Annotated in this window: 130 protein-coding genes and 2 pseudogenes (2 of these 132 running past the window's edge); 104 read left to right on the forward strand and 28 right to left on the reverse strand. The window is 47.8% G+C overall.

Features of this window, described 5'->3' with window-relative positions:
• Positions 1-197 carry the end of a YkgB family protein gene (locus HV311_RS26000; protein WP_004099027.1) on the forward strand. It extends 292 nt beyond the left edge of the window, so the window shows 197 of its 489 coding nt (coding positions 293-489); its start codon lies beyond the left edge, outside the window; the stop codon is at positions 195-197.
• Positions 198-754: 557 nt separating this feature from the next.
• Positions 755-1,249 (forward strand): MarR family winged helix-turn-helix transcriptional regulator, encoded by a 495-nt coding sequence (locus tag HV311_RS26010; RefSeq protein WP_004099028.1) that lies wholly within the window; start codon positions 755-757, stop codon positions 1,247-1,249.
• A gap of 396 nt (positions 1,250-1,645) precedes the next feature.
• Here the strand turns inward: HV311_RS26010 and HV311_RS26015 are convergent, their stop codons facing one another.
• From HV311_RS26015 to HV311_RS26025, 3 genes are all read right to left on the reverse strand, one after another.
• Positions 1,646-2,671: a zinc-binding alcohol dehydrogenase family protein gene (locus HV311_RS26015; protein WP_004357654.1), complete on the reverse strand. Its 1,026-nt coding sequence runs from the start codon at positions 2,669-2,671 to the stop codon at positions 1,646-1,648.
• Positions 2,671-3,159 (reverse strand): peptide-methionine (S)-S-oxide reductase MsrA, encoded by a 489-nt coding sequence (msrA, locus tag HV311_RS26020; protein WP_045269765.1) that lies wholly within the window; start codon positions 3,157-3,159, stop codon positions 2,671-2,673. The genes HV311_RS26015 and msrA (HV311_RS26020) overlap by 1 nt, the downstream gene beginning before the upstream one ends.
• A gap of 107 nt (positions 3,160-3,266) precedes the next feature.
• Entirely contained in the window at positions 3,267-4,499 is a 1,233-nt protein-coding gene (locus tag HV311_RS26025; protein WP_004357650.1) for a bifunctional alpha/beta hydrolase/OsmC family protein, read from the reverse strand.
• Positions 4,500-4,727: 228 nt separating this feature from the next.
• On the opposite strand from HV311_RS26025, the gene HV311_RS26030 reads away from it, so the two are divergent.
• Positions 4,728-5,603 carry a LysR family transcriptional regulator gene (locus HV311_RS26030; RefSeq protein ID WP_011191349.1) on the forward strand — a complete coding sequence of 292 codons (876 nt, stop codon included), beginning with the start codon at positions 4,728-4,730 and terminating at the stop codon, positions 5,601-5,603.
• Between the two features lie 145 nt (positions 5,604-5,748).
• Here the strand turns inward: HV311_RS26030 and HV311_RS26035 are convergent, their stop codons facing one another.
• Entirely contained in the window at positions 5,749-6,780 is a 1,032-nt protein-coding gene (locus HV311_RS26035; RefSeq protein ID WP_032425611.1) for an IS630-like element ISEc33 family transposase, read from the reverse strand.
• 124 nt (positions 6,781-6,904) lie between these two features.
• Between HV311_RS26035 and msrB the strand changes: the two genes are divergently transcribed.
• The 3 genes and pseudogenes from msrB to HV311_RS26050 all read left to right on the forward strand — a co-directional run.
• Entirely contained in the window at positions 6,905-7,348 is a 444-nt protein-coding gene (msrB, locus tag HV311_RS26040) for a peptide-methionine (R)-S-oxide reductase MsrB (protein ID WP_004099035.1), read from the forward strand.
• A gap of 43 nt (positions 7,349-7,391) precedes the next feature.
• Positions 7,392-7,742: pseudogene (msrA, locus tag HV311_RS26045) on the forward strand (peptide-methionine (S)-S-oxide reductase MsrA); the annotation flags it as partial.
• 279 nt (positions 7,743-8,021) lie between these two features.
• Positions 8,022-8,723: pseudogene (locus HV311_RS26050) on the forward strand (glutathione S-transferase N-terminal domain-containing protein); the annotation flags it as partial.
• A 278-nt stretch (positions 8,724-9,001) separates the two neighbouring features.
• Here HV311_RS26050 and HV311_RS26055 read toward each other — a convergent pair.
• Together HV311_RS26055 and HV311_RS26060 are read right to left on the reverse strand one after the other, a co-directional pair.
• The gene (locus tag HV311_RS26055) at positions 9,002-10,006 is read right to left on the reverse strand and encodes an IS110-like element IS5075 family transposase (protein WP_000427614.1); all 1,005 of its coding nucleotides are present in this window, start codon (positions 10,004-10,006) and stop codon (positions 9,002-9,004) included.
• Positions 10,007-10,084: 78 nt separating this feature from the next.
• Positions 10,085-13,021 carry a Tn3-like element ISPa38 family transposase gene (locus HV311_RS26060; RefSeq protein ID WP_191221229.1) on the reverse strand — a complete coding sequence of 979 codons (2,937 nt, stop codon included), beginning with the start codon at positions 13,019-13,021 and terminating at the stop codon, positions 10,085-10,087.
• Between the two features lie 58 nt (positions 13,022-13,079).
• Between HV311_RS26060 and HV311_RS26065 the strand changes: the two genes are divergently transcribed.
• Positions 13,080-13,784 carry an IS6-like element IS26 family transposase gene (locus HV311_RS26065; protein WP_001067855.1) on the forward strand — a complete coding sequence of 235 codons (705 nt, stop codon included), beginning with the start codon at positions 13,080-13,082 and terminating at the stop codon, positions 13,782-13,784.
• A 242-nt stretch (positions 13,785-14,026) separates the two neighbouring features.
• On the opposite strand, the gene HV311_RS26070 is transcribed toward HV311_RS26065, so the two are convergent.
• The 4 genes from HV311_RS26070 to HV311_RS26085 all read right to left on the reverse strand — a co-directional run bounded on the left by HV311_RS26070 (position 14,027) and on the right by HV311_RS26085 (position 18,850).
• A protein-coding gene (locus HV311_RS26070; protein ID WP_085954994.1) for an IS3-like element ISSen4 family transposase occupies positions 14,027-15,153 on the reverse strand; the annotation gives its coding sequence in 2 pieces (ribosomal slippage) (positions 14,027-14,889 and positions 14,889-15,153; 1,128 coding nt in all).
• Between the two features lie 806 nt (positions 15,154-15,959).
• The gene (locus HV311_RS26075) at positions 15,960-16,934 is read right to left on the reverse strand and encodes a hypothetical protein (protein WP_016241600.1); all 975 of its coding nucleotides are present in this window, start codon (positions 16,932-16,934) and stop codon (positions 15,960-15,962) included.
• Positions 16,935-16,957: 23 nt separating this feature from the next.
• Positions 16,958-18,073 (reverse strand): toxic anion resistance protein, encoded by a 1,116-nt coding sequence (locus HV311_RS26080; RefSeq protein WP_016241599.1) that lies wholly within the window; start codon positions 18,071-18,073, stop codon positions 16,958-16,960.
• A gap of 6 nt (positions 18,074-18,079) precedes the next feature.
• Positions 18,080-18,850, reverse strand: coding sequence for a hypothetical protein (locus HV311_RS26085; RefSeq protein WP_016241598.1), 771 nt, complete (start codon positions 18,848-18,850; stop codon positions 18,080-18,082).
• A gap of 170 nt (positions 18,851-19,020) precedes the next feature.
• Here HV311_RS26085 and HV311_RS26090 point away from each other — a divergent pair, with 170 nt between their 5' ends.
• From HV311_RS26090 to HV311_RS26110, 5 genes are all read left to right on the forward strand, one after another.
• Positions 19,021-19,437, forward strand: coding sequence for a hypothetical protein (locus tag HV311_RS26090; protein ID WP_016241597.1), 417 nt, complete (start codon positions 19,021-19,023; stop codon positions 19,435-19,437).
• Between the two features lie 4 nt (positions 19,438-19,441).
• Positions 19,442-20,170, forward strand: coding sequence for a signal peptidase I (gene lepB / locus HV311_RS26095; protein WP_007372211.1), 729 nt, complete (start codon positions 19,442-19,444; stop codon positions 20,168-20,170).
• A 6-nt stretch (positions 20,171-20,176) separates the two neighbouring features.
• Positions 20,177-20,812, forward strand: coding sequence for a hypothetical protein (locus tag HV311_RS26100; RefSeq protein ID WP_016241596.1), 636 nt, complete (start codon positions 20,177-20,179; stop codon positions 20,810-20,812).
• Entirely contained in the window at positions 20,809-21,117 is a 309-nt protein-coding gene (locus HV311_RS26105) for a hypothetical protein (RefSeq protein WP_016241595.1), read from the forward strand. The genes HV311_RS26100 and HV311_RS26105 overlap by 4 nt, the downstream gene beginning before the upstream one ends.
• 459 nt (positions 21,118-21,576) lie before the next feature.
• A complete protein-coding gene (locus HV311_RS26110) occupies positions 21,577-21,978 on the forward strand; it encodes a hypothetical protein (protein WP_326928901.1) in 402 nt (133 codons plus the stop codon).
• 108 nt (positions 21,979-22,086) lie between these two features.
• Here the strand turns inward: HV311_RS26110 and HV311_RS26115 are convergent, their stop codons facing one another.
• Positions 22,087-23,067 (reverse strand): IS5-like element IS5 family transposase, encoded by a 981-nt coding sequence (locus tag HV311_RS26115; protein ID WP_064349473.1) that lies wholly within the window; start codon positions 23,065-23,067, stop codon positions 22,087-22,089.
• Between the two features lie 80 nt (positions 23,068-23,147).
• Between HV311_RS26115 and HV311_RS26120 the strand changes: the two genes are divergently transcribed.
• The 3 genes from HV311_RS26120 to HV311_RS28150 all read left to right on the forward strand — a co-directional run bounded on the left by HV311_RS26120 (position 23,148) and on the right by HV311_RS28150 (position 26,167).
• A complete protein-coding gene (locus tag HV311_RS26120; RefSeq protein ID WP_236248939.1) occupies positions 23,148-23,855 on the forward strand; it encodes a restriction endonuclease in 708 nt (235 codons plus the stop codon).
• A 232-nt stretch (positions 23,856-24,087) separates the two neighbouring features.
• The gene (locus HV311_RS26125; protein WP_007372213.1) at positions 24,088-25,416 is read left to right on the forward strand and encodes a hypothetical protein; all 1,329 of its coding nucleotides are present in this window, start codon (positions 24,088-24,090) and stop codon (positions 25,414-25,416) included.
• Between the two features lie 58 nt (positions 25,417-25,474).
• Entirely contained in the window at positions 25,475-26,167 is a 693-nt protein-coding gene (locus tag HV311_RS28150) for a hypothetical protein (RefSeq protein ID WP_016241592.1), read from the forward strand.
• Positions 26,168-26,202: 35 nt separating this feature from the next.
• Here the strand turns inward: HV311_RS28150 and HV311_RS26135 are convergent, their stop codons facing one another.
• On the reverse strand, positions 26,203-26,427 hold the full coding sequence (locus HV311_RS26135) for a phospholipase D-like domain-containing protein (RefSeq protein WP_326928904.1): 225 nt from the start codon (positions 26,425-26,427) through the stop codon (positions 26,203-26,205).
• A 79-nt stretch (positions 26,428-26,506) separates the two neighbouring features.
• On the opposite strand from HV311_RS26135, the gene HV311_RS26140 reads away from it, so the two are divergent.
• Entirely contained in the window at positions 26,507-27,487 is a 981-nt protein-coding gene (locus HV311_RS26140; protein WP_064349473.1) for an IS5-like element IS5 family transposase, read from the forward strand.
• A 37-nt stretch (positions 27,488-27,524) separates the two neighbouring features.
• On the opposite strand, the gene HV311_RS26145 is transcribed toward HV311_RS26140, so the two are convergent.
• Entirely contained in the window at positions 27,525-27,974 is a 450-nt protein-coding gene (locus tag HV311_RS26145) for a phospholipase D-like domain-containing protein (protein WP_191221230.1), read from the reverse strand.
• A gap of 261 nt (positions 27,975-28,235) precedes the next feature.
• Between HV311_RS26145 and traA the strand changes: the two genes are divergently transcribed.
• On the forward strand, positions 28,236-28,571 hold the full coding sequence (traA, locus tag HV311_RS26150; protein WP_007372215.1) for a TraA family conjugative transfer protein: 336 nt from the start codon (positions 28,236-28,238) through the stop codon (positions 28,569-28,571).
• A 48-nt stretch (positions 28,572-28,619) separates the two neighbouring features.
• On the opposite strand, the gene HV311_RS26155 is transcribed toward traA, so the two are convergent.
• Positions 28,620-28,907, reverse strand: coding sequence for a DUF1294 domain-containing protein (locus HV311_RS26155; protein WP_007372216.1), 288 nt, complete (start codon positions 28,905-28,907; stop codon positions 28,620-28,622).
• Between the two features lie 175 nt (positions 28,908-29,082).
• Between HV311_RS26155 and HV311_RS26160 the strand changes: the two genes are divergently transcribed.
• Complete coding sequence (locus tag HV311_RS26160; protein WP_007372217.1) at positions 29,083-30,558, forward strand: UvrD-helicase domain-containing protein; 1,476 nt, start codon at positions 29,083-29,085, stop codon at positions 30,556-30,558.
• 39 nt (positions 30,559-30,597) lie between these two features.
• Here HV311_RS26160 and HV311_RS26165 read toward each other — a convergent pair whose 3' ends face one another.
• Together HV311_RS26165 and HV311_RS26170 are read right to left on the reverse strand one after the other, a co-directional pair.
• On the reverse strand, positions 30,598-31,497 hold the full coding sequence (locus tag HV311_RS26165) for a DsbA family protein (RefSeq protein ID WP_016241590.1): 900 nt from the start codon (positions 31,495-31,497) through the stop codon (positions 30,598-30,600).
• A 22-nt stretch (positions 31,498-31,519) separates the two neighbouring features.
• Positions 31,520-32,089: a hypothetical protein gene (locus HV311_RS26170; protein ID WP_016241589.1), complete on the reverse strand. Its 570-nt coding sequence runs from the start codon at positions 32,087-32,089 to the stop codon at positions 31,520-31,522.
• 149 nt (positions 32,090-32,238) lie between these two features.
• Here HV311_RS26170 and mobH point away from each other — a divergent pair, with 149 nt between their 5' ends.
• From mobH to HV311_RS26230, 12 genes are all read left to right on the forward strand, one after another.
• Positions 32,239-34,941, forward strand: a complete 2,703-nt coding sequence (gene mobH, locus HV311_RS26175) for a MobH family relaxase (protein WP_007372219.1) — start codon at positions 32,239-32,241, stop codon at positions 34,939-34,941.
• Positions 34,934-36,910: a conjugative transfer system coupling protein TraD gene (traD, locus tag HV311_RS26180; protein ID WP_048242093.1), complete on the forward strand. Its 1,977-nt coding sequence runs from the start codon at positions 34,934-34,936 to the stop codon at positions 36,908-36,910. Before mobH ends, traD begins: the two co-directional genes overlap by 8 nt.
• 2 nt (positions 36,911-36,912) lie before the next feature.
• Positions 36,913-37,299 (forward strand): hypothetical protein, encoded by a 387-nt coding sequence (locus tag HV311_RS26185; RefSeq protein WP_009654243.1) that lies wholly within the window; start codon positions 36,913-36,915, stop codon positions 37,297-37,299.
• The gene (locus tag HV311_RS26190; protein ID WP_007372221.1) at positions 37,284-37,934 is read left to right on the forward strand and encodes a DUF4400 domain-containing protein; all 651 of its coding nucleotides are present in this window, start codon (positions 37,284-37,286) and stop codon (positions 37,932-37,934) included. The genes HV311_RS26185 and HV311_RS26190 overlap by 16 nt, the downstream gene beginning before the upstream one ends.
• 84 nt (positions 37,935-38,018) lie before the next feature.
• Positions 38,019-38,312, forward strand: coding sequence for a hypothetical protein (locus HV311_RS26195; RefSeq protein ID WP_007372222.1), 294 nt, complete (start codon positions 38,019-38,021; stop codon positions 38,310-38,312).
• On the forward strand, positions 38,309-39,127 hold the full coding sequence (locus HV311_RS26200) for a DsbA family protein (protein WP_007372223.1): 819 nt from the start codon (positions 38,309-38,311) through the stop codon (positions 39,125-39,127). The genes HV311_RS26195 and HV311_RS26200 overlap by 4 nt, the downstream gene beginning before the upstream one ends.
• Before the next feature lie 49 nt (positions 39,128-39,176).
• Positions 39,177-39,461: a type IV conjugative transfer system protein TraL gene (gene traL / locus HV311_RS26205; protein WP_007372224.1), complete on the forward strand. Its 285-nt coding sequence runs from the start codon at positions 39,177-39,179 to the stop codon at positions 39,459-39,461.
• Positions 39,458-40,084, forward strand: coding sequence for a TraE/TraK family type IV conjugative transfer system protein (locus HV311_RS26210; protein ID WP_007372225.1), 627 nt, complete (start codon positions 39,458-39,460; stop codon positions 40,082-40,084). Before traL ends, HV311_RS26210 begins: the two co-directional genes overlap by 4 nt.
• A gap of 159 nt (positions 40,085-40,243) precedes the next feature.
• The gene (locus tag HV311_RS26215; protein WP_016241588.1) at positions 40,244-41,362 is read left to right on the forward strand and encodes a TraK domain-containing protein; all 1,119 of its coding nucleotides are present in this window, start codon (positions 40,244-40,246) and stop codon (positions 41,360-41,362) included.
• Between the two features lie 4 nt (positions 41,363-41,366).
• Complete coding sequence (locus tag HV311_RS26220; protein WP_007372227.1) at positions 41,367-42,764, forward strand: TraB/VirB10 family protein; 1,398 nt, start codon at positions 41,367-41,369, stop codon at positions 42,762-42,764.
• Positions 42,761-43,327, forward strand: a complete 567-nt coding sequence (traV, locus tag HV311_RS26225; RefSeq protein ID WP_016241587.1) for a type IV conjugative transfer system lipoprotein TraV — start codon at positions 42,761-42,763, stop codon at positions 43,325-43,327. The genes HV311_RS26220 and traV overlap by 4 nt, the downstream gene beginning before the upstream one ends.
• A 93-nt stretch (positions 43,328-43,420) precedes the next feature.
• Entirely contained in the window at positions 43,421-43,792 is a 372-nt protein-coding gene (locus HV311_RS26230) for a hypothetical protein (RefSeq protein ID WP_326928902.1), read from the forward strand.
• A gap of 37 nt (positions 43,793-43,829) precedes the next feature.
• On the opposite strand, the gene HV311_RS26235 is transcribed toward HV311_RS26230, so the two are convergent.
• The gene (locus HV311_RS26235; protein WP_064349473.1) at positions 43,830-44,810 is read right to left on the reverse strand and encodes an IS5-like element IS5 family transposase; all 981 of its coding nucleotides are present in this window, start codon (positions 44,808-44,810) and stop codon (positions 43,830-43,832) included.
• Here HV311_RS26235 and HV311_RS26240 point away from each other — a divergent pair.
• The 7 genes from HV311_RS26240 (at position 44,809) to HV311_RS26270 (ending at position 52,852) form a co-directional block, all read left to right on the forward strand.
• Positions 44,809-46,218 carry a YadA-like family protein gene (locus HV311_RS26240; protein ID WP_326928903.1) on the forward strand — a complete coding sequence of 470 codons (1,410 nt, stop codon included), beginning with the start codon at positions 44,809-44,811 and terminating at the stop codon, positions 46,216-46,218. The genes HV311_RS26235 and HV311_RS26240 overlap by 2 nt on opposite strands.
• A 180-nt stretch (positions 46,219-46,398) precedes the next feature.
• Entirely contained in the window at positions 46,399-47,163 is a 765-nt protein-coding gene (locus tag HV311_RS26245) for a DsbC family protein (protein WP_007372229.1), read from the forward strand.
• 27 nt (positions 47,164-47,190) lie between these two features.
• Positions 47,191-49,677, forward strand: coding sequence for a type IV secretion system protein TraC (gene traC, locus HV311_RS26250; protein ID WP_191221231.1), 2,487 nt, complete (start codon positions 47,191-47,193; stop codon positions 49,675-49,677).
• Positions 49,674-49,946 (forward strand): hypothetical protein, encoded by a 273-nt coding sequence (locus tag HV311_RS26255; RefSeq protein WP_007372231.1) that lies wholly within the window; start codon positions 49,674-49,676, stop codon positions 49,944-49,946. The genes traC and HV311_RS26255 overlap by 4 nt, the downstream gene beginning before the upstream one ends.
• A 10-nt stretch (positions 49,947-49,956) precedes the next feature.
• A complete protein-coding gene (lepB, locus tag HV311_RS26260) occupies positions 49,957-50,481 on the forward strand; it encodes a signal peptidase I (RefSeq protein ID WP_007372232.1) in 525 nt (174 codons plus the stop codon).
• Positions 50,475-51,788, forward strand: coding sequence for a TrbC family F-type conjugative pilus assembly protein (locus HV311_RS26265; RefSeq protein ID WP_016241583.1), 1,314 nt, complete (start codon positions 50,475-50,477; stop codon positions 51,786-51,788). Before lepB (HV311_RS26260) ends, HV311_RS26265 begins: the two co-directional genes overlap by 7 nt.
• Positions 51,785-52,852 (forward strand): TraU family protein, encoded by a 1,068-nt coding sequence (locus HV311_RS26270; protein WP_007372234.1) that lies wholly within the window; start codon positions 51,785-51,787, stop codon positions 52,850-52,852. Before HV311_RS26265 ends, HV311_RS26270 begins: the two co-directional genes overlap by 4 nt.
• A gap of 48 nt (positions 52,853-52,900) precedes the next feature.
• On the opposite strand, the gene HV311_RS26275 is transcribed toward HV311_RS26270, so the two are convergent.
• Positions 52,901-53,647 carry an AcaB family transcriptional regulator gene (locus HV311_RS26275; RefSeq protein ID WP_009653890.1) on the reverse strand — a complete coding sequence of 249 codons (747 nt, stop codon included), beginning with the start codon at positions 53,645-53,647 and terminating at the stop codon, positions 52,901-52,903.
• Positions 53,648-54,084: 437 nt separating this feature from the next.
• Here HV311_RS26275 and HV311_RS26280 point away from each other — a divergent pair, with 437 nt between their 5' ends.
• From HV311_RS26280 to traN, 21 genes are all read left to right on the forward strand, one after another.
• Positions 54,085-54,696 (forward strand): hypothetical protein, encoded by a 612-nt coding sequence (locus HV311_RS26280; protein ID WP_009653893.1) that lies wholly within the window; start codon positions 54,085-54,087, stop codon positions 54,694-54,696.
• Between the two features lie 62 nt (positions 54,697-54,758).
• The gene (locus HV311_RS26285) at positions 54,759-55,259 is read left to right on the forward strand and encodes a hypothetical protein (RefSeq protein ID WP_016241582.1); all 501 of its coding nucleotides are present in this window, start codon (positions 54,759-54,761) and stop codon (positions 55,257-55,259) included.
• A gap of 366 nt (positions 55,260-55,625) precedes the next feature.
• Positions 55,626-56,390, forward strand: coding sequence for a single-stranded DNA-binding protein (locus tag HV311_RS26290; protein WP_016241581.1), 765 nt, complete (start codon positions 55,626-55,628; stop codon positions 56,388-56,390).
• 75 nt (positions 56,391-56,465) lie between these two features.
• On the forward strand, positions 56,466-58,022 hold the full coding sequence (locus tag HV311_RS26295) for a recombinase RecT (protein WP_007372238.1): 1,557 nt from the start codon (positions 56,466-56,468) through the stop codon (positions 58,020-58,022).
• A gap of 57 nt (positions 58,023-58,079) precedes the next feature.
• Entirely contained in the window at positions 58,080-59,189 is a 1,110-nt protein-coding gene (locus HV311_RS26300) for a lambda-exonuclease family protein (protein ID WP_007372239.1), read from the forward strand.
• A gap of 371 nt (positions 59,190-59,560) precedes the next feature.
• On the forward strand, positions 59,561-59,938 hold the full coding sequence (locus tag HV311_RS26305) for a hypothetical protein (protein ID WP_007372240.1): 378 nt from the start codon (positions 59,561-59,563) through the stop codon (positions 59,936-59,938).
• A 59-nt stretch (positions 59,939-59,997) separates the two neighbouring features.
• Positions 59,998-61,077, forward strand: coding sequence for an AAA family ATPase (locus HV311_RS26310; protein WP_007372241.1), 1,080 nt, complete (start codon positions 59,998-60,000; stop codon positions 61,075-61,077).
• Between the two features lie 59 nt (positions 61,078-61,136).
• Complete coding sequence (locus tag HV311_RS26315) at positions 61,137-62,492, forward strand: DUF3150 domain-containing protein (RefSeq protein ID WP_016241580.1); 1,356 nt, start codon at positions 61,137-61,139, stop codon at positions 62,490-62,492.
• A 64-nt stretch (positions 62,493-62,556) separates the two neighbouring features.
• Positions 62,557-64,470 carry a VWA domain-containing protein gene (locus HV311_RS26320; RefSeq protein WP_181219949.1) on the forward strand — a complete coding sequence of 638 codons (1,914 nt, stop codon included), beginning with the start codon at positions 62,557-62,559 and terminating at the stop codon, positions 64,468-64,470.
• Positions 64,471-64,533: 63 nt separating this feature from the next.
• The gene (locus HV311_RS26325; protein ID WP_016241579.1) at positions 64,534-65,034 is read left to right on the forward strand and encodes a hypothetical protein; all 501 of its coding nucleotides are present in this window, start codon (positions 64,534-64,536) and stop codon (positions 65,032-65,034) included.
• A 55-nt stretch (positions 65,035-65,089) separates the two neighbouring features.
• Positions 65,090-65,398 (forward strand): hypothetical protein, encoded by a 309-nt coding sequence (locus HV311_RS26330; RefSeq protein WP_016241578.1) that lies wholly within the window; start codon positions 65,090-65,092, stop codon positions 65,396-65,398.
• A gap of 10 nt (positions 65,399-65,408) precedes the next feature.
• Positions 65,409-65,636, forward strand: a complete 228-nt coding sequence (locus tag HV311_RS26335; RefSeq protein WP_016241577.1) for a hypothetical protein — start codon at positions 65,409-65,411, stop codon at positions 65,634-65,636.
• 33 nt (positions 65,637-65,669) lie between these two features.
• A complete protein-coding gene (locus tag HV311_RS26340) occupies positions 65,670-65,891 on the forward strand; it encodes a hypothetical protein (RefSeq protein WP_007372244.1) in 222 nt (73 codons plus the stop codon).
• Positions 65,892-65,918: 27 nt separating this feature from the next.
• Positions 65,919-66,179 (forward strand): hypothetical protein, encoded by a 261-nt coding sequence (locus tag HV311_RS26345; RefSeq protein ID WP_016241576.1) that lies wholly within the window; start codon positions 65,919-65,921, stop codon positions 66,177-66,179.
• A gap of 24 nt (positions 66,180-66,203) precedes the next feature.
• A complete protein-coding gene (locus HV311_RS26350) occupies positions 66,204-66,593 on the forward strand; it encodes a hypothetical protein (RefSeq protein WP_016241575.1) in 390 nt (129 codons plus the stop codon).
• Positions 66,594-66,614: 21 nt separating this feature from the next.
• Complete coding sequence (locus HV311_RS26355; protein WP_007372245.1) at positions 66,615-67,136, forward strand: hypothetical protein; 522 nt, start codon at positions 66,615-66,617, stop codon at positions 67,134-67,136.
• 216 nt (positions 67,137-67,352) lie between these two features.
• Positions 67,353-67,691 carry a hypothetical protein gene (locus HV311_RS26360; RefSeq protein ID WP_024196083.1) on the forward strand — a complete coding sequence of 113 codons (339 nt, stop codon included), beginning with the start codon at positions 67,353-67,355 and terminating at the stop codon, positions 67,689-67,691.
• Positions 67,669-68,769, forward strand: a complete 1,101-nt coding sequence (gene traF / locus HV311_RS26365) for a conjugal transfer protein TraF (protein ID WP_007372246.1) — start codon at positions 67,669-67,671, stop codon at positions 68,767-68,769. The genes HV311_RS26360 and traF overlap by 23 nt, the downstream gene beginning before the upstream one ends.
• A complete protein-coding gene (locus HV311_RS26370) occupies positions 68,766-70,208 on the forward strand; it encodes a conjugal transfer protein TraH (protein WP_009653894.1) in 1,443 nt (480 codons plus the stop codon). Before traF ends, HV311_RS26370 begins: the two co-directional genes overlap by 4 nt.
• A gap of 14 nt (positions 70,209-70,222) precedes the next feature.
• Complete coding sequence (locus HV311_RS26375) at positions 70,223-73,741, forward strand: conjugal transfer protein TraG N-terminal domain-containing protein (RefSeq protein ID WP_007372249.1); 3,519 nt, start codon at positions 70,223-70,225, stop codon at positions 73,739-73,741.
• 435 nt (positions 73,742-74,176) lie between these two features.
• Complete coding sequence (gene traN, locus HV311_RS26380) at positions 74,177-76,834, forward strand: conjugal transfer mating pair stabilization protein TraN (RefSeq protein ID WP_191221232.1); 2,658 nt, start codon at positions 74,177-74,179, stop codon at positions 76,832-76,834.
• Between the two features lie 44 nt (positions 76,835-76,878).
• On the opposite strand, the gene HV311_RS26385 is transcribed toward traN, so the two are convergent.
• The 6 genes from HV311_RS26385 to HV311_RS26410 form a co-directional block, all read right to left on the reverse strand.
• Positions 76,879-77,649, reverse strand: coding sequence for a hypothetical protein (locus HV311_RS26385; RefSeq protein WP_007372251.1), 771 nt, complete (start codon positions 77,647-77,649; stop codon positions 76,879-76,881).
• Positions 77,650-77,776: 127 nt separating this feature from the next.
• Positions 77,777-78,307, reverse strand: a complete 531-nt coding sequence (locus tag HV311_RS26390; RefSeq protein WP_007372252.1) for a FlhC family transcriptional regulator — start codon at positions 78,305-78,307, stop codon at positions 77,777-77,779.
• A gap of 2 nt (positions 78,308-78,309) precedes the next feature.
• Positions 78,310-78,840 (reverse strand): hypothetical protein, encoded by a 531-nt coding sequence (locus HV311_RS26395; RefSeq protein WP_016241572.1) that lies wholly within the window; start codon positions 78,838-78,840, stop codon positions 78,310-78,312.
• Complete coding sequence (locus tag HV311_RS26400) at positions 78,833-79,393, reverse strand: transglycosylase SLT domain-containing protein (protein ID WP_016241571.1); 561 nt, start codon at positions 79,391-79,393, stop codon at positions 78,833-78,835. The genes HV311_RS26395 and HV311_RS26400 overlap by 8 nt, the downstream gene beginning before the upstream one ends.
• Positions 79,394-79,422: 29 nt before the next feature.
• A complete protein-coding gene (locus tag HV311_RS26405) occupies positions 79,423-79,953 on the reverse strand; it encodes a hypothetical protein (RefSeq protein WP_016241570.1) in 531 nt (176 codons plus the stop codon).
• A gap of 14 nt (positions 79,954-79,967) precedes the next feature.
• Positions 79,968-80,990: a ParM/StbA family protein gene (locus tag HV311_RS26410; RefSeq protein ID WP_007372253.1), complete on the reverse strand. Its 1,023-nt coding sequence runs from the start codon at positions 80,988-80,990 to the stop codon at positions 79,968-79,970.
• Between the two features lie 1,183 nt (positions 80,991-82,173).
• On the opposite strand from HV311_RS26410, the gene mobI reads away from it, so the two are divergent.
• From mobI to HV311_RS26610, 40 genes are all read left to right on the forward strand, one after another.
• A complete protein-coding gene (mobI, locus tag HV311_RS26415; protein WP_016241569.1) occupies positions 82,174-82,605 on the forward strand; it encodes a conjugative transfer protein MobI(A/C) in 432 nt (143 codons plus the stop codon).
• An 876-nt stretch (positions 82,606-83,481) separates the two neighbouring features.
• Positions 83,482-84,171: a hypothetical protein gene (locus HV311_RS26420; RefSeq protein WP_009652897.1), complete on the forward strand. Its 690-nt coding sequence runs from the start codon at positions 83,482-83,484 to the stop codon at positions 84,169-84,171.
• A gap of 594 nt (positions 84,172-84,765) precedes the next feature.
• Positions 84,766-85,329, forward strand: a complete 564-nt coding sequence (locus HV311_RS26425) for a hypothetical protein (RefSeq protein WP_007372259.1) — start codon at positions 84,766-84,768, stop codon at positions 85,327-85,329.
• A gap of 12 nt (positions 85,330-85,341) precedes the next feature.
• Positions 85,342-85,758, forward strand: a complete 417-nt coding sequence (locus HV311_RS26430; RefSeq protein WP_016241566.1) for a hypothetical protein — start codon at positions 85,342-85,344, stop codon at positions 85,756-85,758.
• A 121-nt stretch (positions 85,759-85,879) separates the two neighbouring features.
• On the forward strand, positions 85,880-86,131 hold the full coding sequence (locus HV311_RS26435; protein ID WP_007372261.1) for a hypothetical protein: 252 nt from the start codon (positions 85,880-85,882) through the stop codon (positions 86,129-86,131).
• A 15-nt stretch (positions 86,132-86,146) separates the two neighbouring features.
• On the forward strand, positions 86,147-86,419 hold the full coding sequence (locus HV311_RS26440; protein WP_016241565.1) for a hypothetical protein: 273 nt from the start codon (positions 86,147-86,149) through the stop codon (positions 86,417-86,419).
• Between the two features lie 13 nt (positions 86,420-86,432).
• Positions 86,433-86,816 (forward strand): hypothetical protein, encoded by a 384-nt coding sequence (locus HV311_RS26445; RefSeq protein WP_007372262.1) that lies wholly within the window; start codon positions 86,433-86,435, stop codon positions 86,814-86,816.
• A gap of 62 nt (positions 86,817-86,878) precedes the next feature.
• Positions 86,879-87,583 carry a hypothetical protein gene (locus HV311_RS26450; protein WP_007372263.1) on the forward strand — a complete coding sequence of 235 codons (705 nt, stop codon included), beginning with the start codon at positions 86,879-86,881 and terminating at the stop codon, positions 87,581-87,583.
• 168 nt (positions 87,584-87,751) lie between these two features.
• Entirely contained in the window at positions 87,752-88,924 is a 1,173-nt protein-coding gene (locus tag HV311_RS26455; protein ID WP_048213837.1) for a hypothetical protein, read from the forward strand.
• Positions 88,925-89,716: 792 nt separating this feature from the next.
• Complete coding sequence (locus HV311_RS26460; RefSeq protein ID WP_007372266.1) at positions 89,717-90,052, forward strand: hypothetical protein; 336 nt, start codon at positions 89,717-89,719, stop codon at positions 90,050-90,052.
• Between the two features lie 147 nt (positions 90,053-90,199).
• Positions 90,200-90,793: a hypothetical protein gene (locus HV311_RS26465; protein WP_007372267.1), complete on the forward strand. Its 594-nt coding sequence runs from the start codon at positions 90,200-90,202 to the stop codon at positions 90,791-90,793.
• A 92-nt stretch (positions 90,794-90,885) separates the two neighbouring features.
• Positions 90,886-91,152, forward strand: coding sequence for a hypothetical protein (locus HV311_RS26470; RefSeq protein WP_007372268.1), 267 nt, complete (start codon positions 90,886-90,888; stop codon positions 91,150-91,152).
• Positions 91,153-91,260: 108 nt separating this feature from the next.
• Positions 91,261-91,719 carry a hypothetical protein gene (locus HV311_RS26475; protein WP_007372269.1) on the forward strand — a complete coding sequence of 153 codons (459 nt, stop codon included), beginning with the start codon at positions 91,261-91,263 and terminating at the stop codon, positions 91,717-91,719.
• Between the two features lie 35 nt (positions 91,720-91,754).
• Positions 91,755-92,231: a hypothetical protein gene (locus tag HV311_RS26480; RefSeq protein ID WP_007372270.1), complete on the forward strand. Its 477-nt coding sequence runs from the start codon at positions 91,755-91,757 to the stop codon at positions 92,229-92,231.
• Between the two features lie 74 nt (positions 92,232-92,305).
• Positions 92,306-92,581, forward strand: coding sequence for a hypothetical protein (locus tag HV311_RS26485; RefSeq protein ID WP_007372271.1), 276 nt, complete (start codon positions 92,306-92,308; stop codon positions 92,579-92,581).
• A gap of 114 nt (positions 92,582-92,695) precedes the next feature.
• On the forward strand, positions 92,696-92,968 hold the full coding sequence (locus tag HV311_RS26490) for a hypothetical protein (RefSeq protein WP_007372272.1): 273 nt from the start codon (positions 92,696-92,698) through the stop codon (positions 92,966-92,968).
• Positions 92,969-93,122: 154 nt separating this feature from the next.
• The gene (locus HV311_RS26495; RefSeq protein WP_016241563.1) at positions 93,123-93,428 is read left to right on the forward strand and encodes a hypothetical protein; all 306 of its coding nucleotides are present in this window, start codon (positions 93,123-93,125) and stop codon (positions 93,426-93,428) included.
• Between the two features lie 12 nt (positions 93,429-93,440).
• Positions 93,441-93,734 (forward strand): hypothetical protein, encoded by a 294-nt coding sequence (locus HV311_RS26500; protein ID WP_007372274.1) that lies wholly within the window; start codon positions 93,441-93,443, stop codon positions 93,732-93,734.
• A 94-nt stretch (positions 93,735-93,828) separates the two neighbouring features.
• Complete coding sequence (dinG, locus tag HV311_RS26505; RefSeq protein ID WP_016241562.1) at positions 93,829-95,901, forward strand: ATP-dependent DNA helicase DinG; 2,073 nt, start codon at positions 93,829-93,831, stop codon at positions 95,899-95,901.
• Between the two features lie 20 nt (positions 95,902-95,921).
• Positions 95,922-96,242 (forward strand): hypothetical protein, encoded by a 321-nt coding sequence (locus HV311_RS26510; protein ID WP_016241561.1) that lies wholly within the window; start codon positions 95,922-95,924, stop codon positions 96,240-96,242.
• 87 nt (positions 96,243-96,329) lie between these two features.
• Positions 96,330-96,752 (forward strand): hypothetical protein, encoded by a 423-nt coding sequence (locus HV311_RS26515; RefSeq protein WP_024196082.1) that lies wholly within the window; start codon positions 96,330-96,332, stop codon positions 96,750-96,752.
• A gap of 81 nt (positions 96,753-96,833) precedes the next feature.
• The gene (locus HV311_RS26520) at positions 96,834-96,998 is read left to right on the forward strand and encodes a hypothetical protein (RefSeq protein WP_007372277.1); all 165 of its coding nucleotides are present in this window, start codon (positions 96,834-96,836) and stop codon (positions 96,996-96,998) included.
• A gap of 26 nt (positions 96,999-97,024) precedes the next feature.
• On the forward strand, positions 97,025-97,420 hold the full coding sequence (locus HV311_RS26525) for a hypothetical protein (RefSeq protein ID WP_024196081.1): 396 nt from the start codon (positions 97,025-97,027) through the stop codon (positions 97,418-97,420).
• Between the two features lie 181 nt (positions 97,421-97,601).
• A complete protein-coding gene (locus tag HV311_RS26530) occupies positions 97,602-97,793 on the forward strand; it encodes a hypothetical protein (RefSeq protein WP_016241560.1) in 192 nt (63 codons plus the stop codon).
• Positions 97,794-97,923: 130 nt separating this feature from the next.
• Complete coding sequence (locus tag HV311_RS26535) at positions 97,924-98,619, forward strand: hypothetical protein (protein WP_007372278.1); 696 nt, start codon at positions 97,924-97,926, stop codon at positions 98,617-98,619.
• A 22-nt stretch (positions 98,620-98,641) separates the two neighbouring features.
• Positions 98,642-98,839 (forward strand): Lar family restriction alleviation protein, encoded by a 198-nt coding sequence (locus HV311_RS26540; RefSeq protein ID WP_032155220.1) that lies wholly within the window; start codon positions 98,642-98,644, stop codon positions 98,837-98,839.
• A gap of 52 nt (positions 98,840-98,891) precedes the next feature.
• Positions 98,892-99,350 carry a hypothetical protein gene (locus HV311_RS26545; RefSeq protein ID WP_008786599.1) on the forward strand — a complete coding sequence of 153 codons (459 nt, stop codon included), beginning with the start codon at positions 98,892-98,894 and terminating at the stop codon, positions 99,348-99,350.
• 147 nt (positions 99,351-99,497) lie between these two features.
• Complete coding sequence (locus HV311_RS26550) at positions 99,498-99,638, forward strand: hypothetical protein (protein ID WP_007372281.1); 141 nt, start codon at positions 99,498-99,500, stop codon at positions 99,636-99,638.
• A 15-nt stretch (positions 99,639-99,653) separates the two neighbouring features.
• On the forward strand, positions 99,654-100,286 hold the full coding sequence (locus HV311_RS26555) for a hypothetical protein (protein WP_007372282.1): 633 nt from the start codon (positions 99,654-99,656) through the stop codon (positions 100,284-100,286).
• Between the two features lie 457 nt (positions 100,287-100,743).
• Positions 100,744-101,418, forward strand: a complete 675-nt coding sequence (locus tag HV311_RS26560) for a hypothetical protein (protein WP_008786597.1) — start codon at positions 100,744-100,746, stop codon at positions 101,416-101,418.
• A complete protein-coding gene (locus HV311_RS26565) occupies positions 101,415-101,879 on the forward strand; it encodes a hypothetical protein (RefSeq protein WP_008786596.1) in 465 nt (154 codons plus the stop codon). The genes HV311_RS26560 and HV311_RS26565 overlap by 4 nt, the downstream gene beginning before the upstream one ends.
• 138 nt (positions 101,880-102,017) lie before the next feature.
• On the forward strand, positions 102,018-102,257 hold the full coding sequence (locus HV311_RS26570; protein ID WP_007372285.1) for a type II toxin-antitoxin system CcdA family antitoxin: 240 nt from the start codon (positions 102,018-102,020) through the stop codon (positions 102,255-102,257).
• A gap of 2 nt (positions 102,258-102,259) precedes the next feature.
• On the forward strand, positions 102,260-102,568 hold the full coding sequence (locus HV311_RS26575; protein WP_007372286.1) for a CcdB family protein: 309 nt from the start codon (positions 102,260-102,262) through the stop codon (positions 102,566-102,568).
• Between the two features lie 20 nt (positions 102,569-102,588).
• A complete protein-coding gene (locus HV311_RS26580) occupies positions 102,589-102,747 on the forward strand; it encodes a hypothetical protein (RefSeq protein ID WP_016241558.1) in 159 nt (52 codons plus the stop codon).
• Positions 102,748-102,901: 154 nt separating this feature from the next.
• Positions 102,902-103,456, forward strand: a complete 555-nt coding sequence (locus HV311_RS26585) for a hypothetical protein (protein ID WP_007372288.1) — start codon at positions 102,902-102,904, stop codon at positions 103,454-103,456.
• A 69-nt stretch (positions 103,457-103,525) separates the two neighbouring features.
• Entirely contained in the window at positions 103,526-104,143 is a 618-nt protein-coding gene (locus tag HV311_RS26590) for a hypothetical protein (protein ID WP_007372289.1), read from the forward strand.
• Between the two features lie 22 nt (positions 104,144-104,165).
• The gene (locus tag HV311_RS26595) at positions 104,166-104,696 is read left to right on the forward strand and encodes an HAD domain-containing protein (protein ID WP_016241557.1); all 531 of its coding nucleotides are present in this window, start codon (positions 104,166-104,168) and stop codon (positions 104,694-104,696) included.
• 301 nt (positions 104,697-104,997) lie between these two features.
• Positions 104,998-105,285 carry a glutaredoxin family protein gene (locus tag HV311_RS26600; RefSeq protein WP_016241556.1) on the forward strand — a complete coding sequence of 96 codons (288 nt, stop codon included), beginning with the start codon at positions 104,998-105,000 and terminating at the stop codon, positions 105,283-105,285.
• Between the two features lie 10 nt (positions 105,286-105,295).
• A complete protein-coding gene (locus tag HV311_RS26605) occupies positions 105,296-105,694 on the forward strand; it encodes a hypothetical protein (protein ID WP_007372292.1) in 399 nt (132 codons plus the stop codon).
• Positions 105,695-105,777: 83 nt separating this feature from the next.
• The gene (locus HV311_RS26610) at positions 105,778-106,104 is read left to right on the forward strand and encodes a hypothetical protein (RefSeq protein WP_007372293.1); all 327 of its coding nucleotides are present in this window, start codon (positions 105,778-105,780) and stop codon (positions 106,102-106,104) included.
• Between the two features lie 362 nt (positions 106,105-106,466).
• Here the strand turns inward: HV311_RS26610 and HV311_RS26615 are convergent, their stop codons facing one another.
• Positions 106,467-106,805 carry a hypothetical protein gene (locus tag HV311_RS26615; protein WP_007372294.1) on the reverse strand — a complete coding sequence of 113 codons (339 nt, stop codon included), beginning with the start codon at positions 106,803-106,805 and terminating at the stop codon, positions 106,467-106,469.
• A 237-nt stretch (positions 106,806-107,042) separates the two neighbouring features.
• On the opposite strand from HV311_RS26615, the gene HV311_RS26620 reads away from it, so the two are divergent.
• The 4 genes from HV311_RS26620 to HV311_RS26635 all read left to right on the forward strand — a co-directional run bounded on the left by HV311_RS26620 (position 107,043) and on the right by HV311_RS26635 (position 108,975).
• Positions 107,043-107,486, forward strand: a complete 444-nt coding sequence (locus HV311_RS26620) for a hypothetical protein (RefSeq protein ID WP_007372295.1) — start codon at positions 107,043-107,045, stop codon at positions 107,484-107,486.
• A gap of 118 nt (positions 107,487-107,604) precedes the next feature.
• The gene (locus HV311_RS26625) at positions 107,605-107,946 is read left to right on the forward strand and encodes a hypothetical protein (RefSeq protein WP_007372296.1); all 342 of its coding nucleotides are present in this window, start codon (positions 107,605-107,607) and stop codon (positions 107,944-107,946) included.
• Positions 107,947-108,104: 158 nt separating this feature from the next.
• Entirely contained in the window at positions 108,105-108,659 is a 555-nt protein-coding gene (locus tag HV311_RS26630) for a hypothetical protein (protein ID WP_007372297.1), read from the forward strand.
• Positions 108,660-108,708: 49 nt separating this feature from the next.
• Entirely contained in the window at positions 108,709-108,975 is a 267-nt protein-coding gene (locus HV311_RS26635) for a hypothetical protein (RefSeq protein ID WP_007372298.1), read from the forward strand.
• 67 nt (positions 108,976-109,042) lie between these two features.
• On the opposite strand, the gene HV311_RS26640 is transcribed toward HV311_RS26635, so the two are convergent.
• Genes HV311_RS26640 through parS form a run of 3 tightly spaced genes read right to left on the reverse strand, consistent with a single transcriptional unit; the run spans position 109,043 to position 110,212 of the window.
• Complete coding sequence (locus HV311_RS26640; RefSeq protein WP_007372299.1) at positions 109,043-109,273, reverse strand: hypothetical protein; 231 nt, start codon at positions 109,271-109,273, stop codon at positions 109,043-109,045.
• Positions 109,274-109,316: 43 nt separating this feature from the next.
• Positions 109,317-109,775: an RES family NAD+ phosphorylase gene (locus HV311_RS26645; RefSeq protein WP_008786589.1), complete on the reverse strand. Its 459-nt coding sequence runs from the start codon at positions 109,773-109,775 to the stop codon at positions 109,317-109,319.
• A complete protein-coding gene (gene parS / locus HV311_RS26650; protein ID WP_007372301.1) occupies positions 109,772-110,212 on the reverse strand; it encodes a type II RES/Xre toxin-antitoxin system antitoxin in 441 nt (146 codons plus the stop codon). The genes HV311_RS26645 and parS overlap by 4 nt, the downstream gene beginning before the upstream one ends.
• A 154-nt stretch (positions 110,213-110,366) precedes the next feature.
• Between parS and HV311_RS26655 the strand changes: the two genes are divergently transcribed.
• Positions 110,367-110,684: a hypothetical protein gene (locus tag HV311_RS26655; RefSeq protein ID WP_016241555.1), complete on the forward strand. Its 318-nt coding sequence runs from the start codon at positions 110,367-110,369 to the stop codon at positions 110,682-110,684.
• Positions 110,685-110,725: 41 nt separating this feature from the next.
• On the forward strand, positions 110,726-111,441 hold the 5' portion of the coding sequence (locus tag HV311_RS26660; RefSeq protein ID WP_007372303.1) for a hypothetical protein. It continues 127 nt past the right edge of the window; the window shows 716 of its 843 coding nt (coding positions 1-716); its start codon is at positions 110,726-110,728; its stop codon lies off the right edge, out of view.

A 111,441-nucleotide genomic window follows, 5' to 3' on the forward strand; every position in this document is an offset into this window, starting at 1 on the left:
TGTCAGCAGCGACCTATCTGATCACGCTGACCTTTTTCATCACCACTCCAGGTGTCGCGGAGCAGACTGCCGGCGGCTTTCCTGCGATTTCGGCTGCACCAGGGCAGTTTCTACTGAAGGACGCAGTTCTGCTAGCGGCGTCCCTCGTGCTGCTGCGTGCTTCGGTCCGCCACAGAGGGGCGCTTGTGCTCTCGTGACTGTGGTCCTCTCGTGACGGCGGGCGTGCAAATCCTGCAGAACCTCCGCGGGGCATGGATGCTCCGTCGCGATATCGAGCCCGGAGGCGCTCAGCTGCATGGCGACGCGGTCTTCGCCCGTTTCGCCGCAATCCCCGACGTCGTGGAGCACGGACTGTTCCTCAATGGGATTGATACAATCGTGATCGCGCGCGGTGACACGATGGAAGTGCGACGCCGGGGGCAAGCTAGGTCTCGCTGATCTGCACCTGCGCGGCCTGGATGACAGCGCTGACGCGGAGTGATTCTCGGGCGCGACCTACGGCGATTCCGAGCGAAAAGGCTTGCCCTATAGCCGCCAGGTATCAACGGTTCCGCGGCCTTAACGAGCCGGACCCGTTTTTTTCGGCGCGCTCGATCAGTCGAAATCCTCCGAAACCCTTCTAAAACAGGACATTTTCCACAAGCCGCGCGGAGGAAGAGGACCACGGTATGGCTTGCTGTCTATGCTCCGCGCACATATAGATGTGGCAATGGATGGACCTCGAGATCGAAACATTTTCGGGGCGTTCGCACTCATGATCAGCGACGACATCGTTCGCGCTAGTTCATCGCGGGCGCCGGAAGCTGGACCCGCCGCCTCAGCGCTGGCGTTGCTCGCGCACAAGCCCGGGCTCTCGATCCGTATGCTTGCGATCGGGGTGGGCCTTTCACATGCTGGAACTGTTCGCCTGGTGGATAGATTGGTAAGCGAGGGATTGATCGAGCGTAGGGAGCATTCGACAGACGGGCGCGCGCGATCCCTCTATCTTACTCCAACTGGCAAGGTCGCGAGCGACGAGGTCCTGGCCTCGCGCGATCAAGTGATTGCCGAAGGGCTATCGATCCTTAATCCAGACGAACTGAAAACCTTATCGGACATCGCTGAACGCGTTCTCCGAAATCGCTTGGAAAACCTCGAGCAGTCATACCGCATCTGCCGCTTGTGCTGCTACGAGGGCTGCACGAACTGCCCCGTCGATGCCGAATTGCATGAGCGAGGTGTGGACCGCGAGAAGAACGACGACGCGTAGGAGACTCGCAATTGCGGCAGCTCAACGCTGCTCAGATGGCGGGGCTTCATAATGTCAGCGAGCCTACCATCAGCCGCATTCTTTTGGCTACGCGTCAAGCCGGCCGATCGGGCATGGCGGTCTCATTCTAATATGTCGGTGATCGCCCCACTTTTAGCCGCTCAATTGATCGGAACGCGGTTTCGGAAGCGGCCGTTCAAACCACTCGCTGCATTCCCATTTCTCTATGTCCGATAGGTAGTTTCGGGGAAAAGCAGTCGGGAACAGGTTTCGGGAACGCATGCTCCGGCAGGAGCGCAGCGCGCGTCCCAAACGCGTTTTCCCGGTAGAGCTTCCCAATCGGCAAAGTGCGGGCCACCTCAGACTGCGAACGCGAAAAACCGCCTGGCTGGTCACTCAAGGCAGGGTAACGACGATTTTCGCTGCGGATACACCCGCCTTCAGGGCTTCCAAGGCAGCCTGGAGCATTTCAAGGCCCTGGCCCACGATCTTCGCCGGAGGGGCGGGGACGAACGTGCGCGCCGCGAGAGCCTGCGGCAGGAATTCGCGGTAGATCATTGGACCAACCTCGTCATCCTTGAGGCTCGTCCCGGAGATGTGCGTCGCCTCGACTCCAAATGAACGCTCGTCGGGCGGGGCCAGCGTCGCTGCCACCCGGCGCGAGCCCTCGCATCTCGCAACTACGGCAAAACAGTCTTTCATGTGACCGGTCGCGTGAAGCGTTCCAGCGAGACTGCGCCCGCGCATTGCCTCAATCACGTCTTCCACGATGGCTGGACTCGAGTGGTCAAGAACCTCGCTTGCACCCAGCTCCTTCAACAGGCCGACGTTGCGCGCCGAAGCGGTGGCGACGCACCTGTAGCCCGACGCCACCGCGAGCTGGATGGCGTTGCAGCCAACGCTCGACGATCCACCCCAGACCAGAACGACCTCTGGACGCGCGGTCGGCGAGTGTAACGGTGGCGCGAGAGCCAACTGTGTCCGTCCGTAGAGCCCGCTTGCGGCGGTGCCAAGGCCAAGCGGGAGGACTGCCGCATCAGCGAAGGCAATGTTGTTGGGGATCGGCGCCGCCATGTGGTCCAGCACGATCGTGTGGTGCTGGAACGCACCCTGCGCAGGTTGATTTACGGTTGTCCCGACCGCCTGTCCGATGACTCGATCGCCGACCTTGAACCGCTCGACCGCGCCACCGACCGCCGCGACCTCACCGGAGACGTCGCTGCCGAGAATCGCGGGATAGTCGAGCCATGGCAAAAGCGCGACGTCCTGCAGAATCCAGTCGAGTGGGTTGATCGCGATGGCCGCGTTGCGGATCAATATCTCGTTCGCCGCCAGATGCGGCAGAGCGGTGACACCGATCCTCAGTGGCTGCCCCGGCGCTTTCTGCCAGGCGGCCTGATTAGTCACGGTTTCGGTCATCATCAACTCTTTCTGTCAAGTATTACAGCTGGGCGTTCGTCTGAGCGGTCCAACCGCCAGGTCGGGCGCACGAAGTGGCAGCTATAGCCCCCAGGATAGCGCACCAGGTATTCTTGGTGCTCTGGCTCCGCCTCCCAAAAGGGTTCTTCTGGGTTGATCTCCGACACGACCGGGCCTGGCCAGCTTCCTGATGCCTCGATTTCCGCGATGGTTGTGAGGGCGACTTCCTTCTGCACTTCGGTGGTGTAGAAAATCGCCGATCGATAGCTCGGACCGACATCGCTGCCTTGTTGCTCGTAGGTCGTGGGGTCATGTATCTGGAAGAAGAGTTCCAAGAGCGAGCGATAGGCGAGAACGGAAGGGTCGAAGGTCACTTCCACTGCTTCCGCATGGCCGTAATGTCTCGCGTAGGTCGGATCAGGCATTTCTCCGCCTGTGTAACCGACACGCGTCGAAATGACTCCCCTGGCTCGGCGCAGCAAATCCTCCATGCCCCAGAAGCAGCCGCCTGCGAGAATTGCTCGCTCTGTCGCGGCCGCCCTATTGCCGGTAGGCGATTGGCTCACAGTCCGTTCGCCCTCCTCCGTGTGCGCCACGGTCAAGCCAGCCTCGCGGGATCCGCAGCCTGACTGGCGCTCAAGAGCTCGGTCTGCACGTCCGAACCCCGGATGAGACTCAGATCGACGGGACACCGATCAGCGATCGCGAGGATCCGAGCGCGCTGATCATCACTCAGCGGCCCATCGAGGACAATGGTGCGGGTGAACCGGTCGGGTGGCATCATGTCCGGCACCTTCTCGTGCTGCACGGTCGTGCTCGCCCGTTCGAGCGGAAAGCCCTTGCGGTTCGCATAGAGACGCATCGTCATCACCGTGCAGGCTGCGAGGCCGGCAGATACGAGTTCGTAGGGAGATAGTCCGGTCCCGAGGCCACCGACCGATGCTGGCTCGTCGGCGAACAGAGTGTGCTCGCCGCTGCGGACCTTGAGCTGGAACGTCCCTGCAAGAGTTTCGGTGGAGACGACGCCCTCCGCAACCTCGACCTGCGGAAGATCCGCGCTGAGTGGTGGGAGAAAGCGGCTCGCCCAAACCGCCACCATGGCCGCGGCGTAGTTCGCGTCCGCGACGTCGGTGAGAAGGTGATCCGCGTTGTCGAGCGAGATGAAGCTTTTAGGGTGCCTGGACGCGACGAAGATGCGCGACGCGTGGTCGATGCCGACCACCTGATCCAGCGGAGAGTGCATGACCAGCACCGGCCGTCGCAGGGAGGCAATGGCCTTCTCGACGTCGATCCCCTCAACCGCCTCAAGGAACCCTCGGCGAATGAGGAAGGGCCTACCGGCAATCTCCACCGAGGCCTCGCCCTCGCTCGCGATGGTGTCCAGATCATTCGGTCCGAAGAGGCGCAAGATATGCTGAAGGTCGGCCGGCGCACCAATCGTCGCTACCGCCGCAATATCAGGCATGTCGGCGGCGGCTACGATCGCAGCGGTGCCACCCAGGCTGTGCCCGACGAGGAGGGACGGTGACATGCCCGCCGCCGCCATCGCATTTGCGGCGGCCCGAAGGTCCTCGACGTCCGACGCGAAGTTCACAGGTTCTCCCGTCCCACCGCCGATCCCGGTCCCGGCGAAATCGAACCTCAAGACCCCGATGCCCGCACGCGACAGCGCGCGCGAGATGTGAACAGCGGCGCGACTGTCTTTCCCGCACGTGAAGCAGTGGGCGAAGATCGCCCAGCCCCGCGGCGTCCCTTCCGGCGGTTCGAGGTGCCCGGACAGCGGAGAGCCAGCCCCACTGACAAACGTAAATGATCTTCCTGCCATGTCCATCAAACCTCCAGCACGCGGCTTGGCGGTTGCGCTCTCAGAACCTTCGACGGAGCTGAGCGGAGCGCACCGCCAACCGGTAATCGTCATCTCAGGCTATCATTTATATGTCTGGCGCATATAGACAAGCCCCTATACCATGATTATATGCGCCAAGCATACTTCTGCGACCTGCTTTCCAAAGGCGGTCTCACGGAAGAGGTATCAGTCAGGCGCGTGGGCCAAAGGACTATGGAACTCAATCAAGTCAGCTATTTCATCAACTTGGCCGAGACGCTGAATTTCACAGCGGCCGCTCGCTTGAGCGGTGTGTCACAGCCAAGTCTGACCCGCGCGATCCGCCGCTTGGAAGATGAGCTTGGCGGGCCGCTGATCTATCGCGACGGGAAGAACAGCCGCCTGACTGGCCTTGGCCATGACGTCGAGGCAGAATTCCGGCGCATGGTGGTCGCGATGAAGAGCGTTCGCAATCACTCGGAGCACTGGGCGATGGGGGGGCACCGCGTGCTGGATGTCGCCGTCGCGCCCACCGTCGGACCAAAGGAATTTACGGCATTCTTCGAGAGCGCATTGGCGGAGATGCCATCCATCGAAATCAAGCTGCACTCGCTCCAGTCGAACGAGGACACATCGGAGGTGCTTTCAGGAAAATACCACGCGTGCATCATGCCGCGTGAAACAAGACCGGAACGCAAGCTGGATGTGCATCCTCTATTTCGGGAGCGCTTCGTGCTCGGCTGTTCTGCAAACCATCCCTTGGCTGCCAACGAGATCGTGCGCGGCGAAGACCTGCTCGAGTTTCCTTTCGTCGATCGCCTGAAATGCGAGTTTCGCGATCGGATCCTCGATCACTTCGCGCGACGGGACTTGCTCATGCGACCTCGCTTTCGATCAGATCGCGAGGACTGGGTGCAACGGGTCGTCGCTGACGGCCACGCCATATGCATTCTTCCGGAACGATCGCCGACCGTGCAAGGCCTCGTCACTCGGCCGATCGACGGATTTGTCTTGGAGCGCGAAGTCGTGATCGCGACAGTATCCGGCTCCACGGCAACGGTCGAGATACGGAACATCGCGCAGCTGGCAGCCCGGTATGAGTGGAACTGAATCACGACGTGAAGAGCTTCGGCGCTATGGAAACTATACGCGCAGCGTATTGGATAAATCTGGGGCGCACTGCGATAGTCGGCGCAATGACTGCAAAGATAAATGACAGTGTGTCGAGCTCTCTAAATAGCTGCGCCTAATACCGCTACACTTTTGCCTGACCATGTTTTCCTCCGGGGAATGGGCTGGCGGTTTCCATAAAATGGCGGACCTTTTTCAGTAACTGCCACATTGAGCGGCACTGATGATTACGGGTTATCGTGTCATGAAGTGCCTGCCATAGCCGTTCCACATGATTCACCCACGGCGAGTAAACCGGCTGGTAAATTACCCTGAACTTGGGATTTGCTTTCAACCAGCGCTGTGTTTCGCGGCTTTTATGGATAATGTAGTTATCAACGATCAGCGTGATTGTTTTCGCCCGCCGGTAAGTGGCTTTCAGGTGCTTCAGCAGAGCGATAAACAGCGCTGAACTTTTGCTGTTGCCGCCCACGTAGCTGACTTTACCCGTGCCACTGTGCAGTGCGCCGGCCAGATAGTATTTTTCGTTCTGCCCCGGCGTCACTACCCGTTTCTGCTGTCCGCGCAACTGCCAGTCCGCACCGATTTTAGGATTAAGGTGGATATCCACTTCATCTTCATAAAATACCGGATGCTCTGCGCTGCATTCATCCAGCGCTTTGTGGATTACCGCCATCTTTTCATCTTTATGTGGGTCACGGATACGCAGAGTTGGCGCGGCCCTGCGCCATACAAGCCCCGCAGATGGCAACCAGCGGCGAACGGTTCCTGCATGTAACTGGCAACCGGTTATCTCATTGATTTTTAATGCCAGTAATTCGGTGCTCCAGCGTGAACGTTGATAACCAAAATCGCCGGGAGAATGCTTTATCAGCTCACGTAACAGGGTGCAGATATGTTCAAAAGGCCAGCGTCGGGAGCGCCCTGCGGGTAAGGATTTCAGGCCTTCAATACCTGAGTGCGTAAACCAGTTAATCCAGCGACCAACGGATGAACGAGCACAACAGAGAGTTCTGGCAACATCGCTGACCCGTTCACCCCGATGAAGCATCAGCATGGCCGTGAGTCTGCGGGCATGATTTTTATCGCGCGTTTTATGAATAGCTTTCTGCATCAGGCGTCGTTCGCCACGGGGTATTGGTGCTATGATCGGCATCGCTCAGTCCGGTTGGTGGTTTTGGTTGGTTTGGCGATTGATCAGATCGCACAATCCGGGCTGAGTTCCCTTTCAGTGATCTACTATTCCGCGCATCTATTTAGATTAATTATTGGAGACTATCATGAAGTTTGAGAAGTCACAGGCAGCAGTTGACCGCCTGACCCCCGAGCAACGCCGGATTACCCAGGATTCGGGGACCGAAAGGCCCTTCACGGGTGAGCACAACGACAACAAGGAGCCTGGCATCTACGTCGACATAGTGTCGGGAGAGCCGCTGTTCGCTTCAACGGACAAGTTCGATTCGGGTACTGGCTGGCCCAGCTTCACCAAGCCGATCGTTCCGGCAAACGTGAACGAGGTGCGGGACAGTGCACACGGCATGGTCCGGACGGAGGTCAGGTCGGTACACGCCGACAGCCATCTGGGCCACGTTTTCCCGGACGGTCCTTCCGACCGCGGCGGTCTGCGCTACTGCATCAACTCTGCGTCCCTTCGCTTCATCCCGCGCGACGAGATGGAGTCCGAGGGATACGGTGAATATCTCGATCAAGTAGAGGAGGCTTAACATGCATCAGCGCGCTGTTCTCGCAGGAGGATGTTTCTGGGGCATGCAGGATCTGATCCGCAAGCGGCCCGGCATCATCTCGACCCGTGTGGGTTACACGGGCGGCGATATTCCGAACGCCACGTATCGTAATCACGGCACGCATGCCGAGGGGATCGAGATTGTCTTCGACCCGACAGTGACGAGCTACCGGCACATCCTGGAATTCTTCTTCCAGATCCACGATCCGACGACGCTGAACCGCCAGGGCAATGATCGTGGGCTCTCCTACCGGTCGGGCATCTATTATGTCGACGAGGAGCAGAAGCGCGTCGCCGAGGATACGATCGCCGATGTGGATGCCTCGGGGCTGTGGGATGGCAAAGTGGTGACCGAGGTCCAGCCGGTCGGCGAGTTCTGGGAGGCCGAGCCCGATCACCAGGATTATCTGGAGAAGCGGCCGGGCGGCTACACCTGCCACTTCGTCCGTCCCGACTGGGTTCTTCCAAAGCGGCATGAGGCCGGCGATGTGAGCCCTGCGGCCGGGGCTGCAGCGGAACAGGCTTCGCTGCCGTTAGTGCCGCGCCGATCCGGTTCGCAACCTCCGACGACCGCGTCAATCGACGCGGTCGTCGAACCCGGCCTTGAAGCAGATCATTCCATTCAGCCGCCGTCGCAGTGCCAGGATCCAGATATGACAGACCTCTCCTCCTTTCCCATCACGCAGCGCTGGCCAGCATCTTATCCGGATCGCTTGCAACTATACGCGGCCCCCACGCCCAACGGCGTCAAGGTCTCGATGATGCTGGAGGAGACTGGCCTGCCGTATGAGCCCCACTTCGTCGACATCTCGAACAACGAGTCGAAGGATCCAGCGTTCGTGTCGTTGAATCCCAACGGCCGCATACCCGCGATCATCGATCCGGCTGGCCCTGACGGCCAGCCCATTGGCATATGGGAAACCGGTGCGATCCTCATCTATCTGGCCGACAAGACGGGGCAGCTCATCTCAACAACACCCGCCCAGCGGTACGAGACTCTGGCCTGGGTGTTCTTTCAGGTGTCGGGCGTTGGGCCGACCTTCGGACAGCTAGGCTTTTTCCTGCGATTTGCCGGCAAGGACTATGAGGACAAGCGACCTCGGCAGCGCTTTGTTGATGAATCCAGGCGTCTTCTCGGGGTCCTGGATCACCGGCTGGAGGGCCGCGAATGGATTGTCGATGATTACTCGATCGCGGACATTGCGACGTTTGGCTGGGTGAATGCGCTGGTCGAATTCTACGCAGCGGGCGACATCCTCGGCCTAAGCAGCTATTCGAACGTGCAGGCATGGCTCGAACGCGGGCTGGCGCGACCGGCTGTACAGCGTGGCCTGCGAATTCCTGCGAGGCCTGCATGGGGTCGTCTCAGAAAACGGAATCTATGGTCACTCCCGTTTTTGCAACACCGATTTTGACGATAAGTTGGCTTGCTTGAATCTATCCGGCGTCTGAATGGGATTTTATTCCCGCGCCTCGATGAGTTCCGCGCCTGATGAACCTCCAGAAAATATACGGCTTCAGCGAGCCTTTCCGTTTTACAGGTTCCTCAACAGGCCGGTGGGCCGTTTGTATCATCAATATCAGTATTCGCAAAACCAGATGAATGATTGTTTAAACTGGTGTATTTCTGCCTTTATGCTTCGTAAGTTTGCTGTCGCGCCGTCAGTGCCCAGGCTATTCTGGCCAGCTTGTTTGCCAGAGCACAGGTGACGACAAAGTTGCTTTTCCGACACAACAACTCCCTGACCCAGTCGGCCAACTTGCCAGACTGGTGTTCCAGTTTTTGTATGAATACCCTGGCACACTGAACCAACAAAGTTCGGATCTTTTTGTTGCCCCGCTTGCTAATCCCTAACAATGTCGTCCGACCTCCCGTGCTGTACTGTCGGGGTACCAGCCCTGTTGCCGCCGCAAAGTCACGGCTGCTGGCGTACTGCTTCCCGTCGCCAATCTCAGTTGAAATAGTACTGGCAGTCAGCGTTCCAACGCAGGGAATACTCAGCAAGCGCTGTCCAACCTCATCTTCGTCCAACTTTCGTTTCAACTGAGATTCCAGATCTTTAATCTGCTCAACAAGATAGTGATAATGCTGTTGTAATTTCAGCAGTAACTGGCTGAGATAAAGAGGCAAACTACTGTCCTCAAGAAGGGTACTCAGTCGACTAATAACGGCAGCACCTCGCGGAACGCTGATACCAAATTCCAGCAGAAAAGCATGCATCTGATTAGTTGTTTTCACCTTATCCTGAACCAGGGATTCACGGACACGATGCAGAGCTCGCATTGCCTGCTGAGATTCGGTTCTGGGCTGCACGAAACGCATAGATGGACGTGATGCTGCTTCACAGATAGCTTCAGCATCAACGAAGTCATTTTTGTTGCTTTTAACGAATGGGCGGACAAATTGCGGTGATATCAGCTTTGGAAAATGCCCTAACTCTGCCAGCTTGCGTGCCATAAAGTGAGAACCGCCACAGGCTTCCATCGCGATGGTTGTTGCTGGGCATGTCGCCAGAAATTCGATTAGCTTTGGTCGGGTGAATTTTTTACGGTAAACGGCCTTCCCACGATGATCCTGACAATGAATATGGAAAGAGTTCTTACCCAGATCGATACCAATAAGCGCAATGTTTTCCATGATGGTTCTCCGAATGAAAGCCTGTCCTCAGCATAGTACTGGGAAGGAGGGAGTGACCATCTCATTAAATAAAGCACGCTAAGCCGGTTGCAGCGGCCGTAGCGGCCTGAACTTGCCCGCGCCGATCTTGGCGCTGCTGCGCCAGAGGTAATCGCCGGTCAGGTTGATGTGCTCCCAGCCGAGCGGCGACAGGTACTGCAACAGGCCGTCATCGACGGCTTGACCGTGGCCACGCAAGGCGTTCGCGGCCCGCTCCAGATAGACCGTGTTCCATAGCACGATGGCCGCCGTCACCAGGTTGAGGCCGCTGGCCCGGTAGCGCTGCTGCTCGAAGCTGCGGTCGCGGATTTCCCCCAGGCGGTTGAAGAACACGGCGCGGGCCAGCGCGTTGCGCGCCTCGCCTTTGTTCAGCCCGGCATGCACGCGGCGGCGCAGCTCGACGCTTTGCAGCCAGTCCAGGATGAACAGTGTGCGCTCGATGCGTCCCAGCTCACGCAGGGCGACGGCCAGGCCGTTCTGGCGCGGGTAGCTGCCAAGCTTCCTGAGCATCAGCGAGGCCGTCGCCGTGCCCTGCTTGATCGAGGTGGCCATCCGCAGGATTTCATCCCAATGGGCGCGGACGTGCTTGATGTTGAGCGTGCCGCCGATCATCGGTTTCAACGCCTCGTAGGTGGCATCGCCCTTCGGGATGTAGAGCTTGGTGTCGCCCAGGTCACGAATGCGCGGGGCGAAGCGGAAGCCCAGCAGGTGCATCAACGCGAAGACGTGGTCCGTGAACCCTGCCGTGTCGGTGTAGTGCTCCTCGATCCGCAGGTCGGATTCGTGATACAGCAGGCCGTCGAGCACGTAGGTCGAGTCGCGCACGCCGACGTTCACGACCTTGGTGTGGAACGGCGCGTACTGGTCGGAGATATGGGTGTAGAACGTCCGCCCTGGGCTGCTGCCGTATTTCGGATTGATGTGGCCGGTGCTCTCGGCCTTGCTGCCGGTGCGGAAGTTCTGGCCGTCCGACGATGACGTGGTGCCGTCGCCCCAATGCCCGGCGAAGGGATGTCGGAACTGCGCGTTGACCAGCTCGGCCAGTGCCGCCCCGTAGGTTTCGTCGCGGATGTGCCAGGCTTGCAGCCAGGCCAGCTTGGCGTAGGTCGTGCCGGGGCACGATTCCGCCATCTTGGTCAGGCCCAGGTTGATCGCGTCGGCGAGGATCGTGGTCAGCAACAGGTTTTTGTCCTTGGCCAGGTCGCCTGACTTCAGGTGGGCGAAGTGCCGGGTGAAGCCCGTCCATTCGTCTACCTCCAGCAGCAATTCGGTGATCTTGACGTGCGGTAGGATCATCGCCGTCTGGTCGATCAGGGCCTGTGCGGTATCGGGCACCGCCGCATCGAGCGGCGTGATCTTCAGGCCCGACTCCGTGATGATGGCGTCCGGCAGCTCGTTGGCCAGCGCCATGCGGTTGACGGTGGCGAGCTGCGTTTCCAGCAGCGTCAGCCGGTCATGCAGGTACTGGTCGCAATCGGTGGCCACGGCCAGCGGCAATTCGCTGGCCTGCTTGAGGCTGGCGAATTTCGCGGGCGGCACCAGGTAGTCCTCGAAGTCCTTGAACTGGCGCGAGCCTTGCACCCAGATGTCGCCGGAGCGCAGCGCGTTCTTCAGCTCCGACAGCGCGCACAGTTCGTAGTAGCGCCGGTCGATGCCGGTGTCGGTCATCACCAGCTTCTGCCAGCGCGGCTTGATGAACTCGGTCGGCGCGTCGGTGGGCACCTTGCGGGCGTTGTCGCTGTTCATGCTGCGCAGCACCTCGATGGCGTCGAGTACGTCCTTGGCGGCGGGCGCGGCCCGCAACTTGAGCACGTCGAGAAATTCCGGCGCGTAGCGGCGCAGCGTGGCGTAGCTCTCGCCGATGCGGTGCAGGAAATCGAAGTCCTCGGGTTGCGCGAGCCGCTGCGCTTCGGTGACGCTCTCGGCGAAAGCATCCCAGGACATGACGGCCTCGATGGCGGCGAACGGATCGCGGCCCGCTTGCTTGGCCTCGATCAGCGCCTGGCCGATGCGCCCGAACAGCCGCACCTTGGCATTGATCGCCTTGCCGGATGCCTGGAACTGCTGCTGATGCTTGTTCTTGGCGGCATTGAACAGCTTGCCCAGGATGCGGTCATGCAGGTCGATGATTTCGTCGGTGACGGTGGCCATGCCCTCGATGGCGAGCGCCACCAGGGTCGCGTAACGCCGCTGCGGCTCGAACTTCGCCAGGTCGGCGGGCGTCATCTGGCCGCCCTCGCGGGCGATCTTGAGCAGCCGGTTCTGGTGAACCAGCCGCTCGATGCCGGAGGGCAGGTCGAGCGCCTGCCACGCCTTGAGGCGTTCGATGTGTTCCAGCATGTGCCGCGAGTTCGGTTTGACCGGGGATTGCCGCAGCCAGGCCAGCCACGTCGTCTTGCCGTTGTCGCGGCGCTTGAGCAGATCGTCGAGGCGACGGCGATGCACGTCCGTCAGCGGCTCAGCCAAGGCGTCGTAGAGACGCCGGTTGGCGCGGGTAATCGCTTCGGCGCTCGCCCGCTCGACGGCGTTGAGGGCGGGCACAATGACCGACTGCCGCCGCAGGTGCTCGATCAAGGCTCTGGCCAGCACGATGCCCTTGTCGGTTTGCATGGCCAGCTCGGTCAGCAACTGGACAGCCTGCCGGTAGTGGCCAATCGTGAACGGCTGGAAGCCGAACACCGTTTGCAGCTCGACCAGGTGCTCGCGTCGGGTCTGCTCACGCTGCCCGTACTCGTCCCAGCTTTCGATGCCGACCTTGAGCTGGTTGGCGACCAGTCTCAGCAATGGCGGGAACGGTGGCTCATCAGCGCCAAGGATGACGCCGGGAAAGCGCAGGTAGCAGAGCTGCACCGCGAAGCCCAGCCGATTGGCCGGGCCGCGCCGCTGCCGGATGATGGAGAGGTCGCTTTCGCTGAACGTGTAGTGACGGATCAACTCATCCTTGGTGTCCGGCAACGCCAGCAGGCTTTCGGGCACTGTTGCAAATAGTCGGTGGTGATAAACTTATCATCCCCTTTTGCTGATGGAGCTGCACATGAACCCATTCAAAGGCCGGCATTTTCAGCGTGACATCATTCTGTGGGCCGTACGCTGGTACTGCAAATACGGCATCAGTTACCGTGAGCTGCAGGAGATGCTGGCTGAACGCGGAGTGAATGTCGATCACTCCACGATTTACCGCTGGGTTCAGCGTTATGCGCCTGAAATGGAAAAACGGCTGCGCTGGTACTGGCGTAACCCTTCCGATCTTTGCCCGTGGCACATGGATGAAACCTACGTGAAGGTCAATGGCCGCTGGGCGTATCTGTACCGGGCCGTCGACAGCCGGGGCCGCACTGTCGATTTTTATCTCTCCTCCCGTCGTAACAGCAAAGCTGCATACCGGTTTCTGGGTAAAATCCTCAACAACGTGAAGAAGTGGCAGATCCCGCGATTCATCAACACGGATAAAGCGCCCGCCTATGGTCGCGCGCTTGCTCTGCTCAAACGCGAAGGCCGGTGCCCGTCTGACGTTGAACACCGACAGATTAAGTACCGGAACAACGTGATTGAATGCGATCATGGCAAACTGAAACGGATAATCGGCGCCACGCTGGGATTTAAATCCATGAAGACGGCTTACGCCACCATCAAAGGTATTGAGGTGATGCGTGCACTACGCAAAGGCCAGGCCTCAGCATTTTATTATGGTGATCCCCTGGGCGAAATGCGCCTGGTAAGCAGAGTTTTTGAAATGTAAGGCCTTTGAATAAGACAAAAGGCTGCCTCATCGCTAACTTTGCAACAGTGCCTTCCTGAATACTCCAAGCTCATTAATCAAGGTATCGTGCCTGAAAAACTAAGTACGGGGGCTATTCACTTCCACGAAACGGCAAAGAGCGACATTGCTCAAGCCTGTTGTGAGTTGTATCAGCAATCACCTGAAAATAGTCGCGTCATGGCACCGACCAAGTGACCTGCCCCCACGATTAGATACAACACTCAGTTAGTAACGTCGGAATCTTCATTCTCAGAATGACCCTTTCTCCAGCCCGCTGCAAATTCAGACGGTGTCTGATAATTCAGCGTGGAGTGCGGGCGGCATTCGTTATAATCCTGCCGCCAGTCATTAATAATTTTCCTGGCATGAACGATATCGCTGAACCAGTGCTCATTCAAACATTCATCGCGAAATCGTCCGTTAAAGCTCTCAATAAATCCGTTCTGCGTTGGCTTGCCCGGCTGGATTAAGCGCAACTCAACACCATGCTCAAAGGCCCATTGATCCAGTGCACGGCAAGTGAACTCCGGCCCCTGGTCAGTTCTTATCGTCGCCGGATAGCCTCGAAACAGTGCAATGCTGTCCAGAATACGCGTGACCTGAACGCCTGAAATCCCAAAGGCAACAGTGACCGTCAGGCATTCCTTTGTGAAATCATCGACGCAGGTAAGACACTTGATCCTGCGACCGGTGGAAAGTGCGTCCATGACGAAATCCATCGACCAGGTCAGATTGGGCGCCGCCGGACGGAGCAGCGGCAGACGTTCTGTTGCCAGCCCTTTACGACGTCTTCTGCGTTTTACGCTCAGGCCACTGAGGTGATAAAGCCGGTACACGCGCTTATGATTAACATGAAGCCCTTCACGGCGCAGCAACTGCCAAATACGACGGTAGCCAAAACGCCTGCGCTCCAGTGCCAGCTCAGTGATGCGCCCTGATAAATGCGCATCAGCAGCCGGACGGTGAGCCTCATAGCGGCAGGTCGACAGGGATAAACCTGTAAGCCTGCAGGCACGACGTTGCGACAGACCGGTCGCATCACACATCAACATCACGGCTTCCCGCTTCTGGTCTGTCGTCAGTACTTTCGCCCAAGAGCCACCTGAAGCGCCTCTTTATCCAGCATGGCTTCGGCAAGCAGCTTCTTGAGTCTGGCGTTCTCTTCCTCAAGCGACTTCAGGCGCTTAACTTCAGGCACCTCCATACCGCCATACTTCTTACGCCAGGTGTAAAACGTGGCATCGGAAATGGCATGCTTGCGGCAGAGTTCACGGGCGGGTACCCCAGCTTCGGCTTCGGCTTCGCGGAGAATACTGATGATCTGTTCGTCGGAAAAACGCTTCTTCATGGGGATGTCCTCATGTGGCTTATGAAGACATTACTAACATCGGGGTGTACTAATCAACGGGGAGCAGGTCACTATTGCCTTCTTTTATGAATTTTACTCAGAAGAAGTTAACCTTTAATCCACGCTAAATCAATTGCTTCCAAGCGTACATCATTTCGCTAAGTAAGCGCTCTAGCGGTTTCGCGCCCGCAAGACCGTGGTTAAAAACTTAATAAGAAATACTAAACGTTAAATCAGCTTATACTGTTGATGGATAGTGCAGGTGTTTGGGAGATTTATTCGTGGATTAACTAAAACCTGCAATTCAGTAACAGCCAAAGTCAATGTCCGTTTTTGGCACAAAGCCGAGATCCGACGAAGTGGTACTTTCCGTGAAAGTTGTGGTGCGATTAATTTGCAACACGTGGTAAGGAGCGGTTGCAATGTGGTGGTAAATTAAGTGCAATTAATCAAGAAGGTGAATCAATGAGTGAACAACTGAACTGTCAAAGCCGCATGGATGCGGCGACAACTCTGTACTTGCCGCAAATAACTATCCCCGTCCTGCTAAACCAATGACGTAACTCCTATCTCTCCCGACTTGTTGGAACAAGTCGCACTCACAAGGTGCAATTAAACACTGAACAAAAATTCATGGATGAATGGTTACCGCCGAAGGACTCGGCGCAAATAAAAAACGTACATACCATTATACACAGTATGTACGTTTGAAATGAAAGCCGCTGACGTTATATGTAAAGCCCTGTCACTCACTCACACGCGAATAGACACTGTTTTTACTATATACTCCGCAGGGGCGTTTTATTTTATTTCGACAGATATTTAATATTAGACTCTATCAAATAAGTAAGCCTACGGCCATTTCTAACCGTCAGCAGTATAATCACCACAAAAATTACGGCAAGTATAAAAAATATTAGAGCAGTACTTTTTATAATATATTTAATATAATTGGATTTAAGATCATTTCCCGACTTCCAAGCAGAAAGAGGATTTGAAGCAAGCGCACCAGACTTGTAACCAATGTCATAAATATGGTAATCAATAGCTTTATAAAGTTGTGAATCAAACAGTGTGTTTTTGTCTTTGACACTATCCTCTTTATATTCAGGCATTAACAAAACCAAGTTTCCAAGATGATTTTTATAATTGCTATCAGATACTTTTTCAGCAGTAATTATTACACCTCTGAGTAACAGGCCATCGATATCTCCCAGTTTTTTTGCAGTAGCTGGTTTAGGATCTGCAAGTGCTTTTTCAACTGACTTTCTTAGTAAACTCCCTCTGTCTCCATAGATTTCATACAAAGAGTCCAAGTCTCCAGTTTTCATAGCAGTACTTATTTTGTCGGTATTGTATTTATAATTATGAGGCTCATCACCAAATGCAGCAATAAATAAATTAAACCCTACAAACAATACTATGCAACTTGTCATTATCTCAAGTTGTAAACCATTCCCATTAATAATTGCCCCTAGTATTACAATCAATATACATACACCCACACCAACTCTTCCATATATGGAAATAAATGATCCTATCGTATCAAAAGCATTTTCAGGAACTAACTCATTGGAGCGTAGAATGTTGAATATATCGTCAGAAACCTGTTTGACTTGCTCATCTACTGGCATGTCTGATGGAATACAAAACCATAATATTAGAAATATAATAGCGAAGATTAGAGATATAGCTAAGGTAAAATATATAGCTCTATCACGCTTCCGTCTAATAGCATTCTCAACATCATCATATGGATTACTTTGTCTGATTCTAGCCATAGCACATCCTCTAAATTTAACTATTATTTGGAAGACAGTTCTTTTGCTACCATAAAACGCTTCTCCTTCCATTGCGCTGCGCGAGCTTCAAGCTGGGTATGTTGCGTCTTGGCTCGGTCGTGGATTTTTTTAATTTCTCGACCGGCCTCATTGATCTGGTTTGATATGTAATCAATTGTCTCAACATCATATACAGTACGATTAGCTGTTTTGGCTACACGAATACTGCTCTCTTTTACTAACAAAGCTTGACGTCTGGCTTGTTGATTTACAGAATCACCAATTGCCTGAATCAGTAATGAGCTTTTATCACTCCTTTCGGCCTGGTCAATAATAAGATGGCTGCGTTTAGAAGATGGTATCGTTACTTTAATAATAGTTTCAAACTGGTCTACCATCGAGAGGTTATTGAACTTCATCATTTTCATCATCTTTAGGTCTTCAAATGCCTTTTGTTGTTCCGTGATCATGTCATTTCGACGTTTTGTTATGAGGGCGATTTGATGTTCAATATTCATTGCTTCCATGCTCAGCATGGTATTATCAGGCTGATTTTTTAGTTCCTTACGAATAGAAGCCTGAACTGTTTGTAACTTCTCCAGAATGTAATAGGCAGCTACAATGTTAACCCCTGTATTTTTTACACTAGTTAAAGCTTGGTCATACATTCCATCAATATTTTTATTCATTTCAAACAACCCCTCCGATATGCTTTCGATATCCGAGGTTAAAATATCGATTTGTCCTTTAACTAAATCAAATCTTGACATTGCACTAAAATGAAGACCGATGGCTTTCATTATGAAAGGCCCAACATACGGTATCCGTGACAGTTTCTTTTGAAGATAACTTGGTTCGACTGCATTACTGACTTCACGAGCCAGTGCAACAATCTCATTCAGAGTCTCTCCCTTCTTGCCCTGAGATGATGAGCTGACGCTGAGAAGGAGGTTATCAAGATAATTAATATCAGTAGTGTCCTCCAATCGTCCAAAGTTATGCGCGGCATCAATATCACCAATCTGGAAAGATCTGACTGCATCTTTTATTGATGATTCCATACTTACATCAACAGCATATTTATCAAATTCCTTAGCCACTTTGACATCTAATATATCAATACTATTTATGATCTTCATGTTATCTCACCTTATGTTCTTATTTAATTTATTGACCAGCTTCTTGAATTTTTCATGAGCCACTTCATCAATACCACTACAAACACCACTGGCGTTGATGTTCTTAGCCTGCCCTTCCCACATAGGTAATAAATTATCTTTAATATCTCGAAGGCTATCTTTTACATCGACAGCTGTTTCATAGCTCATTTGTGCTTGAACCTGACTTAGTTTTAAACCAACAAGAACTCCCTGAAAGTTATTAACTCTTATCCGTAGCCTGTTAATTGCCATATATTCATTGCTTGTGACACTATAGTCACACTCGTTCTTATTTTTCAGATATGACTCAACAACATCTATGAAAACCTCTAGCTGATGAATATCTTGCGCATAGATTGCCTCCAAACCCTTCGTGATTTCAGCATGAGCGGTTAGCATTTTGAAATGATCAGGTATCCGTTCGCATAGTTTCATAACTACTTTGTTATAAATATCTAGCTGGGCTTTCCGTAAGATTTCGGAACCTGTTAAATGATCGAACATCCGACGAAAAAGATTCTTTTTTCCCTTTGAGAAATTGACTTCCGCTTTTGTCATTGCGTCTATGAGATGGTAAATTTCATCTAAGAGCGACTTTTCAATATCACTCATCTTAACTGCTTCATCAATTGACATTTCATGCCCATTGATGTTGAGGACACATTTTTGATTTGAAATAAGCTCTGGCCCAAATCTATCGTAACTTAATGGGTCTTTAACAAAGGCTTCAACCATCTTAGTGGCATCACTGCTCATTTCAATTCTCCACAAATTTCGATAGAAAAAATTTACCATGTTCTCTTAAACTATCGAAATTCCTGACCATATAATGTCCGTTTTTCGGGGTCGTTTTGCGTTCAAAAAAAGTCGGAGAAAATTTGTCTGTCTATAAGATGGTGTAAACAAGTATAACTATGGTGGATTTCATGGTTAAATTTATACCCATTATGGTGGTAGCGGGCAGAACGCAGGCCAACTCTATTGCCAGGTTTCTACTGGATTCAGTGCTGGTGTGGTCATTATTGTGCTGGCTCAATACAATTATTCCATTCTATGTGCCGTTGGTAATAACCATTACAACATGCACAATTTATGCACGAGTTGGTTATAAAGTATTTTTCAAGCCGTTAACCTTCATGAAAACTAGAAGTTTTTATGTCGATGCTGAAAAACCAACAGTTCAACTCAATTACACATTAGCTGGTGGGCAGGCGAACCAATTTTTCACTTTAGCCCAAAAAACCACCAGCATCCATTTTGTTTACCTTTTCACCTGTCTCGTATACCTGTTTTTGGGTAAATCGCTCTCTAATTACGCAAAAAATATTAAGCGTGGTATATAACTCCATGAAACCGTTAATTATTGTTTTTATCATCTCTGCACTTTACCTCTCTTATCAGCTGATAAGGTCTCGTCGTCCAAAACATTGGTTGATAGTTTCCTCCTCATTGTCGCTTGCGGTTATTGTGTCCTTTCAGTTTCTCGGCGGTGTATTCCTGATCCCGACAGAATCCATGTACCCAACTATAAAACCTGGAGACTTGGTTATCGCTCAGCGTGTAGGTGGTTTATTCGATCATCGCGCTATTAGGCGTGGGGACGTACTCGTTTTTAACGCCCCTTCTGTTCCCGGCGTTTACTATGTCAAACGCGTATTAGGTATTCCTGGCGATACCGTCACATACAACGAAGAGAAAATCTTCTCGATAAACGGTAAACAAAACGGAAACCAGATTAAAAAAGATGGTTTTACTACTCAATACCAGGCAGATACCGACACTGCCGGTCAAAGTTATATCTTCCAGACAGATAACCGTATCGGCTACGTGAAAACGGGTAAGAAATGGATCATTCCCGAAGGATACTACTTTATGGCCGGTGATAACCGAGACCATTCGCTTGATTCCCGTTACTGGGACAATCCCCCTGGCACACCTAGGAACCTCAGAGGTCTCATTCCCCATGATAGTCTCGTAGGGCGAGTAAATTTCAGGATCGTCAATTTAGGCTTTCTGGCGCGTGGGGATTCAGGTGACCGTTCCATTAAACAACGACAGCAGCCGCATCAAAGGTAATCAGTCATGATGATCGAAACCTTTTACAAAACCAATAATGTGGAGGTCAGAAGCACTTACGAGGAGGTACTATCTGCCTACCAATTGTGGTTCAGGTTAACAAACCAGCTCTGTAACGATGAAGGATTCGAAGGTTTTACTGCTCATGATTTTTGTGTGCCTGATTTGTTTCTGCGATCAGTCGAATGCCATATCCAACGTGTGTCTGGTTTCCGTCAATTCAAAGAGCAATGCTTAATTAGCCCCGACAATACTATTCCTTTTGCCCTAAGAACAGACCATGAACATGGCTCTGCGCTATTCAATAGGTTTAATGATATATCGAAGTCTGCACTGACATCGCTGGGTATCGATCCAATACGCTTTGGTAACCCACCATTTGGTTTTGCGAAGGCTGTATTTTCGATTCTGAAAATTCACCATGAAGCAAAATTAAATGGATTAGTTGGGTACAGCCAGTTGTGGGCACTTGAAAACCAGTTCGACGAAATCCTGTTTGTTTGTTCTCTACCCGTAGCAGGCTGCGGGAGAATTCCATTTTATGAGGCTCCAGCCATCCCTCCTTACTGGATACCCATCACGGGAACTGAAGCCATCGACCTCTTTAATACCCACAACACCAAAATGAGGAAGAGAGAATGAAATCTATCACGACTGTTCTTTTATGCTTCCTTATCCTGGGTTGTGGAAGTCGGGATAAATTACCAATTCCCGCAACCAAGGCAATAAACGCGCTTCCAGATGCGATGGCAACCCTTTCTAATGCTGGTCTCTGGAATGAAAATGAACTTTCTGGCGCTGAATTCCTTGAAAACAGTGACAGAAGTATGATAGTTGCGAACTTAACGAGCGTTCCATGCAGAATGGTGTTCAGTTACGTCAAGACTTCAAATCATCCTTATTGGATGCCGAGCCAAATTGCTTGTGAGGGAGATGAGAATGATTAACTAGATACACTGATATGCTTCGTCAATCGCTACACGGTGGTATTCTGTTATACAGGCCTGTAAAGTGTATGAGGAAACCATGAACTCTCTACTCCAGCGTGTTGTGATTTACGCCATTGTGATTCTGATATGTAGCGTTTATTGCGTTCTGTACTTTGTGCCGCTCACTTCCATAAAGACGATCAACGCCATAGGCATTGCAAACTTAGTGGTACTGGCGTTACTCACATGGTTGTTAGTAAGACCACGGTTGTTCCAATTGTGGGGTGGGTATCTTGTACTGTCAGCAATTTATTTAGGTGCGATTTACCCTGATTTTCCATATGTTGAAGAAATCATCGTTTATACATTTGCCCTGATTTGTTTATCAGTCATGTTTTACGATGTATTCATTGATAACTGTAATGGGATACTGAGGCGCACCTTTCTTAGAATTAATTCTGAATGAATGGTGACCATATGGTTTTTAGAAAATTGGCAGCAAAAGGAATGTCCCGATGCGCCAAATTCCAGTGGTGCTTTTTCCTGCTAGCGTCATTAGCTTTATTCTTTCTACATGATGGCCCGTTGGTCATTGCGGGCCTCTTTATTACACAATTGTCTCTCCAGATGTCGATGACCCGTACAGGAAAGGAAGTCTTCGGCGTTATTTTTAATATCCAGTCATGGAGAAACAGTGGTGCTAGCCAGCAAACCTATTTTTTCCGGTGGTATATCGGCTTCCCGATTTCCTGCTTGCTATATATTCTTTCTCTTACTAATTATGTGTACGTTCCAGGCGATTTGTATTATCAGTTTATTGCAAGCAGTACTGATGACCTAGGGAAGGTGCGAATAAGCGGGGAAATTCTTCTCGGCTGACTCAGTCATTTCATTTCTTCATGTTTGAGCCGATTTTTTCTCCCGTAAATGCCTTGAATCAGCCTATTTAGACCGTTTCTTCGCCATTTAAGGCGTTATCCCCAGTTTTTAGTGAGATCTCTCCCACTGACGTATCATTTGGTCCGCCCGAAACAGGTTGGCCAGCGTGAATAACATCGCCAGTTGGTTATCGTTTTTCAGCAACCCCTTGTATCTGGCTTTCACGAAGCCGAACTGTCGCTTGATGATGCGAAATGGGTGCTCCACCCTGGCACGGATGCTGGCTTTCATGTATTCGATGTTGATGGCCGTTTTGTTCTTGCGTGGATGCTGTTTCAAGGTTCTTACCTTGCCGGGGCGCTCGGCGATCAGCCAGTCCACATCCACCTCGGCCAGCTCCTCGCGCTGTGGCGCCCCTTGGTAGCCGGCATCGGCTGAGACAAATTGCTCCTCTCCATGCAGCAGATTACCCAGCTGATTGAGGTCATGCTCGTTGGCCGCGGTGGTGACTAGGCTGTGGGTCAGGCCACTCTTGGCATCGACACCAATGTGGGCCTTCATGCCAAAGTGCCACTGATTGCCTTTCTTGGTCTGATGCATCTCCGGATCGCGTTGCTGCTCTTTGTTCTTGGTCGAGCTGGGTGCCTCAATGATGGTGGCATCGACCAAGGTGCCTTGAGTCATCATGACGCCTGCTTCGGCCAGCCAGCGATTGATGGTCTTGAACAATTGGCGGGCCAGTTGATGCTGCTCCAGCAGGTGGCGGAAATTCATGATGGTGGTGCGGTCAGGCAAGGCGCTATCCAGGGATAACCGGGCAAACCGACGCATGGAGGCGATTTCGTACAGAGCATCTTCCATCGCGCCATCGCTCAGGTTGTACCAATGCTGCATGCAGTGAATGCGTAGCATGGTTTCCAGCGGATAAGGTCGCCGGCCATTACCAGCCTTGGGGTAAAACGGCTCGATGACTTCCACCATGTTTTGCCATGGCAGAATCTGCTCCATACGGGACAAGAAAATCTCTTTTCTGGTCTGACGGCGCTTACTGCTGAATTCACTGTCGGCGAAGGTAAGTTGATGACTCATGATGAACCCTGTTCCATGGCTCCAGATGACAAACATGATCTCATATCAGGGACTTGTTCGCACCTTCCCTAGCACTCGTAATGAATCGTTTTGCTGTAGGCGTGAGTAACATACTCCCTGAAATCCTTCGAGGCGCATCTCTAACCCTTTCGATGATGATGTTTGTCGCAACATTGCTAAAAAATGTACAACTTGCTGAAGTACGTCGAATTTACTCCTCCATTCAGGATGGAAATGATTCCCAGAAAATTCTCTCGAATATGACATGGGAGCAATTCGAAAAGATTATAAGACTGCATTTCGAACTCAATGGCTACAAAGCAACTCTGACTAATACAGGAGCTGACGGCGGAGTCGACATTCTGCTGCAAAAAGATGGTCGCCGCGAAATGGTACAGTGCAAATTATGGAAAACCAGCAAAGTAGGAGTCTCGGTAGTCCGCGAAATTTACGGTGTAGTGCAAGCCAATGCATATGAGCGGGGTTATATCATCACCTCTGGGTTCTTTACTCAGGATGCATGGGAATTCGCTCTTAGCGCAAATGTTAAAGGAACATTATCGCTTATCGATGGTTCCAGACTTCTGAAAATAATCAAGGATAAAGAAATCCCCCCGCCTGCCACTGAGATAATAAATGTTGGTCCAGGTGAGAATCAAATATACGATCTTAATGTCATACCTAGCTGTCCCCGTTGCCATAGCAAAATGGTTAGAAGAATGTCGAATGGAAATTATTTCTATGGTTGCTCGGCTTACCCAATTTGTAAAGGAACCCGTAACCTCTAGAAATCTATTTTCAAGAAAACCATCTCATTTTGCGGTCGTTTTCAGGCCGCAAAATTTCGAGAGCTACCTCCCTCAAGATATAATCCGTTTATTATCGCGAGAGCATATTTTCCTAATCAATTCCGGGGCAACCATCTCACGCGATTATGGGGCTTTCCATATCATGCTCACTTTCATATACACCGTGAGTTGGGGCTTCGGCCAGAACGAATAGTGATCAACGAGGTTTTCAATGACGAGTGAAAAACGTGGCACAAGTGCTGAATACGGCCAGGAGAAATTACGCGAACGCGCAGCGCAGAATGCTGGAGATGAAACCCCCAGTGTTAAGGCGCGATTTTCTAAAAAAACCTTGAGTATCCTGGTTGCCGGTATCTTTGCGGTAAGCACATTAGGCGCATTTATTTTAATGAATGGTAAACCAGACAAAGAACCGAACCTATCTATCGTCGAAGTTGCAAAGAGTGGGATCAGCGTTAACCCGGATATTGCAAAACAACATGGTATCGATGTGGATGACGATGACCTTGATACCGATGAGGCTGGGCCTCAGCCAACACTGACACTTCCTATCACAAATAATGAACAGGAACCCGCATCAGCGCCCCCTGATGATGATAAAAGTGAACCTACTGTCACAAAGCAAGATAGCGCCGGTGTTTCCCCTGCATCGTCTGATAATCTTGGCGATCAGATGCTAAAAATGGCCACAACCACGCCACCAGCTAACCCGGATGCAAATTCACCAGTTGTATCTAAGTCAGATCCTGCTACGCAGTCATTGGTTGACTCAATTAAGGCTGAACCTGGGTTTACTGACGGTAGCGAGGTTTCACAAAACGCAGAGCAACCTGGAACGGTTGAGATAACTCCTGCACAGGAAATCGCTAAAAAAGCACTATCTGGGGCCACTAGTGAAGCCCCGGCTTCAGCTCCAGTTACAGCAGAACCAAATCAACACGCTGCGGCGCAGACCAACCCGGTTCAAACACCGCCATCACCTACCACACGTGATATTGCAGGTGTTGAAAACATCACTAAAGATACCTCTGGCCATCAAATTGACCCAGCTGAGTTCGGTTATACGGAACCCACTAAAACTACTGCTACGTCAGACTATAAAGCAGCATCAGAAGGCTATACAGCCCAACAGTTTGTTGTTCAGGAGAAGAATGCGCTTACTGGCGCTGACCTGGACTATAGTGGGCACTTTAAAACTGTTGAATACAATTCGCAGGGACAAAATACGGTATTCGTTTATTCAACCTTTTCATCAAAAGTATTCTTGTTACCATCGAAAGGTAAGGTCAACGTATACCTTTCTGATGAAAAAGGTTGGTCAGTCTCACTCCTCCCAGGAAATATCCTGCGGGTACAGCGTTCTGAAAACAAGGGGGCATGGTCGCAGGCAACCGACCTCTTTGTACTCAATGGCGAAAACTCCTACTCGTTGATTCTTCAGGCTGTTGGCGATCCTGATAAACGAACCGATTCCCTCAAATTCACAAAAAAGGAACTTTCTAAGCAAACGGACAAGTTGGCCAAAAAATCCAAAGCCTGACTGTTGAATTGAAAATACGAGCGCATCTTTGGTGCGCTTTTTTTTCGGGAGAAGTTACATGACAGATTCATGCATCGACGGCTTAAGGCTGGTTTCGACCAGTTACCACATTGGTTTACCCTGGATTGAATGGTCAGAGGCGAGATCCTACATCGTATGCCGAGCACTGGTAGATCAGGGAGTAATTGCCGGAACTGCTACTATAGGAACACGTCGAAAAAAGGTCAAAGAACGCATCAATCCAGGAGATCGTGGGTTATACCAAGTCACTGAAACTCAGTACGGATGGATAGCACTTAAGGGTGGTGGCGTGATCGATCCCTGCGGCTTTCTTGGTAACTCTTTTTCCGGCCCGGAACCCCAGTTTTGTATCCTTGAGAATGATGAGTGCTATATCAGGGGTATAAATCCTGTTCAGTGCCCGAGAACTCACTTACCTGAACATCTTGTAAGTGATGAGTTATTCCCGCTAACACGCGGTGTTATGCGCGATACATGCAGCCGTCTGCTGGGTTACAGGTTGCATATACAGGGATTGACTATGTCAGAGGCAGCATACCTTCTGTCGAGACCGCTTACCGATTTTGACCGGTACAGCCGCCTGGTATATGAATACTTTATTAAAATGGGACTAAGCAGCATTATGCCATTAAGCAACATCAAAATGCTGCATCCGAATTTAGCCCGTAAAGGTTGGCGTTCATTTTATAACGACCTGGATATGGACGAACTTGAAGCGTTTCTTAAATGATAAAATCAGGGTTCATCCCGAACCCTGATTAAAATTCAATAATTAGGTATGTAATCCACACCACCAGTCCAACGAGATTCCCAGTGGGCCAGATACAGCGCTGTAACATCTGGTGCGTTATAAAGTACAAGGCTATTTTCACTATTTTTATTGAAAGCCGAACTTGAGTAATTATAACTACCGGTTTCAACAGATATCCTATCAACACACAAATACTTATCATGGTGCAGAAGAAATTGATCATTCGTCCGTAACGGAATGCCCGCGTTAAGGAAGGTGCGAACAAGTCCCTGATATGAGATCATGTTTGTCATCTGGAGCCATGGAACAGGGTTCATCATGAGTCATCAACTTACCTTCGCCGACAGTGAATTCAGCAGTAAGCGCCGTCAGACCAGAAAAGAGATTTTCTTGTCCCGTATGGAGCAGATTCTGCCATGGCAAAACATGGTGGAAGTCATCGAGCCGTTTTACCCCAAGGCTGGTAATGGCCGGCGACCTTATCCGCTGGAAACCATGCTACGCATTCACTGCATGCAGCATTGGTACAACCTGAGCGATGGCGCGATGGAAGATGCTCTGTACGAAATCGCCTCCATGCGTCGGTTTGCCCGGTTATCCCTGGATAGCGCCTTGCCTGACCGCACCACCATCATGAATTTCCGCCACCTGCTGGAGCAGCATCAACTGGCCCGCCAATTGTTCAAGACCATCAATCGCTGGCTGGCCGAAGCAGGCGTCATGATGACTCAAGGCACCTTGGTCGATGCCACCATCATTGAGGCACCCAGCTCGACCAAGAACAAAGAGCAGCAACGCGATCCGGAGATGCATCAGACCAAGAAAGGCAATCAGTGGCACTTTGGCATGAAGGCCCACATTGGTGTCGATGCCAAGAGTGGCCTGACCCACAGCCTAGTCACCACCGCGGCCAACGAGCATGACCTCAATCAGCTGGGTAATCTGCTGCATGGAGAGGAGCAATTTGTCTCAGCCGATGCCGGCTACCAAGGGGCGCCACAGCGCGAGGAGCTGGCCGAGGTGGATGTGGACTGGCTGATCGCCGAGCGCCCCGGCAAGGTAAGAACCTTGAAACAGCATCCACGCAAGAACAAAACGGCCATCAACATCGAATACATGAAAGCCAGCATCCGTGCCAGGGTGGAGCACCCATTTCGCATCATCAAGCGACAGTTCGGCTTCGTGAAAGCCAGATACAAGGGGTTGCTGAAAAACGATAACCAACTGGCGATGTTATTCACGCTGGCCAACCTGTTTCGGGCGGACCAAATGATACGTCAGTGGGAGAGATCTCACTAAAAACTGGGGATAACGCCTTAAATGGCGAAGAAACGGTCTAAATAGGCTGATTCAAGGCATTTACGGGAGAAAAAATCGGCTCAAACATGAAGAAATGAAATGACTGAGTCAGCCGAGAAGAATTTCCCCGCTTATTCGCACCTTCCTTAACTACTGTATTCATAGTCGAGACTGCATATCGGTTATTATTTTGCCCTTTGTCAACTACGATCCTGACATCTACTCCCCTTCGGTGAGCATTAATTAATGCTTTCGCAATTACGGGTGACGTAAAAGAGTATGCCGCCATACGGATTTCCTGCTGAGCTGAATTGATCAGATCCAGTATTGCTTTCTGTGCAGACCCTTCAGGTGAAAATCCGACAACGACTCTAACGCCACCAGCCGGTAGCATTACTTCTGTTGGATTATCAGCCTGTGCAAAAGTAGAAAAAAATAATAATCCCAACGATGTCAACGTACTGACCAACACCTCTGATTTCAACATATCCACCTCGTTTAAATGTGACACTAGTAAAGTTGGCTTTCATACTCAAAAAGAAGTTTTCATCCAGATTTTCATATATGTTAATAGACACGGATAAATGTCACCTTATATCACACATTGCTATTGTATAACGCCCTGCTTTAACAATGAAATCAAACAAAACAAATTTTATATTAATAAAGTTCCCGGCTCAAACTCGTTAAATAGCTGGAGAACATCCAAAGATCGAAATTATTAAAACTCGTTATTAAGGATGTTTAAATGAACGCTATCAAATTTGAGAAGTTTAAAACCCCGCTGGTGATCACCGGCATTCTGATTCTTGCCATTGTTACCGCTCACGCTTCTGGTTCAACCCAGGCAGGTTTTGACGATGTATGGCTCAAAATCTCTGATTACATGCAGGGTTCTCTGGGTAAGGTGCTGATCGGTCTTATCGTTCTGGTTGGTCTCGCAGCTGCTGTTGTACGTCAGAGTCTGATGTCACTGGCGGTTGCTGTTGGTGGTGCGATCTCCCTGTACTACTCACCGGACATTATCAATGGCATGATGGCCGCATCCCACGCAGTGCAAACCACTTTACCGGCATTCATGTAACCATCATGGATGTAAAAAAAACCGGCTCTGGCCGGTTTTTTTACATCTTCATATTTTATTTCCCGCCCATAGAAAATTCCATAATCCGATGTAAAGAACTATCCAGACCGCAACGATAACCCGGAACCGACGTTGGTAAGCACTGCGTGTTTTGTGTTTAAACATTCGTTGAGCAATGAAACAACCTGGCCACCCGCCCAGCACAATGAGCGCATCCAGCGTCAGTTCATCCACACGGTACTCGCCAGCAGTCGCGGCCTTTTTATCTTTGTAATAGATGTAAATCGAAATCAGACTCCAGATTGACATCCAGACAAAGGACGATAAATAAAACATAGATTACCTCCTGTTGAGGGCCGCAGTAATAGTTTGATGGTACTATCTTATTGTATTACTCATGAACAGATAAATTTGTATTCTTAAAAATGGGTACAATTTGCCCCCATTTTTAAATCATTCGCGCCGTGTCAAAAGGTACTATGAAACGATATCTAACATAAAGGTAATTCTGATGCCGGTAACTGATGAACAGAACGTGATCATAGGTTTCAAACCTACACCTGGCAGTATTGTTTCAGTACAGGCATACGCGGGGTCTGGTAAGACCTTTACACTAAAAGAATTCGCGGATGCAAACCCCTCACTCAAAATTCTCTATATCGTTTTTAATAAAGCTATTAAAGATGATGCAAAAAAGAAATTCCCAAAAAACGTCGAGTGTAAAACATCTCATGGTTTGGCCGTGACCCGGTACAAACACTTTGCTCATAAATACAGACAGTTTATATCCGTGAGCGAATACCGCGCAATGATGGGTGAAGATGACTGGAGAGTGGTTAAGCTTGCAATAAATGGGCTTACCCATTTCATGAATTCAGATGAACACGAAATTACTACTGAACACGTACTTAAAGACTTAAGTAAAACCGATAAAATATCTCAAAGCAGGTTGGATCAAGCGCTACGTGCAGCAAAACGTACATGGCAAATGCAATCTGACCCACTCAACGATGCCTATTGCTCACCGAATACCATCCTCAAGTTGTTCCAGTTATCGAACCCAGCCCTAGACCAGTTCTACAATGTCATTCTCTTCGACGAATCGCAGGACGCAAATCCGGTAACGATCGATATCGTTCTTAGAAACAACTGCTGCAAAGTTTTTGTCGGCGACCAGCACCAAGTGATAAACCGCTGGCGCGGTGCGGAAAACGCCCTTGAGATTGTTGAAGACCACGGGGCTCAGGTTATGCGCCTGACTAAGTCATTCCGGTTTGGGCCTCTTGTTGCAGCACTGGCCAACGTTGTGCTGTCAATGAAGGGTGAAACGTTCCCCTTGGTAGGCCTGGGTAGTCTTGATGCTATCGTTGAGCCATCGGCGATACAGGATCAAAACTTTTACGCCATCATCAGCCGCACCTACATGGGAGTCATACAATCTGCCTACGAGTCGATTATGTGGGGCAAACGGGTGATGTGGAATGGAGGTATTTCAAAATACCGTCTCGACGAGCTCCTTGATTTACATGCGCTAAAAACAGGTAACATTGCTGCTATTAAAAATAACCGTATCACTACGGAATACGGGAACTGGGCAAATTTTTTAGAGATCGCAGAAACCACCAAGGACGTGGACATGGTGCGGGCGATTAAGTTAATGGAAGTCTATGCTGATATCCCCGGGATGGTTGAGACCATGAGGATGAATGAAGCCAGAACAGAAAAGGAAGCTGATTTAATTGTTACCACAGCCCATACCTCGAAGGGAAAGGAATTTGACCATGTCATCATCAATGACGACTTCCCATCCATTATAGAAGCCGTTGTGATGAAGAAGCCACGGGAAGTAATTATTGACGAACTTAATCTGCTGTACGTAACTATTACCAGAACCAAGAAATCTGTAAACATCAATACTTCGTTAATGGAGCTATTAGAAGAATACCGAAGTCGTATTGAGCGAAATGTTTCAGTAGTGATAATCTGACAAAAAAAGCCCTGGTTAATTCAGGGCTCTTTTTTATTTCTATTTATCTTGTTGAGCTGGTGAGGCTTCGCCTGATGTGTCTCTCTGAGAATCGACAACCATAGACTGGATCACTTCAACGAATTTTGAGAAGGGCTGTGCGCCTACAACAGAGACTTCTTTACCGGTGACATTATCACGCACAATCGTGGTTGGTGTACCATCAACACCGGCAGCTGAACCGGCCTCCATATCCTGCTTAATGCGCTTAATCACTTCAGTACTGCCCATACAGGTATCAAATTTCGCCTGGTCTACCTCAAACAGTGCTGGGATGCTGTCCGCATCCTTAAAACCTTTACCGTTTGTTTCAGTATGGTTAAACCAATAATCAGTAACGGCCCAGAAAGCACTCGGCCCTTTCTGCTCCGCAATACACTCAGCAACAGCTGCGCCCTTCGATGCGACCGGCTCATGGAATGACATAGGGTAATGACGCCATTCCCAGTTAACAGCCCCGGCTGTCGCGGTATCAACGATATACTTCGGCGTTTCTTTGAAGCGTTTGCAGAATGGACACTCCAGATCTTCATAGTTGATCAACGAAAACCGAGCGCCAGGCTCGCCATAGATATAACGGCCATCAGTATTTTTATTTGCTTTGTCCCAGCCTTTATAGAGTGCCTTTCGTTCTTCCGCGAGCTTTTGGTCGGCGATAGACTTAAGAGCACCCTTTACTTCGTCCTGAATATTTCCGTTCACTCCCTGTTGAACTGCGGGGTTCTTGGCCAGCGATGTACTAATTTTATCCAGCAGTTGATTGGTCATCACCTGGGTTTTGTACGAGATAAAACTAATTACCATCAACCAAACCATTCCGATTACAACAACGATTCCCCCGGCCCAGGCAAAAATTGTTTTATTTCCAGAACTGCACTTTTCATTTCTTTGCTTATCCATTGTACCCTCGCATTTTGATGGATTAGGACTTAGGTTGTTGGTTATCGATCTGCATCTGAATTCGATATTTCCGCAGCTCTTCCGGTTCACCACTGGAAAGCACATTTAATTCGTGGGCACTTAACCGATAGCCAGGTGTTGAGCAGTATTTATCTTTGATACGGAGGTATTCAGCCCTACTGGCGTTCTGTGTGTTATTAGGAAGGAGAAAGGTATTTTCCCCGCAAAATGCTGGGGTCTGTGTGAACGTGCCACGCGGCCCATTGGCATACTTTGTGTTTGCCACTGAAGTGAGCAAGACCTGGGTGTAATTGTCATGTGCCACATATCGCTTCCCGGATGGATCATTGATGGCATACGGACTCACGAGCGTATGCTCATACCCAGGGTAACGTATAGCCGCGCCACCGCGTTCTGTACCACGCCAGGATTCGGAGTACTGATACTGGTAGGGGTACTCGGCCCTGGCGGGGAGATTGCGCGTTTCGTCGAGGTAAGTACGTTGTGGCTTACCTGTCCCACTGCAACCGCTGGTGATTACGCCGGTAATAACCACCAGCAGGGGCAAAACAATTTTATTCGCCAATTTCATTGCTTAGTCTCCAATTGGATAGCAACGTCATTATCTTAATTTCTCACCCTTGACGTTATGTTTTATGAAGACAAAACGTCGTCATTTTCCAGCACGATTTTTTTCTCAATCGGTTAACTTACAAGGTACTTAACCGGAGAAATCTTTTAATGCTGAGACACATTAAAAATATTCTGAATACTTTTTTGCCTGATAACAAAAAGGCTACCACTGATCTATTCGGTGACGAAATCGATATGTCAGTAGATGAAGAAATCGGGAAACTCATTTCATCACGAGATAATATGCGCTATCCGGCAAGCGAAATCGGATTCCCGGCTCAAGTACCGGGTGAGTACGTATTACGTCATTACCAGAAACCACTTGTGATGGCGATTAAACGAGAACTGGATATTAGGGACTCTGAGTTTAATCAGCTTATTCTTCCTATGCTGATAAATTTCGCTAACTTTGTTCACCTCTTCCCGGCATCCGAAAACCATCATCACCGTGCTGCAACCGGATTGTTGCGTCATTCATTGGAAGTGTGTTTCCAGTGTATCCGGCGTTCTAAAAACATCGAGTTTGATTCAATGGCGGTTCCCGTACATAAATCAAATCGTGCATTAGCATGGCGACTTGCAGTCGCAGCTGGTGGGCTACTTCATGACCTCGGGAAACCATTTACCGATTTTGAAGTATGGAACGAAGACGGGAAAATTCACTGGCCTCCAGGCCATGAACCAATCCATGTCTGGGCAAAAGAGAACAATGTAAAAAGATACTATCTTGTATGGAAACCAGGCCGTCACCGCCAGCATACCTCCAGCACGAGCAATATGTTGTTGATGATCATGCCAAAAGAAATGCATGTTTACCTTCTTAACGGCGGGAATGATATTTTCAATGAATTGACCCGGGCACTGAATGCCAGTGCGCAGCTCAATGCAGAAAAAATCAGTGGTCAGGACGTCAAAAACAAGATCCTCACTACCATTAAGGCCGCCGACTCAGCATCCGTTAACTATGATATGCGGCAATACGCCGGTGATGCGATTCGTGCAAGCCAGTCAGGTGTACCTGCGGTTCAGCGTGTAGTTGATGCCATGCGCCATAGATTGAAAAAAGGAGATTGGATTCCCAACAAGCCAGGAAGCCCTGTATGGGTGACTACCTATGGCGTATTCATCGTCTGGGGTGTTGCGGTCAAGGATATTATTGAGACCGTTAGGAACTCCGGCGCTGTTATTCCACAAACCCAGAATAGTCTGGCTGACCTGATGCTAAGTTATCATCTCTGTCGACCAAACGTTCACCAGGACGATGACACTGCATACTGGCGTATTGCCCCTCATATCTTGAATGATAAAAGTTCAAGAGAAAGCAAAGACCCTAAAGTTGCGTTGAGCTGCATCCTTCTGATATCTCCAGAAGTACTATTTGTCGATACTGTTGACCCTCTACCATGCAGCAGCCGCATCCGTATTGAAGGTAAATGGGTGGAATACCTGACCGGGAGGCCAAACCAGCCAAAACTCGTCGAAAGCGAACCCTACATTGGTCAGAAGCCGGTTCCGTCAACCGGAATACCGAATGAGGTCGACCGCTCAGTTTTACAGGGCGGAACAATCATTGCTGATGAACAGGAATCTCCACTGGAGAGTATTTTTGGAAACCGACAGGTTACGCCGGAAAACGCCCACGAACTGCTGCATAAGCTCAATCTGCTTTCTGATGAGGACTACAATCGTGTAAAGGAAAGAAATACCAGTACCAAAAATCAAAAAGATTGTCTGGATGACACTAATTCACCAACAACTGAGCTGGCGGGCAGCGGGGAATCAAAAGGGCTCAAAGATAATCAACCAAAGCCAGTGTCGGAGAATAATGAACCCAAGCGCCGTCTTTCCCTCAAAGAAACCCTGGCATCGGCACAAACAGAGATTGAGTTCTCTGTACCCAGTTCACTTATAAAAGAACCAAACCATAAAACTCTGAACGAAACCCTTGAGTTTCATTCAATCATCAACTCGTATAATAGCAACGAACCAACTTCAAGCGATGCATTGGATCAGACCCAGCCCTCACCTACCCGTCAGGCATTAAAGGAAATTCAGCTGCACCAGGATGCTGTCGATACCGGCATTCAGTCTGGTGAGGTAATTGATGATTATTCAATTTACGAAGATTATGATTCCATGTGGCAGGATGACGTGAAAGCTGATAACGATTTTGGTTACTCGGCTCATGCGGATACTTCGGCCAACATACCGGCTAACGTAAAATTTTACGATAAATTTAGTCAGCTATACGTATCTGGTCTTGAAGCGGCCAAAGAATTTCTCGTTAAATATGTTACCGACCACTCAGACGATCTTTTCATTGAATCAGGCCACTTAATCATTGCTATTGATAAAGATTTTGATGAGCGTAATTATGCTCTGCTTCAGGACTCCAACTGGTTATGGCAAAGGTTTATGGAAGCCCCAGCCCAGTATTATTTCCATCGTACTCAGAAGTGCTTATATCTCAGAAAAGAACTTAATAATGATATCGACTTGCTGATGGATGGGAAGTTTAACGATCTGCTTTACTCTGCTTTAACTGATGTTTCTGATAAAGATTACAACATTACAGATTTATGCAATGAAATGATTTCAAAAGGTATGCTGAAGCGAACCTATTCTGGAGAGCCTGTCATTGCCGTAAGCGTTGCCTTAAAGCGACGTATTGCGGATGAACTCGGCATTGATATTACTCAATTGCAGAAGATTATGCTGATGCACTTTGATTTCTATTCAAAGACCGGTGTTGACTACATTCTTCCTAATAGTGAACGAATGCATAATCAAATGGTGGATAAAGATGAGTGAGTGGAAATATAACTTACGTTGGCGCACAAATTTTGAAGGCCTTGAGACTCTTGGTTGGACAGCAGGTATAGCCGCAACTATCGGGGTTAATACACTGTTTAACATGCCATCTCTACCCTGTTACCTCTCAGTTGCAGTCCAGGCTGCTTATGGTATTCGTAGTCTCCCGGCAGCATGGGATATTTATACGCACAAACGCCGCCTGAAGCGAAAACCAAAACCACTCGTAATGGACATGAAATCATTTATCGAACAGATGATTCGTGAGCCTGACAGCTATCTTATTTGCAGAGGCTTTGAGTGGGGCCAGAATGAGGGTCAACTGGCATCTGAGTTGATAAAGCGTGACATAAAGAAATTTGTAGCCAAACCATCCAAAAATTTTATGGGCCTCGGCTGGATTCATGCGCTAGGTAAAAAAAACGAATGGATCGGAATTTCTGAAGAACTTTTATCGTTGCATACGCTTATAACTGGCACAACCGGCTCAGGCAAAACAACATATTTTAAACTACTTATTCTTCAAGCCGCACTAAAAAAACAACCACTAATCCTCATTGACCCCAAAAATGATGAAGAACTGGCTGAATGGATGAAGTTCTGTCTGGAATTGGTGGATCGCTCAACGAAATATAATTACGTTTCATTGGCGCATCCTGAAAAATCAGCTCGAATATCTCCAATTACTAACTACACTCAGGCTGGCGAGGTAGCTAACAGAATTACATCGGTTATTCAACGTGCTGATAGTACGAGCAATCCGTTTGTTTCATTTGGTATTATGTCATTAACTACGGTTGTTGAGCTGATGAAAATCTGTGAAATCAAACCGACTTTACGCAATATTAAATCACAACTGAGTGCTGACATCTCTTCATTAGCATCTCTATTGATTATGGCCATCACTAAATTCGGCCACAAGACTTTAGGAGAGTCCGATTTCGACATTATTTTACAGGCGAAAATTGACCGTTACTCGTCTAAAATTAAAGGCCCAAAAGAAATAGCAGAAATATGTGCAGACATTTACCGAAATGACATTAAAGGTAATAAAGGGAAAGGCGATACTTCAATTGAAGCCGGTATTGATATGTTCGGTCATCAGCGCGAACACTTCCAGAAAATGATTCTGAACGTGATGCCAATTCTTAGTCAACTAACTCAAGGGTTTATGTCAGAGTTGTTATCCCCTGACAGTGCTGATGAAGATGAACTGAATGATACTCGTCCAATTTCGAATATTCAGGATATCATCACTACCGGGGGAATGTTGTATTTGGGGTTAAATTCCCTTGCAGATGCTGAGACTGGATCTGCGGTCGGTTCTATTTTCCTGTCTGATATAACATCTGTTAGCTCGACTGTGTACAATTTTTTAAAACCTGGTGGTCAGGACTTGGCTTCTGTAATGGTGTTAATCGATGAAGCAGCTGAAGTTATTAATGACCAAGTTATTAAAATGTTGAATAAAACCCGTGGTGCTGGGTTCCGCTTATTTATTTCGTCGCAATCGACTTCCGACTTCGAAGCCCGTCTCGGTTCAGAAGCCAAAATGAAGCAGGTTATAACCAATACGAACCACTTTACGGCGCTACGCACACCAGATCCTGATGCCCAGGAAGCAGTCATGAAACGAGTACCACCGACAAAGTTCAAATATATTATGCGTGGTCATGGCTCCAGCGCAGGTGCAGATCCTGAACAAATCACCGGCAGTGTCGGGGAACGATTGATGGAGGAAGAAGGCGAGTTATTTCAATCTCAACTGCTAGGTTGGTTACCCAACCTCGAATGCATGGCCATAAATCAGGCTAATAAAATAGTAAAAGGTAAAGTCCCCGTCATATTAATGCCGAGGAATGAGTCCGAGTTAAGCGATGTCCGAACTATCGCTAAAAAGTACCTTTCAATCTACGAACGTCAACAAAAGGTTCGTGGTGAAAAATCACGTATCAGCGCCGAGGGGTAAATATGATTAAAACCAAAACTCTATTAAAGCGTAAAGATGATCAAGCCTCATATGACGGTTTGACCATGATCTGGCCATGTGTTGATGGCATCACTGGGCAAATGTTAGCTCTACTGAAAACCCTTACTCCTGATGAACGCGTTGGTGCAGCAGTGAGCTCCGCTATCAAAGCTTATCATCAGGACAACGAGCAGGAGCTGAATGACTGGGAGCGGCTTGCGATCTATATCATTGAGCTTGGCTTGTTCGTTTGCCGGGAACTTCAACACACGTTGAATTTCTGTGAAATTACTTCACGGATAAATCTCCCGAGAAAGCTAACCAACGAACTGATTATCCAGGCTGGGAGGAAGGCGAAGATTGGGGATATCGAATGTCTGATAAGTTGAATGAGGAAAAGTGGCCTAAGACGATAAAGACACTGATCATCTGGAGTTCGACGATTCTCCTTTTTATCTCTGTCTTCTTTCCGGTTGAGTATTTTAAGTCTAATGCTCTGAAAGAAATCGCATGGGGTCATAAAATGATAGGCGAAAAAGATTTCGTCATGGTATTGCAAAAGGCTCGCGACAATTATACTGAAGCATTTGTAAATACGGGGATTGATAAGGCGTTAAAGGATTTTTACCAGCTTCCTCCCAGCGACATGGCCAACCACGGCGGGCCACTGAAATACTTTGTTGGGCTTTTCCAGAACATTGCCGAGAACCTGAATTATTGGCTCTACATGATTATGTATCGTTTAACACTTGATATGTATTGGTTACCGTACATGGCCGTGGTCATCATCCCGTCTCTGTTTGCAGGGGTAATGCGGTGGATGGCAAAAAGATATAACTTTGGATATGCCAGTCCGTTTCTTAACCGTCGTAGCATGGTATTGATTGGCTGGGGTGTATATAGCGTTCTCCTGTCGCTTTTTATACCGTTACCTGTGCCTCCAATGATCGGGGCACTCATAATGATAGTAATGATTCCTATTGGTTCATCTCTACTTATTTCAAACCTACCAAAACGTATTTAACCTTAAGAAAAGCACCTCAATTTGCGGTGCTTTTCTTTTTCCTCAATATTTCATGTTTGTTAAATTAGCTGTGCGAGGTGATGCATGACTAATTCGAAACCATTTATTCTTTCTGCCCTGCTCTGCCTGACGTTTACCGTAGGGATGATTAGCTATTTGCTAATTTCTGATGTCCCAGAAAAAATCCGTATCCTCAATCAGAAGATCACGGCATCAACTTACCCTCAGTCACGGGATGTCCTGAACAAAGACATGGCTGAAATCATACTGCCCTATCTTAAAAAGCAAAAAGCTGCTGAGGCGTCTCAGGTCAAAGTCCAAAAGCCAAACGAAATCTATACGCCGGAACAATTGCAGCAATCAAGAGGCTACAAATGAAAAAGAACATTTTGAACTCTCTTATATTTGGAATTCCGCTCATGGTTATGGTAAGCACGGCTGCATTTTTTACTTACCAAATCGATAGACAGTCCCAACTTCTTAATGACCTAGCGATCGTTGCTGAGACTCACAAGCCCGTAGTAAACAACAAAAGCGAACTACTGGACGCATTTGCAAAATACATTAATGCAGCGGGCCTAAAACCTGAATCGCAGAAACAATCCAATGTCGGTTACCGGACTGGAAACAAACCCGATACCGCCTATGCGCCTTCTACGGACAACGAACGTATTTATGGGAACCCGGATGCTCAGTTCTATATCATTGAGTATTCCGATTTTGAATGTCAGTACTGCAAACAACATTTCCCAATCGTTATGGATCTCGTGGATTCATCACAAGGGAATATTGCGATGGTTTTCAAACATGTTCCTGTTCACGGGCAGGCTTCCCGTACTGAAGCTTTAGCAGCGGAGTGTGCTGTTGAGCAGGGAGGAAATCCATCTTTCTTCCAGTTATCTAAAGCGTTATTCCGCTACAGCCAATCTGACGGGCACGGTCTTAGCGCACCGCTAGACCAAATCGCCCGCGAAACTGGTTTAGACCCGAACCGCTTACTTGAATGTATCAATGCGGCCAGGCCGTCCAGCAAGATAGCCGACGACGTTCGTGAAGCAGGTCAGCTTGGTATCCAAAAGACCCCTACAAACATTGTTGTCTACGGTGATAAGTCAGCCATTGTTCAGGGCGCAGTAGATGGAGCAGGCCTTATGCAAATGATGGCTCAGCTTGCAGGCTCTGGTCAGAAATAGGCGCATTTTGTCGTCAATAAATCTGAAAAAATTCATATGAGAGGTCATCATGGAACCTGTTTATATTTCTCACTCGATTGACGAACCACCAAAGTTATTTTTTTGGTCGATTGATGAAGCCATGCCATTTTTCGTTGCTCTCGCGGTTGGGATTATCACTGGACGATTATTACCGATGATAATTCTGGGTGTTGTAGTTTCACGTGTTTATGGCGGTTTTCTGGCGCGAGCTTCTGAGAAATATTTTATGCACCTCTGTTACTGGAAATTCGGAGTCACATTCGGTGGTGGCACTTTTGTACCTGAATCCTTCGACCGGGAGTTTATTGTATGAATATCCATAATTTCAAAAAAGGGTTAGTTGGACTTCAGTTAGAAAACAAAAGTTTCAAGTTAATCTCTGCCTCAATGATTCTGGCAAACCTTGTACTTGGTTATGCTCTGTTAGCCAAAACACAACCCATCACTATTATTCCGCCAAACCTTACAGAAACAGCCTGGCTGGATGAAAAAGCCGCCAGCAGCTCTTATATGAAGGCATGGGCGTTATATATAGCCGACAGTTTTGGAAATGCTAACCCAGCCACTTTAGATCTACTCAAGAATTCTATCGGCCCGTTTCTTGACGCTTCAATTTACACAAAAGTTATGAAAGCAATGGACGACCAGATTGACCAAATTAAGCGCGACCGAATCTCGCTTTCTTTTAATCCGGTCGGGGTTATCACCGACCCGTTAGCAGTTGGTACTTTTTATGTCACCGGTAACCAAACTCTCGAAGGTATCACCGGCAAACCATCGACCACGCCAGTCTATTACGAGATTACTGTTAACGTAAAAGGCTACCGGCCCATTATTACGTTCATTGAGATAAAGAGTGGCAAACCGTTGCTGCCAAGTGAAGAAGATAAACACAAAGGTCAAAGGCAGAAATCTTCGGCAGCTCGAACTTCCTGACAGAATTTCGTTAGTTGATTTAACCGAGATATAAATCTTTAAGCGAGAGATTAATAAATCAGCAATCAGTAAACAAAACGGATGTGCCGAAATGAATTTTCTGATTGGTAATAGCCAATTTAAAAATGAACGTAGTGTTGCCACTTATCGGGGGGCTAAATGTTGAATAGTAAACGCATAATTATCCTGTTGCTTACCGCGTCGTCCACATTAGCGACCCATAGCGTAACGGCGGGCGAAATGTCTGTTGATCAAGGCATGGTATTTGAGCAGCCTGATGCGCAGTCGCAACCCAAAGTCACTGCAAAACTCGCCTCTCGACCAGCATCCTCAACTCAGGCAATGCTCAGCACAGAAACACGCCCATATCCTGACAACTATACACCACCAGCAAGTAACTCTATCAATGGCGGGAGTGAACCAGCTATTGATGGCCGTAATATTCAACCAGTACCTGCTGCAATTGCCAGTCCCGTTCCACTCACAAAAGAAGTCATTCCTTCTCGGCTGGAATATATCGTTGCGCCTGGCGTGAACACCCTCGTACCGATTTCGATTAACCAGATCAACCGGCTTGTTACACCGTTTGAACACCCTGTAGTGCAGAAAGTTAAACAGGAGGGTGTAACTGTAAATGTAAAAGATAACGCTCTCTACGTTTCCACCTCAGACAGTAACCCGGCAAGTCTCTATATCAGTGAGAAAGGTGACGAAAGTGTAGCGATCTCCGTGTCGTTAGTACCTCAGAAAATTGCACCGGTGCAAGCCACTCTCATGCTTTCACGAAAGCTGAACAACACGAGTACTTCTGGTGTTATGCCTGCGGCATATAACAACTATGGTGGAAGCGAAGTCAAAGCCAGGCGATGGGAACAGAAAGATAATTACATCGAGACGATTCGCAACATAATGCGAACCATCGCGCTTGGGGACATTCCACCCGGATACTCTCTGGGAAATCTCTCTTCAGGAGTTGGTATCCCGAACTGTAATTTCCGCACGGGTACTGACCAGGATCAGATTCGCTACTCCTTTGCAAATGGCCAGTATCTTCAGGGTAGTCAATTCAGTGTCATCATCGGCGTTGCACAAAACACTGGTTCATCAACAGTAATGGTTGATGAATCACTCTGCACCCATCCTCAGCTTGCAGCAAGAGCACTATGGAGTCGCAACACTCTCCAGCCTGGCCAGCGAACTGAAGCTTACTTCGTTATCCGCAACATCCAGCCAAACGAACAAGCTAACGATTCCATGCGCCCTAAACTCGCGGAGTAAAATCATGCTTATCCCCTTAAAAGAGAAATGGGCCTCAATTTCAGCAAAGCATAAAAAATGGGTTTTATGGGCTGGCGTATTTACTTTCGCCGTTCTTTTTTTGCTCTTGGTTATACCCGACTCAGCTGGCCCCCGAAATCGAGCGCCACAAGAAAAAGTGATTGCCAGCGTCCTTACCGATGGTGATACCAATGGAGTTAGCCAGAATGCTATTGCGGCGCGAATTCGCGCACTCGACAAGACCATTAAAGAGCAAGGTCAACTGATTAAAACGTTAACCGAGAAATATGGTGCTGATCAGACAGCTCAGCGTCTTAGCAATCTGGAGAACAACCAGAAAAAATCAGGCGCTGAGGTTGCAGCTATTAAGAAACGCGTTGATACCGTCTCTAACCCTGTGCCTTACTCACAACAGTCTCGCGGAGCGACACCACTGGCTGGAAACGGCCAACGTAACGTCCCTACTCTGTATAAACCTGAAGAGATATCTGCCCCTTCAGTTGCGCCAAGAAACTCAGGAAGTTTCAATAACGGGAAAACATTACAGCGCGTATACGAAGATGCGGCCCCCCCTGTCGTACCGGAACCCGCAGCAAACCAGCGTCAGCAGAAAGGGAAGGATGGCAAAGCAGTACCAAGCCAGGCAACTCCTGAAATCATCACTGTACAGGAAGATATTGAAGCCGCACCCGTTGCTGACGAAGATGATAACCCCGAGAACCAGACCTACCTTCCTGCAACGTCGATCATAAGTACTGTTTTGATTGCGGGGATGGATGCACCAACATCTCGTGATGCACGAAAAGACCCTTATCCGGCGCTGGCCAGGGTGAAAAAGGATGCAATTCTCCCAAACCGTTTCCGTGCAGATATACGTGAATGCGGAATGCTTGCAGCTGGGTTCGGTGATTTGTCCTCCGAAAGAGCTTATTTCAGATCGGAAGTCATAACGTGCATTCGGGATGACGGTGCAGTTTTTGAAGCCCCACTCGTAGCCTACGCTGTTGGTGAAGATGGTAAATCAGGTGTTCGTGGTCGACTGGTTACCAAACAAGGGCAATACCTGGCACGAGCCCTGACCGCTGGCTTCCTACAGGCTGCATCTCAGCTCTTTAACGTACAGAGTATTCCGACAATCAGTATTAAACGCGATGGAGATAGTAGTGACGCTACTCCTTACCAGCAGGTTATGAGCTCTGACGCACTCCAGGGCGCAGCAGTTTCTGGCGTAGGTGGCGCATTGAATCGTCTTGCCGATTTCTATATGCAAATGGCCGGTGACCTTTTCCCTGTAATTGAAATTGATCCAGGCCGTAGTGTTGATTTTATTGTGCAAAAAGGGGTCATGCTGAAATTCACACGTGTTACTTCAAAAACTCAAACCGTTGGGGGCAAGAAATGATGACGAAGAAAATTGTATCGGCATTGTTTTTAGTTAGTGCCGGTTTTGCGATGTCGGGTTGCTCACTACTGGGCCAGAACGATGAATATGGATGCAAGGGAATGCCCAATTCGGTCACATGTATGAATGTCCGAGATGTGTATGCCCTGACCGATGGAGATGATTACCAGGAGCAGATTGACACCGCATCTGAAAACCAACTTTCGGGAAAGCCTGTGGAGGTTAAGCGGCTGCGCACTACAGCCGGGAACGGTGGACGGAATACTGCCGATGGTGGTCGATACGTCCCTGTGCCTGCTACTGCTGCTGATCCTCAACCCATCCGAACGCAATCTATCGTCATGCGGGTGCTGGTTGACCCCTATGAGACCGCAGATGGAGACCTTAACGTCCCTGGCTACGTCTATACCGAGATTGAGCCGCGTCGTTGGGAAGTCGGTGCAAGAAATAGTGCCACATCAACTGCTGTTATCAGACCAATGTCTGCACCGGTTGCCGCTGCTCCAGCACAATCCCAGGGTGAGACATCACAACCTCCTCAGAAAGGGAGTTACATTAAATAATTGTCCAGTAGTACCGGTATACCGGTACTACTTTTTTCATGTGCTGTATTCCTTGGTCGTCTTTTTAATACCCATCACTGAAAAGGTAAGCACATGAAACAAAAGTCATTATATATTGCTATTGTTCTGGCACTTCATTGTGCTGTAGCCGTGGCAGATAACTCAATCGATAGCACCCAAATTGACGAAGTTACTGTAAATGGTGATGGCAATAACATTTCAGGGCTAACACCCTGTGCAACCCCATCAAACTGTAAATCACCACTCGGCAACTCAAGTGTTTCAGGGAATAACAACACAATTACTTCGTTAACAAACTATATTATTACCGGAAGCAATAATGACTTATCATTTAGGGAAGGTGCGAATAAGCGGGGAAATTCTTCTCGGCTGACTCAGTCATTTCATTTCTTCATGTTTGAGCCGATTTTTTCTCCCGTAAATGCCTTGAATCAGCCTATTTAGACCGTTTCTTCGCCATTTAAGGCGTTATCCCCAGTTTTTAGTGAGATCTCTCCCACTGACGTATCATTTGGTCCGCCCGAAACAGGTTGGCCAGCGTGAATAACATCGCCAGTTGGTTATCGTTTTTCAGCAACCCCTTGTATCTGGCTTTCACGAAGCCGAACTGTCGCTTGATGATGCGAAATGGGTGCTCCACCCTGGCACGGATGCTGGCTTTCATGTATTCGATGTTGATGGCCGTTTTGTTCTTGCGTGGATGCTGTTTCAAGGTTCTTACCTTGCCGGGGCGCTCGGCGATCAGCCAGTCCACATCCACCTCGGCCAGCTCCTCGCGCTGTGGCGCCCCTTGGTAGCCGGCATCGGCTGAGACAAATTGCTCCTCTCCATGCAGCAGATTACCCAGCTGATTGAGGTCATGCTCGTTGGCCGCGGTGGTGACTAGGCTGTGGGTCAGGCCACTCTTGGCATCGACACCAATGTGGGCCTTCATGCCAAAGTGCCACTGATTGCCTTTCTTGGTCTGATGCATCTCCGGATCGCGTTGCTGCTCTTTGTTCTTGGTCGAGCTGGGTGCCTCAATGATGGTGGCATCGACCAAGGTGCCTTGAGTCATCATGACGCCTGCTTCGGCCAGCCAGCGATTGATGGTCTTGAACAATTGGCGGGCCAGTTGATGCTGCTCCAGCAGGTGGCGGAAATTCATGATGGTGGTGCGGTCAGGCAAGGCGCTATCCAGGGATAACCGGGCAAACCGACGCATGGAGGCGATTTCGTACAGAGCATCTTCCATCGCGCCATCGCTCAGGTTGTACCAATGCTGCATGCAGTGAATGCGTAGCATGGTTTCCAGCGGATAAGGTCGCCGGCCATTACCAGCCTTGGGGTAAAACGGCTCGATGACTTCCACCATGTTTTGCCATGGCAGAATCTGCTCCATACGGGACAAGAAAATCTCTTTTCTGGTCTGACGGCGCTTACTGCTGAATTCACTGTCGGCGAAGGTAAGTTGATGACTCATGATGAACCCTGTTCCATGGCTCCAGATGACAAACATGATCTCATATCAGGGACTTGTTCGCACCTTCCTTAGTTACGACCCAAGCCAATTCTGGAATGACTACGCCAATAGTTTCAATGTTTACGGGAATAATAATACTGGCACTGGTCTTTTTGATTTGAATCTGGTTGGGAGTGACAATAAAGTTCTAGGACAAAACCTTGCCGTTATGGGTTATAGCAATAACGTTTCAGGAAGTGCATTGCAAGTAATAGGCTCTTATAACGAACTGGATATGGTAGGTATGGGAGCAATTCTTGGTTCCAGAAACACTGCTACTAATTACGCTGGTTCTATAATGGGTACATTCAATACGGTGAGTGGTGGTTCCTACGCTTTGACTATCGGTTCCTTAAACAATATTACAGCTGCACCGATTAATGACCCCTCTGCTGTTTTTAAATTTGGCAACATCACAATCGGCACAATTAATACCATTGATTCCGACGAATCGATCGTGCTTGGCAACTACAATACTGTATCCGATGATAACGCAATTGTTATTGGTAATTATGCTTCTGCTTCAAATGGAGGTATTTCCATTGGGAACGGTTCATTCTCCAATAGTGCTGATACCGTATCGTTTGGTTCAGCTACGGTACAAAGAACACTGACTAATGTTGCTGATGGTTCCAGCCGGTATGATGCGGTGAACTATGGTCAGCTCATGAATTCCGTTAGTTCACTTCAGGCGTACACTGATAGTGCCATCAGTTCGTACCTTTCATCCATTGGCTCTGGCTCTAACACAACGCCACCTACTACAGGCGGAAATAACAATAACGGTACGGACGGCAGCGGGACAGGAAGTGGTACAGGGTCTGGTAGCAGTAACGACAATAGCCAGACTGCCACGGATACTAATACTTATACCGACGAGCGTGAAGTGTCGATCAACGCTCGTACCGACAGTCTAATTGCAACTGAAAGCGCATCCCGAGTTGCTGGCGATGCTCAAACTCTTGTAAGTGCAAACAGTCATACGGATGCCCGTGAATCTGTCATCAACTCAAGGACTGATTTCCTTGTCGATACTGAGCGCCAGTCACGGATTGATGGTGACCGACAGACCTTGGCTTCAGCTAATAGCTACACAAACCAGAAGTTCTCTGACCTTAAAAAGACGGTTGACCGTAATGATAAAAGAGCAAAAGCAGGCTCAGCAAGCGCAATTGCTATCGCTTCAATTCCCTTCCTCAATAACGTGTCGGGTTTTGGCATGGCGATGGGCGCGTACCGAGACCAGGGGGCAATTTCGGGAGGAGCGAATTACGCTATCAATGAAAAAGTAAACGTCCGCTTTAGCATGTCGGCTGATACAGCCGGTGGTGTTGGAGCTGGTGCAGGATTTGCGGTTGGCTTCCAGTAATAATAAAGCATAAATAAAAAGCCACTTTTTTGTGGCTTTTTATTTGGACTAATTGAGTAATTAAAACCGATATTAACATTTCATCACTTCCTTTTTTTGGGGACAGTTTGCAGCCCTTTTCCCTGCGGCAAAATAAATCAATATGTGAAAATGAAACCTCTCTCATTTGGAGCGGTTACTATGAACTTTATCAAACATGTCGCGACTGCGGCACTTTTGGTGGCACTTTCTGCATCAGCTTCTGTATTCGCCGATACAGTAAAAACAAACACCGGGAATATCGATACGATTTTCAATGAAAAAGCGTTCAAGAACATTCCTCAGAATTCGCAGGAAGTAAAACGTTTTGTCGTCCCTACTAACGGCATCATCGCACTAGAGATTGATGGGAAAGTTAATTTGCTGTCTTCTAATGGCCGCTTCGTTATACAGGGAACGCTCTATGACACATGGGCTAAAAAGCCTCTGACCACCATGAGCGAAATAACCAAGAACGCCAGCATCATTCCGATGAAAGAGCTGAACCTAAATATCGCGGACTTGCGCCCAGCCGTATGGGGCGATGGGCCTAAAAAGGTCATGATATTTACCGCACCTGGTTGTGAAGCCTGTGCAGCCCCACTTTCAGCACTTGCTGACCTCGACCCGAAAGAATTCACCGTTAGCGTTCTGTCGCTCGGAGCTCTGGGCCCGGCAAGCCAGCAGCGAAATATTGAATTGTATTGTGCATCCGACCGCTACCGCGCAGACCGCGCAATTATCAGCGGAAATTCCACTCAGAAATTCGACCAGGTAAAGAACTGCGATATGCAGGCTCTGGCTCGACGTGAAGTTACGGCTCAGATACTAGGTGTCAGCATGATCCCTTTCATTGTGCGTGATGACGGCTCCTACGTACTCGGCTCACCAAAACAAGGCCTCAAAAACTTTATCGAGAACAAGTAACACTTTCTTGGGAATCCTGGAGGCATTATGAGTGAATCTTTAATTTTTCAGCGACTCAAAAACCTGAAGCGTTTTTCTGACTTGTGTCCTGTACGTGCATATGACGAATCCAATCATTTGTTTATGTGCGACAACAAATATGTTGGTTTCGGATTTGTTTGTCGTCCCTTAAGCGGGACAACCGGCAAGGAGATGACTAACCTTCAAACGTTGCTGTCTTCCAACTTCCCCGCCAAAACTATCGTTCAGTTTGACCTGGTTGCAAGCCCAAACATCGTACAGAAAATTAACCGGATGGACGTATTGCGTATGGATTGCCGGGACGCAATCCTGCGTAACGCAATTTATAACCGCTCTAAATTCCTTTTGAAAAGCACCGAAACGCCGATGAAGCGAACCGGGACTCGCGTCCGAAATTGTGTGCTTCTCATTACAGTAAAAATTCCGATCAAATATAACTATGAAATGCGTGAAGAAAAATTCAATCACGTTAACGAGCTGCGGAATGTGTTCGAAACGACGCTGAGCATCACTGGTTTGTGTCCCGGTGCATTGACGCGTGAAAGTTACATCGATGTTCTGAGCTCCATTTGCAACCAGGGTGAAAGCGCCTCCTGGAGAGACCGGACGCCGGTACAGCCACAAGAAGACAAGTACATTTCAGAACAGTTAGTCGACCACGATCGCATGTTTTTCATTAAGAAAGACTATTGCGGTTTTGGTGATCCGACAGATTCCGAGCTTCGTGGAGAAGCACCTACACCGACAACGTTTGTGAAAACATTGAGTGCGCGAAAATTCCCGAAAAGATTCTTTCCCGGGCAAGCGCAATACTTTCTCGGCGATATGATGAGTGGTGTTACTGGAATTAAATCATCCTGCATCATCTCAATGAGCCTGATTTTCTTTGATCAGCAAAGTGAAAAAACTAAATTCACCTCGAAACGTAACTGGGTTGTTCAGCAAACCAGTGGCCCATTAATTAAGTGGGTTCCATCACTCATAAACTTGCGTGAGGGCTTCGATCTTCTTAGCGAAAAAGTTGATAACAACGACCCAATTTGCAAAGCCAAATTTACGGTATCAATCTTCTCTAACTCAAAAGATGGCGTGTTACGCGCTGCTCAGGAAGCTGCAAGTTATCTGAACACCTATCAGTTTAAGATGATCCCAGATACCTACTATGTTGCGCCAATTTTCCTGTCAGCTCTGCCAATGTTTAACGAAGCATCAGCAGAAAAGTCCATTGGCCGATATCGAACAATGGCACTCAGTGAAGCGATGGTACTTTCACCTCTCTATGCAGATTGGCAAGGTACAGACAAACCCGCCTTAATGCTGACATCGCGCTCTGGCCAGATCCAATCACTGGACTTGTTTGATTCTGATACTAACTATAACGCCTGTATCGCAGCTGAGTCGGGGTCGGGTAAGTCATTCCTGACAAACTACATTATCACCGCCTACAGAAGCCTCGGGGCTAAAGTCTGGTGTATTGATGTAGGTGACTCGTACAAAAATATCTGTGAGACCTACCAGGGCGATTATCTCGACTTCAATCCCAAAACCAGGCCATGTCTTAACTTCTTCGAACTGATCGAAGACTATTTCGGTGAGTCTGAAGATGATGACTCCAGTGGCGGTGAAGAAGATCTGATCATCGGATTGTTATCGGTGATGGCAGCTCCTAAAGAAGGTCTGAATTCATTCGAAGAGTCTCGACTTAAACAACATGTAGCTGATCTTGTCCGTGTACACAAGAAGCTGACCACCGTTGATATGGTTGCTGATTCACTGCTGAAAGATGAAGATAAAGACATTAAACGTATTGGCCATCAGCTCTATCCGTTCACGAGTGCGGGCCAGTACGGGAAGTACTTTGTTGGTAAGAACAATATCGACTTCAAAAATCCGTTCACTGTACTTGAACTTTCCCGACTGGAAAGTTCAGAACACCTTAAACAGGTTGTCCTCCTTCAGCTGATTTATCAAATCCAGCAGGACATGTTCATGGGCGACCGTAGCCAGATGAAGCTGGTCATTATCGATGAGGCCTGGGCATTGTTATCAGGAAATATCGGGGCGTTCATCGAGAAAGGTTATCGCCGGTTCCGTAAATATAACGGAGCTGCAATTACCATCACCCAGTCTATCAACGATATTTACAAAGATAGTATCGGGAAATCGATCGCAGATAACTCAGCCTTTATGCTCTTGCTGGGGCAAAGTGAATCCGCAGTGAACGAAGCTGAAGCAAATAAACGTCTGGCGCTGGACGAGGCTGGTTACCGGTTCCTTAAAACCGTTCGTTCCACGAAAGGTGTCTACTCAGAAATCTTTGTCATTTCTAAAGCGGGCCAGGGTATTTGCAGACTTGTGGTTGACCCATTCAGCTTACTTCTCTATTCGACTGACCCGAAAGACGTTGCCGCGATCAAAGACAGAAAGTCCCGGGGGATCAATACCGAAGAGGCTATCAACGAAATTCTGGTTGAGCGGGGGTTAGCCGCATGATTAAAACCGCTGCAATTGCGCTGCTTTTTGGTTTCATCGGAGCCGCCCTTTTTGGGCGGTTATTCCCACCAGCCTCGCCCTATGACTATGTTGCAGTCATCAACTTTATGGACGATAAAGGTCAACCGTTAGGTGAAGCCCAGTCAAGGCTGGTATTAGCCCGCGCTGAGAAACTGTCAGAGGCGGGGTATCTTGTGCTCAATGCCTCAGCCCTTTATAGCTACCCTACGGGGCTCAAGATCCCCCAGACCATCAACACTCAGCAATAGCGGTGGGCGAATGAATACACCCAAATCAGTATGGAGCTTAATATTTCGTAAAAAGCGAAGCTGGAGGCAACATATTGTTTTCAGCATCGTTGTTATTTTCTTAACCGCACCGCTGACGCTATACGTGCTTAACCGGTATGAGATTGGTATCGATCCACAAAATAACCAATGTCTTCCTCCGTACCGAATATATCTCGTCGATAAAATGGACAAATCAATCGTCAAAGGGAAAATTTACGCCTTTCATTCTGAGCTAATGCAACCATATGGCAAAGGGCTGAAAATTGTTGATGGCATTGCGGGAGACACAGTCTCCGTTGATCCCGAAGAGACTGCAATTAACGGCTCTATGGTCGGTGAGGGACTGGCATTAGCAGCAGAATCTGGCCATACCGAACAGGAGCTAACGCGTAGTGGTGTCGTACCGAATGGTCGCCTGTGGATGATGGGGCGCACCAGATACAGTTTTGATTCCAGGTACTGGGGATCATTAGACGAGTCACAAATTATAGGCCGAGCGTATCCATTATGGTAAAAAAAACACCTTTTCGACTTTCGATATTGGCATTTGTAACCGCTGTTGTTTTCACTCCAGTCTGGGCCGAAAACACTGGTATCTATTTAAGTGATCTGCCGTCAAGACCGGTATCCAACTTAGATAATATTCCGACAAGACCGGCTAATAACTACTCAGTCACTGACATTCAAAAAGCTAAGCGTCAATTATCTGCAACTGAAATGAAAGATATTGACAGTCTCATAAAAGCGGCTCGTGATAATCAAAATGCCACTGCCGACCGCGCTACTGACACGGTTAAAGATAATCGAAAAATGATGGGTGAAATGCCCGAGTATAAAAATACAGATGAACTAGTCGATGATGCGGTAAGAGGAGCGTTAGCAAAGTCTGATATGACTAACGAGAAACAAAATAAGCCAGCCGGTGATTTTATTTATATTCTCGTCTCCGCGTCTCTCAGCGATGCTGAAATCACCGACATTCTCAAGTTATACGATGGACGCACGGATATCGCTCTGGTTGTCCAGGGGGCAAAAGATAAAAAGAACCTGCTTGATGAACTTACCCACTGGCAGAAACTTTCCTTCGACTCCAAGTCTTCTCTGGCCGTAAACCTCGATCCAACTGTATTCAAAAACTACAACGTTAGTTCTGTACCGACCATTATCCATGAAAAAGATGGTGAGCTGGTGGCCAGGGTGACAGGCATCTATGACATCGCGTACCTGAAAGACAAGACCGGCGACCTTGGTGTGGCCGGGCCCGCTGTTGGGGTCGTAGAGAAGAACCTTATTGATGAACTACAGGAGAGTGTCGCTAAACTCGATTTTGATGGCATGAAGAAAAAGGCCATTGATAACTACTGGCCCCGCCAGGTTTTCCAGGAATTCCCGGAAGCGACAAAGCGAGCTACCAGAACCATCGATCCGACGGTCATTATCCCTCAAAACATTACTTCACCTAACGGCGATATCGTTGCAAAACGGGGGCGATTTAACCCGCTAACTGTGATGCCATTTACCATCAAGCTAATCTTTTTCGATGCACGTGAAGAATGGCAACGCCAGTTCGCCAGGTATCAGTTTGAACATACACCAGCCTCCCTCACGCCAATACTGGTCACGACAAACGTGTATGGTGATGGCTGGCAGACCTTCCGTGACACCAAGAAAGAATACGGTGACTTCGCAAGGCTATACATGATTCAGCCAGGCATGGCCGAACATTATGGTTTGATAAACGTGCCCAGCGTTGTGACAGCCGACAGTAAGCGATTCATTAATGATGAATATTCACGCAAAGATTTTGAGGAGCTGAAATGAAAAAAATTCTCTCAGTTCTGAAATCACCCAAGACCCTGGTGCTCGCATGTCTGGCTTTTACTATGCCGGTTTTTGCGGCTGACGTTTCATCACCCGTACAGAACAAGGTCTGTCATGATAACCAAGTCTTATCAGCGAAACTCATTACGGATGTTTGCTGGAACTGTATTTTCCCGATAAAGCTTGCCGGTATTAATCTGTCGATGACAGGTACTGCACCTGACAATGCAGCATCAGGGACAGTATGTGCCTGTAAGGATGGATTGAACGTCTATCACCCGGGTGTATTGACCGCGATGTGGGAACCGAGAAAGCTCATCGAGTTAACGAGAACACCCGGGTGCATGTCATCCCTAGGAGGGGTAACACTCGACCTTGGTAATGATTTGCAGTTTGGCCCGCAGACCGATGGAGCAGCCGAGGAACAGCGGGAGCGTTTCTCAATAAGTTTCTACAACGCACATATGTATGCTATGCCGTTATTAAGAATGTTGGATATGTATCTACCCGGTCAATGTAATGCCGACCCATACAGCGATTTTGATATCATTAATTTCACGGAGATTGACCCGACCTGGAATAATACGATGCTGGCATTCTTCCAGAACCCGGAATCAGCAGCTGTGGCTAACGTGATAGCAATGCAGGCTTGCGCCGGTGAAGCAGCGGCACAATTTGCAGGTAAACAGCCAATAGACTCACTTTGGTGGTGTGCCGGTTCCTGGGGTGGGCAGTATCCTTTAACTGGATCGGTACGGAGTATGGATGCCCCCAGAACAACCAGCCTGGTCGGGATCCGTATGCTGGCCGCAGAACATCGTCGTGGACTGGCCTACCGTTCGATGGGAAACGATACTGTTTGTCGCTCCAAGATTTACCCAACGTTGCCAAAGCAACAGTACAAATTGAATATGTTCTACCCTACCCCGGAGACAAAAAACAGTCATGAGGTCGGTGAGTCCCCATACCAATGGCAAGGTGGGCCTTTCCGTTATCCAACCGGTAAAGGCCAGGACAGCACCTACATGATTTTCCAGTGGGTAGATTGTTGCCGCACAATGTAATAAAAAAACCCTGCAATGCAGGGTTTTTAATTTCTGTTTTTCGTTGAATTAAGCCTGCCGTTTAATGGCCTCATTCTGATCATCATTCGCTTCATTACTGGCATCCTGCAACACCTTTGTTTCCTGGTCTACCTGGGTAGGTTCTGTCTCAGTGCTTCCAGCCAATTCTTTTTCAGCGGCCCGGCCATTGGCCTGATTAAGCTCATCAGCAGATGCCTGCGCGTGACGTTTGAGTGATGCTGCCAGATCACGAATGAGATTATGAAGACGAGACTTAAACTCCTCGACCTCATCCTGATTAAAACAGTTATTTAACCAGAGGGTATCGATGATCTGGTGCAATTTATCAAAGTTCTGAATAATGCGGATAACCCGCAGCGCTTGCGGCGTTCTGATGCGAACCTCATGTTCTTTTGGATGGGTATACCCGACTTCATTGAGGCTGCTGCGTTCTTCTTCTTCTTTTACCGCACGGTTCAGAATAGCAATGTTATTTTCCAGTTCTTTCTCAGGCATGTCGATTACTTCGTTAACCGCCTTCAGTGTACGTTCAATCGCACCACTGTATTTAGTGCCAAGCCGTTCAAGGGCTCGGCTGTTATTGGTCAGATTGAAGAGAGCCTGGGAGATAATGTTAAAATTACGGGACTGTACCCGAATACCTTCCTGGGTGTGAAGAGTAAATTTCACGACAGCTTCAGGATTGGAATATTCGACACGAGAGTTAGGGGTTCGGTTATCCTGAGCCCCACTCTTTTTAGCTTGTTTTACGGTTTGTACCGGTGCTTTAGCCATAACAGAACCTCGGAGTTAATTTGTATGCCAATTGATTAGGCCAAAACTCAGGATAGTTGTCATTGAAAAATGGCTGCAATATGACCATGAAAAACCGACTTGAAAAATTAAACCAATATGCTTAAATGAATAAGAACCGAGCTGACGGACATCAGCACAACTTCCTAGTTAATTTCGCGCTCAACCAGCGCCCACCGGATGACCTCCTCCCGGGTTAACTACGCCTTCTACAGGCCCGAGCATCTCTGATGTGTTTAGGTTAAACCTGACATGTCTCTTTGCTTACCCAAACGGGTATTTTGGTTCTCAATCCCAAACAAAAAAAATTGTTAATCCTTTTAACTCCAGCGAATCAACAGATGTGCAGTTTTGTGTACATCCGTTTAGTTTACCTTTTAGGTAGCTAAATTTTCGCATTCTAAATTTATAGGTGATCTATGTCTGACCCAATCTCATTAATGGCAGGTATCGTATTTTTTGGTGCTGTGTATTACCGTGCCGAATATATCAGATTCCTTGGCCCAATCTGGCTGGCAATTTTTATAACGGAACGCGGTTTACTGTTCACTGGTCTCGGTTTTGTTACCGCGACTGTATGTGTAGTTGTTGCTTTACTCGTTATTTATAATTCATTCTTTACCAAGTCTGGGAAAAAATCTAATGAAGCAACTAATGGAAACATGGTTGAAGGTGTTTCTCGGGCTGGGTCAAATAATGACAAAGCCAAATATGCAAACCATCGTTTTGAAGGAAAGCTTGTTTACCACGGTCTCGAAAACTGGAAACACGATCCTAATAACGATAAATCGTATTTAGTCACAATACGTAGTGGTGGGAAAGACCATGAAATTTGGGCTGTTGGGCTCAAAAATGCTGTTGAGACTTGTGGAGCACAAGTTGGTGATATTGTTTCAGTCTGGAAAGAGTCTGAAGTAAGAACCGACAAAGCACAAGTGTTTGACGAAAGCGGTAAGGTTACAGGGTATCGTACTCTCCTTAACGAAAAACGTCGCGGCATTTGGGTTATGCAAGTACTCGCCGAAAGCTAAAATATTCTTAATTCAGGCTATAAGCCTTAACTTTTTAATCTTTTAAATATATGAGGTATATTATGACAATTGTCTATGGTAGTAGCATTGAGCCGGGTGGTATGGAACTGGATGATTACACAATGATTGCAGAGTGTGAAAATTGTGGGAAAGACTGCCGACATCGGATTTATGAAGACTGTGTTGCAGGGGCAATAAACCAGAGATTCTCTTATACGTGTAATCACTGCGGTTATCATTCCTGTAACGCTGAAGTATGTGACGTATGCGATAGCATCGAATGCGAAGAACATGCTGGTCGTTATCAGTCTAATATTTTCTTCGAAATGCATGAGCTCATTGAGCTCATGAAAATAGAGGGAGATATACTGGCAATCAGAGCAAAAATCAATGTAGGCGCTCACGACTTTGGAGATCTTTCAAAGTTAGATGATTGCCTGCATAGGCTCACCTTTCCAGGTTACTATGAACGGCGAAATACTGATCTCTATAAAGAGATATCAGATGCTTCAACCGACATGGCAATCCAAACATGGAAGCGTCTGGAACGCTTGTTATGCTAAACCTCCCTATAAAAACCCAGCGAAAGCTGGGTTTTTTTCTTTTCTGGATTGACCAACCAAACGTCGTATCATAATCTTATATCGCGGGCATCCCGCTTAACTTCTTTTAACACTCTTTATTTCGGCAACGCGCCATCCCTGAATGAATAAGTTCATTCGCACGGCTTCCCTACGCCCATAGAATTCGACACACGGTGCATCATGCATCGTGTTTTCTGCGCCGTCGAAAAAGGTGTTTTTCCTCTTGTTGAGGATACAGTGAGTCCAGCACTCTAACTGGATGCTTCACAAATCTTTCTAATTTTTGTGCCTATAGCACTAAATCATTTTAACTTTTTTAATTTAAAAATTTATGAGGTATAAACTATGCAATCCAGAGCAAAGGGTATTGTTGCGATAGAACCTAAATATGTGCCTGCATCTAACAATGCAGATTCATATATTTATTTCCGTTTGCGCTGTGACATGTCCATTAGCGGCAAGTCTCAGACCGAGTTCTATTCGATAAAAGCATTTGGTAAAGTCGCGGATTTTCTACGCGATAATATTCAAATGAATACCGAACTGTATATCGAAGCATTAGCTCGATCATTCCGTTATACAAAACATGGTATTGACCAAATGAGGACTGAGTTTCATGTTTTCATGGCTCGAATCATTCAGACTGGTCAATCAATAGATACCCGTGCAAATGAAACTGTAAAGCCACCATCTACATCAACCGTCACTTCGCTATCCCCTCAAGTAGCGCAAAAACTTAAGGACGATATGAAGTGGCAGAAAATGTCTGATGAAGAGGTAAGAACTGCTTCTGAAAAATGGAGAACAGTATATGCCGAGCAAAAGCAGCTGCACCCTGGAAAAGAGTCTGTATCACCAGACAACAATAAAAATTCAGTAGAGAAGATACCAGAAGCTTCGCCGAAGCTGGATGCTAAGAATAGAGCCGTGCAGACATCACGTCCGCAAGCCGCAACCTCTAAGCACCCTGTCAACATGCAAGCCTGGACAAATCTGCCAGCCGATAATTCGACAGCAGCCGTTATTGTAGCTCGTATGAAACTTAATGAAAAATTAAGCTCCTCCGGGCAAGTAACTTTAACTAACGCATATTCATCAGTTCGCGGTTGATATGACTGGTTGCTGATTCCTCAGCAACCTTCTTCTTTTTTAATCTTATAATTTATTTAATTTAATGAGGTATATATGTACTCAAATAAATCACGTAGTTCTGGTTCATTCTCAAACAACAATAAAGGGAACACCGATATTGTCGTTAAGATAGACAGCATTGCTCGACATATGTTGTCGCTCGAAAAGATGTTTGCATCCGCAGGTTCCAGTTCACCTCACATCTCATTCGAACGTGAATGCGTTTTTGCAAAACATATTGTCAACAATAATAACTACTTGGCTGACATAGCAGTTAATAATCCAAAGTCCTTCGAAACAGCATTCCTTCAGCTTGCAAGTAGCGGCCTTACTCTTGACCCGGCGCAGAAGCAGGCTTACCTGGTTCCACGCGATGGTCGTGTCATTCTTGACGTGTCCTATATTGGGCTCAGCAGGATGGCCACCGATGAAGGTTTATGCGAAGACATTGTGGCTGAATTAGTTTTTGAAAAGGACTCATTTAAAACCAATGGTCGTCGTTCCAGCCCAGACCACGAATTTGACCCCTTTGCTTATAAAGGGGGACTCGTTCTCACAAACACCGATCAGGGTGCTTTAGGAGATCGAGGCATGTTCAGGGGGGCTTATGTCGACTATTTAATGAAGGATGGACGTCATCTGGTATTTTTCATTGACCTTCAGGATTTAGCTCAATCTCGGGCGAAATCCGAATCTTGGGCAAAAGTGGAGAAACGGCAGTATTCACCGTGGACTCAGTTCCCTTGGAAGATGGTGCTCAAGTCAGCTATTAAGCAGACCATACACTTAATTCCTGGTAACCGTACTCGCCTGAGTTCAATGATTGAATATCTGAACACTGCTGGTGGTGAAGGTTTCCGTACAGCAACAATACCCGTCGCAGCTGCTGAAGCTGAAATGGAGGTTAGACAAGAAGCCAGGACGGCTGGTAATACGGATACTACAATCCGAACTGCAAAGTCTGATGATAAAGTTATTGAAGGTGAGTTTAATAAGCTCCCTGAAGAACCTGATTCAACCGAGCAGCAGGACATCAAGAGCAATACACCAACCGATGTTTACGATACGGCTGAGGGAAATACACCTCCAGCTGACGTAAATGGTTCGGCTGATGATATTCTCCCTCCACCCGGAGAAACCAATGGGCAGTCCAATGAAGAAATGTCTGAGCATCCCGGGGTCAGAAAATGGGCTGAACGCAGAATTAAAAAGTTAGTAAGCCGGGCAGAAAAGACGCTTGGATACGAAACTATTTTAAACGATGCAAAAAGCAGTTTCGATCTGAATGAAAGTGAGCTGGCATTCGCTCGCTTATCTTTAGAAAAATCCCGTCGGTCACTTCTCAAAAATCATTTAACTAACGCAGTAGGTAGCTTCGATTTTACTCAAGTACTTAACTTCATCGAAAAAATGGGTAAGGGTGAGTTTAAAACCGACGCGGCCAAATGGGTCGGTGAAGTCCAAGCCGAATCAATGGAAATACACAAGTTATATCTTGAGGCTGTTAATACATCTGATTTTGTGAGGCTCAATGCCGCTCTCAACAATGTGACATTTCCCCCTCTAAAAGAAATGGTAGAAGGTCTTATTGAAGATCTTCTGGCCGCTTAACTTATCCGGCAGGAAACTGCCGGTTTAACTTTCTAAATTTATCTTAAGGTGATCATTATGTCTGACATTTATGAAGTCGTTGATGTTGTGCAGGGCTCAAAGGAATGGCTCGAATGGCGTAAAACTGGTGTGACAGCAACATGCTCCCCTATTCTGTTAGAGGAGGCTGGTGCAACTAAAACGCCCTACGAACTCTATTTGCAATACGCTGGCCTGATTAAGGCAGAAGACCTTTCTGTCATTAAACAGGTTGATGCTGGTAAAAAGCTTGAAGCACTTGCCAGAAGTTACTGCGAAAAAGAGATTGGACAAATCGCCCTGCCTTTCTGTGTAAGGAACAAAAAGTATCCTTACATGATTGCTTCGCTGGATGGGCAGTTCGACGATGGTTCAATCCTTGAGATAAAGAATCTTTGCGAGAGCAAACATCTTTCTATTCTTCAGCTTGAAACCAAATCGCCAGAATTCCGTTATTACTACTGGCAAGTTCAGCACCAGCTGCTGACAACAGGCGCACCCCAGGCGTATCTTGTGTTTTGGTCGGCCACTGACCAGACCAAGGTCTTTAAAATTATGCCTTCGAAGAAAGCGTTTTATCGAGTCCAGGTTGCCTGCGAATACTTCTGGAATAAGGTTCAGACAAAAACAGCTCTACCGTTTGATAAGGAAAAAGATATTTTGCTTATCTCTGACCCTGAAATCATGTCTCAGACACAAGGCTTTAAGCTTCCAGACGACCTCGAAGCTCGTGTGGTAGACATAGCCAGACAAGTTGGAACATTGCAGCAGATGGAGAAAGAGTTGGCTTTAAAGAAAAAGCAGTTCGAAGAATACCAGAACGCGGTCAATTTATTGATCCAGGGTCTAGGTGCTTCTATTGGCTTTTCCTATAACGAGCTGGTTAGAATCGATGGCTTTGGCTTTCGTTTTCTTCAGTCTCGCGTACCGGAAAAACCGAGCTACAAACGAATCTGCGATAAATTATCTATTGACCCCAAACATCATCCAGAATGTTACGGTCAGTCATCGGTACGAAATTCGTTAAGTACCTATGAATATAAATCAACTCTGACTGATACTGTCTACATTCCTTTGGATGACACTTCCGTACTGGTATCTCCTGGTGCAGAAGAGACAGACTCAGCCCAACAATACGTTGTTTTTTAATTATTGAGCCCAGTTTAAAACTGGGCTTTTTTTTTGCTTGACCAATTACACATCCTTTATTATCTTTAAATAGCGGCTTAGTCCGCTTAACTTCAGGCAACTGCCTTTAAACACCTTCTAAATTCGGCGCTCAAGCCACTCCTGAATACCTCCTGGTATTCACAAGGATTTCTTTCGCCTAAACAAATTCGATAGCCTGCGGCTCTCATAAGCGGCAGGCTTTTTTGTCCGTCGAAAAAGGTGTTTTGTTGTCACGTAGACAACAACAAGTGCCTCAGTCACTCCCAAACTGAAACTAGTACCTAACTTCAGCCTTCATGCAAGGCCTAATTCATCTAATTCACTAATCTTTTTAAATGAGGAGTCTGATCATGTTTCTTGTAAATATGACTGCATATCTTGCATCCCCAGAACAACGGGAAATGGGCGTTATTGATGTCGATCAGCAAGTATCACACGCATTACGTGAACTGTTGACCTTTAATACCTGTCCTTCAGAAGATGTTATGACCGATAAAGCTAAAGAATTTGCTGAAATCGCTACATCACTCTGTAATAAATATAAGGCTGATGGTGTACTTGTTTATGCCAAAACCTATTTTATGCCTGTTCTGGTCTCTGCATTGAGAGCCAGAGGCATCGTTTCTTATGTAACGTATGCACCAAAGGTTACCAGTGTTGATAACAGTGGCAGTGTTAGCCGCAATTATAAGCATGTCGATTTAGTACGTGCTGATATTGCTGCATAACATCATTCTTCTTAATTAATTTTTAATTTTTAAATCTATCTAATTTAATGAGGTATATCATGACTACTAATTTCGCAAACCTGTCTGTTGAAATCATGGCGCGCTCTACACCTGTCCACCCTTCTGTATTTGGTATTGTTGTTCCAGATCATCAGATGGATAAAGTTAAACCGTTCCAGGGATTTGACTCAGCCAATCCATTTAGTGCATTCGTGCCTAAACAGAATGACGACTATGTTTTTGAAGCGTATTTGCGTTCATCTGTACTGATGTGGATTAACTATCCACAAAATCAGTCTCTGTGGATCTCTGGCCCAACAGGTTGTGGCAAAACCAGTGTTGTCGAACAAGTAGCAGCAAGACTTAACTGGCCTGTCATGAAAACTACAGCTTCACAAGACCTGGATATTAACAATCTCATTGGCGGTCTCCGGCTTCAGTGTAATGAACTGACCGGTGATACCAAGACTGTTTTTGTTCATGGCCCACTGACGCTGGCGTACAAGTATGGACTGATTTTCCTACTCGATGAGTACGATCAATTAGACCCATCCTGTGCCAATGCCTTTAACGCCATCCTCGAAGGAGGGAATTTAGTTATTCCTGAAACCAACGAGGTAATTAAACAGCACCCGAACTTCAGATTTGTTGCAACGGCTAACTCAATTGGTCAGGGCGATTTTACTGGCGTTTATGGCGGTGTGAAAACATTAAATGTGGCCAACCTTGACCGCTATATGTTTATCACTGCTGACTATATGCCAAAAGAAACCGAGACTAAATTGATTACCAAATATATCCCCGACACCAAAGTCGCGGAGAAATTTGTTGACGTTGCGAATATGATTCGCGGTCTTTTTGTAGGCAAGAATATCACCGGTGAAATTGACACTAGTGTCAATACTAACAGTGCAAAACTCCCGGACGGTGTTCTTCCCGACACTCGTTTATCAGTAACGTGTTCAACTCGTTCGCTGGTGGCCTGGCTTGACCGCTACTCAATGATGAAAGCTGCAAAGATGCCACGTGCATTATTAACAGCTTTCGATTATCAGATTGGTAATCGTGCATCAGCAGATGATAAAAAATCTTTGCATCTCATCGTTGAAGCTGTATTCGGTTCTGAAGCACTTAAATAAAACCCCGCTTGGGGTTTTTTAATTCTTTTTAAATCAATTTTAAATTAATGAGGTATGTCATGACTATCAAATCCAATGCCACTCAGGTTCTGGAACAACTTATTCTCGTTTCTCTTTCTGATATCACCAGTATTAGTGGTCGTCGTAAGCTGAAAAGAGAAGATCTTGGTAACAGTGCTGATTTGCCACCTGATGTACTTGTTTCATTAGGTAGCAAGAAAATCATTGACCCACAACTCATCAATCCATTTACCCGCAAGAAGAATTCAGCTCACGCTTTATGTCTTGAAGCGGGTATTAAATTTATGGGAGGCTATGCAATTCCAGCCGACAAGGTTAATGATTTAATTGGTAAACTGAATGTACTTAAGGGCGAGTTTTACGATTACAAAAAGGAATTTATGAAAGCTGATTTTAATAGCTGGATTAATTCTTTTGAAGAAAAGTATCGCTCTATACTTTTGCGTGATGCTGCGATCGATTTGTCTTATATGGATAGCCAGATACAATTTGGCTTTACTGCGATTCATATCACACCTTATGGTAACAGTGTCATTCAGGATGGTTTAACTGGGCAAGTTAAAAGTTTAGCGGATGAAGTTTATGAGGATGTGGCTGATGTTGTTGAAGGTTTCCTTAAAAACAGGAACCCCGATGCGTTTTCTCAGCACACACTAAATCCTTTACGCCGCTGCGGCGATAAACTCGCTTCCCTAGCTTTCATCGCACCAAGCGTCCAGTCTCTTAGCGACTATGTTAATCAGGTAATGAAAGACATTCCGCTAACCGGCAAAGTGACGGGCAAACCTTATAACGACATTCTCTCTCTCCTCAATAACCTACGCGACCCAATTCATGCAAAACAGTTTGTAGAACTGCTGTCATCAGCCAGTACTACAGATGGTAACGATGCGATTGACCCATCACTTTCAATGAACCTTATTGGAGATGATGATGCCATGACTTTAGCGGCCATTTCGGCAACTCAGGTTCAGGTAGAAACGCTTCCTCCTCCGCATACAGATGCGTTTGCATCTGCTGTGGTAGTAGAAGATCCGATCGGATTGCAAAGCGTTGATTCACTCGCTGAAGCCCCATCTGTTCTGGTAGAAATCAATGGTTCAGCTGATACGTCTTTGGCAATCGAACCGGTTAATACGTCGGCTGATACTGACGTTAACGACTTGTCCGATACCCAGGAGCATGGAATTGTTAATGACGCTGTAATACCGGCGTTTAGTGCGGTTATAGTCGATGATGATTCATTTTTGGGCGGTGATTCGATTGTACCCCGCTCTCTGCCAGACTCAGCTCTTATTTCGGGTTTGGATTCTGAAAAAGTCATTGATGGAAAAGAGCCTGAAATTGTAATTTCGTCTTCACTCGATGATGACGAAACAATAATGGTGTTTTAAAAATAAAAGGCCCACTCCGGGCCTTTTTTCTAATTAATCTATTTAAATTTATTGTGAGGTATATATGGGTATTTATAATTCCCTTCCTATTGTCGCACGTGCATTAAGCTCTCAGATTGGTCTTAATGTTTCTGTTGGCGGCAATGAAGCATATGCTACGGAGACTGGTGCTGGTTTTCTTATTAACCTTCCATTCTTCAAGGACGCTGAAATGTTGGCAAATCCGTTATTAGGGTATGCCGTACATGAAGCAGCACATATCCGTTTCACTGATTTTGGTGATCTTAAGATATTCATTCAAGAGCATATGGAGTCGGATAAATACAACGTTGAGGTACTTAGACACCTGGTCAATCTTTGCGAAGATTTGCGCATTGAACGTGCGATGAGTTGTCGCTATCCAGGTACATTGAAGTATCTCAATTCACTGAATCATTTTTTGTTCAGTGAAGAAGCGGAATCCTGTGATAAAGCTTCATCGGTATTTCTGGATACCCTGCTTACTTGTGGTTTGAACCGCTTCAACGGTTTAACTATCCCAACAAAGCAAGTGCGTGAAGACTTTGAACGCATCTTCGGGCTGGAGCTGTACGACAAAGCTATGACGGTTATGGCTGAAGCAGTACAAGCAACCTCGATTAAAAAGGTGTTTGAAGTTGCATGTCGGTTATATGACCTCGCAGTAGATGCATTTAACGAAACTAATGAGCAAGAAGAACCTCCGCAGGATGATAATCAGGGCGCTGATTATGGTGACAGCAAAGGCGATGACAGTTCGTCAGAGCCGGGCCAGTCATCCGACAGTTCTGACAAAAATGGGGATGGCCAGACTGTAAGTTCAGGCGGTAATGGCGGCTCGCCGTCATCGTCAGCCGGTCAGAATGGGCCTTCTTCAGATCCTGATGGTAATACCGGTGGCGCACCAGATAAAGAACATGGGCAAAACAATAGCGATGATGAAAACGATAACTCATCGTCAACGTCAGCTAATCGTAATACTCCTGCTTCCGACTCTGGTGACAACAAAGCCGGAGCTTCCCAACCGGGCTCAAATGCTTCGGGTGAAGCTTCTGTCGTTAACATGTCCCAGGGCGGTAAAGACCCTTTCGAAGGAACCACATCGAATGACCTTGGCCGTACTGGACAGAACACTTCAGATAAGCTCAATCAGTTAATCAAAGACAAAGTACCCCCGCATCAACGTATCGTTTCACCTACTCCATATTCAGTAGCACCTGCGAAGCGGCACGATACCGGTAATGCATCCGTAAGTTTAGGGGTGCAGATGGCTACCGGGTTACGCCAATCACTTCATGGGTTGTTACAGGGTGTAAGAGCGGTGAGAAGAACACATCGTGAAACTGGTCGTAAGCTTGATTCTCGACTGGTTACCAGTGCCATGCTGGGCAATACGCGTCTTTTTAAACATAAGTCCAAGGCAGTAGATGTCAGTTCTGCTTTTACTATCCTGCTGGACTCTAGCGGGTCAATGAGCCGGTCGGTTAAAGAGGCTGAAGCCGCTGTTGTATCAATGTTGTATGCGCTCGATGGTATTCAGGGGGTAACTACCTCGGCATACCATTTCCCACACGCCGCACATAATAGCGTAGGTCTGTTAAAAGGACGGGAGCAAACTTTACGGACAGCTATAGGAACTCATCAGTTTGGTATTGGTACGCAAGGCTGTACTCCTCTTTGCGAATCGTTATGGCCTGCACTTGCAGACCTGACGTCAGCTAAAGCGGATCGCCATGTATTGGTTATAGCAACTGATGGCCAGCCTGATGATATGGCTTCTGCGCGAGCGATGATACAAAGCGCTAAAGATGATGACATCATCGTTATTGGCATCGGTTTCGGTGATGCCAGTGACCGCATGATGAAAAGTCTTTTTGGTGATACCGGTGTTTCTGTCGGTTCTGTTTCTGCCTTACGTAGCAAACTCTTTGAAGTAACCCGTAAAGCTCTCATGTCTTAATCTGTATTTTAATTTCCGTTTTAGCTTTCTAAATTAATTTAATTTATTTTAAAGGTGATCATTATGTCTGCAACCGCAAAATCTAAAGTGGTTCACGAAAATCAACTCTCATTCATGAGTATTTTCGATGCCACTGAAAGTGAATATGATCTGATATCAGCCGATTCAGAACATAATTATGAACTTCGTTTTTCATCAAAGATGGCTTACGAAATAATTCGGGATAGTATATATATCATGACTGCATACCGTAGTACTGGTGAGCAGCGTGTGGATGAAATCCTCTGGATTTGTTCGGAAGAAAATCAGGAAGACTTATGTTCATTTACGAGTTGCTGCAAAATAGCGGGTCTTGATCCATTCGAAACCCGGATGGAAATCCTGCACGAGTGGTCAAGTGAATTGGCAAAACAAGCAAGACTGATTGCGTGTCATCACTTTACTGCTCCCACTAATATGGAACATGTTGCATCCCAACGTATTGGATACGAAAAATACAGAAAAGCGTTTTATCACACTTATCCTAAAGAGGCTGCGAAGCCGCTTAAGAATAAACCTCTGTAATAATACAAACGCTGACTTCGGTCAGCGTTTTTTTCGTGCCACGCTGGAGACTAACATGAATATTTTAAAACATGACTTCGATAGTTCCTCTGAACTGCTACAAGCGGGTTTATTGCTTAATCAATTGGAGGATCTAATAGGGTTTATTTCCACGAATGAGTTCAGGAAAACCTCAATCAATCAGTTCATTGAGGTTGAGGCATCTGAACTTATGGTTTTTAACCTATGGCATCCGATGTGTCCCGATATCACTGAGGTTCATTTCTTCCGTGATATGGATTCAAATTGGTGGCCATACAAGATTTATGAACTCATGTCTGATATAACCACCCAAACCCAATTCATTCCTCGGGTAAATCAATAAAGGTGACATCATGATTCATTATTGGGTTAAAGTGAGACCCGGTGAAACAGATATCCTCGCACCTCTTCGTCATGGGGTTCTCGCCATAAAATATTTGGATGGAGCGCCATTGCTTTTCCAATGGCCTCCTGAAGAAGGATGGACGTTCGAAACCCTGGATAAAGTACAGCCTTGTGGTGTTGAGTTTGGGGCCGATGCATATATTAATGATGTATGGATTGGTACTACAGAATTTTAATCTTTAAAGACTGAATGTCTGGAGTCTCATTTAATGGATATCCCATGCATTTTGTTTATATCAAATAGTCGGCATTATGTAATTACTGAAGACTCTGTTATCGCTTCATGGCCATCACGTTCTGATAAAGAAAGTGAGATCATTCAGCTTAATGACGGTCGGATTATTACTGCAAACAATGTACGACGATTTAACTTCATCGACATTTCAAAGATCGAAAGCCTGACGGCGATTGATGATGGAATTGTCTTTTAACTATATAGATTAATAACTGGAGTCTGTATGAGTGGCTGCGCGTTGATAGAGTATAACAACCGCACCGCCAGAATACGCGGTGAAGTTGCACAAGGCGATAAGCATTATATTCAGTATGCTCTCGCTCACTGGGCTGTCATTGCAATCAGGATTCGCAATACAGACCATCATTTTACCCGATTGCCGGTTGATGAGTGGATTGAAGGAATTGCAAAACAAGTAAATCCTTCTGAGGCTCGTGAGCAGATATTTAATGCTCTATTGCGGTGTAAGCCGGGTATCTTCTAATTCATTTAATTTATCGAGGTATATATGTTTCATTCTGAAACCGAGGATATCTATGGTTTTGTGTCTGGCGATATGTCATTGCGACCTCATTCAATCGATAGAGATTTGCAGGACTTAAGGTTACTACTCGCCGATATGGATACCATTAATATTCTGAACGAACGAGGGATAGGAACTCAGAAAACCATCTTTCATGTAACACAAAATGAGTCGAAGGCATTAATGCTGGTTACTCGTTTAACTTACTGCCAAGGTGGTGGACGATTTACTCACCCTGAATGTGCTCTTCTTGTTGAACAGATAACTGATCTAGGACGTAAGTTGGGTAATAAACATTTCGATGCGGCGATGAATGAAGCAAAACGCTTTATAGCGAATGAGGCTGACTTCATGAAAGAACAAACTGTCTGGTAGAAAATTTCTAAGGAGTCACTCATGTATACTTCAACTACTGCTAAATCAGATCATATTGATAGCTTTAATAACGCACAAAACCGTATGTTGATGAATTACGAACGTGATGAGTTTGAACAAGCTCCCGCTGCCGTACTTTATGATGCTGTCGGTGCTGTCGTAAACGATGAATCTGATATTGATATAATTTTTCGCCTTATGGATATGGAAGGAGAAATGTTGTTTCTCCGCGCAATGAAAAACCTCGGTTGCCAAGAGAATGTTTTTTATTACGCATCTGAATCTGGTGCGGTGCTGACTGCTAACGATGCAACGTTGCTTGAATTTGCTTATAACCTGGGCAAACATATCAGCAATGAGTTCTTTACGCGTTTCTTGCGTAATTCTCAGTTAGCCCGTGAACTCATCGGTAACATCATTCGTATAGGCAACGATGCCCTTAAATTTCCAGATGACGGCCTGAATACAGTATTTGAATGCTGTGTGATGGAGAATTCATCCTGGAAGAACCAAGGCCATTTTAAAGATAACTTTGGTCTTTAAAGCATCTAATTCTTTTAATTAGCTAACACAGAAAAACCCAGTCTTCGGACTGGGTTTTTTTGTATTTGCTGATTTCAAATCATGTAAACAAAACGGATGCACATGAAAATTACTTTTGATTTTTACAGTCAAAACGTTGCCATTTTTGAACTTGTTATTTTAACCCATATGGCAAACTAATCGTAATGCCGTCCGTATTTCTGATAAGGGAGTTTTATGAAGACACTTAAATGTTCTCATAACAGGGCAATGCTTATGCCAGCACACAAAATCCCTGCGGTATTAGTTAACGACGACCCTAAGAACATAGTTACTGATGAGCTGTTGCGTAAATATGGAACACGCATGACTCTCGATGAGGCTTGCTCCGAAATTGGTGTTAAGTCGGATAGTGTAGCCAAACGTATAGGACAGGTCAGATATAGGCATTATGCATTAACTCGCCAACTTGAAAGTGCAAGGGTCTTTAGTGGAAAAAATAGCTTTTTCTGGACGGAGTCTATCGCAAGAATAATTTCCGAGGGTAATTCCGATGAAATATCAATTTTTAACTAAAATCATTATTCCCCTGCTAGTGGGATTTGCTTTTTCTACCTCAGTTCTTGCGGATGAGGGTAACACCCCAACGTCTCAATCCCCTCAGACCACCAGTGACGACCTCGCTGGTGGTCAGGCATTTCTGAATGGAAAAGAGGAAGGTTGGTTCTGGCGTAAATCGCCACCTGAGCCAGTGAAGAAAAAGCCAGTGAAGTTACCTCCTCCGCCGACTTTACCGCCTCAAGAAACGCCTAAACAGGTTGCTCAAACACCTATGGAGTCGACTCCAGAACCTGCCGCAACTGAAAAGCCCGGCCCGGCTCCGTTCACCGTAGCCTGGTTTAATGAAAACATTCAGAAACTACGCAACCAGGCCATCGACAATCCTACCCAAGAAAACGTTAGGGCATATTTTCTGGCCCAACGCATTATGCTGGATAAAGCCAGCCGCTTTACTGATATGGCTAGGTTGGTTACTTCTACCGACCCCCTCATAGATGAGAATAGCCGCCGCTCAACCTCAACATTTGGGGCAATGGATCAATCGAATGAAGCTGAAAACAATTCGAGAACGGTCATAAAAGACGTAGCGACAAAAGCAGGATTGTTTTTCTTCTTCCGTGGGGAAAACTGCTCCATATGCGTAAAGCAAGCTTCTGTTATGAATACGTTTAGTTTCATGACAGACATGAAGGTCATCCCAATTTCACTTGATGGTAAACCTCTTCCAGGGAATATTTACCCGGACTGGAGGCCTGATTCTGGCCAGGCATCAAAGCTCCAAATATCAAACGCACCTGCGATAGCTCTGGCAATCCCGCCATCTACAACACGCATTGTCTCATTTGGGCCTATCAGTGCAGACCAGTTAATTTCAAGAACAGTCCTTATTGCCCACGATGCAGGGATCATTTCTGACCAGCAATATAAGAGCACCTTGCCATATAACGATACCGGCTATATCGACTCAAACATTCTGAATGACATGCCTAAAGACCTAACTCAACAACCTGATGAGTTTATCAAATATATACAAGCTAAAGCTGGCTACGGTTCGACACCTAACCCAAATGCTAATAACCCGGGGGAAAAATGAAGATTTCGCGCAACTATAATATAAAGAATGTATTCCGTAGAAACATTCTTGCAATTTCTATCTGCCTCTCCGGGTTGACAGCTTTTCAATGCGAGGCCACCAGCATTAGTACTCAGCTAGACAGTATGTTCGGCTCTATGTCGAATGTTACAGCTCCCGGTGATTATCAGAGCGTTACACGTGATGGATATACCGGTGGCGGATTTGTTCTACGTAATAAGCTCCGTACATTGACACCTATTAGTATTAGTCTCCCTTCTGCGTCGGGAGGATGTGGAGGGATAGACCTTTTCGGCGGGTCATTCTCGTTCATCAACGCTGATCAGTTCGTCCAGATGCTACGTAATATTGCTTCTAATGCTGCCGGTCTAGCTTTCCAGTTGGCCCTGAACGCTATGGATGCCGTTCTGGATAATGCTATTTCGAAAATGCAGGCAATCATCCAGCAGATGAACGATCTGACCGCAAATTCGTGTCAGTTAGCGAAGGGGTTGTTAGTCGACACTGCCTCTGCATTTGGTGACAGTGCAAAGGCTGCTGTATCTTCTCAGCTGTCCTCTGATGGCCTCTCAGACCAATTTAAAGCCATGTGGGGCAATATGGGTGGTGGTAAAGCACCCGACGTACAAAAACAAGAGGCAGGGAAAAGAAAGGCATGTGACGATTACGGTAACATTGTGTGGTGTTTGCTCCAGAATGGTAGCTTTAGTAATCAATTCATCGGCTCCGAAGATGAGCAAAAAGAACTTATTATGTCTATGACCGGCACCATCATCGTCGGTAGCCAGTTGGGTACAGATAAAGATGGGTCAGCTAAAAAGAGTGTGGTTAGGATTGCTCCACTCGCAACTTCAAATGTCCTGGATTCTTTTATAAATGGTGATGATAGTTTCGATTTCTGGTCTTGTTCAGGTCAGACTAGTACTTGTGAGAATCCCAAAAAACAGACCAAAATAATTAAAGGTCTCGCTGCCAATATCACACTCTTCTTTATCGATAACGGATATTTGAGCTCGGCCAGAACTGGTTCAAACCCTGGGGATGCTAAATTACGGCAAGCAAACTACTACAACGTAGCTGGTGCTACCAGTAAAGCGACTCAAATTGCACGTCATGATTTAGCCGCATCTTATTCCTATATACGTGAACTATCTCCTGTCATAGCCTATTCAGCTGCTTATAACTACCTCAGCGAAATGCTTACGGCTGCTGCGACCGGCGCACGGCTCCAGCAGGAAAATGATAAATCGGCGTCAGTTTATTATAAGGATGCTGGAGAGCTAATCGAAAAGGCAAGGCAAAATCTGTATGTCTCCTATAACGCCATGATATCCCGTTATGGTGGCGAGGCCCGTATACCTGAATCATTCAGCAACTATATGACAACGCTTCCGCAGGTTCATTATGAATCTGAAGGTTCTCTTGATGGCTCGCTCTAACAAGGTAACTTAATATGAGTGAATGGAACGTATATACTGTTGGCAACATTGAATTTATTTATAATATATTCAATTCCGTTGCCATGTTATTGAATGATGGAACTTACGGATCCTTGTTTAGGATTTCAGCACTCATTGGTGTAATTTGTGTCGTGCTTGCTGCTGCTATATCAGCCGGGAAATCATTATCCCTTTCTCATATGTGTGTGGCCGTCGTGATGTATTACCTGTTTTTCAGTGTATCGATGCGCACCAACATTGAAGATGTTACAACGGGTAAGTTTCGTGCTGTTGATAATGTACCAGCGGGATTAGCCGTTGCCGCATCTGTACTGTCTACTGTTGGGTATGCAACTACCGAGAAGATGGAGCAGGCATTTTCTGTCCCAAGCATGACTGAGTATGGGTCTCTGGATCCCCTTTTCACTCTGGCCACTTTATACGACACATTGAAAACGCCAATGCGCTGGACGGGTCAAACTGGTGCTTACGGTGATCTGGACGCAAGCGTTTCAAACTATGTGAAGAACTGCGTAGGCAACGATATTATTCGTGGGTCTAAAACCTTTGCTTCAATGTATCGCTCTAATCAAGGTGTATCAGGGCTAGCCTCGAACGATTCCTTCCAGCGGGTTGTTATTTACGACAATGTACGTAGCGGCTGGTCTACCAGTACTGAAGAATCTTCAAATGGGGGCTCACTTTATACCTGTTCTGACGCGTACACGAAACTTAAAGGACTCGCTACCCAGAACGCTTCTAGCCTGGACTCAGCTTTTGCCAGCTCTTATACCGCATCCGGGCGCACTTGCGGTGGTGCGCCATGCTCAGGTTCAGGAAAAGCCCAGGAAGTACTGAATTTCTTCAACATAAGTGGCACTGATATTCGTGATTTCCAATTGATGTTGGTCATGTACCCTCATTTCAGGGAACTGCCAATGTACGGACTCGAAAGCTCATTTCGTGGTACTGCTGCTGTAACTCGCGCCCAAACCATGACTCAACAGGCATTCCAATGGTCTTCTTCTGGTTCATCATTCTTGAGCTGGATGGGTTCATTTATGCCGATTTTCCAGGGAATAATATACGCACTCGCACCATTTATGGCCTTCCTTTTCGGTCTGGGTATTATGGGTTTGCGACTGGTGATGAAGTACTTCCTCGTTATCATCTGGACATGGACTTGGCTTCCCCTCGCAGCGGTCGTCAACATGTATGTGTTAAACAGTATCCGTGATACGTCAAGCCAAATTCTTGTCAGTTCGGGTTCTGGCGGACTTAGCTTTGCTCAGCTTTATCAGCTCCTGTTTGAGACTCAAAAAAGTATAGGTCTTGCTGGTAATTTATACGCGATGATCCCGGCCCTGGGTGGATTCATTGTCTGGGGCAGTTCTGTTGCCTTTAACTCTCTTGCAAGCTCAGCAGCAGCACCTTCAGCTGCCGATACTAAAACTCTCGCACCTGATGTCACCAACGCTCCTGCGATAAACAGTCGTGGTTCCGATGTTGAATTTAACCCAACACAAGGAACTATCATGGGTGGGTCTTCTGGCACTCTCCCTGCCATTGACATGAAAAAGGTCGCTACTCACAACCTGTCCAGCGCTAAGCAAGAACTAGATTCAGCATCCAGTTCCTTGACTGCCCAATCTGGAGCAATGATTAGCCAGGTGGCCAGTAACATGAATTCTGGTGGACATTCGCAAGTTTATAGTGACGCTTCCAATGCAGCATTTGCCAGCCTGAGCAGCTCAGATCGTGCCCTTGTCAGTTCTGTGGCTAAAGAACAAGGTATTTCTGATATGCAGGCGCTTGTCTCTATCGCCAAAGGTGATGTGAGTGTCGGTGGCGGTGCGGGAAGTTCAAGTGCTGGTGTTGGTGTTAAAGGTGGAATGTCACGTTCAGAGGCAGAAAGCAGTGGCCTGAGTAATGACAACAGTGCTAAGTACGGTTCTACAGACAGCGCCTCGTCGCACAAAATAGACAGTGCGACCCAGTCACGCATCGTCAATACCGCAGCAAGTGCGATGTACCAGTCCTTATCGCAAGAAGGTGAGAGTTCTCAATCGACTCGTTCTTTTGCTGAGGCAAATCAAAGAATGCAGTCCGCACAAAAGAACTTCCAGGAAGCAAACTCCTTCGTTTCAAGTACCTCAATGGGCCAGACAATGAATGCTGCGCAACTTGCTACAGCCATTGGTCGTAATCATGATGCACAAGCAACATTGACTCAAACCCTCGCGGCGCACCCGGAACTGTCCAGCAAAATCGCCGGTGATGCAGCGAGCCTGACCTCTTTAGGTATGACTCACGAAGACGCGCATACCTTTGCTCAATTCAAAGCAGCCAGTGAACTTGGTGTTGCCGGTGCAGTAGCTGCCAAAGCCGGGTTCATTAACGCTGATTCCAGCCCAGTACTGACGACAACTGCATCTGAGCAATACCGTGGCGTGAGTGGTGGAGCTGAAAGCGCTGGTGGCCGCGCAGTTGCTGGTGCAGCGGACGTTGGCAACTCCGTTAATGCAGTAACAGGCCGATCTTACGGAGCGCTTGGTGAAGCACATGCGTCATCGTCTGATGGTTATGGGCAAGGCCAGGTTAATACTGTCGGGGGACAGAATAGCGGTGCAGTTGAGCAAATTCACAAGGGAAATGAGGGTGAAGTCATGACGAAAGCGGGTAACACCGCCGCAAATGATTTCGAAAACAACCACTATAATCTTGGCGGTATTACTGGCGATTTTAATAAACTCGTTTCTCATGTCAGTAATGCGTTCAAAGAAAGCCCGGTATATGAACAGGTACATGATCAGGCCAGAACCATCGCTGGGGAAATTCCGCTTGGTGGAGATGCAAACCGCGAAGCGGCGCGAGATTCTATTGTGAACTACTACGCCATGACTAAAGCTGGAGCGTCTGAGCAACAACTTTCCCAGGCCCGCAGTGACATGATGGCACGTATTCAACTCGCGACGGGTGGTGAAAATGACAATGGAACGGTTATGGGCGGAAATACTGCTCTTGCCCGTGGTATTGCAGCCCGTATTGATAATGCCGGTTTAGACCGTTCAGCCAATGATGGCTCCATTATTCAACAGGCTACTACTGCACTGAATACCGATCGCCAAACCCACGAATACAACACCGGTGGCATGGCCAACAACCTTGGAGGGATGCATCAGGCATCAAATGGAGGTTCTGCTGTGGGTGATGGCGTCCCTTACGCGATGGGAACCCACAACCAGGGATACGGCGAGGCTGAGACAATGACCGTTAATGCCCAAGGTGCTGAAGGTCATAATGGTTTAAACCAGAACTCAAACTATGGTGGGTCTGAGACAACAAACATTAATACCCAAGGCGCTGGTGGTCATAGTGATTCAAATAACGGAGGTACAATGTTCAGTGATCCGCCACCTGCACGTGCAACCCAGTCGCATCAGGAGTATGTACCTGTGCATCCACGTAATAAAGAGAACAATGGAGGTCATAGTGGTGGAAATGACGACATGATAATTTCATCGAGTAAGTGATTCGCAATAAAGCCCTGCAATCTTGCAGGGCTCTTATGTGGTCACGAACATGTATACGACAGGAAGGCTCAGTAAAGAATAGAGCAGAATATAAAACTCCCACATACGCTCACATTTGCTCTTGAACGTTCTGCCATTTTTTCCACGTCCCCTCTTACCATTTCCACCACCATAATCTGAATCGCTTGGCCCCGATAATGGGATAAGGCCAGTAATACCAAACATGTCCATAAGTACCTCCAGTCGGTAATATTCAAGACGCTGAAAACACCCTCGTTTTGCCGTCCTTCTTTATTGTCTGAAACCAGTCTGTTTAATACGCTGCCTGCTTAATCCTTCATTTTAGTAGCTTCGCATAGAAATGCTGGCTGACGAAATTTAGTTACCGAGATCTCTGATTTCATAATCAGTAACCACGACAAAGGTGATCATAGAATGAAAAACCTTTTCCGCAAAAAATGGTTTTACAGACCACTCTGCACAATAACGATGTTATGTCACCTTGGTGTTGTATCCTACGTGCCGTATGCCTTTTCAGCAACGACCCAGGAAAACGTTACATCTGCCACTAATTTCTATAAAACACTGCCGCAAGTTTCAGCTACGTCAAATGGTACGGTTCAGTATGGAAAAGGCCAGGCCGTTGATTTGAACTCTGCTTATCCAAATCAAGGTTCATCAACTTCACTGGATAGCCTGAAAGGAACCTACGGAGATGACAGCAACACGCTAAAACTGGGCAATACAACCAACGCCAATCTGAAAACCGAAAATTCACTGCGCGGCGAAGCTTACCGAACGCTGGTGGGCTCAACGAAAACTACAGCAAACATTAAACCTGATGATTCCATCTTTGATGGCCATAAAGACTTCCTGGAGAATCAGGATAAGTACATGCAAGATCTTGGTGATTGTTCTATGACCAAGACCATGACGAATAAGGACACCGTCAACCATATCCCTGATTATCGCGAATGTACCCGTACCACAAGTGTCAGCGGCACATTCACCCTCTACCATCCTTACGTTGCCGGTATGCTCTCGCATTATAGTGGCGCGGCGAACATCGGTTCTTGCGGCACTAACTGCATCGAACTCTGGCTCGGGACTGTCGGTGATAACTACTGGGACGGCAACTGCACAATATTTGAACAGGCAATGGCCGTCACTGTCTACAATCCCCAGGCAGTTACCAGCGCCAAGATCATCAGGGCTAAATGGGATGATTACATGCAGATTTATGTCGGTGGTACAGATAGGGGTAGTTTGGTTTGGGCAGGGCCAAAAGGTTTAAACGTCTTCCCGCCAGAGACATCAGGAGCCTGTGAATTAAAAACAAGCTGGGATCAGTCGATTAATGTAGATGTAACAGCACAAATCCGAAATACCCCCCAAAATGGCGTTCTTAATTTCAAAAACCGTGTGTCAGTGACTGGCAGCGGCGAAGGTTATGCTCTCATTTATATTTACTTTGACCCAAACAAAATTATCTCGGATAACGCCTGGACTGTTGATAAACCTGAACAATTCGATACGTTGCTGAAGGCCATCAACGCCGGGTATTGCCAGAATTACACGGTAACCTGCCGCGAGACAGTCATTCCTGATGCAAATGGGTGCGCAACCATAAATGGCGCACGTATCTGCGAAAACCAGCTTGCTAAGCCGCCGATCGGAGGTCTCTCACCTTTCTGTAAGTCTGCAACGGTAGTTTCCAACTGCGGAACCGACGGTGGCGTTAACAATACTTGCAAGCAGTACGATGCAAACACTGCATGTAAATTCATTAAGTCCACTTGCATAACAGGTGCGGAGGGTGACAAAAATGGGTGCTGGCAGGCAACCGAGGTATGGGATTGCGGAACGGATGTCGTTGTACCCAATACCTCCTCCACCGATACCTATACTTGTCCTGGCGCTGTGCAATGCCTTAATGGGTCTTGCCTACAGCCTTCTGCTGAACCAAGCGGCGATTTCAACAAAGCAGTTGCAACTCTTCAGGCCGCAACTTACGCATTGAATGAAATGAAGTGTGGCGATGATACTGACGAAACCAACCGTTCCTGCACTCTTTTTAAAGGTGAGTCTGCACAATGTAAATCGGCGATGGGGGGATGGGTGGATTGTTGTGATCAGCCCGTAGATGTCAGCTGGATTCAGTATTTGCAGTTGTCCTACTACACTCTAAAAATTGCTGATGCTGTCTCTGTAAAAGCCGGTATGTTCGAACAGGGAAAAGGTATTTTTGACATGGGTTCCGAACTTATGACTAATGCCATCGATACAATAACTCGACCAGCTATTTCCGCTTTCAACAGTCTGGTTGGGTCGGCAGGTACTGAAGCGGCTCAGCAAGCTACAGAAGCAGGTTTGTCCGGTTTGATGAATCAGGCTATAGGAGCGCTGACGAAACAAGTTGCTCAATGGACTCTTGATACCTTCGGCCCTGCTGCGACGAATCTGATATTTGAAAGTGCGGCCTCTGGCGGTGGCGCAGCCGTAACATCGTCTGGCCTGGCTACATCTGTTCAATTGTCGTCAACTATTGTTTCGGCAATATCCGTGGTTGGATATGCTTACATGGCGTACCAGATTGCTAATATACTGGTCAACATCATCTGGGCTTGTACTCCTGATGAATTTAAGCTTGCCGTTAAGAAAGAAACAAAATTGGCCGTGCATATATCCAGCTGGTGTGAAACAAAGTTTCTGGGTGTCTGTATCGAGAAACGGTCAAGTTATTGCACGTTTGATTCTCAGATTGGTCGCATCATTCAGGAACAAGGGAGACCAATGTTAGGTATCGGCTGGGGGGATAAAAAGAACCCGGATTGTCGACCACTGACGTTAGAAGAATTTGGACGGATTGATTTTAACAAACTCGATTTGTCAGAGTGGATTGGTTCACTTTACGAGGCGAAACTTTTACCTAAAGCGTCGGAAATAAATATGGATAAGATAACCGGTAAAGGAAACGTATTGAATATAGATGGATCTCGCCAGAACTCCCTGGAGCGATTCCAGAGCGGTGTTGACAGTATCGATGTTGATGCGGCGAAATCTAGCACAGAGGCTGTTTTGAAAACTCAATAGCTTTGCAGGATAAGAAGCCCCGACTTTATGTCGGGGCTTTTTTTTTACTTTCTGAACAGGTATTGCTTACCGTCACTGAATACCATTGGTTCATGTTCAGGAGAGCCTGGTAAGAACAGAGCCCGCTGAGCACCCAGTTCTTTACTCATTTCTTTAACCAGACCTACGTTAGAGGCTCGTGTTGCATAGAGGTTGAAGCAGTCATTACCGATAATGAATGTCACCTGACCGCTGGTGCTGATAGGTGGTTTCGGCAACGTTGGAGCTATATCAGCATACGATACCCAATCACCGTTCGTCGCTTTCCGACGAACTGCATTTTCAACAGCACCGCCTTTCCCCTCACACATCCCACCAACTTTGTATCCATCCATCCGGGTTAGTGTTTTCCAGAAAATCGCATTGACCTCACGCTCATTATCTTCCTGAGATTTACCGTTCCATGACGCGACACGCACCACGCCATCAACAATAGCAGTAGGCTGTTGGGCCGTTAAAACAGACAGCACAGGGATGAAAGATGTGTGTGTCGCGAAGCCCGCAGCCACATCGGCCACTCCATTACCTCCCAGGTTGGTTACACCTTTTTCACCAGCCTTAACCGGGGTTTTGAGAGGGACAAGCTGCCCATTGGACGCGAAACCGTTATAGATAAGGTATTGATCGCCAGCATCGGTGATCTGACGTAAATCCATCGCTCGGGCAAATTTCAAAGCATCAGATGGATTGCTGTCAACCGGCATAGCTGGTGGTTGAGAAGCCGCGCAACCAACTAACATCAGCGATACCAAAGCAAGACCAGAGATTTTCTTCATTTTATTTTCCTTGGGACACCAGTAGGTTTGTTATTCAATACTAACCCGACTCATTCACGTGACGAAGTATCCAGGCAATAAAAAAGCCCGTTAAAACGGGCTTTTTTATGAAATTTAACTTAGTCACTTACGAGCTTTCATTTTCAGCTTCTGTATCAGAGCAGAACGGACAAATATGTTTTTTCCGTGGACGGTCACAACTCTGCGGTGAAATAAATGAAAGATCGCAACGGTAACACCTTACCATACGTATTTCTTCAGCTCGAAAATCACGAGCAAGAGTCCAGGCCTCGTTGGCATCAATCATCATTTTCGAGGCTTCTTCCGGGCGGAATTTAAGGTTTAGTTCCCGGTAGATTTCGAACGCACTCACCACATCAACGATGTTGTCACTGTTGTTTGGGTCTTTCGAACGACGCAGATAGATGCTCATAAAATTGGTTGCCTCAACCTTTTTATGTGTCGTATTGAGCAGCGTCTCTGAATGTTTAAGTCGTCCGATTGATACATCACTCAGATGGAACTCTTTTCGCAAAAAATCAATAACACGGTCACTTGCATTAAGCGAATGCACAATGATCTTTCTACGAAATCCTAATTTTACCATTTTCTGTGTTAAAGCAAATTTATCTTCATCCCGGACAAGAGCAGCCTTCATAATCAATTACTCCAATGAGAATAGCGCGACTGTAAGTAACCTGTTAATTCTAAGGTTGGGTTGGGGGCTCCAATAACTGTACTGAAGTCACAATCTACTAAATCGGCAAATGGACGAATAGGTTTAAAATATATTTTGCCGGTTATGATTGCATCGATTGTTTGTGCATCATCCATACGTTCGACAAGCTGTACGGTTTTTTCATTATCAAACCAGTAGAACGTTTGGGCAACAGTCCCCGTATTAATGAAAACACGAACACTGAATACCAGCAGGGCAAGCCGTAGGATGTATGAGTCATGACGAACGAATTTTTCTACCTCAGTAGATATCTTGCGCTCGGGATCATGACAGATATTAAAGATGGGCAAGTCATACTTCTCCATCGATAAAGCGAGCTTGGCCTGATTAGATTTCTCTATCAAAAATTCCCGGTCTCCTTCTGCTAACTCAAAAGGGCTTTTATACAACGATTGCGCACGGGTAATAATTGAGATGGCAGTCTGTAGAAAATACAAATTTTGATTAATCATTTTCGATAAGCCTCTTCCATACGCGTAATACGCGCTGACCATATTCACGAGCCTTGCCTTCCAACTTAGGGTTTTGAGTGTTGTATCCACCTATCGCCAGTTCTATATCGCCAGGGTTAGCTTTGATGGCTGCACACAAAGTCTTTGCCCCGATTCGGATGTTTGTATCGACATCCAGGAGTTCTTCAGGATGGTTAACATACTGTCCGTTCCAACGAAAATTAATTTGAACGATTCCAATATCTGTTACCGGAGTGGCTGAGAGATAGCGGGCTAGCGCTCTCTTTGCATCTTCATAACTTGTCGGGTAATACGACCCATAAACATAGTTGTTCAATGCCCAGGGGCTGGGAACAACATACCCCTTGGTTCCTGCATTATTTTTACTCTCGGTGAGTGCCACCGCGTAGAGAAGGTACGGATCGAGGCCACACTCTTTCTGGGAATGCTTTTCCCAAGAAGTGCCACGAAGATCTACAAGCCTGGCGTTCGTACTCGTGCAGTAAGCAGCACATAGTAAAGCGAGCACCAAACTCTTCGTTGCTATCTGCATTTCCCCTCCCCACAAACCCTACAACGGCATCAACTTATGCGAACACGCCTTGGTGTAACCTTTTCATTAACGCCGCTATCTTGATTGTCGCCTGTCTCCCCAACGCCCGATTTATCTCCAGGATTGGGATCCGGTATTTTTCCAGCAATCTCAGGCTTACTGGTAAGGTTCGCCGTCGATAACTGGTCATCTTTAACTTCGAACTCTTGAATATCACTGCCCACACAAAATGGCGGGCCTGTATTGACTATATCGTTGCTAACCACGTGACGAAATTTTGGTTCAGTGTCCTCATTTACTTTGGGTAAGTGGCCGTCTCTCTGACTAGTCATCAGACCAGTCTCATTTTCTGTATTCGGCCCACGGACTGATTTCTTCTGTTCTGATTTACGTTTTTTTGAAGTCTCACGGACGATACCGGGTATAAAACTGTCACCTGCTAGCAATGCTCGGTTTGCCAGCGCCAATAGTGAACTGCTGCGCTGGCCAGACTGTTTTGATTCCAGATAATTAATCAGCTCTGGAAACAGTATTGGATTAATCGTCACTCGAACTTGCATGAAACCCCCTTTGCTCAATCATCGCCGTAAAGCATCAAGTCAACGCCATAGTTCCAGAAACCAATGGCATTACTGGCAACAGGCAACGGGCTCGATACGATCCTGGCTCGGGGGAATTCTTCTCGTATGGTCTGTTCGTAGAACCTTGTCCCACCACCGGCAGCTGCAATGATATGGACTGGCCCGAGAACCCTTGTCGATTTTCGCAACTCTTTGACTACATCACTGGCGATGGAGGGAATAGCTTCTTCAAGCAGAGGACGTAGGGAAATGTGGCGGAACCCATTAAAGAAAGACTGCTCATTGTTACGGAGAGCGATTTCAATAATTTCTGGTAGATCATCAATTCGCTCTTCCGGGTTATCGGCATTAAGGCGGTTCACAATGCTTTCGATAATTGCACTGGTTGCTTTTAATGATGAACCTGAAGAGCCTGATACCCTGCTTCCGCTCTTAAAGGCGATGTAGTCCATCGAGAAGAAGCCAGGGTCAACCACGAGAATGGTCGACTTCTCTAATTCTTCCTGACTGATAAGGCCCGGTCTGTTAACGATGTCATTGATGACACCAACGCCCTGCTGAAGAACGAGGCATTTTTTAACAGTCACTGTTTTTCCTGGCGCAATAGTAAACGTACCGGTGAGCCTCGCAGTCAGTTTCGCGCGTTCACTTTCATTAGCAAGACGGACAGGTAAACCAGTTACTACCAGGTCGATTTCATTGCCTGCTTTAGCAGTGATTTTATCCAGTGAGGCCAGATATAGTGCCAGGTACATTTCTGTCATGTGGTAACGGTCATGCAGCTCACGCGCATCGGGGCGTTCGGTAAAAGCCCGCCATTCTTTACCTCCTGGGTACACCAACACTTCATGTTCGCAGCTACGCTTTACCAGCCGCACATCATCTACTGGCTCATTCGTAGCGTAGGCCGGATAAATACTGACTGTGGGTTTGTCATCCGCTGAATCCCCTACAGCAATTTTTACATTGCTGTATCCAATATCAATTCCGCAGACAACCAATTTGTCATTGCTCATTCGTTAACCCTGCAAGTTAAAAATGAATTACTGCCACTCCGATAACATTTGAGCGCCAAAAAGGGGTTCGCACTAACGTAAAGAAAGGTGGCCTCCCTCTGTCAACGTCGGGAATTAACCGTTAACAAGTTGTAACATGGTATTCAAACGATCATCGATTACCATTTTTTTTATCGGCAAAACGTCCCCATTTTTGACATTAATAATGGCTAGATACGGACGTTTAAAATGTCAGATATGTACATAAATGCTGCATGAAACTGGACGTCATATATGGCTAAATCCGGCCCTAAAAACCTTAACCCCTAACCTAAATCAGACTGAGGAAATTAGGTGGTAATGTATGAGGGCAACACATTTAGATTGGCTTTCCGCCTGGGGATTTCGCGGAGTATATATACTAAAAACACATGCTTCGGTGAGGTGAATTAAGGTATGTTGTGGCGATTACTCAAGGGTACACTTCGTGAAAATTTTACTTAAGCACAAGTTATAATTTCACTTAAATATGCATATCTCCCCTTCACTTCCCCCCCAAAAAAACTCTCTCAAACTAGTATATATACCTACAAAATGTGACATAAATCACTATGAAGTTACTGTGATTTAGGATTGATCCTGAAGACGGAGGGAGGTGATGGAAGTTTCAGCTGCGTTTGCCATTGTATTCTCCAGAAAGGTAACAAAAAGTGGAAAAGCCAGAAACATAAGTTTCTGCCATATCATATAGCGACTCTACATAATCGTTTACTAAGAGGTTTGTGCAGCGGTGGGCGTCATCCCGTTAATCGCCTCTACATTAGGGGAAGTAAGTTTCCATTATATTCCCCAGAAACCTATTAAAAATCAGAAATGCCCAGAAACGTAGTTTTCTGCCATATCATATAGAGATTGGCAAACTGCTTGATTAAAATAAAATGGCTTGATAAAAGTACCCGTACAGATAGATATTAATAGCTCAATCACCAGATTGCCATTGTATTCTCCAGAAACATGCAAAAAATGAGAACACCCAGAAAGATACTTAACTGGAGAATCAATCTTTCCTGTTTTGGAACTGAAAACTAAAAATCGAACCTGAAAAGGAGTTTTCTCTTTCTCCAGAAACATAGAGTTCTGGCGTAATAATAGAGATTCTCTTTTTTGGGGTTAAGTCCTAATCAAAAAACATCGAGGTGGTTTTATGCAACTCGTCGGGTACATCAATGATCTGGAAAAGGCTCGTGATGCGGTTGATTCAGCCGCAGAACTTCTGTTTAACGAGGCCAATAGTCTTCGGGAGGAATACTGGGACAAAGCTATTGCTGATGACGAGAAGGCACGGTACAGCTTTAACGTAACCAGGCAAGGAACAACTATCAGGATCCGCTGGGCCAGATTGACACCTTTGCGCAAAGCTGGTGGAGGCATTGATCGTGTCGTTCCCAAATACCTACCTCTCAACAAAGGCGAATCATATCCACCAGCGAAATTTAAGGATGCAAGCCAGCGAGAACTTGCGCTTATCGAACTGTATGAAGGTCAGCTTATTTGGTTGCGTGATGAGTTACGAAAAAACCGTGCAATTCGGCAGGCACTTTCACTTCGAATAACTCACCTAAGAAAACAGCTTTAGAAATACAAACCGCTCTGGAGTAAACATAACGGATATACATGAATACCAGGCGATGACCTGGTATTTTTGTTAGTGAGCCTTCAGGCGATCTGTTAGTGAGCCTTCAGGCGATAGCGGACTTATCGCGGCGGAAATGAATCAGGATGATCGCAATATGATCGCGAGTGTTTTCGCCCGGGTATGATCGGGTGGGAATGCAGCGGACTATTTCGCGGGCGCGAATATGGAAGGTAAACAAAGCGGAAGCGATAGCGTCGGTTTTCTCTATTTTTACATCGGGAGGTTGAGCATGGTAATAATCAAACCGCACGATGTCGGAGGAAAGATGAATTTCCTCCGGGGGTTTTTATGGGCAACCGGAGGTTGCCCTGGTTTTAATCGCCGGGGAAAACCAAAAGTGAATAACCAACATGGTTTTCCTCCGGGGGTTTTTGTCGCGGCGAGTACCGCTTAGAAATTGTGATCGGCTATCGAAACGGACAATATGAAGTCGATACCCTCGTTCGGAATAACTTCCCTCCCGATACACGCGTAAACAAAACGAAACCATTAACAAATTATCGCTCAGATTATCAAAGTGGATCATCTCCGTCTCATACCAGCCAAATTCCCTTGTAAACCGATCTGTATTCGCAAAAGGATCCGTTATTGGGATAAAACCACGCCAGAATCGCCTCAGAACGATTCTGAGCTTATCCCCCTGGTATTTTCACGATCGGATTGATTAAAACGCGCCTGAGCGTTTTGAGCGCGTTTTGTAGATCGACATATCTGTAAATTTCCTGAGTATGGTTTGGCTATGCCCTGATTTTGTTCCGAACGGGGAAGCCGTTATGATTAGGTCTGAATGTAAAGCACTTGTAGAGGTGATGCGGTATGAGTCACGAGCGCATTGAGGTTTTTGGTGATGGAGGCAGCTGGATAGCCGAAAGGCTTAAGTCATTCAGGTTAACGATCTTGGGTCAAAGTGAGTCGTTGTCTATCGTCAGGAACCCGACTGACAATTCTGCCTGGGTGACTCACGATGATACCGGCCTTGTTTTATGTCCCCTCCATGTTGATGGTTCGTTGGCCCCGGATATCGCTGAAGCTACTGAGACGGTGGAGAAATACATCTCCCGAGTGAGCCCTGCGGGAATATCAGCACGGATAAAGCAAGCCCGTAACCACCTGGATAGAATTGCCGCACCGGTAGACTCACGTTCTGCGGCAGCACTGTTAAGACGTGGCGGAATCCCGATTCTCTCACTGCGAACCACGGAATATCTGAAGTGGTACGAGTTGTTAGCGAGACTGGCGAAAGGTCAGGCTCTGTCACCATCCATCTGGGTGGATAACTACCTTGCCGGTGATACACCAGAAAGTGCATGGGCTAATGGACGCGGACTCTATGAGTTAATCAACAATGGGAATATGACATCAGCCAATACGATTTTCCCGGTCTGGTATTCTGTAGCTCTCGCACTGGGAAGATTCACAACAGAAGAACTACCTGTGATGAACGCCTGGCCGAGCTATTGTGATGGAACCCGTGTGGAGAGTTTTATCCAGTTGTATCGTGATTAATTCTTATTCATATGTCATATGATTAACGCTAAAGAAGATCTGCGGTAAGTCTGGCCGTTACCCGGAACCCCGGGACAGACCGAAACTTGCTTTCGGGTTGTCTCGGGGTTGGCCGAGCGAAGCGCTGGCAAGCACCACACCTATTTTGAGGAGAAGCCAATGTTAATTTCGTATAAGAGCAAATTGAAATTAGGATCTATCGCACTATGTTCATTTGGTGTAGGTATGGGCGTTATGCTATCAAAAACCGTTCCACTATCTTTAAGCGCTGTAGTAGTACTCGCCTTTTTCTGGTTACTCTCAATCATTTGTTTAGGGGTTGCTGCTTTCTTTTGTTCCGATTGAAATTGTGTAGTTCATACAGTACCCCGAATAATCCCCGCCTTTGTCAGTAGATAACCGTGAGGCAGACCGAAACTTGTTTTCGGGCTGTCGAGGGGTTGGCCGAGCGAAGCGCTGGCAAGTACAGACCATATTGTTCCCCCTGCATTTCTCATCGCTAAATTCTTTCTTGAAATATCGTCAGATTCCCTGTTTGTCACCCACCAGCCTCATGTTGTTATTGACCTAACTGCCATTCAATGGGAAGCAACAATGTTTAATTTAATCGCGAAGGCTAAAGAAGCAGGTTATCAATTCTGGATCAGTGCCTCCAAGGTACTGACAGTTACTACCGGAACCGAGATGGGGCTGACGATTATTAAAACTGTAACTGATATTAACCCTTGCTTGCTGGTGGCGGAGTTAATGAACCTTGGGATCACGTTATCCCCAGATAATAATTATTTCTGCTGGTTGGATAGCGAAGGTGTCCTTTGGGCCGTTGACCGCCACCATCTCTATCGAGGAAATACAGGGGAGCATGGGGTAAACTGGGATGTCGTCTATCATCACGGCATGGTAATTAATACCCCTGAGCAGGCATCCATCCTTTTCAAAATTCCCCACATTGGGCGCTTTACTGCCACTGTAATGTATAGCGCTGGCTATACACCCGACTGGGCTCTTCCAGCCTTTGTTGATTTTTCTGGTGAACCGGATCATGAAACAATACTGTCGTGGTTATCCGAGGTAGGCATTCGTAATGCAGGAATGCATCTCGAAGATATTGAGTTTCTTTCTGTTGAAGAAAATCCCGACGCTTATATCTCTCTTTAATGAGGTCTCTGTATGTCAAACGTTAAACCTTATTCCTGGGTAGTTCGCTTCGATGTTGCTCCTCAGTGGGTAGCTGACGGCTTTATCATGACAGATACCACAGCTCTCGAAATGCTATCTGATGTTATCAACTATGCAAACGATCACGAACTTGCCGCATTGGTTATTTCAGCACCCGATGCAGAAAGAATTTCCGAGGAGCAAGGCTATTTGGCTTCTAACAATGCGGAGCTAATGCGTCAGGTGCTAATCGGCTCACCGCAGGCATATGCTAAAGCATCTGTGGCAAATACCCTGCTAAAGGCTATAACCGCACTTGAGCAAACGCAGGATAATAAGCAGGTCGTTAAAGAACTGCATTCCAGCCTCGCTTTACTGACGGGCAATAAGCCTATTTCGGACATTATCTGGTTTCCAACCCCAGAATAATTCTTTCATAAAGAGCTTAAATCTTTAGCTCATTTATTTATGGATTTTCTATTCGTCAGCCACCCAGCGTGTGTTTAACTGAAGTTAGTAAACAAAACGAAAAACATACGCGGGGTGATTTATGAATACTGCAATTCATCAAGTACGAAATAACGTTCGTCGCACTACATCTGCACGTCCTGTTTGTTATCCAGTTCGCCCGCAGACAGAGAAAGAACTTTTTTCTGTAGGCCGCAGCCTCTGGTATCGCTACACCACTTCATTTGGCCCGTGCCGTGAAGTTCACCATCATCATGTGCAGCAGCTTGCACACCTGGTGGGTAAATCTGTTGGCTATGTTGAACATGCCATTAATCATTACCTCACGCATTGAACGAGGCGGCTTAATATGTCTACTCAAATCTATTGTGCGGTGCTTCGCCATTTCATGATGATGGCTGCATCCTCCCAGCACTCATTGATTGTGCTGAAGCAATTATATAACGCAGAGATTTCATCGAAAGCTCACCTGGCCGGTCTCTCCGTGTCCGAAGCTGAAGCGCTCCTGGCTCTACCATCCACCAGCTGGCGCAAACGCGATGATGTAATTCATGAGCTGAACATTCGCCTTAAGCAACTCACTAGCGTAGCCACACCGCCAGCTCAACAAGTCGCAAACTGAAGGAGTCTATAACATGCTGCCATTTCTCATTTTGCTGTTCTGCTCATCGCCTGAGACGGCGCGAATGATCCTAATCTACGCTACCGATGAATCTGCGGCCCGCCTCCAGGCGCTTGAAGATTTCGCACGTCTGAATGATTCGGGTTTTGCTGCTTCCGCCCAAACCCCATATGAGTGGGAGAATCCTCACGGTGACCAGCTCTTTATTGAGTCGGTATACCCGGTTCCATCCGGCGATTTATCTGCTATCCGCCGTATGCTCGGGGATGACGATGCCCCATATACCGACAAGCACCTTATTGCCGGTTTACTGGAGGACAGCCGACGTATCCAGATGATTGAACCGAATGCCGGTACTCTTTCTCGTATTGCTCAGGCAGAGCAGTACCTTCAGTAGACTTGTGTTCCGACCGCCCACCAGCAGGTGGGCTTCGGGCTAATTTCCTGTACGAGGTATGTATGCAAGGTACACCACGCTGGTGGCAGAACGGTCGTCGGGTGCAGGCCGTTCTCGCAGAGAATCAGACCGCAGATGTAAGGCTCAATATCGGCCCAGAAAATGACTTCTGGTTTACTGATGATGGTAATAATCCTGTTGCTGTGCTTAGGGTTATCGGCCCGGTCTGTCCACTGGATCCGCTAAAATTCACCTCCAGTATCACTGATGTCCTTCCTGAAGATGTCCATAGCTATAAAAAAGCCCTTCAGGAACACCAGATGATAAACCGGCCTGTCTCGTTCTATCTTGCACTTGCCGATGCCTGGTTGCTTGTTAACGAACAGCAGCCGGTTTACCAGTTCCGCATCCGAAACCAGTACAACGGCATGACTACTGAATGGAATTCCGTTGCCCGGGACAAAGTCATTGAAGTGATTAAGATGCAGCCGGAAACCGCTGAATTCCGGGTTCTCGTCCCATCGGCTCCTGAGCCTGCTGCGAATGCCCGGCAGTTGATCTCAGAAATTGAAGGTCTGCGTGAAGCTATTGGGAAACTCTACCCGGCAAATACTGATGTACGTCGTATTGCCAGAAACAGCGGCTGGATGCATGTATACGACGACACCAATGCCAAAATGAACTTTGCAGACAATGCCAGAAATACCCCTTATCTCGATGCCTTTGTGACTCAACTGCATCTCTTCCTCACAGATGATCGAGAGTAGATGTAAAACCTCCCTGAATCTTTCTGCTCTAACCAGCGCTGTCATATAGCATTTTTTTGACGGCGCTGCCGGTTGCGCTTTTATCAAACATGGTAAATACATTGTTTCATGCTGTCTGGCTCCCGGGCGCGGAGTTATCGTTGATGGAACCAAGTTGAGATATTCGAAATGAAAAGACCAACGGCACATAAAAATGACCGTCTGCCGGTGCGAAGATCTAACCCTACAACGCCTCAAGCAAGAGAGCGCGTTATTGCCGGGCTGGTGGCCTCAGCTACATCTGACTTCGTCTACCTCGTTCAGTGGCTGAAATCAGGAAAGCAGAACGGTGACCCTCTACAGCTATCCAGATGGGATAGCCTGAGAAATGCAATAAGCCACCTTGAGACGCTTGATGCTGGTGTACAACCTGACTGGCGCAAAGTCCTCACCCTGGTGTCGCGGGAAATTCATACCAGCCATAATGTCCAGGCGGTTGTTACTCCTCCGTCTAAAATCGCCGGTGGTATACTCAGCAACCTTAACGACATCAGCCAGAAGATAGCGACCGGGCTTGCTTCCCCTGACATGCTCGGCAGGCTCGATTATATGCTTCAGTTGACCGCAGGCCTGGCAGGTGGTGATGATCTGACGCAAAGCATCCGTAAGGTTTCAGACAGTGCAGAAAAAGCCCTACGTGGTTATGACAAGCCGCAGGCAAAGGCCAAAACGCCTAAACCGGCCCCACCAGCTCCTGCATTCCGGGATGATCAGACGTTCAGGCAAGAGTGTGCGCCACTGATTGGGGTTGATGACCTCTTTGTTCTGGCTAATTGCCTTATTGCGATGTCCGCCCGCCTGGGCCGTTCTCCTGTCAGCCTAGCGAAACGCGCAGCGGGTTTAAAAGGTGTGATTAAACCCGATATGCTGGCTGACCTGCTGGAGCTCTTACAGCAGGACGTGGATCTGACCGCCCTGGCCCCGCCACCCAGGGTTAAAGACGATAATAGCCGCAGTGATGGAGGTAAGCTCGTCGGTTTAACCGGGGTCGTCGAAGGTGGCGCGTCAATCGGTGCTGAAGCGCAGCGTATCATCACCGCAGAACTGAAGAAGCACTCGCCGCTCACTTCGGCGCAGCGCGTATCTTTCGATACCGCCCGTGCGGGTCTGGCGCTGGAGAGCGATACATTCCGGGTTATTGAAGAGATCAGACGTATTGCAGCATCACTCAACTGGAGACCGCTGGCTGTCGCGGCCCATGCCGCGCATAAATCGCCTGGTATCCGCCCGGAGATTGCCGGGGATGTGATCACGTTGCTGGCGCAGGATGAGGCCTTAACCACCAGCAAGCCTAGCCGTTAAGTACCTGCCGCGCTGACTACAGCTTACCTCGCGATATTGCACCAGCAGCTCAGAAATAATACCGGTATAAACGTCCGCGTTTTGCCGGTATTTTAATTCGCCCTATTTTTAGAATTAGCGATAATAGCGTTGCTTATTACGTATTTTTACACTCAGAAACCTTCGTCACATGAATAGGGTATGGTTCACTGAATAGACAAAGACGTTAAATCTGGTCAGCTACAGAAAGGAGGATTTATGTAAATGCTCTCGTTACGTTCAAACTCTTAAAAAACTGCCGCGCCTGCCTATATAAGCCAGGCTGTAGACCTGAAGTCTACAAATTTAGCGTTACTGACAATTCACAATCCAGTGAACCGGCCCACACTAAGGAGGTTATATGCGAACGCGTAACTTTAAATCTGAGTCTATGTAATCTGATCAGCTGGCGCTGCCGAGAATGGCGGACTCCGCTACCCCGGTGATAGACCGGGGTAGCAGGAAGAAAGAGTAACGATTTACCGGTTTTAAAACCAAATTTTCGTCAAATGGGATACAAGCGCCCAAGGCCGGTTCCCGTCTGACAGACCGAAGTTGTGATGTGTGCATCGCCCCCCTGGAAGTTGTTTTATTGAATTGCTGTGTGTAGTTTTGCGGGGATAATACCCCGCTTTTTTTTTGCTTATTCTTCTTCGTCACCCCACCTTCCTGTGCCATCATACGTATAGAAAATAACTTTTCACTTCTGACCCTTTTTCAGTTGAAGTCTTATGATTTGATATTCCGCTAATACACACACATTAAGGAATGAAAATGAGCAACGATATTCATAACAAAATTGCTGATGCTTTAGCTTCTGTTGGTTTAAAACTTTCCGATGGATATACCCGGGCCGCACTCTTACTGAAGATGAAAGGTTCAGTTAGTCTCAATTTTGCTGTTGATGGCAAACCTGTCACTGTCACTCTCCATATGACTGAATCGGGTGATGTTACTGCTACCACTGATTATGACGATTCAACCGCTACTGCCGCAGCAGCAGCCGCAGCCACTACAACGCCAACACAAGAGTCGGTGGAAAAACCAGCAGAAGAGTCGGTGGAAGAGCCAGAAAAAAGTAATACACGAAAAGGCCCAAGGCCTAAGTAATAACTGCGCTGGAACTACATGTTGGCATAATTATAAATATCAAAACTGGCGGGGTTAAATCCCCGCTTTTTTATGCCCGATTTCCTTCGTCACCTGAATACCCCGTGAGACTATAAGTAAACAAAACGAACAACACGGGGCAACGCCATGACCACCAGCAAAGAGAAAAATGTATTCTACGTTCACTACTATGAATCCGACTCCAGTGGTGGCGAACTGCCACTGATGCGCATTGAAGCGGAGAACGAAGATGAAGCCAACCTGATCTGTCTTCGCAACCTCGCGGATGTTTATGACGTTGATCATGACGACATCAGTCTTGAAGACGGCTTCGAAGTGAACGGCAATAGCGTTTATCTGCAAGGTATCTACCCGGCGACCTCAGAGCAGGCACTGGTAGTTGATGCGGTATTTAATATGACTTCTGTAGAACCAGTCGCTGAGGCTGTGACCGGCACGGCGGAATCCGCCTGCGGTATCAGCCTGGTCTCTGATAAGGTCTGGCTGGAAAGCTGGTTCGACCTCGAAGACAAATTTGCTGATCAGATGGCCCACGTCGCTGAAGATGACAAGTCTGATACACGCTTCTTGCTCTACCGTGACCAGGTCATCGATGTGCGTGAATGCGAGACATCTTCTGTCCCAGGCTGGGATCTCCAGTTCGGCTTGAGCGGCGGTACGCAGATGCTATTCATTCGCCTTTCTGATGATGGCGATCACGTTGCACTGGGTCTCGAATAACTGCTGCCTGCGCCCGGGCTTGTTTGCCCGGGTTGCTCCCCTCCCCTGAATCAAACCGAGTATCATGACATCATTCTGAGGAGTACCAGACGATGAGCGAAGTAAAGCACTTCAGCATCACGAAAACCGTTGATTTTTACATCAATGAAGCATCCCCGGAAATTATTGCGGGCCGCAGGATCTATCTGGAAACCGTATTGATTCCTCGCCTTCGTACCGGCCTTGCCGTGCTCAATAAGATGGGCCTGACCGAGCGTGAAGATATGGAGCTGCGCGATGTGTACCAGCGTGGCGTGGAATTTTTTGACAAATTGTTCGATGGCCCTGTCCCGCAGGCCAATACCACCACCAGCCACTAATCCGCAAATTTTGTCCTTTTTTTACCCGGCTCTGACTTCGTCACCCGGGTAACCAGTGATTTAATAAGTAAACAAAACGAACATACCAATAATCACTGGGGATGCACCATGTTTAAAAGTCTGTCTGAATTGATGACCAGCGTTGGCAAGACTGATGCGCATAAAGTCTCGATAGTCCAGGTTAAAACCGGTGTCACCTCGTGGGGCCGCAAAAACCAGTCATCCCGGCCTACGGCTGAATACCAGATCTGGATGGATACTCCTGACAACGACAGTCGTATCGTCCTGAAGCTGAATTTCGTGCTGAGTTCCCGCCGTAACCAGCCTGAGAAGAATGCGCCCCTGAATATTGAAATCAGCCAGTACGCTAACTGGGATACGGTGAAACGCGCCTGGGCGGAATGCGCTCCTGAACGCTATATGCGGCTGGAGAATGAAACGACAGATGAGTTTATGTCCACCAGCGGGGTCTGGGAAGAAGCATCCGTCATCACCAATGACATGCAGCCGGATTACCGCTACTTCTATCCAGGCACGTCCTATTACGTGGCAAACGACAGCTACTGAAGCCAGAAAACACACCATATAACCGAGGATCTACCATGACCGACGCTATCCAGACTGCCCCTGAAAGCTTCAGCCTTTCTTCCCTGACCGACCTGTATCGCACAGTGCAGGCAACCGAGTCCCACGCTCTTTCAATGATGCGTGTCCAGAGGGGGATCACCTCCTGGGGGAGCCGTCGTATAACTGACCGCCGAACTGAGGGGTTCACCGTCTTTCTGGATGCGCCGGATAACGCCAGCCGTATTACTGTTAAAACGGAGTTCGTGCTGAATGCAGCAAAGACCGGCCCTGATACGTCTAATGATCTGGTGGTGGAAGCGCGTGAACATTCAGGCTGGGATGAGAGCCGGAATTGTTTCACTGTTACCCGCGAGATCGGCGAACTGCGGGTTAATGCTGGTGGTGAAAATCATGCTGCTACACTTCGTCAGCTGTGGAAGCTGCTTCACGCGCAGGCAAAAGCCTACCAGTCCAGAAATACTGCCGGTAACGCCACCTGGCTTATGTTCTGATAAGCCCCGGGCATGGTAATGTGCGTCACGACATTACGCCGTGGCGCACTACGTTCGTTTAGAAGGAAATGAAGATGAAAATAAGCCAGCTGGAAGTCGGGATGAGTGTCTGGTCGGTTAGCCGGGTAAATATGGGCAACACCACACTTAAAACAGTTGTCGTCCACCCGGTCGTGATTGTCGAAGTCCATGATAACCACGTCATAGCCACCTGGAATGGTAACGCCCCGCGTCGTTTCGGTGAGTCCGTCGTTAAGGGCTGGAAGAAAGAAAAGCCGTTGCTGATCCGTGAAGGTTTCGGGCAAATGCGCCTGGCTACCAGGGAAGAGAAAGCGCTGGCTGGTAAGTAACCCCCTTCGTGACCTGTATGACCCGTGGTGTAATGGCTCCGACAACCTGGCAGTTTTCGCAACGCAACACTCTGCCGCAAATCACCCTCCACGGGGCCAGACAGGGAATACACGATGACCGATGCCATTCTCTCTGAAGAGCTGTACTTCAAATACCTCAACACCTACGAACGCGAAAGCAGGTTTCGCATTGACTCTTTTCGCTTTGATGGCGAGCCTCAGTGGACAACCAAATTCGGTCAAGCTCGCATCCGCCCTTCTCAGGTACGTGTACTGCTCTGCCGCTGCGGGGCAAACAACTGGAAAGACGATGGCAGGTTCGCCAATGAGTACTGCTGCGACAGCTGCGGACAGTTCGTGGAGGTGCTACAGCATAACGACCGTTGATTCGCGTCCCGGGGCCGGAGCTGATGGCTCACTGATAAACCATTTCAGACCGACATATTCATTCTGATAATACCCGACGTATCGCCTTCGTCACCTGCCGGGCCCGTGTTGTACTGGTATCAGTACAACATAAAACGAGATCACGGGGCGCATCATGCAGACACTGACCGACGTATTCAGCGATAAGGCGAATAAAGCCTTTCATTCGATTTTCGCCGATTTCCTGCCCACCAGCGCGGATGGGGTAATCACCTTTACGGTTCGCGGCTATGGCGGAAAAACTGCCTGCATGACCGTCCCCTCTGGAACCCCGGTTTTCGTCTTTGGCACTGAAGAGCTCGCCGACTTCCATCGCTCCGCCGTGGCGGGTGAATTCTACATCGTTGATCACGGTGGTTTCCGCACCCTGAATCAACAGGTAGAACGTGGCCGCGTCCCAGTCATCTACGACATCCTCTGAAGGGATCCGATTATGGCAATCGACACAGTTTACCGCCTGCGGCTCGATTTCGACGTGTATAACGGCGATGTCATCGACACCAAAGAGCAGGAAGACAAAGACCAGATCTCCATTGCGAAAATCACCCAATTTATCTTCGATGCCTCCGTTCGGCTCAAGCTTGATGCCTGCGAAACCAGCGATGGCGGGCCAGCACATGGGCCTTACTGTGTTCTTGAGCACTGCAACCGAGCTGTACTGGAACAGGCCGAAACTGAAATTAAACGCTATGTGAGACGCTTTAAAGGCCATTCACTGGAAGACTGATGAACCCGGTACATCCACCAGCATGAGGATGTACCTGACTTCGATAGCCGCTGCCGGGCTGTGCCTCCTGAGCAGCAGAGGACAAGGTACGGATATGCCAGACAATAAACCCCGGATGACTGCCGCTGAAATGACTGAGCGAGCCTATCACTTCTTCCTGGACGCAAAGGGTCTGTCCCCTCGTGCCGGGCAGGTAGACATGATGGCGTTTTGCAGCGCAGTCGTTAACGCTACCCCCGCTGAGGAGCAGTATCGCGTCGGGGTTATTGAGGCCGGTACGGGGACAGGGAAAACACTCGGGTATTGTCTGCCGCTGATCCCCCTGGCGATGGAAAAGCATAAGACGCTGATCATCTCCACGGCAACCGTTGCGCTTCAGGAACAAATCATCTCCAAGGATCTGCCAGAAATACAGGCGAGAGCGGGCCTGAGCTTCTCCTATGCGATGGCGAAGGGCCGTAGCCGTTACTTCTGCCAGATGCGCTGTGACGTTCATATGGAAAGCGAGATGAATGCCTATGGCTACATCCGCGATGATGTGGAGGATATCAGCAAGGCCTTTGCTGGTGGTCACTGGACAGGAGAGCGTGATTCCTATCCTGATGAGATCAATGAGGCGGTATGGGGTCGGGTCAATGCTATTGGCAGTCAGTGCCCTAAAAAGCGTTGCCCACATTATCACCGTTGTCCGTTCTTCCTCGCCCGCGCCCTGCTGGAGTCGGTGGATGTGGTTATCGCCAACCATGACATCGTATTGTCTGACCTGTCACTGGGAGGCGGTATTATCCTTCCCCCGCAGGAAGAGTCCATTTATGTGTTCGACGAAGGTCACCACGTTCCGCAGAAAGCAATTAACCACTTTGCGACCTCCGCCTCTCTCGATGCCAGCAGGCATTTCATGAGCGAAATCTTCGACATGGTAATGACCATGCCAGAGTCCTACGGCGGGACTATGGAAAAGCACGTGCAGCAGCTGGTGGAGCTTGCGGGCCATGCCGGTGATGAGCTCGGTGAGCTGCGGGGGACACTTTTACGCTCCCTGAACTGGCGAAACGATCACGAAATGCCAAATGGCACGGAATCGGACATCTATCGCTTCCCGGAAGGTTTCGTTCCTGAAGATATTGCGGCCCTGTTTAAGCCTGGGTTAAAGACAGTAAACGAGATGCAGAATATCGTTGTGAAAATGACGGCGATTGTAGATGAGGCCGGGCGGGATATCAGCGAGGAAGAACTGGCCCTTCAAAAGATGGCTGTCGGCGAGCTGGCAAATCGCCTGGCGGGTATGCATCAGGCTCTGGCCTCATACTGCGGGAATAAAACCGTCTCTGGTATGCCTATGGCCCGGTGGATTAACGTCCGTCGTACTAAACGCAGCACCGAAGTGGTGATTAATTGCAGTCCGGTCTATGCGGGCGAACACCTGAAATCCGAGCTCTGGTCGAAGGCTTATGCCACCATTGTGACCTCGGCAACAATCCGCTCCCTTAGCAAGTTTGACGCATTCCTGGAGCAGGCCGGTCTTCCAGTCGATACACCTACCCTGCTGGCCCGCAGCCCGTTTGATTACCAGAACAACGGCGTGTTGTTCATCCCCCGTATGCGCTCGGTTCCGACCAATCATGAAGAACATACGGCGGAGATCATCGAACTCCTTCCCAAACTGGTGCTTCGGCTTCAGGGTTGCCTCGTGCTGTTCGCCTCCCGCAGGCAGATGGAAGAAGTCAGCAAGGCGATGCCTCAACACATTTCACCGCTTCTGCTGATACAGGGGGCACTTCCAAAACGGGAAATACTGCTGCGCCATAAGCTCAGAATCGACCGTGGTGAGCCGAGCATTATCTTTGGTATGGCTTCTTTCAGTGAAGGGGTGGATCTGCCTGGCGTGTACTGCAACAACGTCATCATTGCCAAGCTGCCTTTTAGCGTTCCGACCGACCCGGTGGGCCAGACCCTGACGGAGTGGCTGGAGAAAAACGGGCGTGATGCTTTCCGGGAAATCTCGATACCGGAGGCCTGCCTCAAACTGACCCAGTCCGTTGGTCGGCTTATCCGCACAGAGAGCGATACCGGCGCGGTGACTATCCTGGATAAACGCCTGAAGACAAAAGCCTACGGGAAAGACATCCTCGCATCCCTGCCCCCTTTCAGGCGCGAAATTCGTTAATCAACAGTCGAGAGGTTGCTATGCATAAAATTGAATGCCCACGCTGTCTGGGTGGTAAGGGTGAGATCCGAGCGTTCCGGCACGTTCAAGGCGGTGTGTGTTTTCGCTGCAAGGGCCGGGGGTATGTCGAGGTGAAAACCATCCCGAAGCCTTCTATCCGGTTTGTTGCTATGCAGAAATGGGCAAATCCAGAGGACGTTAACTACAACAATGGGGATTTTATCAGGACGTTCTATTTCAAGGCCCGAAGTCAGGCTGAAGCAACAAAGAAGCTTCAGAAAAAACTCGGCGCGTCAGGTCGTGAGTTTTATGCCACTCCTGCGGATGATGTCCAGCAATAAATGGGGGCGTTTTGTAGTGGTTTATTCACTCTGAAATCTATCACTCTGGTTATGATTGGTTTCGAAACAAATGACAGGTGGTAACACATGAAAAACCAGGCTAAAACACAACATTCTGTTTTTAAGTTCATTCGAGCTGCGATTCCGGTAACAGTTCTATCGGCTATACAGTACGCTGTCATTTCTACATTGCTGGTGGTTGGAAAAATTGACCTTCAATGGTCGGAACTCGCTACATCACTTCCGTTATGTATTATTGCAATATTCTCAACAGCATTTGTATTTTACGACCCAAATGAATATGAGTACTTTCTTTCAGTGCTGGGAATGCTTACCGTTTGGGTTTTAGTGTTTATTGCATCAATACTCCTACTTGTAATCGCGCGAGGTTTTTCCTTCATCACAAGCAATTATGTAACATATGCTGAATTGGCTTCCTATTCCATACAGATAGGAATGATGATTGTATTTTACTTCAAGAGGGATAGTCTTAATCAACAGACCCTATAGATACAGTATTTCGCGATTAATATTATCATTGAACATTAACGCACAAAATTTACCCCCACGTCATACAAGGTTACCGATGCAATGAAAAATAAAATTATCGATGCAAAACTTGCATTTTTTAAAGTAGAGGGAACTCCAAGTACTGGTCACGTTGTGGTTATCGGGAAACCATCATCTGGGAAAAGTTTCTGCCTTACTGATGAAATAACGCGTTTGTTAAAAGCAGGTAAAAACCACGAAAATTAATTTGAATATTGCAAGCGGGGTTTGCTATGACATCAATTATTACCACTTTATATGAAAAACTTTCATTTCGTGTGCTCGCAGTTCCGCTGATTATTTTCAGCATTGAATTTTTGATATGGGCAGTGCTTATTCGAGAAAATGTTATATCCGGGGACTGGCCTTTGTATAGAACTTGTTTGTTCGCTTGTTTTTCCTCGCTGATTATAACTGGATTCACATTCCAGAATCCTGAAGGCAGTGATTTCCTAAAGGCAGCAGCAGGTCTCCTTGGATGTCTGGCCTTGGGGGGATTGATAATTATTATTTATTATATTGGCACTCTCGAATTTCCGATTATCACTGCCAAGATGGTTTGGATTTTCATGATGGCAAGCTTTACGTCTCAGCTTTTCACTTGCCTGATGAAATCGATGACTGATTAATTTGAAGTTCAGCAAAAACAATTGCAGAGCAAAGTTATTTATTCACTCATTTTGCGATCTAAGTATGCTTACGCTGAAGTAACCGAAAAGTACCTTTCTTGAAAAGTTTTTTCGGGATTTTAGGAGAAATGGATAATGGCATTCTCACTTACTTTCCATCAATACATTCTGGAGTAATAACATGTTTACTTTAGTTCTCGTGATTGGGCTTTATTCAAGTGGTCTTAATCCAAGTGGTGTCACCTCTCAGAAAATACCTGACTACAAAACCTATGATGAATGCCAGAGTGCCGCGCCTAAAGCAAAGCGTGGGGAAACTATCACCATCTTAAGTTATTGCATTCCCCAGCCTGCGGATAAGACAAAGGCGTAAAGGCTTCGCTATATGTGAATTATCGAAGGGGTGTCCATTTCATACCCGATTACTTCGTCAATTGTCGACCGGTGGGATAATAGGATTAAAACAGTTTTTAGCTTCACGATATTATGGAGAAACCGCCGTCATGCACCCATTCGATTCGGTCAGAGTAAAACTGAGTTTTGCCGGAAAGCCACCAGCGGCTTTACTGCAAAGCGCCCTATTTCTTGAAAATCAGCGTCCCGAATCCTCCAGTTGGAGCGACCCGGGCACGGCGGGTAATACACTGCTTCGCGACATCCTCCGGTCACAACCGGTTGAACTGAGCACTCTACAAGGCGTGGTTAATCTGACTACTGGCAACCTCGGTAAAGCCGAATGTAGTGAGTTGCTTGCACTGATGGGCCTTCGTAGCTTCGGTGAAGAAGCTGCTGAGTTAATGGTTCGCAATGCGTCAATGGTTTTTGCGAGTGGACAGGCTAATGCAAAGAACCTGATTCGCATGGAAGTCACTAAATCACACCTTACTTCTGATAAGCAGGTCATTGTCAGTACTGAAACCCTTGAGCGGCGTATGTACGTCATGAACAGCAACGGTATCTGCTTCGTCGTTGAGCCTGAGATCTGCCTTGATGCCGAGAAACTGCCGGGCGCGGATTTCTTTATCACTGAAGACGAAATGGATGCTGCGGGCGTGAGCCGCTGGGGTGAAAACGGCAGTCAGCACTGGCGATGCATGGTTACCTGGTTCAATGGCAGTAGCACCATCATGAACGAAATGGGACACATGTACGAGCTCGGTGATGAACCTGAAATTCGGCTCAATAGCTTCGGTGGATAAAGCCCACCAGCGAGGAAATACGATGAGACACGATAACGTCAAGCCCTGCCCTTTCTGCGGTTGTTCATCTATCCGGGTTCGGGAGATTTCGAATAATTTTCGCGCCTGCTGCAATTCCTGTGAGGCCACGGTGGCGTTTCAGGACTCCGAACAAGCCGCTGTGACGCGCTGGAATACCCGCGCTGAAGAGAAACAATCTGGCGGACTCCAGTCAGCATAAATTAAGCCCCGGGCTGCTCTGGGCCTGAATACCGATAAGAGGAAACACCGACATGAAATTTTACATCAGCGACGTTTTATGGAAATCCGGGCAGGCATTCATTTTCTCGTTTGTCACTGCTCCGGCAGTTGCGTTACTGCTCATTCTGTTCTGCACAGTTCTTACCAGTTCACCATCCAAGGTCTTCCTCGATCAGGCCCGTAGTCTGGTTGGAAATGCCACCAGCACCTCGGTCATGGTTTGCCCTGAAGAGAAAGCAGTGTTTGCCGCGTTCCGCTCCTCAGAATGCCAGCGACACGTGGTGAATGCCGATGATGCCATTAAACAATGGGACTCGCTGTTGCTCAAAGGCTACCTGATAGTGGCGGGTATCGCTCTTATCTGCTGGATGGTAAGCGAGGCAGTTAACTACCGCAGAAAGCCGTGGCGCTATGGGATCCGTCCCTCTGATATGACATTTAGCTATACAAAACTCGTGCCGAAAGAATCCGATGATGACGCGGATAAATAACCACTCATTTAGCACGGCAGACAGCCGGTCAATGCCAGCAGCACAGGGGGCAGTATGGGTAGACCTACAGGCAATATCGTCAGACTCACAAAATCAACAGGCCGCAGCAGCGACTTTTTCGGGCCATGTGAGTTGTGTGGAAAACATATGTCAGAAGCATTCCGTACCCGAAAAGCGCGTGAGTGGCAGCGTGAAAATGGCGAACTCTATTACGGCCATGATTCCGCCGTCATGTATGCACATGAAAAATGCATTCTGAATCTGGAAAGCAAATTTACCTCAAATTAACGACTGGTGAGATTTATGAAAATACCTCTGGGTAAGACGTTCCCAATTTTTTTTATCTTATTGGTGGTGGTGCTGGGGGGCGCTATCGCCGAGAAACTGCTATGGGAGGGACACCTCTATCCCGATTTTCTTATCAGTGATGCCTATGTGGCGAAAGATACTCAATTGCAGGCCAGTAACGACACAACACTGTTGAAGCAGTGCTACGCTCAGCACTTAACTGGATGTGAAAAGTATTATAGAAGCTTCAGCCAACTGGAGGTCAGGGGTAACGATCTCAAGTCGCTGTGTAAAGTCCTGACAAATAACACTGATCTGGACGTCTTTCAGAGTGATGCTCAATTGCTGGTTCGTTGCTCACGATGGAATGTTTTCCGTGTAATTCCATTTAAACCTACAGATAACGCAACTGATAAATTTAAGCCAATGGTCGATATGGTTGGGAGCTGGATGGCCTACAACCGGCTCTCAAAAGAGCTACTTCATGAAGATCCGGTCGATATCTTTTTTGTTGGACTGGATGAGGGAAAAAAGCAACTATCCCTGAAATATTGCTTTACCGGGGTTGATCAAATTCCTCCTCAAGTAGCTTTCCAGCGATGTGACACCGAGTCGGATACGACTAAAACCCAGAGTGACAAATCATGATGACATTTCTCGCTAATTTGCATCGCCATACTACGGCCTGCCGCAGCTTCGCATTCTTCACTCTGGTCTCCGGCCCGGCGATTGCTTTATTTATCACGTTCATCTGCATGAACTATTCAGGTTCACCTTCAGCGCATCTGGTTAGTGCAGCCAGGGCTGTCATTGATGGTGCTCCGGTCGGCAAACTAATGGTATGTACCGAAGAGCCACAATCCACGACTCCCCCGACACTTATCGAATCTCCCTGCGTTCGCGAGGCGGTCGATGAATCAATAGTAACCGCGAAGTGGGATTCAAACTTCCGAATGGTTTACGCAATGCTTGCTCTGCTTTCTTCTGTTATCTGGTGTCTAGTGAGCGCCACACGAGCGAACATATTCAAGGACGCTAAACCCCCTACTCGATAAGCCTGTCAATTCTCAAATAAAATGATGAAAAGTTGTGAAATTAAGGAGTGATGATGAACATAAATTACAGTATTAATAACAGTGTGCTCATGATGATGAGTGAGTTTATGATTACAGCTTTTGTAATCGTAATACTTTTTGTGATTGTATTAGTATATAACAAAGCGTTTAAGTCTGAATTAAGCATAAAAATATTTTGTTTTAGTCAGTTAACAGCCATTTTCATTTCCGTATTAGAAATAACAACAAAAAGAACAAATGCTGGAAGTATCAGTATTACATGGAGTGACGGCATCCATCAGTTTTATACTCACGTTTTTCTGGGGTTTGCTTTTTCTTTCTTACTTTTTTTGCTTGGTCTTTATGACTACAAAATGAAAGGCAACAAAGATGGTTTAAAGGATTGCAAAAAACATGTTTTACCGTGTTTCATAGGGAGTTGGTTCGTATTAATAATATTCTTTTTCTCCGCTTCGCCTTTGCGCTATGAGGAGAATTTGATTACGGATGCTCGCGTCGTAGCTTCGGATCCCAATCGAACCACAATTATCTATGCTGATGGGTTCTACTGGCTATTTGATATGGATAGAAATGAATTTGATAAGTCTATATCCAGAGAGATAGTCAGAGGCAACTACAAGATGTTATGTACTTCAGATACACCAGCTACCTGCTGGGCGGGCAGAAAATTCCCCAAAAACACATCACTGGATAAAGTTTTATGAAAGATTGTAACGCTGAGAAATATAGCTATTCATGTCTTTTCGCAGCGGTATTTAGACCAGGTGAAATGCCTGTCATTTCCGCGTTCCGGGCGCGGTATTGGGCTCTAATCATTCGATGGGCATTGCGTTTCGGTTACACCGTTTGCCTGATTGGCAGCACTGGAACCGGAAAAAGTTACCTCATCGAAAGAACGCTACCAGGACGGATCATTGATGCCCGACTGTTACTGGTAAAGAATGATTGGCATGGCCCTGTGCCATTCAGTTTGCGCGGTGCAAAGCCCGGCCCAGTTGGCATTGATGAGTCGTCCAGCTTTTCAGAGGAAACGCTGCGTCAGAACGCGGAGAACCTGAAAGAAAGAGGGGTAGTGTATACAGCACAAAGCATTGATAAAGCAGCTAAAGTTGCAGCCAACCTGCCAAACAGGCGTGTGTTGCTTATCATGATTGGAAAAACGTAGCCTCTGCGGTCTAGGCCATCTGACCTGCTGAACTGACGCAGTAGACTCTCTCGGAGGCAAACAAATTTGCTGGTGGGATAAAATGGGCGCATACTTAAAGCACGTGTAATCGACACGTGCTTTTTTATTGGAGGACACATGCAGGCTACAGCTGCTCGCCAGAAAAAAACCGTCAGTGTCACCCTTGAGCCAATGCTCGTACAGCAGGCAAAAGACGCTGGGATTAACTTGTCCGCCACGCTGGCAGAAGCGCTTCAGAGCAAACTGAAGGCCAGTGCAGCGGAAGAATGGAAACGACAGAATCGTGCTGGTATTCAGGAGTTGAACCGCATCACTGAAGAGCATGGGTTACTGTCTGACGAATACAGGACGTTCTGATAATGCAATATACCGTTTACCGCAATCCCGGCAACAGCCAGGCATACCCTTACCTGCTGGATATACAGAGCGACATCATTGGCGAGTTAAATACCCGCCTGGTGATCCCCCTTCATCGGCTTAAAAAAGGAGCCTCGGCCCCGGTTGCGCGATTAACTCCGGTCATACAGGTGGAAGGGAATGACGTTATCCTGATGACGCATGAAATGGCTTCAGTCCGCGTGAAGCAGCTCGGTCAGGCGGTCATGGACGCATCTCCGTTCCGGCACACTATCAAAAGTGCGGTGGACTTCCTGCTGGATGGTTTCTGACAGAGATAATGAGCGAGAAAATGATGAAGCAAAATGAACTGCTGGAAGTGGCAAAAGCCATGCGCGATTATATTGATGCCCTCCCTACCGATGTCGTTGCAGCATTACCGGTGATGCCGGGATTTGATCGAGACTGGGCCGACGAAGTCATTTACGAAGCCGAATCCGCCAGCAAATAACCCCCCGTCTGCGCCCGTTTCATCTGAATTCGGGCCGTCACAATCTTTCTGATTTTATTGAGAAAACAGCCTCTTTTTGTCCCCTTTTTTCCTTCGTCAGCAGACTCAGTCGTTCGATAATAAAAACAGACCAACACAACCACTGAGGTGTTTCATGTTAGCGATTATCCCGGCAGCAGGCACTGACAAGGTTTTTAAAACCTCCCTCAAACACGTGCTCGATGAGGACTTCCTGTTTGCAATGGCTTCAAAAGCAAGCGCGACGTACATTTCATCCCATATCAGCGATGACGGTGAGGGCACAGTGTTTTTCAGTCTGAGCGACTGGGATAACCTCAAGCCTTCCTTATCGGCTGATGGCTGGGATGGCGATACGATGCCCGGCTTCATTGATTTGCTGGATGCAATCGCAGCGCAGGGCTATAACACCGTCGAATTCCACATTTCTCACCCACTGGTGGTTGGCGCGGTCTGGTTCACCGATGAGTATTACTTCACGGTTACCCCGCTGGCGTATGACCTTGCCACGCTGGATGGTCAGTTTGTTCTGCCGGATGGCTCTTCCTACCGGCTGGATGACCTTGATGAAGTCAGCTATGACGAAATGACCGACTACTTTGACGGCATTATCGAAGTCGATGGCGATACCATGCTGGGTGTAAAGCGTAACGACGATGACACCGTAAACGTCAGCAAAATCGAAAGCTAACCCCTCCTCCCCGGTGTCGGTATCCGCCGCGCCGGGCTATTTTCCTGCCATCATCCTCTGGAGTGTTTCATGAAAGACCGTTTTTATCTGGTCAGCTTGCGTGACACCGTTGGTAGCAATACCGCTTTTCATAGCCATCACGGCAGAGGTTACAGCACCGATCAGCGTAATGCCCGGGTTTACACCCGCGAGGAAGCACAACGCGCATGGAATACGGGACGGGAGTTTGACCTGCCGGTTGATGCCGATGCAGTCGACCGCCATCTCGTGTTTCATGTTGATCATCAGTTTGTACCGGGAAAAACCATTCTCTCCGAAAGCGCCACCAAATATGTCGGCTTCGTTAATGGCCAATGGGACGGAAACGATCTGTTCTGGCTGGCTGATGCGGGTACTACCACGGATTTTTCCCTTGCCAGAGTTTTTGACTCACCACAGGCAGATAGACCTGATGTCGTCTGGTTACCCCATCACATCCCTGACGCTGCAAAGCGCCCTACCTTCAGTGTTGAGCGGATAGACCGCCGTAAAATGACGCAGGGGGCCGGTCTGCTGATGCCTGCCTGGCTGAAACGCCAAAATCGCCGACAGTCAAAGGGGCTGACTCGCTGGAATTGCCCCGGGTGTGGCCGTATTTCATGGCAACAGAATCCGTATGATTTTGATGGTTGCCGGTTCTGCATATAGTCAACTACCGCGAGAGGCCTCTATGTTCCGATTATTACAGAAGTGGTTAGTCAGGTTTACCTGTCAGGACGATATAGATTGTATGTCGACCCGGCGCTCTGCGGGCGAGTTCTGGCTGGAAATAGATGCCCGTCGTCACTGGATTTTCCTGGACATCGACGGTGTACTCCACCGGGCGGAAAACGGGTCACTGGAGTTTATGCCTGTGCTGGATCACGTGCTGACGCAATGCCCGCAGACGGGAATTATCCTTTCCACAAACTGGCGTACCGGCGTACCCCGGGAGATGGTGCTGAGTCATTTCCCTGCGGGTATACGCGATCGGATTGCTGGACTCAATCCCGATCTGGATGGGCTGGTGAATAACCACGTGCGTTATCACGAATGCATGGCGGTCGTTAAACGGTTCGGCCTACAGCATTACACCTTCGTGGACGATACCGCTCGACTCTTTCCAACTGACTGCCCTGCCCTGTTCCTGACTCACCGGCACGAGGGGCTGAATGCAACGCAGGGTAGCGCTTTGATAGACCGGATTCGGTTAATGAAATGACCGGTTTAAGGCTGAATACAAATTATTAATGAGGATGCGTTATGAATGAAATCCCACAATACGTCTATGACCTGATCGGTATTTGCCTCTTTGTTGGAATGTGGGTCGGAGGCGTTCTGCTTATTTGGTTTATTTTCTCTAATGGAGAGAGCGACGAATAGCCAGGCAACTGGCGCAACTGATGTTGCAGGATGGCCCCAACAATATCTTACCTGCTTACGCTCTGATTACCCGCGCAACGCTTCGTCAGAAGCGGAAAGCTGGGATAATGAATATATCCCGTATACACCAGGCTATCCCAATGAAAATTACTGTGTTTACTGCCCCTGATTGTCCGAAATGTCGCATGACGCTTACCCGCTTTTCTCTGGCTGGGGTGGACGTGAATGAGATCCCGCTGGTGGACAACGCAGATCTCGTTCGCCTGACACAAAATACCGGTGCGCCGCTGGTGGTGGTGGTCAACGATTCGGGCCGTGTGACGGGTTGGGGTGGGTTCCGGCCAGATCTTATTGCGACAACTGCCAATGGCTGGAGTGTCGGGTCACTCGATATCCCCCCGTCGCTGGTTAATCACGTCCTTCACTGAGGTAAACGCCATGCACAATATCTCTGTCGAAATCCCTGCGGCCCTCGGCGTACATCCTCCTTCAGGAGCGGATGTCGTGCTTATAGACGATCTGAATAACGCCCTCGCCGGTGCTGGCTTACCGCAACTGAAGATAGAGCCGATAACGTGGACACCGCCATCAGGCCGACCGGTGATCTACCGGTCTGAGGTTCCCGATATCCTGCGCATTGCAGGTATAAACCCTGACACCTCTGACATGGTGAAAACCTTCTGTTCCGGGCCACTGCCGATTGACGATAACGAGCTGGATGCCCTTCTGGAGATGCGCGAACGGGACGGTCATAGCGAAAGCTTCAGGATCGCGCTCTGTGGGGCGCTGGACGCGATTCTCATTCGACTCTACTCAGCAGAGCGTCAGCTTCGTTGAAACGCCAGTAAAGACGCTGGTGGCCTCATATGAGGTATCAATCGGCTCGGTTCCGTCTCAATAATTTAAAGAGAGCACGGTATATGAGTCCTGAAGAAGAAAAAGTGCTGCATCAGCGGCTGATACAGCTTGGCGATATGATGGGGGATGGCCTGCACTATGAGCGCGACGGTCAATGGATCACCCGGGAGTACAAAGCCACGTTGCGGGCGCTGGGGCTTTTGAAGGCTCCCAAGCGTAAGCATAACCCGACCAAAACACTCGCTGTGGATGAGCGAATGGCACAACGTGTGAAGGACGTAGCCTGTACCCAGTGCGCCGGGAAACTGAAACAGGTGCGCTCCGGGTCTCTGAAAGCGCAATGCACCCGGTGCAAAACCAAGTTCACCCTCCTGAAAACCATTAAGTAACTATACCCGCAGCTGGTGGTCACCCCACCAGCATAAAATATACCCGAAACTGTGACACCTGCGCTTGCCTGCCTCAATGTCGTGATAGCTGACAACCCCCACGAAGAAAACAAACCTCACACCTGCGATCGTCGTGATGCAACGATTTTGTCGAGCCAATTATATGAAGAGACTGTTATGAAAGACTTCCATTTCCTGTATGTCGAACTCCTGGTCGAATTGCTTCGACTGGTCAATTTTCTTCTGCCGTTGTGGTTTGGTAGTTGAAAATAGCAGGTAATACCCGGGCAAGACCTTCCCGTTTTTTTAAAATAAAAGGGCGCACATAGCGCCCTGTCAGAAAGGTATTTTGAAGCAGCAGACTACTTACGAAACTCCCATTGTTTAATCAGCTTTTTGACAAACGTCTCGCCATAGATCTCATGTGACTCCATGTATGCACAAAGCTGTATCAGGGTCATCATGCCATCGCGAAGGGTATCGCATGACTCGTTACGGCAATAGGCCGTGAGTTTGTACATATTCGCCCCGCAAACGTCCGGGTTGTAGAGATTAACAATCAGGCTTGCCGCGAATTTCTTTCTCTCTGCGATAGCGCCCAGATAAGCCAGCTCCCTTTTCAGGTCTTCCGGGATAGGTGTGACAGCACACGCTCGCGGGTTCAGGTTTATCTGGATATGGTCAAAGTCGAGTTCCTGCATTGTCCTGGTTCCTTCTGCTGATATTCGGTATCCGTCTGCCGGGCCACACGATTCTGCATGTAATGCCCTTCATATCACCATTGTACCGGATACCTGCAATTTGCCCCGTAACTACCGGTGCTGATGATAAAAAATATCTTTATTTTGCGAACGATATACACCAGTCCGTCCTGATTTCGTCAGCTGAATTGTGCCGGGTAAGCTGGTTGCCATGTGAGTGACCTAATGGAGAACACCATGCAGCACACTGCAACCACACACCCGCAACCGGCTAACACCGTGAGTATCGTCAGTACGACCTACGGTCAGACGCTGGTGGTACTGAACGGGAAATGTCTCTACTGCGCACCACCAGAGCGAGGAGACGAAGCCCGGCAGCTGGCATCAACCACTGCCGGGGCACTCAACGTGCCGGTCGATGTCGTCCACCTCGATACATTTGCTACCGATACAACCGAAAGCCAGCTGATGGCCCGCTTTGAAAACCAGAATGCCGGGCCGTGGTATAGCCATGCGTTTACCATCGCGTTCAGTGTTGAATACCCGGCGAAGAGTAGCGATGACATTCCACCAGCGGAATTACACCGTGCATTGATGAAGCGGGCCAGAGAGTTTACCGGTGATCTGGATGCGCTGGTGGAAGCCTGCGGGGCATCTTATGACAGTTATCAGATGGGGTAACTCCTGCTGGAAATGACCGCATTCTGCTGGCGTTTTCAATGAGATATCGCCAGCCGCTTTGGTAGAGTTTTCCAGATAGCAAGCGAACATCATAGCCAGTGGCAAGAGGTAAACCTATATGAATTCTGTCTGTCTTGATTACGAGAAAGTGGATTTTCTGGCGAATCTCCTGATCCCCACCCTCGCCAGACACCCCATCAGTAACAGTTTCCCGGAGCGCGGCCTCGCACTTAAGGAAAAGCACCCTGAGCTGGTGGGCTGGCCCGAGCGCAAACTGGGTGAAGTGGAAAATTACCAGAATGCACTGTCCAGACAGCTACCGAGCCTGAACAGCATGTCCTTGCCGGAGTTTATCGACTTCATTCTCACCCCGCATGTCGCGGAGTATGTTCTTGAGCAGGTTGGCACTCCGCTTGCTGAAGAAACCATGCAGCTGTTTATGGCGAAAGTGAAGGCATAACGCGGTTTTCAGCCCCATATACTCCAGATCATAACCGGCCTTAATGGTCGGTTTTTTTTGTGAATTTTCTGCCCCGAAAGCCTTCGTCACCTGCGGGGAGCGTGGTTAACTGGTTATGTAAACAAAACGAACAACACACATAACTACAGGGGTCTACCATGTTAAATCCAGCTATCTGCGCCATGTTCATGTTTCAGGGCTTCCAGCATGAAGTCTCCCGTCTGACCGCATTATCAGTGGCTAATCCTATCCCCCTCACCTTCAACTGTGACAGCGTACAGACAATGATCTGTGAAACGCTGGCTGGTGGCGAAATTGAATGTGCTCACTGGATGTTGGATGCCGCAGAGCAGATCTGTAAAGCCTGCGAACCTGCGTATCAGGCATCTGAAGAACCGGGAGTCTGGTACTACGACATTGCTGAACGTCTGGGCGCTGAAGTGGCCTGCCGTTGCGTAAAAGGTGATATCAGCACTGACCAATTGGTCGCTGTTGCAGTTAACCTCACTGAGTCATGGAACACGCTGAGCGAAGACAGCAATCAGGAGCCTGATTGCGGATCATATGAAAATACCGTCAGGACGTTGGTAGAACGTGCTGATACAGCAGAAGCGGCTTGCGTAGAAGCAGTCAGAATCCTTGATGGTGGTGAGCGGCAGGCGTTATCAAAGGCGATAGCAATTCTTCGCCCTGTGGCCGCAACGTTGCAGTAGATAGTGGCAGAACACCAATACACACAACACTCACTACAGGAAAATGACCATGAAACTCACCGTATCGACTCGCCCGGTAAGAATTGAAGGGAATTATGTCTCTGTCGTCTTTAATCGTTCCCATAACTCCATGCCGGAAACAGCAGAGGTTAAAAATGCCGATCAGGCGCGGGCATTCATCAACGATTACATCGCCCGTAATATCAACGAAACGCCGATGCATCTGGTGCTGACAAAAGAGGGCCGGGCATTTGGCGGGTTCGACGCGCTGAATAGTAGCCTTCCGCCCGCGATTGAATCATCAACCCGTTTGTAATGACTGACTGGTGGCGCTCAGTGAGGAGCGTCACCCGGCATCACGGAGGGAGTTGCAAGAGTTCTGATTAGCCTTTCCTGACCCACGCCCAAAGCATCGCACCCGCCAACACCGTCAGCATCAGAGCAAACACGGAACCAACCAGACTCGCATCGCCATTCTTGCCGGAGTAACCGCAGGTTTGAGATGCGTCACCAACTGCCTGACAAATTGAATCGGGATCAAGTCCCCAGTAGACAAAGGCGAACAAGGCAATTACAGAGATAAACGCTTTAGCGACTTTCGCTTTCTGAATCATCAGAGACACCTCAGTTCGTCAATGCCGGGGAGTTGCCTGTGTGTTATTTCAGGCGGGAATCAAACCGGAACGGAATTTTCTTAACCGTAGCCATCAGGTCAAAGAGTTCAGGGTGTGCCGGATTCAGCAAGTAGTTAAATTCAACCGGAGACAACGCACTTGGAATACGCAGCGCGATAGAAGAACCGCTTTCAGCCCAGTTATCACCGTAGAGCGCCAGCTCAGCAGGAGCATCCTCACTCGCCCAGTTATCAGGGAGACGGCTCATGTCGAAGGTCTGGATCTGATCATCCGGTACATCAAGACTCAGCAGTGTAAAGTCGTCCAGTAACTGCGGCGCGTGAATGTGTACCAGCGTTTCAAGCATGGTAAGGCTGGCCGTTTCAGACAGGTAGACCATTGCAGTGCCTACGCTGTTCCAGCGGCCCCCCGTTTCTTTCGCACCCAGACCAGACCACGCAGTCATCAGATAACGGGTCTTGGTCAGTCGGTAAAGGATCACGAGTATACCCCGTGCTCAATACGCGTAATCAGGCGCATCACTTCAAGCGCACCTGTCTCAGAAGAAACAAGCTCTGCCGGTGATTTCCAGCTCAGACCACGGTTCGCTTCGTTCAGCCATTTGTGCGCCGCTTCTTTGTCACCTTCAAACAGCTCTACAGCGCGTTCAATTACGCGGATAATGCGCACCAGACGTTCGCTCTGATCGGCAGTGAAACGGTCTTTGATGCTACGATTAAACGTCGTATTAGGTATACCCGACATTTTGCGCAGCTCAGACGGCGTGATGTTAGCCCATTCAGAAATGTGCTTAGCTACTGTGCCATCGAGACCGTGATTGATTTTATCCATCAGCGCGATACCGTCATTATCCAGCCCAGCAACCTGCCATAAGCAGTGCTGATTCGTTTTGGTAACGTCTGGAGAAAAAACTTTCATCGTCATAACTAGCCCTCCCATTTGGTAATTCAATTATACCATATGGAACACTAACGGCAATCTTTTAACCATCAGACAACCTCAGCGCCCTTCGTCACCAGCCCCACCTGCCAGATAATAGGTCAATAACGACAAAACTATGACAGGGGGCATCATGCCGAATCTCTTACGTTATGACCAACTGGACTCCTCACGTCAGCCAGCAGCGCGGGCATCAGCCGCTAGTGGCGAATTATGGTGTGCCCGCAACAACGTAAAAAAGCAGGCGGCAGCGTCAAAGGCCGCAATTCACCAGGCAATCAATGATCAGCACCGCATTACCCGGCTGCGAAACACCTTTTCGCTCGCGAAGGATATGCGTGAAAAGCCGGTCGTCTGGATTGAAAAGCGCATCCTCGAAAATCTGTGCATGTTCAATGAGCAGGACGATATGTACCTGTTCACGCAGCAGAACTTTGTCAGCAAACTCTGAACCTCCGGCCCGGCTCGTCGGGCCATTAAAAGGAAACCGATATGACAGACTTCATTGATAAACTGGCAGCGAATGGTGTGGCCTTTACCCTTCAGGACGGACGAATCATCGTTGAAGGCGATCTTCGTGTCGGGTTTACGCTTGAGCCAGAAGATCCGGCAATTCCCTGCGACTATATTCCCGCGAATCTGACCGTGACGAACACCCTGACCATTCTGTCGGGCATTCATAGCATCCCTGCCGGGCTGGTGGCCCGCAATCTGTTTATCAGCTACTCTGAGCTGGAATCTCTCCCTGACAACCTGACCATTACCGGTACGCTCATGGCGAATTCTTCACGTCTTAAGTATCTGCCGGAAAATCTGACGGTGGGCCGCGTTCTGGACATCATGTGTACTGATATCGCCTATCTGCCGGATACGCTGAAAGTAGCTGGCAGTATGATGCTGTCAAACACCCGTATTACCACTTTGCCGGATAACCTGCATCTTGAAGAAAATCTGGCCCTCGAAGCCATGCCGTTGCAAGCGTTGCCAAAAAACCTGAAAGTGGGCCACAGCCTGTATCTGGATGCTGTGGCTCTGAAGCGGATCCCTGAGTGTATATCGTGCCCCGTGATTAACCTGGTTAACCCTGGTAATTTTGAAAATGTCGCGTCAGTCACCGGTATCGGCGGAAAGCCTAACCGCCATGTCTATGCGCTACGTACAGCGCTTGGCGTTCGCGTATGCATGTACGATTTGTCTGTAGACCCGGA

The sequence above is a fragment of the Citrobacter sp. RHBSTW-00881 genome (assembly GCF_013728515.1).
In the GTDB taxonomy this organism is placed as follows: domain Bacteria; phylum Pseudomonadota; class Gammaproteobacteria; order Enterobacterales; family Enterobacteriaceae; genus Citrobacter; species Citrobacter braakii.

Excerpts from the sequence above, each read along its gene's own strand:
- HV311_RS26620 (WP_007372295.1), top strand. The coding sequence starts at position 107,043 with ATGCAGCACACTGCAACCACACACCCGCAACCGGCTAACACCGTGAGT.
- HV311_RS26405 (WP_016241570.1), bottom strand. The coding sequence starts at position 79,953 with ATGCAAGTTCGAGTGACGATTAATCCAATACTGTTTCCAGAGCTGATT.
- HV311_RS26375 (WP_007372249.1), top strand. The coding sequence starts at position 70,223 with ATGAGTGAATGGAACGTATATACTGTTGGCAACATTGAATTTATTTAT.
- HV311_RS26510 (WP_016241561.1), top strand. The coding sequence starts at position 95,922 with ATGCATAAAATTGAATGCCCACGCTGTCTGGGTGGTAAGGGTGAGATC.
- HV311_RS26320 (WP_181219949.1), top strand. The coding sequence starts at position 62,557 with ATGGGTATTTATAATTCCCTTCCTATTGTCGCACGTGCATTAAGCTCT.
- HV311_RS26085 (WP_016241598.1), bottom strand. The coding sequence starts at position 18,850 with ATGAGCAGTGATGCCACTAAGATGGTTGAAGCCTTTGTTAAAGACCCA.
- HV311_RS26435 (WP_007372261.1), top strand. The coding sequence starts at position 85,880 with ATGAATACTGCAATTCATCAAGTACGAAATAACGTTCGTCGCACTACA.
- HV311_RS26290 (WP_016241581.1), top strand. The coding sequence starts at position 55,626 with ATGCAATCCAGAGCAAAGGGTATTGTTGCGATAGAACCTAAATATGTG.
- HV311_RS26285 (WP_016241582.1), top strand. The coding sequence starts at position 54,759 with ATGACAATTGTCTATGGTAGTAGCATTGAGCCGGGTGGTATGGAACTG.
- HV311_RS26220 (WP_007372227.1), top strand. The coding sequence starts at position 41,367 with ATGCTTATCCCCTTAAAAGAGAAATGGGCCTCAATTTCAGCAAAGCAT.
- HV311_RS26440 (WP_016241565.1), top strand. The coding sequence starts at position 86,147 with ATGTCTACTCAAATCTATTGTGCGGTGCTTCGCCATTTCATGATGATG.
- HV311_RS26345 (WP_016241576.1), top strand. The coding sequence starts at position 65,919 with ATGAGTGGCTGCGCGTTGATAGAGTATAACAACCGCACCGCCAGAATA.
- HV311_RS26500 (WP_007372274.1), top strand. The coding sequence starts at position 93,441 with ATGGCAATCGACACAGTTTACCGCCTGCGGCTCGATTTCGACGTGTAT.
- HV311_RS26600 (WP_016241556.1), top strand. The coding sequence starts at position 104,998 with ATGAAAATTACTGTGTTTACTGCCCCTGATTGTCCGAAATGTCGCATG.
- HV311_RS26035 (WP_032425611.1), bottom strand. The coding sequence starts at position 6,780 with ATGCCGATCATAGCACCAATACCCCGTGGCGAACGACGCCTGATGCAG.
- HV311_RS26325 (WP_016241579.1), top strand. The coding sequence starts at position 64,534 with ATGTCTGCAACCGCAAAATCTAAAGTGGTTCACGAAAATCAACTCTCA.
- HV311_RS26455 (WP_048213837.1), top strand. The coding sequence starts at position 87,752 with ATGAAAAGACCAACGGCACATAAAAATGACCGTCTGCCGGTGCGAAGA.
- HV311_RS26160 (WP_007372217.1), top strand. The coding sequence starts at position 29,083 with ATGCCGGTAACTGATGAACAGAACGTGATCATAGGTTTCAAACCTACA.
- HV311_RS26575 (WP_007372286.1), top strand. The coding sequence starts at position 102,260 with ATGCAATATACCGTTTACCGCAATCCCGGCAACAGCCAGGCATACCCT.
- HV311_RS26200 (WP_007372223.1), top strand. The coding sequence starts at position 38,309 with ATGAAAAAGAACATTTTGAACTCTCTTATATTTGGAATTCCGCTCATG.
- HV311_RS26470 (WP_007372268.1), top strand. The coding sequence starts at position 90,886 with ATGAGCGAAGTAAAGCACTTCAGCATCACGAAAACCGTTGATTTTTAC.
- mobI (WP_016241569.1), top strand. The coding sequence starts at position 82,174 with ATGCAACTCGTCGGGTACATCAATGATCTGGAAAAGGCTCGTGATGCG.
- HV311_RS26610 (WP_007372293.1), top strand. The coding sequence starts at position 105,778 with ATGAGTCCTGAAGAAGAAAAAGTGCTGCATCAGCGGCTGATACAGCTT.
- HV311_RS26495 (WP_016241563.1), top strand. The coding sequence starts at position 93,123 with ATGCAGACACTGACCGACGTATTCAGCGATAAGGCGAATAAAGCCTTT.
- HV311_RS26240 (WP_326928903.1), top strand. The coding sequence starts at position 44,809 with ATGATGAACCCTGTTCCATGGCTCCAGATGACAAACATGATCTCATAT.
- traF (WP_007372246.1), top strand. The coding sequence starts at position 67,669 with ATGAAATATCAATTTTTAACTAAAATCATTATTCCCCTGCTAGTGGGA.
- HV311_RS26445 (WP_007372262.1), top strand. The coding sequence starts at position 86,433 with ATGCTGCCATTTCTCATTTTGCTGTTCTGCTCATCGCCTGAGACGGCG.
- HV311_RS26465 (WP_007372267.1), top strand. The coding sequence starts at position 90,200 with ATGACCACCAGCAAAGAGAAAAATGTATTCTACGTTCACTACTATGAA.
- HV311_RS26300 (WP_007372239.1), top strand. The coding sequence starts at position 58,080 with ATGTCTGACATTTATGAAGTCGTTGATGTTGTGCAGGGCTCAAAGGAA.
- HV311_RS26195 (WP_007372222.1), top strand. The coding sequence starts at position 38,019 with ATGACTAATTCGAAACCATTTATTCTTTCTGCCCTGCTCTGCCTGACG.
- HV311_RS26370 (WP_009653894.1), top strand. The coding sequence starts at position 68,766 with ATGAAGATTTCGCGCAACTATAATATAAAGAATGTATTCCGTAGAAAC.
- HV311_RS26515 (WP_024196082.1), top strand. The coding sequence starts at position 96,330 with ATGAAAAACCAGGCTAAAACACAACATTCTGTTTTTAAGTTCATTCGA.
- HV311_RS26560 (WP_008786597.1), top strand. The coding sequence starts at position 100,744 with ATGATGAACATAAATTACAGTATTAATAACAGTGTGCTCATGATGATG.
- HV311_RS26350 (WP_016241575.1), top strand. The coding sequence starts at position 66,204 with ATGTTTCATTCTGAAACCGAGGATATCTATGGTTTTGTGTCTGGCGAT.
- HV311_RS26030 (WP_011191349.1), top strand. The coding sequence starts at position 4,728 with ATGGAACTCAATCAAGTCAGCTATTTCATCAACTTGGCCGAGACGCTG.
- HV311_RS26080 (WP_016241599.1), bottom strand. The coding sequence starts at position 18,073 with ATGAAGATCATAAATAGTATTGATATATTAGATGTCAAAGTGGCTAAG.
- HV311_RS26110 (WP_326928901.1), top strand. The coding sequence starts at position 21,577 with ATGGTTTTTAGAAAATTGGCAGCAAAAGGAATGTCCCGATGCGCCAAA.
- HV311_RS26280 (WP_009653893.1), top strand. The coding sequence starts at position 54,085 with ATGTCTGACCCAATCTCATTAATGGCAGGTATCGTATTTTTTGGTGCT.
- HV311_RS26075 (WP_016241600.1), bottom strand. The coding sequence starts at position 16,934 with ATGGCTAGAATCAGACAAAGTAATCCATATGATGATGTTGAGAATGCT.
- HV311_RS26530 (WP_016241560.1), top strand. The coding sequence starts at position 97,602 with ATGTTTACTTTAGTTCTCGTGATTGGGCTTTATTCAAGTGGTCTTAAT.
- HV311_RS26625 (WP_007372296.1), top strand. The coding sequence starts at position 107,605 with ATGAATTCTGTCTGTCTTGATTACGAGAAAGTGGATTTTCTGGCGAAT.
- HV311_RS26275 (WP_009653890.1), bottom strand. The coding sequence starts at position 53,647 with ATGGCTAAAGCACCGGTACAAACCGTAAAACAAGCTAAAAAGAGTGGG.
- HV311_RS26480 (WP_007372270.1), top strand. The coding sequence starts at position 91,755 with ATGACCGACGCTATCCAGACTGCCCCTGAAAGCTTCAGCCTTTCTTCC.
- HV311_RS26245 (WP_007372229.1), top strand. The coding sequence starts at position 46,399 with ATGAACTTTATCAAACATGTCGCGACTGCGGCACTTTTGGTGGCACTT.
- HV311_RS26630 (WP_007372297.1), top strand. The coding sequence starts at position 108,105 with ATGTTAAATCCAGCTATCTGCGCCATGTTCATGTTTCAGGGCTTCCAG.
- HV311_RS26490 (WP_007372272.1), top strand. The coding sequence starts at position 92,696 with ATGACCGATGCCATTCTCTCTGAAGAGCTGTACTTCAAATACCTCAAC.
- HV311_RS26475 (WP_007372269.1), top strand. The coding sequence starts at position 91,261 with ATGTTTAAAAGTCTGTCTGAATTGATGACCAGCGTTGGCAAGACTGAT.
- HV311_RS26605 (WP_007372292.1), top strand. The coding sequence starts at position 105,296 with ATGCACAATATCTCTGTCGAAATCCCTGCGGCCCTCGGCGTACATCCT.
- HV311_RS26340 (WP_007372244.1), top strand. The coding sequence starts at position 65,670 with ATGGATATCCCATGCATTTTGTTTATATCAAATAGTCGGCATTATGTA.
- traV (WP_016241587.1), top strand. The coding sequence starts at position 42,761 with ATGATGACGAAGAAAATTGTATCGGCATTGTTTTTAGTTAGTGCCGGT.
- HV311_RS26255 (WP_007372231.1), top strand. The coding sequence starts at position 49,674 with ATGATTAAAACCGCTGCAATTGCGCTGCTTTTTGGTTTCATCGGAGCC.
- HV311_RS26355 (WP_007372245.1), top strand. The coding sequence starts at position 66,615 with ATGTATACTTCAACTACTGCTAAATCAGATCATATTGATAGCTTTAAT.
- HV311_RS26485 (WP_007372271.1), top strand. The coding sequence starts at position 92,306 with ATGAAAATAAGCCAGCTGGAAGTCGGGATGAGTGTCTGGTCGGTTAGC.
- HV311_RS26100 (WP_016241596.1), top strand. The coding sequence starts at position 20,177 with ATGATGATCGAAACCTTTTACAAAACCAATAATGTGGAGGTCAGAAGC.
- HV311_RS26565 (WP_008786596.1), top strand. The coding sequence starts at position 101,415 with ATGAAAGATTGTAACGCTGAGAAATATAGCTATTCATGTCTTTTCGCA.
- HV311_RS26335 (WP_016241577.1), top strand. The coding sequence starts at position 65,409 with ATGATTCATTATTGGGTTAAAGTGAGACCCGGTGAAACAGATATCCTC.
- HV311_RS26580 (WP_016241558.1), top strand. The coding sequence starts at position 102,589 with ATGATGAAGCAAAATGAACTGCTGGAAGTGGCAAAAGCCATGCGCGAT.
- HV311_RS26450 (WP_007372263.1), top strand. The coding sequence starts at position 86,879 with ATGCAAGGTACACCACGCTGGTGGCAGAACGGTCGTCGGGTGCAGGCC.
- HV311_RS26520 (WP_007372277.1), top strand. The coding sequence starts at position 96,834 with ATGAAAAATAAAATTATCGATGCAAAACTTGCATTTTTTAAAGTAGAG.
- HV311_RS26390 (WP_007372252.1), bottom strand. The coding sequence starts at position 78,307 with ATGAAGGCTGCTCTTGTCCGGGATGAAGATAAATTTGCTTTAACACAG.
- dinG (WP_016241562.1), top strand. The coding sequence starts at position 93,829 with ATGCCAGACAATAAACCCCGGATGACTGCCGCTGAAATGACTGAGCGA.
- HV311_RS26170 (WP_016241589.1), bottom strand. The coding sequence starts at position 32,089 with ATGAAATTGGCGAATAAAATTGTTTTGCCCCTGCTGGTGGTTATTACC.
- traA (WP_007372215.1), top strand. The coding sequence starts at position 28,236 with ATGAACGCTATCAAATTTGAGAAGTTTAAAACCCCGCTGGTGATCACC.
- lepB (WP_007372232.1), top strand. The coding sequence starts at position 49,957 with ATGAATACACCCAAATCAGTATGGAGCTTAATATTTCGTAAAAAGCGA.
- HV311_RS26535 (WP_007372278.1), top strand. The coding sequence starts at position 97,924 with ATGCACCCATTCGATTCGGTCAGAGTAAAACTGAGTTTTGCCGGAAAG.
- HV311_RS26430 (WP_016241566.1), top strand. The coding sequence starts at position 85,342 with ATGTCAAACGTTAAACCTTATTCCTGGGTAGTTCGCTTCGATGTTGCT.
- HV311_RS26270 (WP_007372234.1), top strand. The coding sequence starts at position 51,785 with ATGAAAAAAATTCTCTCAGTTCTGAAATCACCCAAGACCCTGGTGCTC.
- HV311_RS26265 (WP_016241583.1), top strand. The coding sequence starts at position 50,475 with ATGGTAAAAAAAACACCTTTTCGACTTTCGATATTGGCATTTGTAACC.
- HV311_RS26125 (WP_007372213.1), top strand. The coding sequence starts at position 24,088 with ATGACGAGTGAAAAACGTGGCACAAGTGCTGAATACGGCCAGGAGAAA.
- HV311_RS26210 (WP_007372225.1), top strand. The coding sequence starts at position 39,458 with ATGAATATCCATAATTTCAAAAAAGGGTTAGTTGGACTTCAGTTAGAA.
- HV311_RS26590 (WP_007372289.1), top strand. The coding sequence starts at position 103,526 with ATGAAAGACCGTTTTTATCTGGTCAGCTTGCGTGACACCGTTGGTAGC.
- HV311_RS26140 (WP_064349473.1), top strand. The coding sequence starts at position 26,507 with ATGAGTCATCAACTTACCTTCGCCGACAGTGAATTCAGCAGTAAGCGC.
- traN (WP_191221232.1), top strand. The coding sequence starts at position 74,177 with ATGAAAAACCTTTTCCGCAAAAAATGGTTTTACAGACCACTCTGCACA.
- HV311_RS26310 (WP_007372241.1), top strand. The coding sequence starts at position 59,998 with ATGACTACTAATTTCGCAAACCTGTCTGTTGAAATCATGGCGCGCTCT.
- HV311_RS26420 (WP_009652897.1), top strand. The coding sequence starts at position 83,482 with ATGAGTCACGAGCGCATTGAGGTTTTTGGTGATGGAGGCAGCTGGATA.
- HV311_RS26385 (WP_007372251.1), bottom strand. The coding sequence starts at position 77,649 with ATGAAGAAAATCTCTGGTCTTGCTTTGGTATCGCTGATGTTAGTTGGT.
- HV311_RS26145 (WP_191221230.1), bottom strand. The coding sequence starts at position 27,974 with ATGTTGAAATCAGAGGTGTTGGTCAGTACGTTGACATCGTTGGGATTA.
- HV311_RS26545 (WP_008786599.1), top strand. The coding sequence starts at position 98,892 with ATGAAATTTTACATCAGCGACGTTTTATGGAAATCCGGGCAGGCATTC.
- HV311_RS26585 (WP_007372288.1), top strand. The coding sequence starts at position 102,902 with ATGTTAGCGATTATCCCGGCAGCAGGCACTGACAAGGTTTTTAAAACC.
- HV311_RS26065 (WP_001067855.1), top strand. The coding sequence starts at position 13,080 with ATGAACCCATTCAAAGGCCGGCATTTTCAGCGTGACATCATTCTGTGG.
- HV311_RS26120 (WP_236248939.1), top strand. The coding sequence starts at position 23,148 with ATGAATCGTTTTGCTGTAGGCGTGAGTAACATACTCCCTGAAATCCTT.
- HV311_RS26315 (WP_016241580.1), top strand. The coding sequence starts at position 61,137 with ATGACTATCAAATCCAATGCCACTCAGGTTCTGGAACAACTTATTCTC.
- HV311_RS26015 (WP_004357654.1), bottom strand. The coding sequence starts at position 2,671 with ATGATGACCGAAACCGTGACTAATCAGGCCGCCTGGCAGAAAGCGCCG.
- HV311_RS26185 (WP_009654243.1), top strand. The coding sequence starts at position 36,913 with ATGATTAAAACCAAAACTCTATTAAAGCGTAAAGATGATCAAGCCTCA.
- HV311_RS26570 (WP_007372285.1), top strand. The coding sequence starts at position 102,018 with ATGCAGGCTACAGCTGCTCGCCAGAAAAAAACCGTCAGTGTCACCCTT.
- lepB (WP_007372211.1), top strand. The coding sequence starts at position 19,442 with ATGAAACCGTTAATTATTGTTTTTATCATCTCTGCACTTTACCTCTCT.
- msrB (WP_004099035.1), top strand. The coding sequence starts at position 6,905 with ATGAAGTTTGAGAAGTCACAGGCAGCAGTTGACCGCCTGACCCCCGAG.
- HV311_RS26230 (WP_326928902.1), top strand. The coding sequence starts at position 43,421 with ATGAAACAAAAGTCATTATATATTGCTATTGTTCTGGCACTTCATTGT.
- HV311_RS26090 (WP_016241597.1), top strand. The coding sequence starts at position 19,021 with ATGGTTAAATTTATACCCATTATGGTGGTAGCGGGCAGAACGCAGGCC.
- HV311_RS26105 (WP_016241595.1), top strand. The coding sequence starts at position 20,809 with ATGAAATCTATCACGACTGTTCTTTTATGCTTCCTTATCCTGGGTTGT.
- mobH (WP_007372219.1), top strand. The coding sequence starts at position 32,239 with ATGCTGAGACACATTAAAAATATTCTGAATACTTTTTTGCCTGATAAC.
- HV311_RS26055 (WP_000427614.1), bottom strand. The coding sequence starts at position 10,006 with ATGGAAAACATTGCGCTTATTGGTATCGATCTGGGTAAGAACTCTTTC.
- HV311_RS26010 (WP_004099028.1), top strand. The coding sequence starts at position 755 with ATGATCAGCGACGACATCGTTCGCGCTAGTTCATCGCGGGCGCCGGAA.
- HV311_RS26460 (WP_007372266.1), top strand. The coding sequence starts at position 89,717 with ATGAGCAACGATATTCATAACAAAATTGCTGATGCTTTAGCTTCTGTT.
- HV311_RS26115 (WP_064349473.1), bottom strand. The coding sequence starts at position 23,067 with ATGAGTCATCAACTTACCTTCGCCGACAGTGAATTCAGCAGTAAGCGC.
- HV311_RS26635 (WP_007372298.1), top strand. The coding sequence starts at position 108,709 with ATGAAACTCACCGTATCGACTCGCCCGGTAAGAATTGAAGGGAATTAT.
- HV311_RS26395 (WP_016241572.1), bottom strand. The coding sequence starts at position 78,840 with ATGATTAATCAAAATTTGTATTTTCTACAGACTGCCATCTCAATTATT.
- HV311_RS26165 (WP_016241590.1), bottom strand. The coding sequence starts at position 31,497 with ATGGATAAGCAAAGAAATGAAAAGTGCAGTTCTGGAAATAAAACAATT.
- HV311_RS28150 (WP_016241592.1), top strand. The coding sequence starts at position 25,475 with ATGACAGATTCATGCATCGACGGCTTAAGGCTGGTTTCGACCAGTTAC.
- HV311_RS26155 (WP_007372216.1), bottom strand. The coding sequence starts at position 28,907 with ATGTTTTATTTATCGTCCTTTGTCTGGATGTCAATCTGGAGTCTGATT.
- parS (WP_007372301.1), bottom strand. The coding sequence starts at position 110,212 with ATGAAAGTTTTTTCTCCAGACGTTACCAAAACGAATCAGCACTGCTTA.
- HV311_RS26410 (WP_007372253.1), bottom strand. The coding sequence starts at position 80,990 with ATGAGCAATGACAAATTGGTTGTCTGCGGAATTGATATTGGATACAGC.
- HV311_RS26025 (WP_004357650.1), bottom strand. The coding sequence starts at position 4,499 with ATGGACATGGCAGGAAGATCATTTACGTTTGTCAGTGGGGCTGGCTCT.
- HV311_RS26555 (WP_007372282.1), top strand. The coding sequence starts at position 99,654 with ATGAAAATACCTCTGGGTAAGACGTTCCCAATTTTTTTTATCTTATTG.
- HV311_RS26540 (WP_032155220.1), top strand. The coding sequence starts at position 98,642 with ATGAGACACGATAACGTCAAGCCCTGCCCTTTCTGCGGTTGTTCATCT.
- HV311_RS26615 (WP_007372294.1), bottom strand. The coding sequence starts at position 106,805 with ATGCAGGAACTCGACTTTGACCATATCCAGATAAACCTGAACCCGCGA.
- HV311_RS26295 (WP_007372238.1), top strand. The coding sequence starts at position 56,466 with ATGTACTCAAATAAATCACGTAGTTCTGGTTCATTCTCAAACAACAAT.
- traD (WP_048242093.1), top strand. The coding sequence starts at position 34,934 with ATGAGTGAGTGGAAATATAACTTACGTTGGCGCACAAATTTTGAAGGC.
- HV311_RS26360 (WP_024196083.1), top strand. The coding sequence starts at position 67,353 with ATGAAGACACTTAAATGTTCTCATAACAGGGCAATGCTTATGCCAGCA.
- HV311_RS26550 (WP_007372281.1), top strand. The coding sequence starts at position 99,498 with ATGTCAGAAGCATTCCGTACCCGAAAAGCGCGTGAGTGGCAGCGTGAA.
- HV311_RS26655 (WP_016241555.1), top strand. The coding sequence starts at position 110,367 with ATGCCGAATCTCTTACGTTATGACCAACTGGACTCCTCACGTCAGCCA.
- msrA (WP_045269765.1), bottom strand. The coding sequence starts at position 3,159 with ATGGAGGATTTGCTGCGCCGAGCCAGGGGAGTCATTTCGACGCGTGTC.
- HV311_RS26640 (WP_007372299.1), bottom strand. The coding sequence starts at position 109,273 with ATGATTCAGAAAGCGAAAGTCGCTAAAGCGTTTATCTCTGTAATTGCC.
- HV311_RS26595 (WP_016241557.1), top strand. The coding sequence starts at position 104,166 with ATGTTCCGATTATTACAGAAGTGGTTAGTCAGGTTTACCTGTCAGGAC.
- HV311_RS26525 (WP_024196081.1), top strand. The coding sequence starts at position 97,025 with ATGACATCAATTATTACCACTTTATATGAAAAACTTTCATTTCGTGTG.
- HV311_RS26190 (WP_007372221.1), top strand. The coding sequence starts at position 37,284 with ATGTCTGATAAGTTGAATGAGGAAAAGTGGCCTAAGACGATAAAGACA.
- traC (WP_191221231.1), top strand. The coding sequence starts at position 47,191 with ATGAGTGAATCTTTAATTTTTCAGCGACTCAAAAACCTGAAGCGTTTT.
- HV311_RS26425 (WP_007372259.1), top strand. The coding sequence starts at position 84,766 with ATGTTTAATTTAATCGCGAAGGCTAAAGAAGCAGGTTATCAATTCTGG.
- HV311_RS26305 (WP_007372240.1), top strand. The coding sequence starts at position 59,561 with ATGTTTCTTGTAAATATGACTGCATATCTTGCATCCCCAGAACAACGG.
- HV311_RS26400 (WP_016241571.1), bottom strand. The coding sequence starts at position 79,393 with ATGCAGATAGCAACGAAGAGTTTGGTGCTCGCTTTACTATGTGCTGCT.
- HV311_RS26215 (WP_016241588.1), top strand. The coding sequence starts at position 40,244 with ATGTTGAATAGTAAACGCATAATTATCCTGTTGCTTACCGCGTCGTCC.
- traL (WP_007372224.1), top strand. The coding sequence starts at position 39,177 with ATGGAACCTGTTTATATTTCTCACTCGATTGACGAACCACCAAAGTTA.
- HV311_RS26330 (WP_016241578.1), top strand. The coding sequence starts at position 65,090 with ATGAATATTTTAAAACATGACTTCGATAGTTCCTCTGAACTGCTACAA.
- HV311_RS26235 (WP_064349473.1), bottom strand. The coding sequence starts at position 44,810 with ATGAGTCATCAACTTACCTTCGCCGACAGTGAATTCAGCAGTAAGCGC.